At 55.3% G+C, this 114,036-nt stretch carries 115 protein-coding genes (2 of these 115 only partly in view); 60 read left to right on the forward strand and 55 right to left on the reverse strand.

Annotation, left to right across the window (positions count from 1 at the left end; translation table 11 throughout):
- Both minD and minE read left to right on the forward strand, forming a co-directional pair.
- Nucleotides 1-212 carry the end of a septum site-determining protein MinD gene (gene minD, locus ACXIZX_RS10190; RefSeq protein ID WP_007889662.1) on the forward strand. The gene continues 601 nt to the left of window position 1, outside the view, so only the last 212 of its 813 coding nucleotides appear in the window; its start codon lies beyond the left edge, outside the window; its stop codon occupies nt 210-212.
- A 3-nt stretch (nt 213-215) separates the two neighbouring features.
- Nucleotides 216-485 carry a cell division topological specificity factor MinE gene (gene minE / locus ACXIZX_RS10195; protein ID WP_007889661.1) on the forward strand — a complete coding sequence of 90 codons (270 nt, stop codon included), beginning with the start codon at nt 216-218 and terminating at the stop codon, nt 483-485.
- Nucleotides 486-540: 55 nt separating this feature from the next.
- Here minE and rnd read toward each other — a convergent pair whose 3' ends face one another.
- The 5 genes from rnd to ACXIZX_RS10220 form a co-directional block, all read right to left on the reverse strand.
- The gene (gene rnd, locus ACXIZX_RS10200; protein WP_479404094.1) at nt 541-1,662 is read right to left on the reverse strand and encodes a ribonuclease D; all 1,122 of its coding nucleotides are present in this window, start codon (nt 1,660-1,662) and stop codon (nt 541-543) included.
- Between the two features lie 98 nt (nt 1,663-1,760).
- Entirely contained in the window at nt 1,761-3,437 is a 1,677-nt protein-coding gene (gene fadD / locus ACXIZX_RS10205; RefSeq protein WP_479404095.1) for a long-chain-fatty-acid--CoA ligase FadD, read from the reverse strand.
- A 209-nt stretch (nt 3,438-3,646) separates the two neighbouring features.
- Nucleotides 3,647-4,240 (reverse strand): Slp family lipoprotein, encoded by a 594-nt coding sequence (locus ACXIZX_RS10210; RefSeq protein ID WP_479404096.1) that lies wholly within the window; start codon nt 4,238-4,240, stop codon nt 3,647-3,649.
- A 60-nt stretch (nt 4,241-4,300) separates the two neighbouring features.
- A complete protein-coding gene (gene tsaB, locus ACXIZX_RS10215; RefSeq protein ID WP_179450648.1) occupies nt 4,301-4,999 on the reverse strand; it encodes a tRNA (adenosine(37)-N6)-threonylcarbamoyltransferase complex dimerization subunit type 1 TsaB in 699 nt (232 codons plus the stop codon).
- Nucleotides 5,000-5,051: 52 nt separating this feature from the next.
- Nucleotides 5,052-6,962: a DNA repair helicase YoaA gene (locus tag ACXIZX_RS10220; protein ID WP_179450646.1), complete on the reverse strand. Its 1,911-nt coding sequence runs from the start codon at nt 6,960-6,962 to the stop codon at nt 5,052-5,054.
- A gap of 124 nt (nt 6,963-7,086) precedes the next feature.
- On the opposite strand from ACXIZX_RS10220, the gene ACXIZX_RS10225 reads away from it, so the two are divergent.
- Nucleotides 7,087-7,431, forward strand: a complete 345-nt coding sequence (locus ACXIZX_RS10225) for a RidA family protein (protein ID WP_061718729.1) — start codon at nt 7,087-7,089, stop codon at nt 7,429-7,431.
- A 14-nt stretch (nt 7,432-7,445) separates the two neighbouring features.
- Here the strand turns inward: ACXIZX_RS10225 and ACXIZX_RS10230 are convergent, their stop codons facing one another.
- Complete coding sequence (locus tag ACXIZX_RS10230) at nt 7,446-7,643, reverse strand: YoaH family protein (protein ID WP_008110398.1); 198 nt, start codon at nt 7,641-7,643, stop codon at nt 7,446-7,448.
- Nucleotides 7,644-7,753: 110 nt separating this feature from the next.
- Between ACXIZX_RS10230 and pabB the strand changes: the two genes are divergently transcribed.
- The 4 genes from pabB (at nt 7,754) to ACXIZX_RS10250 (ending at nt 13,171) form a co-directional block, all read left to right on the forward strand.
- Nucleotides 7,754-9,112 carry an aminodeoxychorismate synthase component 1 gene (gene pabB, locus ACXIZX_RS10235; RefSeq protein WP_479404097.1) on the forward strand — a complete coding sequence of 453 codons (1,359 nt, stop codon included), beginning with the start codon at nt 7,754-7,756 and terminating at the stop codon, nt 9,110-9,112.
- A gap of 1 nt (nt 9,113) precedes the next feature.
- Nucleotides 9,114-9,683, forward strand: a complete 570-nt coding sequence (locus ACXIZX_RS10240) for a CoA pyrophosphatase (protein ID WP_479404098.1) — start codon at nt 9,114-9,116, stop codon at nt 9,681-9,683.
- A gap of 341 nt (nt 9,684-10,024) precedes the next feature.
- Complete coding sequence (locus ACXIZX_RS10245) at nt 10,025-11,389, forward strand: L-serine ammonia-lyase (protein ID WP_479404099.1); 1,365 nt, start codon at nt 10,025-10,027, stop codon at nt 11,387-11,389.
- A gap of 219 nt (nt 11,390-11,608) precedes the next feature.
- Nucleotides 11,609-13,171: an EAL domain-containing protein gene (locus tag ACXIZX_RS10250; protein ID WP_154156365.1), complete on the forward strand. Its 1,563-nt coding sequence runs from the start codon at nt 11,609-11,611 to the stop codon at nt 13,169-13,171.
- A 48-nt stretch (nt 13,172-13,219) separates the two neighbouring features.
- Here ACXIZX_RS10250 and ACXIZX_RS10255 read toward each other — a convergent pair whose 3' ends face one another.
- Nucleotides 13,220-14,785, reverse strand: coding sequence for a TerC family protein (locus ACXIZX_RS10255; protein WP_179450638.1), 1,566 nt, complete (start codon nt 14,783-14,785; stop codon nt 13,220-13,222).
- A 511-nt stretch (nt 14,786-15,296) separates the two neighbouring features.
- Between ACXIZX_RS10255 and manX the strand changes: the two genes are divergently transcribed.
- The 4 genes from manX to ACXIZX_RS10275 all read left to right on the forward strand — a co-directional run bounded on the left by manX (nt 15,297) and on the right by ACXIZX_RS10275 (nt 18,538).
- Complete coding sequence (gene manX, locus ACXIZX_RS10260) at nt 15,297-16,268, forward strand: PTS mannose transporter subunit IIAB (protein WP_061718724.1); 972 nt, start codon at nt 15,297-15,299, stop codon at nt 16,266-16,268.
- A 58-nt stretch (nt 16,269-16,326) separates the two neighbouring features.
- Entirely contained in the window at nt 16,327-17,127 is an 801-nt protein-coding gene (locus ACXIZX_RS10265) for a PTS mannose/fructose/sorbose transporter subunit IIC (protein WP_008110410.1), read from the forward strand.
- 14 nt (nt 17,128-17,141) lie between these two features.
- Nucleotides 17,142-17,987, forward strand: coding sequence for a PTS mannose transporter subunit IID (locus ACXIZX_RS10270; RefSeq protein ID WP_008110411.1), 846 nt, complete (start codon nt 17,142-17,144; stop codon nt 17,985-17,987).
- Between the two features lie 92 nt (nt 17,988-18,079).
- On the forward strand, nt 18,080-18,538 hold the full coding sequence (locus ACXIZX_RS10275; RefSeq protein WP_179450636.1) for a DUF986 family protein: 459 nt from the start codon (nt 18,080-18,082) through the stop codon (nt 18,536-18,538).
- Here the strand turns inward: ACXIZX_RS10275 and rlmA are convergent.
- From rlmA to ACXIZX_RS10295, 4 genes are all read right to left on the reverse strand, one after another.
- Nucleotides 18,535-19,341, reverse strand: a complete 807-nt coding sequence (gene rlmA, locus ACXIZX_RS10280; RefSeq protein WP_179450634.1) for a 23S rRNA (guanine(745)-N(1))-methyltransferase — start codon at nt 19,339-19,341, stop codon at nt 18,535-18,537. The genes ACXIZX_RS10275 and rlmA overlap by 4 nt on opposite strands.
- Before the next feature lie 141 nt (nt 19,342-19,482).
- A complete protein-coding gene (gene cspE, locus ACXIZX_RS10285; RefSeq protein ID WP_008110414.1) occupies nt 19,483-19,692 on the reverse strand; it encodes a transcription antiterminator/RNA stability regulator CspE in 210 nt (69 codons plus the stop codon).
- 83 nt (nt 19,693-19,775) lie between these two features.
- On the reverse strand, nt 19,776-19,850 hold the full coding sequence (locus tag ACXIZX_RS10290) for a DUF2627 domain-containing protein (protein WP_110866451.1): 75 nt from the start codon (nt 19,848-19,850) through the stop codon (nt 19,776-19,778).
- Between the two features lie 686 nt (nt 19,851-20,536).
- Entirely contained in the window at nt 20,537-20,812 is a 276-nt protein-coding gene (locus tag ACXIZX_RS10295; protein ID WP_008110415.1) for a YebO family protein, read from the reverse strand.
- Nucleotides 20,813-21,027: 215 nt separating this feature from the next.
- On the opposite strand from ACXIZX_RS10295, the gene ACXIZX_RS10300 reads away from it, so the two are divergent.
- Nucleotides 21,028-21,264, forward strand: a complete 237-nt coding sequence (locus ACXIZX_RS10300) for a YobH family protein (protein ID WP_008110416.1) — start codon at nt 21,028-21,030, stop codon at nt 21,262-21,264.
- 36 nt (nt 21,265-21,300) lie between these two features.
- On the opposite strand, the gene kdgR is transcribed toward ACXIZX_RS10300, so the two are convergent.
- The gene (gene kdgR / locus ACXIZX_RS10305; protein WP_008110417.1) at nt 21,301-22,092 is read right to left on the reverse strand and encodes a DNA-binding transcriptional regulator KdgR; all 792 of its coding nucleotides are present in this window, start codon (nt 22,090-22,092) and stop codon (nt 21,301-21,303) included.
- A gap of 193 nt (nt 22,093-22,285) precedes the next feature.
- On the opposite strand from kdgR, the gene ACXIZX_RS10310 reads away from it, so the two are divergent.
- Nucleotides 22,286-23,668 carry an MFS transporter gene (locus ACXIZX_RS10310; protein WP_479404100.1) on the forward strand — a complete coding sequence of 461 codons (1,383 nt, stop codon included), beginning with the start codon at nt 22,286-22,288 and terminating at the stop codon, nt 23,666-23,668.
- 51 nt (nt 23,669-23,719) lie between these two features.
- On the opposite strand, the gene htpX is transcribed toward ACXIZX_RS10310, so the two are convergent.
- From htpX to ACXIZX_RS10330, 4 genes are all read right to left on the reverse strand, one after another.
- Nucleotides 23,720-24,601, reverse strand: coding sequence for a protease HtpX (gene htpX / locus ACXIZX_RS10315; RefSeq protein ID WP_008110421.1), 882 nt, complete (start codon nt 24,599-24,601; stop codon nt 23,720-23,722).
- Nucleotides 24,602-24,821: 220 nt separating this feature from the next.
- Nucleotides 24,822-26,861 carry a carboxy terminal-processing peptidase gene (gene prc, locus ACXIZX_RS10320; RefSeq protein ID WP_061718719.1) on the reverse strand — a complete coding sequence of 680 codons (2,040 nt, stop codon included), beginning with the start codon at nt 26,859-26,861 and terminating at the stop codon, nt 24,822-24,824.
- Between the two features lie 19 nt (nt 26,862-26,880).
- Nucleotides 26,881-27,561 carry an RNA chaperone ProQ gene (proQ, locus tag ACXIZX_RS10325; RefSeq protein ID WP_008110425.1) on the reverse strand — a complete coding sequence of 227 codons (681 nt, stop codon included), beginning with the start codon at nt 27,559-27,561 and terminating at the stop codon, nt 26,881-26,883.
- A 96-nt stretch (nt 27,562-27,657) separates the two neighbouring features.
- The gene (locus ACXIZX_RS10330) at nt 27,658-28,158 is read right to left on the reverse strand and encodes a GAF domain-containing protein (RefSeq protein WP_008110428.1); all 501 of its coding nucleotides are present in this window, start codon (nt 28,156-28,158) and stop codon (nt 27,658-27,660) included.
- Nucleotides 28,159-28,375: 217 nt separating this feature from the next.
- On the opposite strand from ACXIZX_RS10330, the gene yebS reads away from it, so the two are divergent.
- The 3 genes from yebS to rsmF all read left to right on the forward strand — a co-directional run bounded on the left by yebS (nt 28,376) and on the right by rsmF (nt 33,725).
- On the forward strand, nt 28,376-29,620 hold the full coding sequence (gene yebS, locus ACXIZX_RS10335) for a membrane integrity lipid transport subunit YebS (RefSeq protein ID WP_008110430.1): 1,245 nt from the start codon (nt 28,376-28,378) through the stop codon (nt 29,618-29,620).
- Entirely contained in the window at nt 29,589-32,228 is a 2,640-nt protein-coding gene (locus ACXIZX_RS10340) for a PqiB family protein (RefSeq protein ID WP_479404101.1), read from the forward strand. The genes yebS and ACXIZX_RS10340 overlap by 32 nt, the downstream gene beginning before the upstream one ends.
- A gap of 72 nt (nt 32,229-32,300) precedes the next feature.
- Nucleotides 32,301-33,725, forward strand: coding sequence for a 16S rRNA (cytosine(1407)-C(5))-methyltransferase RsmF (rsmF, locus tag ACXIZX_RS10345; RefSeq protein WP_479404102.1), 1,425 nt, complete (start codon nt 32,301-32,303; stop codon nt 33,723-33,725).
- A 3-nt stretch (nt 33,726-33,728) separates the two neighbouring features.
- Here the strand turns inward: rsmF and ACXIZX_RS10350 are convergent, their stop codons facing one another.
- Nucleotides 33,729-34,376 (reverse strand): metallophosphoesterase, encoded by a 648-nt coding sequence (locus ACXIZX_RS10350; RefSeq protein ID WP_479404869.1) that lies wholly within the window; start codon nt 34,374-34,376, stop codon nt 33,729-33,731.
- A gap of 256 nt (nt 34,377-34,632) precedes the next feature.
- Here ACXIZX_RS10350 and ACXIZX_RS10355 point away from each other — a divergent pair, with 256 nt between their 5' ends.
- Nucleotides 34,633-35,364 carry a class I SAM-dependent methyltransferase gene (locus ACXIZX_RS10355; protein ID WP_179450621.1) on the forward strand — a complete coding sequence of 244 codons (732 nt, stop codon included), beginning with the start codon at nt 34,633-34,635 and terminating at the stop codon, nt 35,362-35,364.
- 85 nt (nt 35,365-35,449) lie between these two features.
- On the opposite strand, the gene ACXIZX_RS10360 is transcribed toward ACXIZX_RS10355, so the two are convergent.
- The 7 genes from ACXIZX_RS10360 to copC form a co-directional block, all read right to left on the reverse strand.
- Complete coding sequence (locus ACXIZX_RS10360; RefSeq protein ID WP_008110452.1) at nt 35,450-35,617, reverse strand: hypothetical protein; 168 nt, start codon at nt 35,615-35,617, stop codon at nt 35,450-35,452.
- A gap of 117 nt (nt 35,618-35,734) precedes the next feature.
- Entirely contained in the window at nt 35,735-36,055 is a 321-nt protein-coding gene (locus tag ACXIZX_RS10365; protein ID WP_154193655.1) for a hypothetical protein, read from the reverse strand.
- A 195-nt stretch (nt 36,056-36,250) separates the two neighbouring features.
- The gene (gene ymcF / locus ACXIZX_RS10370) at nt 36,251-36,394 is read right to left on the reverse strand and encodes a cold shock small protein YmcF (RefSeq protein ID WP_085982370.1); all 144 of its coding nucleotides are present in this window, start codon (nt 36,392-36,394) and stop codon (nt 36,251-36,253) included.
- 2 nt (nt 36,395-36,396) lie between these two features.
- A complete protein-coding gene (gene cspE, locus ACXIZX_RS10375) occupies nt 36,397-36,609 on the reverse strand; it encodes a transcription antiterminator/RNA stability regulator CspE (RefSeq protein ID WP_007889586.1) in 213 nt (70 codons plus the stop codon).
- 505 nt (nt 36,610-37,114) lie between these two features.
- Entirely contained in the window at nt 37,115-37,462 is a 348-nt protein-coding gene (locus ACXIZX_RS10380) for a YebY family protein (RefSeq protein ID WP_179450897.1), read from the reverse strand.
- 33 nt (nt 37,463-37,495) lie between these two features.
- On the reverse strand, nt 37,496-38,377 hold the full coding sequence (gene copD, locus ACXIZX_RS10385) for a copper homeostasis membrane protein CopD (RefSeq protein WP_179450619.1): 882 nt from the start codon (nt 38,375-38,377) through the stop codon (nt 37,496-37,498).
- A 3-nt stretch (nt 38,378-38,380) separates the two neighbouring features.
- Nucleotides 38,381-38,758 (reverse strand): copper homeostasis periplasmic binding protein CopC, encoded by a 378-nt coding sequence (gene copC / locus ACXIZX_RS10390; RefSeq protein WP_179450617.1) that lies wholly within the window; start codon nt 38,756-38,758, stop codon nt 38,381-38,383.
- 153 nt (nt 38,759-38,911) lie between these two features.
- Between copC and ACXIZX_RS10395 the strand changes: the two genes are divergently transcribed.
- Both ACXIZX_RS10395 and exoX read left to right on the forward strand, forming a co-directional pair.
- Complete coding sequence (locus tag ACXIZX_RS10395) at nt 38,912-39,142, forward strand: DNA polymerase III subunit theta (protein WP_008110458.1); 231 nt, start codon at nt 38,912-38,914, stop codon at nt 39,140-39,142.
- Between the two features lie 3 nt (nt 39,143-39,145).
- Complete coding sequence (gene exoX, locus ACXIZX_RS10400; RefSeq protein ID WP_179450615.1) at nt 39,146-39,814, forward strand: exodeoxyribonuclease X; 669 nt, start codon at nt 39,146-39,148, stop codon at nt 39,812-39,814.
- Here exoX and ACXIZX_RS10405 read toward each other — a convergent pair.
- A complete protein-coding gene (locus ACXIZX_RS10405; RefSeq protein WP_179450613.1) occupies nt 39,808-41,871 on the reverse strand; it encodes a prolyl oligopeptidase family serine peptidase in 2,064 nt (687 codons plus the stop codon). The genes exoX and ACXIZX_RS10405 overlap by 7 nt on opposite strands.
- Before the next feature lie 139 nt (nt 41,872-42,010).
- Nucleotides 42,011-42,652: a tellurite resistance TerB family protein gene (locus ACXIZX_RS10410; RefSeq protein ID WP_154156400.1), complete on the reverse strand. Its 642-nt coding sequence runs from the start codon at nt 42,650-42,652 to the stop codon at nt 42,011-42,013.
- Nucleotides 42,653-42,813: 161 nt separating this feature from the next.
- Between ACXIZX_RS10410 and purT the strand changes: the two genes are divergently transcribed.
- A complete protein-coding gene (purT, locus tag ACXIZX_RS10415; RefSeq protein WP_179450611.1) occupies nt 42,814-43,992 on the forward strand; it encodes a formate-dependent phosphoribosylglycinamide formyltransferase in 1,179 nt (392 codons plus the stop codon).
- 40 nt (nt 43,993-44,032) lie between these two features.
- On the opposite strand, the gene ACXIZX_RS10420 is transcribed toward purT, so the two are convergent.
- Nucleotides 44,033-44,674, reverse strand: a complete 642-nt coding sequence (locus ACXIZX_RS10420) for a bifunctional 4-hydroxy-2-oxoglutarate aldolase/2-dehydro-3-deoxy-phosphogluconate aldolase (protein WP_008110463.1) — start codon at nt 44,672-44,674, stop codon at nt 44,033-44,035.
- A gap of 186 nt (nt 44,675-44,860) precedes the next feature.
- Nucleotides 44,861-46,336 (reverse strand): glucose-6-phosphate dehydrogenase, encoded by a 1,476-nt coding sequence (zwf, locus tag ACXIZX_RS10425; protein ID WP_061718590.1) that lies wholly within the window; start codon nt 46,334-46,336, stop codon nt 44,861-44,863.
- 372 nt (nt 46,337-46,708) lie between these two features.
- Here zwf and ACXIZX_RS10430 point away from each other — a divergent pair, with 372 nt between their 5' ends.
- From ACXIZX_RS10430 to ACXIZX_RS10440, 3 genes are all read left to right on the forward strand, one after another.
- A complete protein-coding gene (locus ACXIZX_RS10430) occupies nt 46,709-47,563 on the forward strand; it encodes a MurR/RpiR family transcriptional regulator (protein WP_061718589.1) in 855 nt (284 codons plus the stop codon).
- Nucleotides 47,564-47,670: 107 nt separating this feature from the next.
- Nucleotides 47,671-49,113 carry a pyruvate kinase gene (gene pyk / locus ACXIZX_RS10435; protein ID WP_008110470.1) on the forward strand — a complete coding sequence of 481 codons (1,443 nt, stop codon included), beginning with the start codon at nt 47,671-47,673 and terminating at the stop codon, nt 49,111-49,113.
- Between the two features lie 86 nt (nt 49,114-49,199).
- A complete protein-coding gene (locus ACXIZX_RS10440) occupies nt 49,200-50,432 on the forward strand; it encodes an MdfA family multidrug efflux MFS transporter (RefSeq protein WP_479404103.1) in 1,233 nt (410 codons plus the stop codon).
- A 52-nt stretch (nt 50,433-50,484) separates the two neighbouring features.
- Here ACXIZX_RS10440 and lpxM read toward each other — a convergent pair whose 3' ends face one another.
- The 3 genes from lpxM to znuA all read right to left on the reverse strand — a co-directional run bounded on the left by lpxM (nt 50,485) and on the right by znuA (nt 53,899).
- Nucleotides 50,485-51,459, reverse strand: coding sequence for a lauroyl-Kdo(2)-lipid IV(A) myristoyltransferase (gene lpxM / locus ACXIZX_RS10445; protein WP_154181687.1), 975 nt, complete (start codon nt 51,457-51,459; stop codon nt 50,485-50,487).
- Between the two features lie 126 nt (nt 51,460-51,585).
- Nucleotides 51,586-52,914 carry a murein DD-endopeptidase MepM gene (gene mepM, locus ACXIZX_RS10450; RefSeq protein WP_061718586.1) on the reverse strand — a complete coding sequence of 443 codons (1,329 nt, stop codon included), beginning with the start codon at nt 52,912-52,914 and terminating at the stop codon, nt 51,586-51,588.
- A gap of 13 nt (nt 52,915-52,927) precedes the next feature.
- A complete protein-coding gene (znuA, locus tag ACXIZX_RS10455; RefSeq protein WP_479404104.1) occupies nt 52,928-53,899 on the reverse strand; it encodes a zinc ABC transporter substrate-binding protein ZnuA in 972 nt (323 codons plus the stop codon).
- Nucleotides 53,900-53,976: 77 nt separating this feature from the next.
- On the opposite strand from znuA, the gene znuC reads away from it, so the two are divergent.
- Nucleotides 53,977-54,732 (forward strand): zinc ABC transporter ATP-binding protein ZnuC, encoded by a 756-nt coding sequence (gene znuC / locus ACXIZX_RS10460; RefSeq protein ID WP_036650204.1) that lies wholly within the window; start codon nt 53,977-53,979, stop codon nt 54,730-54,732.
- Nucleotides 54,729-55,514 (forward strand): zinc ABC transporter permease subunit ZnuB, encoded by a 786-nt coding sequence (gene znuB, locus ACXIZX_RS10465; protein WP_179450603.1) that lies wholly within the window; start codon nt 54,729-54,731, stop codon nt 55,512-55,514. Before znuC ends, znuB begins: the two co-directional genes overlap by 4 nt.
- 7 nt (nt 55,515-55,521) lie before the next feature.
- Here the strand turns inward: znuB and ruvB are convergent, their stop codons facing one another.
- The 6 genes from ruvB to aspS all read right to left on the reverse strand — a co-directional run bounded on the left by ruvB (nt 55,522) and on the right by aspS (nt 61,022).
- Nucleotides 55,522-56,526: a Holliday junction branch migration DNA helicase RuvB gene (ruvB, locus tag ACXIZX_RS10470; RefSeq protein WP_007889560.1), complete on the reverse strand. Its 1,005-nt coding sequence runs from the start codon at nt 56,524-56,526 to the stop codon at nt 55,522-55,524.
- Between the two features lie 8 nt (nt 56,527-56,534).
- Nucleotides 56,535-57,149 carry a Holliday junction branch migration protein RuvA gene (gene ruvA / locus ACXIZX_RS10475; protein WP_007889559.1) on the reverse strand — a complete coding sequence of 205 codons (615 nt, stop codon included), beginning with the start codon at nt 57,147-57,149 and terminating at the stop codon, nt 56,535-56,537.
- Nucleotides 57,150-57,229: 80 nt separating this feature from the next.
- The gene (gene ruvC / locus ACXIZX_RS10480) at nt 57,230-57,757 is read right to left on the reverse strand and encodes a crossover junction endodeoxyribonuclease RuvC (protein WP_008110486.1); all 528 of its coding nucleotides are present in this window, start codon (nt 57,755-57,757) and stop codon (nt 57,230-57,232) included.
- 37 nt (nt 57,758-57,794) lie between these two features.
- Nucleotides 57,795-58,538 carry a YebC/PmpR family DNA-binding transcriptional regulator gene (locus ACXIZX_RS10485; protein ID WP_008110488.1) on the reverse strand — a complete coding sequence of 248 codons (744 nt, stop codon included), beginning with the start codon at nt 58,536-58,538 and terminating at the stop codon, nt 57,795-57,797.
- A 271-nt stretch (nt 58,539-58,809) separates the two neighbouring features.
- Entirely contained in the window at nt 58,810-59,241 is a 432-nt protein-coding gene (gene nudB, locus ACXIZX_RS10490; RefSeq protein WP_179450601.1) for a dihydroneopterin triphosphate diphosphatase, read from the reverse strand.
- Nucleotides 59,241-61,022: an aspartate--tRNA ligase gene (gene aspS / locus ACXIZX_RS10495; RefSeq protein WP_179450599.1), complete on the reverse strand. Its 1,782-nt coding sequence runs from the start codon at nt 61,020-61,022 to the stop codon at nt 59,241-59,243. Before aspS ends, nudB begins: the two co-directional genes overlap by 1 nt.
- Before the next feature lie 232 nt (nt 61,023-61,254).
- On the opposite strand from aspS, the gene ACXIZX_RS10500 reads away from it, so the two are divergent.
- The 3 genes from ACXIZX_RS10500 (at nt 61,255) to cmoB (ending at nt 63,848) form a co-directional block, all read left to right on the forward strand.
- On the forward strand, nt 61,255-62,076 hold the full coding sequence (locus tag ACXIZX_RS10500) for a DUF72 domain-containing protein (protein WP_179450597.1): 822 nt from the start codon (nt 61,255-61,257) through the stop codon (nt 62,074-62,076).
- Between the two features lie 78 nt (nt 62,077-62,154).
- Nucleotides 62,155-62,883 carry a carboxy-S-adenosyl-L-methionine synthase CmoA gene (gene cmoA, locus ACXIZX_RS10505; RefSeq protein WP_097097065.1) on the forward strand — a complete coding sequence of 243 codons (729 nt, stop codon included), beginning with the start codon at nt 62,155-62,157 and terminating at the stop codon, nt 62,881-62,883.
- Nucleotides 62,880-63,848 (forward strand): tRNA 5-methoxyuridine(34)/uridine 5-oxyacetic acid(34) synthase CmoB, encoded by a 969-nt coding sequence (gene cmoB / locus ACXIZX_RS10510; RefSeq protein ID WP_179450594.1) that lies wholly within the window; start codon nt 62,880-62,882, stop codon nt 63,846-63,848. The genes cmoA and cmoB overlap by 4 nt, the downstream gene beginning before the upstream one ends.
- Nucleotides 63,849-63,851: 3 nt before the next feature.
- Here the strand turns inward: cmoB and ACXIZX_RS10515 are convergent, their stop codons facing one another.
- The 3 genes from ACXIZX_RS10515 to cutC form a co-directional block, all read right to left on the reverse strand.
- The gene (locus tag ACXIZX_RS10515) at nt 63,852-64,472 is read right to left on the reverse strand and encodes a LysE family translocator (protein ID WP_179450592.1); all 621 of its coding nucleotides are present in this window, start codon (nt 64,470-64,472) and stop codon (nt 63,852-63,854) included.
- Nucleotides 64,473-64,712: 240 nt separating this feature from the next.
- Entirely contained in the window at nt 64,713-65,570 is an 858-nt protein-coding gene (locus tag ACXIZX_RS10520) for a hypothetical protein (protein WP_179450590.1), read from the reverse strand.
- A 169-nt stretch (nt 65,571-65,739) separates the two neighbouring features.
- A complete protein-coding gene (cutC, locus tag ACXIZX_RS10525) occupies nt 65,740-66,492 on the reverse strand; it encodes a copper homeostasis protein CutC (RefSeq protein ID WP_179450588.1) in 753 nt (250 codons plus the stop codon).
- Between the two features lie 85 nt (nt 66,493-66,577).
- On the opposite strand from cutC, the gene ACXIZX_RS10530 reads away from it, so the two are divergent.
- Complete coding sequence (locus ACXIZX_RS10530; protein ID WP_179450586.1) at nt 66,578-67,717, forward strand: MalY/PatB family protein; 1,140 nt, start codon at nt 66,578-66,580, stop codon at nt 67,715-67,717.
- Here ACXIZX_RS10530 and ACXIZX_RS10535 read toward each other — a convergent pair.
- Nucleotides 67,714-68,274, reverse strand: coding sequence for a VOC family protein (locus tag ACXIZX_RS10535; RefSeq protein WP_179450584.1), 561 nt, complete (start codon nt 68,272-68,274; stop codon nt 67,714-67,716). The two genes, ACXIZX_RS10530 and ACXIZX_RS10535, sit on opposite strands and share 4 nt — an antisense overlap.
- A 311-nt stretch (nt 68,275-68,585) precedes the next feature.
- Between ACXIZX_RS10535 and ACXIZX_RS10540 the strand changes: the two genes are divergently transcribed.
- The 6 genes from ACXIZX_RS10540 (at nt 68,586) to aroQ (ending at nt 74,927) form a co-directional block, all read left to right on the forward strand.
- On the forward strand, nt 68,586-68,708 hold the full coding sequence (locus ACXIZX_RS10540; protein ID WP_007889544.1) for a hypothetical protein: 123 nt from the start codon (nt 68,586-68,588) through the stop codon (nt 68,706-68,708).
- 170 nt (nt 68,709-68,878) lie between these two features.
- On the forward strand, nt 68,879-70,609 hold the full coding sequence (gene argS, locus ACXIZX_RS10545; RefSeq protein ID WP_179450582.1) for an arginine--tRNA ligase: 1,731 nt from the start codon (nt 68,879-68,881) through the stop codon (nt 70,607-70,609).
- A gap of 393 nt (nt 70,610-71,002) precedes the next feature.
- Nucleotides 71,003-72,382 (forward strand): MFS transporter, encoded by a 1,380-nt coding sequence (locus ACXIZX_RS10550; protein WP_061718574.1) that lies wholly within the window; start codon nt 71,003-71,005, stop codon nt 72,380-72,382.
- Nucleotides 72,383-72,400: 18 nt separating this feature from the next.
- Nucleotides 72,401-73,660: a gallate dioxygenase gene (locus tag ACXIZX_RS10555; RefSeq protein ID WP_179450580.1), complete on the forward strand. Its 1,260-nt coding sequence runs from the start codon at nt 72,401-72,403 to the stop codon at nt 73,658-73,660.
- Nucleotides 73,660-74,499 carry an amidohydrolase family protein gene (locus tag ACXIZX_RS10560; protein ID WP_179450895.1) on the forward strand — a complete coding sequence of 280 codons (840 nt, stop codon included), beginning with the start codon at nt 73,660-73,662 and terminating at the stop codon, nt 74,497-74,499. Before ACXIZX_RS10555 ends, ACXIZX_RS10560 begins: the two co-directional genes overlap by 1 nt.
- Nucleotides 74,496-74,927, forward strand: a complete 432-nt coding sequence (gene aroQ, locus ACXIZX_RS10565; protein ID WP_179450578.1) for a type II 3-dehydroquinate dehydratase — start codon at nt 74,496-74,498, stop codon at nt 74,925-74,927. Before ACXIZX_RS10560 ends, aroQ begins: the two co-directional genes overlap by 4 nt.
- On the opposite strand, the gene ACXIZX_RS10570 is transcribed toward aroQ, so the two are convergent.
- Entirely contained in the window at nt 74,928-76,154 is a 1,227-nt protein-coding gene (locus ACXIZX_RS10570) for a LysR family transcriptional regulator (RefSeq protein WP_179450576.1), read from the reverse strand.
- 130 nt (nt 76,155-76,284) lie between these two features.
- Between ACXIZX_RS10570 and galB the strand changes: the two genes are divergently transcribed.
- From galB to ACXIZX_RS10610, 8 genes are all read left to right on the forward strand, one after another.
- Nucleotides 76,285-77,025 carry a 4-oxalmesaconate hydratase gene (gene galB / locus ACXIZX_RS10575; protein WP_061718569.1) on the forward strand — a complete coding sequence of 247 codons (741 nt, stop codon included), beginning with the start codon at nt 76,285-76,287 and terminating at the stop codon, nt 77,023-77,025.
- Nucleotides 77,022-77,735, forward strand: coding sequence for a 4-carboxy-4-hydroxy-2-oxoadipate aldolase/oxaloacetate decarboxylase (locus ACXIZX_RS10580; RefSeq protein ID WP_179450574.1), 714 nt, complete (start codon nt 77,022-77,024; stop codon nt 77,733-77,735). Before galB ends, ACXIZX_RS10580 begins: the two co-directional genes overlap by 4 nt.
- Before the next feature lie 3 nt (nt 77,736-77,738).
- A complete protein-coding gene (locus ACXIZX_RS10585) occupies nt 77,739-78,827 on the forward strand; it encodes a 4-oxalomesaconate tautomerase (RefSeq protein ID WP_479404105.1) in 1,089 nt (362 codons plus the stop codon).
- Nucleotides 78,828-78,830: 3 nt separating this feature from the next.
- Nucleotides 78,831-79,715 carry an NAD(P)-dependent oxidoreductase gene (locus ACXIZX_RS10590; RefSeq protein ID WP_479404106.1) on the forward strand — a complete coding sequence of 295 codons (885 nt, stop codon included), beginning with the start codon at nt 78,831-78,833 and terminating at the stop codon, nt 79,713-79,715.
- A gap of 116 nt (nt 79,716-79,831) precedes the next feature.
- Nucleotides 79,832-80,287 (forward strand): GlcG/HbpS family heme-binding protein, encoded by a 456-nt coding sequence (locus ACXIZX_RS10595; protein ID WP_061718565.1) that lies wholly within the window; start codon nt 79,832-79,834, stop codon nt 80,285-80,287.
- A 15-nt stretch (nt 80,288-80,302) separates the two neighbouring features.
- On the forward strand, nt 80,303-80,830 hold the full coding sequence (locus ACXIZX_RS10600) for a sugar dehydrogenase complex small subunit (RefSeq protein ID WP_479404107.1): 528 nt from the start codon (nt 80,303-80,305) through the stop codon (nt 80,828-80,830).
- A complete protein-coding gene (locus tag ACXIZX_RS10605; RefSeq protein WP_061718563.1) occupies nt 80,823-82,424 on the forward strand; it encodes a GMC family oxidoreductase in 1,602 nt (533 codons plus the stop codon). Before ACXIZX_RS10600 ends, ACXIZX_RS10605 begins: the two co-directional genes overlap by 8 nt.
- A 10-nt stretch (nt 82,425-82,434) precedes the next feature.
- On the forward strand, nt 82,435-83,748 hold the full coding sequence (locus ACXIZX_RS10610) for a c-type cytochrome (RefSeq protein ID WP_479404108.1): 1,314 nt from the start codon (nt 82,435-82,437) through the stop codon (nt 83,746-83,748).
- 45 nt (nt 83,749-83,793) lie between these two features.
- Here the strand turns inward: ACXIZX_RS10610 and flhE are convergent, their stop codons facing one another.
- The 3 genes from flhE to flhB are packed head-to-tail and all read right to left on the reverse strand — an operon-like array spanning nt 83,794 to nt 87,432.
- Nucleotides 83,794-84,201 (reverse strand): flagellar protein FlhE, encoded by a 408-nt coding sequence (gene flhE, locus ACXIZX_RS10615; RefSeq protein ID WP_479404109.1) that lies wholly within the window; start codon nt 84,199-84,201, stop codon nt 83,794-83,796.
- Nucleotides 84,201-86,288 carry a flagellar biosynthesis protein FlhA gene (flhA, locus tag ACXIZX_RS10620; protein ID WP_061718560.1) on the reverse strand — a complete coding sequence of 696 codons (2,088 nt, stop codon included), beginning with the start codon at nt 86,286-86,288 and terminating at the stop codon, nt 84,201-84,203. Before flhA ends, flhE begins: the two co-directional genes overlap by 1 nt.
- Nucleotides 86,281-87,432: a flagellar biosynthesis protein FlhB gene (flhB, locus tag ACXIZX_RS10625; RefSeq protein WP_008110543.1), complete on the reverse strand. Its 1,152-nt coding sequence runs from the start codon at nt 87,430-87,432 to the stop codon at nt 86,281-86,283. Before flhB ends, flhA begins: the two co-directional genes overlap by 8 nt.
- Before the next feature lie 832 nt (nt 87,433-88,264).
- Between flhB and ACXIZX_RS10630 the strand changes: the two genes are divergently transcribed.
- The 8 genes from ACXIZX_RS10630 (at nt 88,265) to ACXIZX_RS10665 (ending at nt 97,249) form a co-directional block, all read left to right on the forward strand.
- Nucleotides 88,265-88,759: an SH3 domain-containing protein gene (locus ACXIZX_RS10630; RefSeq protein ID WP_154156458.1), complete on the forward strand. Its 495-nt coding sequence runs from the start codon at nt 88,265-88,267 to the stop codon at nt 88,757-88,759.
- An 84-nt stretch (nt 88,760-88,843) separates the two neighbouring features.
- A complete protein-coding gene (gene icmH / locus ACXIZX_RS10635) occupies nt 88,844-90,058 on the forward strand; it encodes a type IVB secretion system protein IcmH/DotU (protein ID WP_036649251.1) in 1,215 nt (404 codons plus the stop codon).
- Complete coding sequence (tssM, locus tag ACXIZX_RS10640) at nt 90,058-92,172, forward strand: type VI secretion system membrane subunit TssM (RefSeq protein ID WP_154193899.1); 2,115 nt, start codon at nt 90,058-90,060, stop codon at nt 92,170-92,172. Before icmH ends, tssM begins: the two co-directional genes overlap by 1 nt.
- 13 nt (nt 92,173-92,185) lie before the next feature.
- Nucleotides 92,186-92,884 (forward strand): type VI secretion system-associated protein TagF, encoded by a 699-nt coding sequence (gene tagF / locus ACXIZX_RS10645; RefSeq protein WP_008107694.1) that lies wholly within the window; start codon nt 92,186-92,188, stop codon nt 92,882-92,884.
- 33 nt (nt 92,885-92,917) lie between these two features.
- Entirely contained in the window at nt 92,918-94,030 is a 1,113-nt protein-coding gene (tagH, locus tag ACXIZX_RS10650; RefSeq protein ID WP_008107693.1) for a type VI secretion system-associated FHA domain protein TagH, read from the forward strand.
- Nucleotides 94,027-94,803 carry a PP2C family protein-serine/threonine phosphatase gene (locus tag ACXIZX_RS10655; RefSeq protein ID WP_479404110.1) on the forward strand — a complete coding sequence of 259 codons (777 nt, stop codon included), beginning with the start codon at nt 94,027-94,029 and terminating at the stop codon, nt 94,801-94,803. The genes tagH and ACXIZX_RS10655 overlap by 4 nt, the downstream gene beginning before the upstream one ends.
- A gap of 13 nt (nt 94,804-94,816) precedes the next feature.
- Nucleotides 94,817-95,767, forward strand: a complete 951-nt coding sequence (locus ACXIZX_RS10660) for a hypothetical protein (protein ID WP_479404111.1) — start codon at nt 94,817-94,819, stop codon at nt 95,765-95,767.
- 66 nt (nt 95,768-95,833) lie between these two features.
- Nucleotides 95,834-97,249 (forward strand): serine/threonine protein kinase, encoded by a 1,416-nt coding sequence (locus ACXIZX_RS10665; protein ID WP_323273973.1) that lies wholly within the window; start codon nt 95,834-95,836, stop codon nt 97,247-97,249.
- A 6-nt stretch (nt 97,250-97,255) separates the two neighbouring features.
- Here the strand turns inward: ACXIZX_RS10665 and ACXIZX_RS10670 are convergent, their stop codons facing one another.
- On the reverse strand, nt 97,256-97,927 hold the full coding sequence (locus ACXIZX_RS10670; RefSeq protein ID WP_479404112.1) for a gamma-glutamylcyclotransferase: 672 nt from the start codon (nt 97,925-97,927) through the stop codon (nt 97,256-97,258).
- A gap of 542 nt (nt 97,928-98,469) precedes the next feature.
- On the opposite strand from ACXIZX_RS10670, the gene chaA reads away from it, so the two are divergent.
- Nucleotides 98,470-99,555 (forward strand): sodium-potassium/proton antiporter ChaA, encoded by a 1,086-nt coding sequence (chaA, locus tag ACXIZX_RS10675; protein WP_061718545.1) that lies wholly within the window; start codon nt 98,470-98,472, stop codon nt 99,553-99,555.
- 74 nt (nt 99,556-99,629) lie between these two features.
- On the opposite strand, the gene kdsA is transcribed toward chaA, so the two are convergent.
- From kdsA to hemA, 6 genes are read right to left on the reverse strand one after another with little or no spacing between them, the layout of a single operon-like run.
- The gene (gene kdsA, locus ACXIZX_RS10680) at nt 99,630-100,484 is read right to left on the reverse strand and encodes a 3-deoxy-8-phosphooctulonate synthase (protein WP_179450539.1); all 855 of its coding nucleotides are present in this window, start codon (nt 100,482-100,484) and stop codon (nt 99,630-99,632) included.
- A gap of 30 nt (nt 100,485-100,514) precedes the next feature.
- Nucleotides 100,515-101,324: an invasion regulator SirB1 gene (sirB1, locus tag ACXIZX_RS10685; protein WP_479404113.1), complete on the reverse strand. Its 810-nt coding sequence runs from the start codon at nt 101,322-101,324 to the stop codon at nt 100,515-100,517.
- Entirely contained in the window at nt 101,321-101,719 is a 399-nt protein-coding gene (locus ACXIZX_RS10690; protein ID WP_008107663.1) for a SirB2 family protein, read from the reverse strand. The genes sirB1 and ACXIZX_RS10690 overlap by 4 nt, the downstream gene beginning before the upstream one ends.
- A 2-nt stretch (nt 101,720-101,721) precedes the next feature.
- Nucleotides 101,722-102,561, reverse strand: a complete 840-nt coding sequence (prmC, locus tag ACXIZX_RS10695) for a peptide chain release factor N(5)-glutamine methyltransferase (protein WP_479404114.1) — start codon at nt 102,559-102,561, stop codon at nt 101,722-101,724.
- On the reverse strand, nt 102,561-103,643 hold the full coding sequence (gene prfA, locus ACXIZX_RS10700; RefSeq protein WP_008107659.1) for a peptide chain release factor 1: 1,083 nt from the start codon (nt 103,641-103,643) through the stop codon (nt 102,561-102,563). Before prfA ends, prmC begins: the two co-directional genes overlap by 1 nt.
- Nucleotides 103,644-103,684: 41 nt before the next feature.
- Complete coding sequence (gene hemA, locus ACXIZX_RS10705) at nt 103,685-104,941, reverse strand: glutamyl-tRNA reductase (protein WP_061718543.1); 1,257 nt, start codon at nt 104,939-104,941, stop codon at nt 103,685-103,687.
- Nucleotides 104,942-105,157: 216 nt separating this feature from the next.
- Here hemA and lolB point away from each other — a divergent pair, with 216 nt between their 5' ends.
- From lolB to ACXIZX_RS10725, 4 genes are all read left to right on the forward strand, one after another.
- The gene (gene lolB, locus ACXIZX_RS10710; protein WP_101764109.1) at nt 105,158-105,781 is read left to right on the forward strand and encodes a lipoprotein insertase outer membrane protein LolB; all 624 of its coding nucleotides are present in this window, start codon (nt 105,158-105,160) and stop codon (nt 105,779-105,781) included.
- The gene (gene ispE, locus ACXIZX_RS10715; RefSeq protein WP_479404115.1) at nt 105,778-106,647 is read left to right on the forward strand and encodes a 4-(cytidine 5'-diphospho)-2-C-methyl-D-erythritol kinase; all 870 of its coding nucleotides are present in this window, start codon (nt 105,778-105,780) and stop codon (nt 106,645-106,647) included. Before lolB ends, ispE begins: the two co-directional genes overlap by 4 nt.
- 124 nt (nt 106,648-106,771) lie before the next feature.
- Nucleotides 106,772-107,719 (forward strand): ribose-phosphate diphosphokinase, encoded by a 948-nt coding sequence (gene prs / locus ACXIZX_RS10720; protein ID WP_006118899.1) that lies wholly within the window; start codon nt 106,772-106,774, stop codon nt 107,717-107,719.
- 227 nt (nt 107,720-107,946) lie between these two features.
- A complete protein-coding gene (locus ACXIZX_RS10725; RefSeq protein WP_479404116.1) occupies nt 107,947-109,122 on the forward strand; it encodes a GGDEF domain-containing protein in 1,176 nt (391 codons plus the stop codon).
- Here ACXIZX_RS10725 and ychH read toward each other — a convergent pair.
- Nucleotides 109,119-109,394 (reverse strand): stress-induced protein YchH, encoded by a 276-nt coding sequence (ychH, locus tag ACXIZX_RS10730; protein WP_061723496.1) that lies wholly within the window; start codon nt 109,392-109,394, stop codon nt 109,119-109,121. The two genes, ACXIZX_RS10725 and ychH, sit on opposite strands and share 4 nt — an antisense overlap.
- 257 nt (nt 109,395-109,651) lie before the next feature.
- Between ychH and pth the strand changes: the two genes are divergently transcribed.
- Both pth and ychF read left to right on the forward strand, forming a co-directional pair.
- Nucleotides 109,652-110,239, forward strand: a complete 588-nt coding sequence (gene pth, locus ACXIZX_RS10735) for an aminoacyl-tRNA hydrolase (protein WP_179450527.1) — start codon at nt 109,652-109,654, stop codon at nt 110,237-110,239.
- Between the two features lie 111 nt (nt 110,240-110,350).
- Complete coding sequence (gene ychF, locus ACXIZX_RS10740; protein ID WP_008107633.1) at nt 110,351-111,442, forward strand: redox-regulated ATPase YchF; 1,092 nt, start codon at nt 110,351-110,353, stop codon at nt 111,440-111,442.
- Between the two features lie 145 nt (nt 111,443-111,587).
- Here the strand turns inward: ychF and ACXIZX_RS10745 are convergent, their stop codons facing one another.
- Nucleotides 111,588-112,040, reverse strand: a complete 453-nt coding sequence (locus ACXIZX_RS10745) for an Lrp/AsnC family transcriptional regulator (RefSeq protein WP_479404117.1) — start codon at nt 112,038-112,040, stop codon at nt 111,588-111,590.
- Nucleotides 112,041-112,250: 210 nt separating this feature from the next.
- On the opposite strand from ACXIZX_RS10745, the gene ACXIZX_RS10750 reads away from it, so the two are divergent.
- A complete protein-coding gene (locus ACXIZX_RS10750) occupies nt 112,251-112,862 on the forward strand; it encodes a LysE family translocator (RefSeq protein WP_008107629.1) in 612 nt (203 codons plus the stop codon).
- 12 nt (nt 112,863-112,874) lie between these two features.
- Entirely contained in the window at nt 112,875-113,675 is an 801-nt protein-coding gene (gene panB / locus ACXIZX_RS10755; protein WP_179450521.1) for a 3-methyl-2-oxobutanoate hydroxymethyltransferase, read from the forward strand.
- A 90-nt stretch (nt 113,676-113,765) separates the two neighbouring features.
- Here panB and ACXIZX_RS10760 read toward each other — a convergent pair whose 3' ends face one another.
- Nucleotides 113,766-114,036 carry the end of an MFS transporter gene (locus ACXIZX_RS10760; protein ID WP_179450519.1) on the reverse strand. It continues 965 nt past the right edge of the window, so only the last 271 of its 1,236 coding nucleotides appear in the window; the start codon falls outside the window, past its right edge; its stop codon occupies nt 113,766-113,768.

Here is a 114,036-nt window from a genome sequence, read left to right on the forward strand (position 1 = left end):
AAATTCTGCGCATTCCACTGGTTGGCGTCATCCCGGAAGATCAATCTGTCCTGCGCGCCTCTAACCAGGGTGAGCCGGTGATCCTCGACGCAAACGCTGACGCCGGTAAAGCCTATGCTGATACCGTAGATCGCCTGCTTGGCGAAGAACGCCCCTTCCGCTTTATTGAAGAAGAGAAGAAGGGTTTCCTTAAACGCCTGTTCGGGGGATAACCAATGGCATTACTTGATTTCTTTTTATCCCGTAAGAAGAACACAGCCAATATAGCCAAGGAAAGGCTGCAGATTATCGTAGCCGAGCGCAGAAGGGGCGACAGTGAGCCCCACTATCTGCCGCAGCTGAAGCGCGATATTTTGGAAGTGATCTGTAAATACGTAAAAATTGACCCGGATATGGTGACCGTTCAGCTGGATCAGAAAGGGGATGATATCTCCATCCTCGAGCTCAACGTAACGCTGCCGGAGCCGGAAGACGTTCCTAAATGATTAAAGCGGTTTCCTGATTTTCCCCTGCGGTGTTGCGCAGGGGAAAATGCTACCGTTACAGTGCCTGCAGAATCTCGTCGATACCCGCTTTCAGCAAATCGCCCCGCCAGCCTGTCTGTAATTCAGGTGTGCGCGACGCGGTTTTCAATCCCCAATGCACACTCAGCACCTGATTGATCTGGCGACGTGATGCCAGCAGTTCCTGACTGAAACCACTCTCTTCACTTACCTGTTGCACCAGCGCTTTAATGGCTTTAAACGCCTGCTTGTAATGCGGATGATCGATCAGATTAGGCAGCGGCGGCGGCAAGGTTGATTCATCCTGCGCCTGTGCTTCAGCCACCAGCGCCACCATCGCTTTACCGTGGAAGCGAATTTCATGGCCGTTCAGCCCTAAATGATCCAGCTCACCAAGGCTGCCTGGCATAAAGCGCGCTACTTTCCACAGATTCTCTTCGCGCACCACGAAGTTCACCGCCATATCTTTCTGACGCGCGATGTTCAAACGCCACGCGGCCAGACGTTGCAACGCCGCCAGCTGACGCGGACGCAGTTGCCACGCATTGGTGATATCGCGCCAGGCTTCTTCCGGCTGCAGCACATCGAGGCGACGCTGGCACAGCAAATTGCATTCGCTTAACGCCGCCGCCATGTTGCCGGCTTCCTCGGTTTGCGCCACCAGCTGATGGGCAATCGGCAGCAGATAGGCGACATCGGCGGCGGCATATTCGCACTGACGCTCGGTCAGCGGACGCGCCAGCCAATCGGTACGCGACTCACTTTTATCCAGCTCGATCTGGTTGAAATGCATCACCATCGAGGCAAAGCCCCACGACAGCGCCTGGCCGCTAAAGGCCGCCAGAATTTGCGTATCAATCATCGGATCGGGCAGGCATTTAAAACGATGCAGAAATACTTCCAGATCTTCGCCACCGGCGTGCAGGAATTTGGTGACCTGCTTATCCTGCAGCAACGCCACAAACGGCGTCCAGTCACTGATACTAAGCGGATCGATCAGGATCAATTGGTCGCCATCAAACAGCTGAATCAGGCCGAGCTGCGGATAGTAAGTGCGGGTACGCACGAATTCGGTGTCCAGCGCCACGGCGGCATGCTGGCGTGCTTTCTCGCACACGGCGGCCAGTTGGTCATTTTGGTCGATCAGGGTGTAATTCACGTTGTCTTTCTCGCTGCGGCAAACTACGCGCAGCGCTCCATGTTAAAAGCAATAAAAACGCCGGACTGTGCCGGCGTTAACCTGAGGAGAATGGCGCATTACTGCCCTTCTCGCTTCGCCTCATCACGCAATTCGCGACGCAAAATTTTGCCTACGTTGGTCTTTGGCAACTCGTCACGAAACTCGATAATCTTCGGCACTTTGTAGCCGGTCAGCTGGCGACGGCAGTGATCCAGCACCTCTTCTTTGGTCAGTGAGGGATCTTTCTTCACGATGCACACTTTAACCGCTTCGCCCGACAGATCGCTGGGAACACCAATCGCTGCAGCTTCACGCACTTTCTCGTGCTGCATTAGCACATCTTCGATCTCGTTAGGATACACGTTAAAGCCTGACACCAGAATCATGTCTTTCTTACGATCGACGATGCGAATAAAGCCTTCGCTATCAACGGTAACAATATCACCGGTATGCAGCCAGCCATTTTTCAGCACTTCATCGGTCGCATCGGCGCGCTGCCAGTAGCCGCTCATCACCTGCGGACCCCGAATACACAGCTCGCCCGGTTCGCCTGGCGCGACATCCTTGTCTTCATCATCGACGATGCGCACATCGGTGGACGGCACTGGCAAACCAATGCTGCCGGTGTGACAGGTAATGTCATATGGATTCACTGACACCAGCGGCGAACACTCGGTCAGGCCGTAACCTTCCAGCAGATAGTGTCCGGTGAGTTTTTCCCAGCGCTCGGCGACCGCTTTTTGCACCGCCATGCCGCCTCCTGCAGACAGGCGCAGCGTGGAGAAATCGAGCTTATTGAAATTGGCATCATTCAGCAGTGCATTGAACAAGGTGTTCACGCCGGTGATCGCAGTAAACGGGAACTTGCTGAGCTCTTTGACAAAGCCGGGAATATCGCGCGGATTGGTAATCAGCAGGTTGGTACCACCAAGATCGAGGAACAGCAGCCCATTCACCGTCAGCGCAAAAATGTGGTAGAGCGGCAGCGCGGTCACCACTTGCTCTTTGCCCGGACGCAGCAGCTTGCCGTAAGTGGCTTTGGTCTGTTCCAGATTGGCCTGCATATTGCGGTGCGTCAGCATCGCGCCTTTGGCCACGCCGGTGGTACCGCCGGTGTATTGCAGGAAGGCGAGATCGTCATTGGTCACGGTCGGGCGTTGATAGGTCATCTGTTCGCCCTGCGACAAGGCGCTGCGGAACGGCACCGCGCCCGGCAGGTGGTATTTCGGCACCAGCTTTTTCACGTATTTCACGACGAAGTTTACCAGCGTGGCTTTCACCGGCGCCAGCTGATCGCCCATACGCGTTAACATCACATGCTTGATCGGCGTTTCGGCCACCACTTTTTCCAGCGTGTGGGCAAAGTTCGAGACGATGACAATGGCACTGGCACCGCTATCAACTAGCTGATGCTTGAGTTCACGCGGCGTGTAGAGCGGATTGACGTTCACCACCACCATGCCAGCGCGCAATACGCCAAACAGCGCGACGGGATATTGCAGCAGGTTTGGCATCATCAGCGCCACGCGATCGCCCTGCTTCAAACCTAAACCTTGCTGCAGCCAGGCGGCAAAGGCGCGGCTCTGCTTTTCCAGCTGCCGATAGGTCATCGGCTGGCCCATATTAATGAAAGCCACCTGATCGGCGTATTGCTCTGCTGCGTGCTCGAAAAGATCGACCAATGAAGCGTAACGATCCGCATTAATTTCCGCAGGGACATCTGCCGGATAGCGTTTGAGCCAAACCTTATTCAAAGAATCACCCCGATAATCTTGTTGCGTAGCCATCGCCGCCTCGACAATCAATGTTGTTAACAATATTTTAACTGATTGTACCAGTTTGCCTGTTTCGGCATTTTCAGGTTGCGAAGCGCATCACTAAATTTCGCGCATCGGTTGCGCGCCCAATAAAAAGGCCCGTTCGCAAGCACCGCGACCGGGCCGTAAATAACATAATAAAAAACTTACTCGGTAAGTATTGTTTGCACCTGCGCCGGTTGGCCGAGGTTCATGCCCCAATAGGGATTCGGTCCCCAATATCCCGCACGATGGCGCGTTGGGCCATACCAGATATACGGATCAATCGGCTGCGGCGGAGTCATCACCTGTTGTGTCAGATGCCAGCGCTGATAACCGCGCACATCGATTACTACAAAGTTGTAGCTGGCCTTACCAATATCCCCTTTTTCAATACCTTTAATGTTGCCCAGCACCGTGATGTATTGGTTATTCAAATCGACCGGATCGACAAAGCCGCGTATATCGGCAAAGATGCGGCCAACCGAGGCCGAACCTAAACGCGGACGCGCACTCTCATCCAGCGGTTGGGTCGCAATCTCCACGCGGGTTAAGCCGTTAAGATTGGTGACTTTCACCACTTTCCCACCGAAACGTGATTCCTGGCCGACAAACAGTTGCGGCGCGTTCATCACGCGCAGTAAATCTTGCTGTGGAAGCTCAGAACTTCCTTTAATTGAATCTGGCACCGAAACACAGCCGCTGAGCAGCATTGCGCAGGCTAACAGAGCGCCAGACATCCCTTTACGACTTATTGGCATAGCACTTCTCCTGTTATTTCTCTGATTAGACTGAGCCCGCGGAGATAAGTTGCGCGCGACTTAGCGCCCCGGTAACTTTTTCCATGCCACTTCATTGCGCAGATAAACCGGCTCGGCATTCTCCACCGCAACGGCTTCATCACGTTGCCAGGCGCTAAGCGCCAGCGGCAGCATATCTTCGGCTGCGGGTAACAACACCTCTGAGGCAATAAGCTGTGCGCCTGGCGAGGTCAACAGATGCGGATAGGCTTGCCAGCCGGTGCCAACCGCAGTCCATTCGCCGCTTAATGCCGCAATACGTTCCTGTGCCACTTCCGGTTTGATCACTGCTTCGGTTTCCGCACCCAGCCATTCACCGTTTTCGTCGCGCTGATATTCAGCCCAATAGAGTTCGCCCATACGCGCGTCAATCGCCGCCAGCACGCGGGTTGCGCCGGTTAAACGCCACGCGCCCTGCGCCATGGTCGCTAATGAGGAGACGCCGATCATCGGCAGATTCGCGCCAAGTGCCAGCCCCTGAGCAATACCAATGCCGATACGCACACCGGTAAAACTGCCCGGACCCCGGCCAAACGCCAGCACGTCAAGCGCTGTCAGATCCAGCTGCTGCGCCTGCAACAGCTCCTGCACCAGCGGCAAAATACGTTGGGTGTGATCGCGCGGGGCTATTTCAAAGCGGGCATCAATCTGCTGCAGATTTTGCAGCGCGGCAGAACAGGCTTCTGTCGCCGTGTCCAGGGCTAAAATTCGGGCGGACATAACAACCTCAGAGAGTCAAAATGGCGCGCATCTTATCACAGCCTGGCACAAATTAGTGATCCACTGGCTGACGGACAAATTCGATGGCGCGCGCAATATCGCGGGTGCGCGGCGTGGGCGGCAAACTGTTAAGGAACAGGCCGCCATAAGGGCGTGAAACCAGGCGCTGATCGCAAATCACCAGCACACCGCGATCTTCCGTATCACGAATCAAACGCCCCACGCCCTGTTTCAGGGTGATCACCGCATCGGGCAGTTGCACATCATTAAAGGGATCGCCGCCGCGCAGGCGACAATCTTCCATGCGTGCTTTGAGCAGCGGATCTTCCGGCGAGGTAAACGGCAGCTTGTCGATGATCACCAGCGACAGCGCATCGCCGCGCACGTCGACACCTTCCCAGAAGCTGCTGGTCGCGACCAATAGCGCGTTACCGGCTTCGAGGAACTGCTTCAGCAACTGTCCTTTACTGGTTTCGCCCTGCAGCAGCACCGGCAACGTCATCGAAGCGCGAAACTCGATGGCTAACTCGCGCATCATCTTGTGCGAGGTGCAGAGAAAGAAGCAGCGCCCTTTGTTGGCATCAATCAGCGGCTTCATCATGCGCGCCAGCTGGCGAGCGCCGCCGGGATGATTGGGTTCCGGCATATTACGCGGCACGCACAGCAGCGCTTGCTGGGTGTAATCGAACGGGCTGTCGAGAATCATGGTGGTGGCGTTATCCACGCCAAGGCGACTGGAGAAATGGCTCATCTGCTCATTTACCGCCAGCGTGGCAGACGTGAAAATCCACGCCGCTTTGCGGTTATCCATCACTTCCCGGAAACGTTCCGCCACCGATAACGGCGTCAGTGCCAGCGTGAAATGGCGGCTGTTGCACTCATACCAATAGCTGAAGCCCGGCTCATCAATGGCGCGCAGACGTTTCAGGCGCGTGCGATACAGCGCCGCGCGCTCAAAGGCGGCGTCCAGCAGCGCGGAACGGCCCAGCGACAGTTTGATCACGTCGTAACAGAGTTCGAGCGCATCATCCAGTAAGGTAAACATGCGCATGATGTTGTTGTCGCTCAGCAGATCGCGCAGATTGCCGCGAAAGCCCGGTTCGCCGAGCGTCAAACGGAAATCCTGCGCGCACTGCGCCAGGCGATCGGCAGATTTCTGTAGCTGCTGCACATCCCGCACTTCGGTGCGATAGGCGATGATGATGTCTTTGGCGAGGTCCTGCAGTTGGCGGCTCGACAGCTGCTGACCGAAATACTGGCTGGCGATATCAGGCAACTGATGCGCTTCATCAAAGATCATCACATCGGCCTCCGGGATCAGTTCGCCAAAGCCGCCCTCTTTCACCACCAAATCGGCGAGAAACAGATGATGGTTCACCACCACCACATCGGCATCCATGGCTTTTTTACGCGCTTTGACCACGAAGCAATCTTTATACAGCGGGCAATCGCTGCCGAGGCAGTTATCGTTGGTGCTGGTGACAAACGGCCAGATCGGACTGTCTTCGGCCACGCCGTTGCAGTTGCTGACGTCGCCATCGGTGGTTTCTGACGACCAGCCGCGCACGCTGATCAAATCGCCCAGCGCCTGTACGCTGAGATCACCGCCGGTTTGATTCTGCTGCTCAAGACGTTCGAGGCATAAATAGTTGGAGCGCCCTTTCAATAGCGCGGTTTTGCCGCTGAACTTCAAGGCACGCGCGATGGTAGGCAGATCGCGGTTATAGAGCTGATCCTGCAATGCTTTGGAGCCGGTGGAGACGATGACTTTTTTCTTCGCCCGCAATGCCGGCGCCAGATAGGCATAGGTTTTACCGGTTCCGGTGCCCGCTTCAACCACCAGCTCGCCGCCTTTTTTGACCGCCTCGGTGACCGCTTTGGCCATTTGGCGCTGTGCTTCACGCGGTTTAAAGCCCGGAATTGCCTGCGCCAGGGCGCCGTCAGCTGCAAAATCGTCTGCCACACTTCCTCACATCAAAAATAAAAACCACTGTAATTATGTCAGGATTCCCGGCAGGCAACCACAACAGATGACATCCGCCCCTGGGATATGGCAGGCTAGCGCAGCAAAATTAAAGGAGAACAGCATGACTATTACGCGTATTGATCCGGAACACCGCATGTCGGAAGCCGTGGTGCATAACCAAACCGTCTATTACACCAGCGTACCGGAAAATCTGGATGAAGATGCGGAAGCGCAAACTGCCAATGCGTTGGCAGTGATTGACGCCATTCTGACGCGCGTGGGATCGGATAAAAGCAAGATCCTCGACGCCACCATTTTTCTGGTGGAGAAAAGCGATTTCCCGGCGATGAATCGCGCCTGGGATGCATGGGTTTCACCGGGCAATGCGCCGGTGCGTTGCACCGTGCAGGCCGGTTTGATGAACCCGAAATATAAAGTCGAAATTAAAATCATCGCCGCGCTGTAAAAATCGTTCGGGCGTTATTCGTTGTCGTCTTCTTCATCCTCGTCGTCTTCGAACATCGCCCGAATTGCTTCACCTTTATAGGTTTGACGAATTTCCTGCGCCACTTGCGCAATCGCCTGTCCGCTCGACATACCGCCCGCCATTAATTCCTGGATGCGTTCAACCGCTTGCTGCTGTTGCTCGTGGGATAACGCTGGAAGACCTGTAAACATAATTCACTCCTGGTGCATGGGGGACGCATTATTACCACGTGGAACAAACGGGTGCCAGCAACAAAAAAATATGTCAGGCTAGCCACCTGCTTGCTGAAGTGATTTGTCCCATGATGGTAAAAAGCCTCGTTCTGAAGTATACGCCCGAAACGCTGTTACACCTTTTTGCTCCGCTGGCCCACCAATGCTGGGCGATGTTGCTGACCTCCGGCCAGGCCGATCACGCGGATAACCGCTTTGATATCCTCACCGCCGATCCGCGCACGACGCTGACCACACTCGGTGCCAGCACCGAAATTGCCTGTGGTGATGAGGTCATTCATTCCGCCGCCGATCCACTGCTGCTGGTACAACAGCAATGCGCCGCGCTGGGTGTTACGCCCGCTTTTGATGCCGATTTACCCTTTCAGGGCGGCGCATTGGGTCTGTTCGGTTACGATTTGGGACGGCGCTTTGAAACTCTGCCGCAGCGTGCGCAGCAGGATCTCACCACGCCGGATATGGCGGTGGGCATTTATGACTGGGCGCTGATCGCCGATCACCATCTGCAAAAACTGACGCTGATTTCACTCACCGATGCCGAACAGCGCTGGCAATGGCTGCAAGCACAGGTCGCACCGCCAGCCGAGCCCTTCTCCTTGACCAGCAAATGGCAATCGAATCTCAGTTTTGACGCCTATGCGCAGCGGTTCCACGCGGTGCAGGCTTATATTCAGGCCGGTGATTGCTATCAGGTGAATCTGGCGCAGCGCTTTCAGGCGGGCTATCGCGGCGATGAGTGGCAGGCATTTTTGCGTCTCACGCAGGCGAATCGCGCGCCGTTCAGCGCCTTCCTGCGTTTGCCAAACAGCGCGCTGTTGAGTTTATCGCCTGAGCGCTTCCTCGCTTTACAGCAGCATGAGATTGAAACGCGTCCGATTAAAGGCACCTTGCCGCGTCTCGCGGATGCCGAGGCCGATCGTTTGCAGGCAGAAAAACTCGCCAACTCGAAAAAAGATCGCGCTGAGAATCTGATGATTGTCGATCTGCTGCGCAATGATATTGGCCGCGTGGCCGTGCCCGGCAGCGTTAGCGTGCCGGAACTGTTCGTGGTCGAGCCTTTCCCGGCGGTACATCATCTGGTTAGCACCGTGCGTGCACGTTTGCCTGAAACGCTAAGTGCTACCGATCTGCTGCGCGCCTGTTTCCCCGGCGGTTCGATTACCGGCGCACCGAAGATCCGCGCAATGGAGATTATCGAAGAGTTGGAGCCGCATCGCCGCAACGCGTGGTGTGGCAGCATCGGTTACATCAGCCTGTGCGGCCGCATGGATACCAGCATCACCATTCGCACGCTGATTGCGGAGAACCACCAGCTTTATTGCGCTGCCGGTGGCGGATTAGTGGCGGATAGCGACCTGAACGCCGAATATCAGGAAACCTTTCACAAGGTGAATCGTATTCTGCCCAGCCTGCGTGATGAGAACTGAGATGAATTTAACCCTTGAGCAATTCCTCAGCCGCTTTGTTCTGCAACCGCCGCTGCATGTGCCAAAAAGCGCTATCAGCGGACGCCGTGCGGCGGTGCTGGTGCCGGTTATTGACGGCGCGGAACCTGGCTTACTGCTCACGCGCCGCTCATCGCACCTGCGGAAACACGCGGGACAAGTTGCTTTTCCCGGCGGCATGCAGGATGCCACTGACGCGTCGCTGATCCACACCGCGCTGCGTGAAGCACAGGAAGAAGTGGGAATTCAGCCGGAACAGGTGCAGATCATCGGCGTTCTGCCGCCGGTAACCAGCAGCACGGGTTTCGCCGTGACGCCGGTAGTGGGCATTATTCCAGCTGATTTGGCTTTGCAGCTCAATCCGGACGAAGTGGAAAGCGCCTTTGCCATGCCGCTGTCGGAAGCATTGCGTTTGAGCCGCTACAGCGATCTCACGTTGCGGCGCGGTCATCGCCAACATCAGGTCTGGCTGTCATGGTATGAGGATTACTTTATCTGGGGCATGACCGCCGGGATTATTCGTGCGCTCGGTCAACAAATCGCCCTCCCGTAAATCCTCTAATGCTCCTCAGTTAAGCACCTTTCGGTCACCATAAATGGCGACCCTACAATGGATTGACGCGTTTTTCGTAGGGTGCGCATTCATGCGCACCTGCATACAGATGCATATTAATGCTTAACTAACCAGCAAATTGCCCTAAATCCGCCACTTCGTGAGCCTCAAGCCAGGAAAATCGATCCGCTTCACAACAGTAGAAAACGGATAACTATTTCTGTGGTTTATAATTAGTTTATTTCATGCGAAAAGCTGCTCGTTATCCAACATGGGCGATTACTATTAGCCGCATAAACGGCTTCTGCCGTGCAGAATAAGATTTGTGAGGAGTGTCACCGGTGATTAGTGTTTTTGACATGTTTAAAGTGGGCATCGGCCCATCCAGTTCACATACCGTCGGTCCGATGAAAGCGGGCAAGCAGTTTGTTGATCTGCTGGCCGAACAAGGCAAATTGCAGGACGTGACGCGCGTGGCGGTCGACGTCTACGGTTCACTTTCGCTCACTGGCAAAGGTCACCACACCGATATCGCGATTATCATGGGGCTGGCGGGTTTTGAACCGGCCACCGTGGATATCGATGGCATTCCCGCGTTCATCAAAGACGTGGAACAGCGCGAGCGTCTGCTGTTAGCCAAGGGCGCGCGTGAAGTGGAGTTTCCACGTGAAGGCGGCATGGTGTTCCGCAGCGAAAACCTGTCGCTGCATGAGAATGGCATGACGGTGTTCGCTTTCGCTGGCGATGTGATGATCTTGAGTAAAACCTACTATTCCATCGGCGGCGGTTTCATCATTGATGAAGAGCATTTCGGCCAGCCGGTGCTGGACGAAGTTTCTGTGCCGTGGCCGTTCCACTCTGCTAAAGAGCTGCTCAGCCACTGTCGCGAAAGCGGCCTGTCACTATCAGGTTTGGTGATGAAGAACGAACTGGCGCTGCATACTCGCGACGAGATTCATGCCTATTTTGGTCATGTGTGGCAAACCATGCAGGCCTGTATCGATCGCGGTCTCAATACTGAAGGCGTCCTGCCGGGCCCACTGCGCGTACCACGTCGTGCAGCTTCCTTGCGCCGTCTGCTGGTTTCATCTTCTAAACATTCGAAAGATCCGATGGATGTGATCGACTGGGTGAACATGTTCGCGCTGGCGGTCAATGAAGAGAATGCGGCCGGTGGTCGTGTGGTGACAGCACCCACCAACGGTGCCTGCGGCATCGTGCCGGCGGTGTTGGCCTATTACGATCACTTTATCGAACCCGTTACTCCCGATATCTTTATCCGCTACTTCCTCGCCTCTGGCGCCATTGGCGTGCTGTATAAAATGAACGCCTCGATTTCGGGTGCCGAAGTGGGTTGTCAGGGCGAAGTTGGCGTGGCCTGTTCCATGGCGGCCGCCGGTCTGGCGGAACTGCTCGGCGGCAGCCCGGAGCAAGTTTGCGTCGCGGCGGAAATCGGTATGGAACACAATCTGGGATTAACCTGCGATCCAGTCGCCGGCCAGGTTCAGGTGCCGTGCATTGAGCGTAACGCCATCGCTTCCGTGAAAGCCATCAACTCCGCACGCATGGCACTGCGTCGCACCAGTGAACCGCGCGTGTCGCTGGATAAAGTGATTGAGACCATGTACGAAACCGGTAAGGACATGAACGCCAAATACCGTGAAACCTCACGCGGCGGATTGGCGATTAAGGTCCAGTGCGACTAATACTCCGCTGATGATTAAAGCAACAGTTGACTATTTTTCTGCATCTGTTGCTACCTCCAACTGATTAAAACAGATACATTGATTTTGAGCGCGGCCCTTTATGGCCGCGCTTTTTTTGGTGCCGTTTTTTTTATTCAGCCGCGCTAAACCTGGCCGCCTCAATGCCGATAACCTACACGTTAATTTGGCTTCAATCTTTGTTTTGCAAGGTGGTTACTGATGCTCATTCCCCAGCAATTTGTGGGTCAATTTCGCCGTAAGCGACTGCTTATCGCGTTAGTGATCGCCTCGCTGGTTCTGGTCCTGACGCTGACTTTTCGCTATATCGAAGAGAAATCGCGCATTGAGCAGCAGTCGCTGAATTTCGCCACCCGCGCGATTGAACGCTTTGATCGTATGTTCTCGCCGCTGGATGTTTCCGCCAACAACACGCTCGGCCTGGTTGGCGTACCTTGCTCGCAGGTGCGTTATCCGCTGATTGAGAAAATTGCCGCACTGCAAACCGTGCGCACAGTTTTGCTGGTGCAGGACGACACGCTCTACTGCTCCAGCATTTTCGGCCCGCAAAACCTCTCTTTCAGCCAAACCTATCCTGAATTAGCTATCAATAATCAGCGCATGATGTTAGCCACGGATAATGATCTGTTGAAAGGATCGCCGGTGCTGCTGCTGTGGACACCAAAATCGCTGGATAACCGCGAAGGGCTGCTGCAAGTCATTAATATTGAGTTGATGACAAATTATCTGCTGGAACCGCAGTTGCCGTGGGTGGAGCGTGCGATCTTCAACGTCGGTGGTCAAAGTCTTGAATACGGCAATCCGCTGATTGAGCAAACCGAGCCTTCTGAAGATGAAGTGGCTTACGATCAGGCGTCGCTGCGTTATCCGTTCAGCATCACCTTGTATGGCCCTTCTCCCGCCCGGCTGGCGCTCAACACTCTACCTTCACAGCTGCCACTGGCGCTGATGCTGAGCCTGCTGATGGGTTATATCGTCTGGCTGGCGACCGCTAACCGCATGAGCCTCAGTTGGCAGATCAGTTATGGCATCACCGCTAACGAATTTATGGTGTATTGCCAGCCGCTGATTAACGCCAAAAGCGGCGAGTGTGACGGCATGGAGCTGCTGCTGCGTTGGCATAACCAACGTCAGGGCTGGATTGCGCCGGACGTGTTCATTCCGCTCGCCGAGCGCCAGAACCTGATCGCGCCGTTAACCCGCTTCGTGCTGGCGAAAGTGGTGGATGAGCTGCCCAACCTGCCGCAATGTCCGTCGTTCCATATTGCCATCAACGTTGCCGCCAGCCATTTCCGCGATCGCGCCATTGTGGAAGACCTGCAGAATATCTGGTGGCCCGCCAATCCGATTCCAAAACTGGTGGTCGAGCTGACGGAGCGTGATGCCTTGCCGATCATCGATCAATCGGTGGTGTCGCAGCTGCATGAGATTGGTGTGCGTCTGGCAATTGATGATTTCGGTACCGGCCACAGTTCGCTGGCTTATCTGAAAGACCTCAAGCCGGACGTGCTTAAAATCGACAAGATTTTCACTGCCGCCATTGGCACCGACGCGATTAACGCGACCGTGACTGATATGGTGATCTCGCTGGCGCAGCGCCTGAATATTTCGCTGGTGGCGGAAGGTGTGGAAACCGCCGAGCAGGCGCACTATCTGCGTGAGCGCGGCGTCGACCATCTGCAAGGCTATTTCTACGCGCGTCCCATGCCGATTGAAGATTTCCCGCAGTGGCTGGAGCAGCATCAGGCGCAGTTAAGCGCATAAAAAAACGGCCACTTATGTGGCCGTTTTTATTCGCATCAATCAGATTACTTACTCGGCGTGTTCTTCGTGATCGAATGGCTTATCTTTGGTCACGCGCACCAGGTCAATACGGTAATCGGTCGCCTCAATCACCTGGAAGTGCAGCGGCGGTAAATCAATCACTTCGCCCGGCAGCGGCAACTGACCTTTCTGCGCAATCAACAAACCAGCTAACGAGGCGTGATCTTCATCAGCCTTCACTAACTCGTGATGATCCAGCAGCTGTTGCAGCGAGTGTAGATCGGTACCGCCCTTCACTAACCAACCGTCGCCATCGGCAATGATGTCTGGCGTTTCATCTTCATCCGGGAACTCACCGGCAATCGCTTCCAGCACGTCCAGCGGCGTGATTAAGCCCTGTACCACACCAAATTCGTTGGTAACAATTACGAAGCTACCTTTAGCACGGCGCAACACGCCCAGCAGATTGATTGGGTCCAGCGTTTCCGGTACCACAATCGCCGGGGTATTAGCGGCAAAGATCGCCACATCCATACCGTGTTCCAGCGCCACCAGCAGCTCTTTGGCACGCACTACGCCGATGATTTCATCCAGCTCACCGCGACACACCGGGAATAAACTGTGTGGCGTATCCAGCAGCTGAATACGGATTTCATCCAGTGGACGCGAAACATCTACCCACGAAATGTTGCCGCGCGGCGTCATGATGCTGCGAATTGAGCGCTGCGATAACGTCAATACGCCGTTAATCATGTAGCGCTCTTCGTCTTTAAACGCTTCCTGCGGCATCGCTTCGGTCAACGAAGTTTCTTCGGTGGTCGTTGCTTGCTTACGCTGGCGTCCGCCCATCAGACGGAGAATCGCTTCGGCGGTGCGTTCACGCATCGGGCGATGTTCCTGATGCTTAATAAAGTTACGGCGCGCAATCTGGTTGAACAGCTCGATGATGATCGAGAAGCCAATCGCCGCGTACAGGTAACCTTTAGGAATGTGGAAACCAAAGCCCTCAGCCACCAGCGACAGACCAATCATCAGCAGGAAGCTCAGACACAGCACCACCACCGTTGGGTGTGCGTTAACAAAATTCGTCAGCGGTTTCGAGGCCAGCAGCATCACGCCCATGGCGATTACCACCGCAGTCATCATCACCGGCAGATGGTTCACCATACCGACCGCAGTAATCACCGCATCAAGTGAGAACACCGCATCCAGCACGACGATCTGAATCACCACCGCCCAGAAACTGGCGTAGCTCTTATTGCCCTGATGTTCGAGTCCGCGGTTCTCGAGCCGCTCATGCAGTTCCATGGTTCCCTTGAATAACAGGAACAAACCACCGAACAACAGAATTAAATCTCGTCCGGAAAAGCTGAAATCGCCTACGCTGAATAGGGGTCGCGTCAGCGTCACGATCCAGGAGATCAGCGACAGCAAACCAAGACGCATAATCAGGGCGAGCGACAAACCAATCAGTCGGGCTTTATCGCGCTGCTTCGGCGGCAATTTATCCGCGAGGATGGCGATAAACACCAGGTTATCAATACCAAGAACGATTTCCAGCACGATCAGCGTAAGCAAACCCGCCCAGATTGAGGGGTCGAAGAGAAATTCCATCAATGACTCCTTACCGAACGTGAAGGCGCACGAAATTGCATCTGCACCAGAGGGCGAGACGAGAGATCGTTACAGGTGGTGATAACGCTGAAGAGCGTGGAAGCAGGCGCGGAAAAGCGCTGAGAACATGTTGAGCGACGTCGGTGACGGTCCATAAAGGTGAGCTGAAGCCCGGTACTCCTGAATAAAAAACAGAACGCTAATGTATCAGTTACATCAACGACGTCAAAAAAATTTATTACATTTACAAATATCTACGTGAACGCATGAATAACGAACAAAAGTGCACATTAGCGCCGTTACGCTCGAAATAGCTGACAAACATCACATAATTTATTTTTTCGATCACTAAAATAAATCGCGACCTTATCGCTGTGCAGCGGATTGTTTCGTTTTATTTATTGATGCTCTTTCTCTATCACATCACTAACGATCCACCTGAAACACTAACGGTAATTTTCAATGATTCCCGGCAATGCCAGAGAATCTCTCACGCGAACGGAGGTAGCAAGTGACCATTGCTATTGTAATTGGTACACATGGCTGGGCGGCAGAACAGTTGCTTAAAACAGCAGAAATGCTGTTGGGTGAGCAGGAAAATGTCGGATGGATTGATTTCGTTCCCGGCGAAAATGCAGAAACGCTAATCGAAAAGTATCAGGCACGGCTGGCAGATCTCGACACGTCAAAGGGCGTGTTGTTCCTGGTCGATACCTGGGGTGGCAGTCCATTTAATGCGGCCAGCCGCATTGTGGTAGATAAGGATGGCTATGATGTCATCGCCGGCGTCAACATTCCGATGCTGGTGGAAACCCTGATGGGACGTGATGACGATCCCTCGCTGGAAGAACTGATTCACATCGCGGTAGAAGCCGGTCGTGAAGGCGTCAAAGCCCTCAAGACTGAAACGCCTGCGCAAGCCGCAGCTGCACCGGCTCCGGTTGCAGCGAAAGCGCCTGCTCAGCCGCAGAAACCGATGGCACCGGGCGATCACATGAAAATCGGCCTGGCGCGTATTGATGACCGCTTGATTCACGGGCAAGTGGCCACGCGCTGGACCAAAGAGACCAACGTTAGTCGCATCATCGTAGTGTCTGATGAAGTGGCTAACGATCATGTGCGCAAAACCCTGCTGACGCAGGTTGCCCCGCCGGGCGTCACCGCGCATGTGGTGGATGTCGACAAGATGGTTCGTGTGTGGAACAACCCGAAATATGGCCAGGATAAAGTGATGCTGCTGTTCACCAATCCCACGGATGTAGTGAGGATTGTTGAGCAAGGCGTGGACATTAAGTCGGTCAATATTGGTGGCATGGCGTTCCGTCAGGGCAAAACGCAGGTGAATAATGCGGTATCGGTGGATGAAAAAGATATCACGGCGTTCCGCAAACTTAATGAACGCGGTATCGAACTGGAAGTACGTAAAGTGTCCAGCGATCAGCGACTGAAAATGATGGACCTGATCGCCAAGGTCAATCCGTAGTTCGCCCTTTGCCTGCATATGTGGGCGAATTTTAGAGACCTTGCAGAGGAGAAATGCAATGGAGATAACCACGCTACAAATCATTTTGATATTTATTGTGGCCTGTATTGCCGGGATGGGATCGATTCTTGATGAGTTCCAGTTCCACCGTCCGCTGGTGGCTTGTACCTTAATTGGTGCGGTCCTCGGTGATATGAAAACCGGTATCATCATCGGCGGTACGCTGGAGATGATTGCACTGGGCTGGATGAACATCGGTGCGGCCGTTGCACCAGATGCGGCGCTGGCTTCTATTATCTCAACCATTTTGGTTATCGCCGGTGGCCAAAGCGTCGGTGCCGGTATCGCGCTGGCAATTCCACTGGCCGCAGCCGGTCAGGTTCTGACCATCATCGTGCGTACCATCACTGTCGCCTTCCAGCACGCCGCCGATAAGGCAGCCGAGAAAGGTAATCTTAATGCCATCAGTTGGATCCACGTGTCCGCGCTGGTATTGCAGGCGATGCGTATCGCGATCCCAGCCTTGATCGTGGCGATTTCTGTGGGTACTCACGTGGTTCAGGAACTGCTGAACTCGATTCCAGAAGTGGTCACCAACGGCCTGAACATCGCCGGCGGCATGATCGTGGTAGTCGGTTACGCGATGGTCATCAACATGATGCGTGCGGGCTACCTGATGCCGTTCTTCTACCTTGGCTTCGTTACTGCAGCCTTCACCAACTTCAACCTGGTTGCGCTTGGCGTGATTGGCGTGGTGATGGCGGTGCTGTATATCCAGCTGGCACCGAAATATAACCGCGTTGCAGGTGCTGCAAATGCCGGTCCTGCAAACAATGACCTCGATAACGAACTCGACTAGGAACAGGTGAAATCATGGTTGATACAACTAACACTCCAAAGAAACTCACCCCCGGCGATGTCCGTGGTGTGTTCCTGCGCTCTAACCTGTTTCAGGGTTCGTGGAACTTTGAACGTATGCAGGCGCTGGGTTTTTGCTACTCAATGGTGCCGGTGATTCGTCGCCTCTATCCAGAAAACAACGATGAACGTAAACAGGCGATTAAACGTCACCTTGAGTTCTTCAACACCCATCCTTACGTGGCGGCACCGGTACTTGGCGTAACCATGGCGATGGAAGAACAGCGTGCCAACGGTGCGCCGATTGATGATGCGGCGATTAACGGTATCAAAGTGGGTCTGATGGGGCCGCTGGCAGGCGTAGGTGACCCGATCTTCTGGGGTACCGTGCGTCCGGTGTTTGCTGCGCTCGGTGCTGGTATCGCCATGAGCGGTAGCTTGCTGGGGCCATTGCTGTTCTTCATCCTGTTTAACGCGGTTCGTCTGCTAACGCGTTACTACGGTGTGGCGTACGGTTATCGTAAAGGTGTGGATATCGTCAGTGATATGGGCGGCGGTTTCCTGCAGAAACTGACGGAGGGCGCGTCGATTCTCGGCCTCTTTGTTATGGGGGCCTTGGTCAACAAGTGGACGCATGTGAATGTGCCGCTGGTGGTGTCGCGCATCACCGACCAGACCGGTAAAACCACGGTTACTACGGTACAATCGATCCTCGATCAGCTGATGCCTGGCCTGATTCCACTGCTGCTGACCTTTGGCTGTATGTGGCTGCTGCGCCGTAAAGTGAATGCGTTGTGGATTATCGTCGGCTTCTTCGCCCTCGGTATCTTTGGTTACTGGATCGGCCTGCTCGGTCTGTAATCAGCCAGCCGGGAGCCCTGCTCCCGGCTATTTTTGAGCGGCATTACCTGAGCGCCCACGTTGAGGTAATTTCGATTGAGGAAGAGTATTTTATGTCACTGACTGACGCGCTGATCGCCCTGCTGATTACAGGCTTCATTCTGTTCGCTATCTATGATGAAGCGATCCTGCCGCGCCGCAACGGCCCGACCAAACTGCGCGTTGCTCTGCGCCGTCGTCACAAGATTGATAGCGCCATTTTCGTGGTGCTGCTGCTGATTCTACTGTGGAACAACATTGATAAGCATGGCACGCAACTCACCACCAATTTGCTGATGATGCTGTGCTTTATGGCGATTTGGCTGTTCTGGGTGCGTAGCCCGAAGCTGCTGATGAAGGAGAATGGACTGTTTTTTGGCAGCGTGTGGATCGATTACGCCCGCATTCAGAGTATGAACCTGTCGGAAGACGGCATTCTGGTGATGCAACTGGAGCAGCGTCGCCTGCTAATTGCCGTCAAACAGCTGGATGATTTGGAACGCATCTACAATACGCTGGTGGAAGCGCGTTAGTCGCGCTGCCACAACGTCAGCATGAAGTCGGCATCACAGGTAAACTCGCTGGATGCCGCAAGCTTCTGCCACACCTCTTCGCGCGCACGCCAGGCAAATGGCGTCATTTGCAATAAGCTCACCGCCTCACTTCCGCTCAACGTCATGCTGTAATTCAGGTTTTGCTGATCGATCTGCTTAAAACTAGCATACATCTTCTCTTCTGCCGCATGCAGCTGCACTTCGCGGTAAATCAGCGCCTTGAACTGCTGCAAATGATGTGGTCCCGGCGTCACCGTTAGCAGGTAGCCACCCGCTTTAATCACGCGGCTGAGCTCCTCTTCATTACAGGGCGCATAAATGCGCACCACGCCATCCAGAGAAGCATCGGCAAAAGGCAAACGCTGGCTGGAGGCCACACAGAATCTCACCGTGCGATAGCGTTTAGCGGCCATGCGAATCGCTGCTTTTGCGACATCCAGACCAAAGAGTTGCGCCTGCGGTAACGCGTCGGCCATCGCTGCGGTGTAATAGCCTTCTCCGCATCCGATATCTAACAGCTGCGAATTTTGCTCACTCAGGCGCTGCGCGAGGATTTCGGCAACACCCGCGCGCAACGGCTGATAATGGCCAGCATCGAGGAAGGCGCGCCGTGCCTGCAGCATCTCGGCGCTATCGCCCGGTTCGCGCGAACCTTTGTGCTGCACCGGCAGCAAATTGACGTACCCTTCTTTGGCCTGATCAAATTGATGCCCAGCATCACAGCGGAAGCTATTCGCCTGCTGCAATAAAGGCTGATGACAAAGTGGGCAAATCAAAGACATAGATAACTCCGGGTTAGCAATTCGCGGCGCAGTTTACCCTGATCATCTGGCTACAGAAAGGATAAAAGAAAAAGCCCCGTTCAGTGAACGGGGCTTTAAGATTCGTTTCAGTGGTGCATGGCACCGAGCCTGAGGGCGAAATCAGATTGGGGTAACGTTGACCGCAGCAGGACCTTTCTGGCCGTCCTGGATTTCGAACTCAACGCTTTGGCCTTCGGCCAGAGTTTTAAAACCATTGCCCTGGATTGCAGAGAAGTGTACGAACACATCTTTGCTACCATCAGCAGGAGTAATAAAACCAAAACCTTTAGACTCGTTGAACCACTTAACCTGACCTTTAATCTTTGCCATTTCGCAAATTTCCTTTCAATGATTATATTGCCCGCAGGCAGACTTACAGATAAACCAGAGACATTACTGAATGAGGCACTAATTTAAGGTTCGGCAAGGAAGCGGTATTCAACGTCAACGTCTTTACTCGTAACTTCTTTACTGAAGATGCCATACATAAACAGAACTGTACCTCGTTTGACCCACGATTTGTTATCACATATCCGTAAATTAATGGCAAGCCATTTTTAAACGGTGATCGACGTGACGCACATAATTAGTTAATTGGCGCTGCACTTCATCAATCAACATATTGACACCCAACCCGTAAGATGCGCAAAAAAGGGTTATCTGTCAGTATAGTTAGCGCTTAATCCTCACTTAGTCAAGCGCAGCGGTAATGTCTAAACAGGTACATTTTAAAGGGGATAACAGTACGACAAAAATATTGCACTAATATGGCATCAATAAAATATTCCACTAAAAAGTTCGCCAGCCACACAACAACTGCGCGCCGTTCAAATCTTGTACAAATAGTTTTCTCAGGTATAAGTTATTAATTGCTTTGCACCAAAATCAGGAGAAACCAATAATATGCGCCCCATATAAACGCATTAACATTAGGTGGCATTTATCTCAATTTTAACTATCTACCCAACAATTAAATGTTAAAAAAAACATTGATGAGCTTGATTTAACAAAAACTCCTTAGGATTAATCTTAGTTGATATTCTTTATGGCAGAGATCATCGCTTTTCATACTTGATTTAGGAAGCGAATGCACTAAAAGGCATTATCCCGCCACGCACCATTTCAGTGCGCAGCCGGTTGCCCTATCGGCGATTATTTCACCCCTTCCAACGCCTTAACGTTCCGGGATCATCCGAATAAAATCGCGTTTTTCATCCGCGTCTTCATCCGCTGGTGGTTTTGCTGTGGATGGCTGTGCGTCAACCAGACGGCGCAGTAGCGCATTCTGTTTCTTTTGCTCTTCGATAACGGCTTCCAGCAAACGGATCTGCTCACTGGCGCGCACGCTAGCCCGGTTAACAAAGAACCAGACAATAAAGGCCACAAGAATGATGATGGCCAGAACGCCGTAGTTAAACAGCGGGCTGGTGTTTGCGGCTAATTCGTTCATAACTGCCTCTGTAGTCAAAAATCAAACATCTACTCCGCCGCTGATTCTACTCGTTGCCGGGGCAAAAGATAATGGGTAGCGACGTAAAGCAGATTATCCCGCAAGACCCTCTTTCAGTTATCTCTGATCGATTCGATGGCTAAAGCGAGGCATGCTGCTACAGTAGATTCGCAGCCATGTTGGACGCGCTGCGTTGTGTATCACAAGGAGAAAAGATGAAACTACTTATTCGGACGATTATGCTGGTGGCATTAATTTGGTTGGCGATGCTGCTAACCGGCTATGGCGTACTCACCGGCAGCAATAAGAATGCGGCGGGATTGGGACTGCAATGCAGCTATCTGACCGCACGCGGCATGATTACAGCACAGTATCTGCACACAGACAGCGGTATCGTCGGCGTAACGGATTGTCCACTGCTGAAGAAAAGTGGCGAAGTGGTCGACAATTAAACGTTGAAACGGGCTGGCAACAGCCCGTTTTTCATTTCAGAACGGATAGTCGTGGTAGCCCATTTGTTCAGACAGATTGCGCGCCGCACGGTGCAGCATCGCCACATACTCATTTTTGGCTTCTTCTGAAAAACGAATGGTGGGGAACGAAATGCTCAATCCCGCAATCACCACACCAAAGCGGTCAAACACCGGCACCGCGATACAGCGTAAGCCCTCTTCCTGCTCTTCATTATCTTCGCCAAATCCTTGCACTTTCACCTGATCCAGCACCGCCAGCAGCGCTTCTGCAGTGACAATGGTTTTGGCGGTACTGCGGCGGAATTCCACTTCGCTGAGAATCTCCTGCACTTCAGTGCGATCGCGCCATGCCAGCAACACTTTACCAATTGCGGTGGTGTGCAGTGGATTGCGGCGGCCGATGCGCGAATACATGCGCAGGTTATACAGTGAATCGATTTTATGGATATAGACGATGCTGTCTTCTTCCAGCGCACCCAGGTGAATGGTTTCTTTGGTTAGACGCGACAGCTCACGCATCTCAATATCGGCACTGCGAATCAAATCGACGTTCTGCAACGCTTTGGCACCGAGCTCAAACAGCTTGAGCGTCAACGAGTATTTCTCACTTTCCCCTTCCTGCGCCACATAACCCAGCGATTTCATGGTTTGGAGAAAGCGATAGACGGTGCTTTTCGACATCATCACGCGTTGGGACAATTCGGTGATACCGTGATCGCGCTCTTCGCCCAGCGCCTGCAGAATGCCAAACACTTTCATCACCGATGAAACCGAGTCCGGCTGTTTATCGTTATCGCTGCTCGCCATGGCGCGTATCCTTTTTTGACAGTGTTTCAAAAAAAACGGAACAGAAGCGCCAGTATATGCGTTTCAACCTGATGGCGGCAACGACTGACGCTAAGTGACACATCCACACGTAATTTTATGTCAATGAATGCGGTGCTTTTCGGCAGCGGATTGATTAGCATGATGATATTCACTTCCTTTACTTACCTAACTTATGTCCTCTACTGTTGCTCAGGATGGATTGCCCGTTCCACAGCGCTATGGCGCGATCATCACCATTGCACTCGGTATCATGATGGCGGTGCTGGATGGGGCTATCGCCAACGTGGCTTTGCCGACCATTGCGCGTGAACTGAATGCCAGTCCAGCCGAATCGATCTGGATTGTTAACGCTTATCAAATCGCTATCGTTATCTCGCTGCTGTCGCTGTCGTTTCTTGGCGATATGCTTGGTTACCGCCGCGTCTATCAAGTTGGACTTGCGCTGTTTATCGCCACCTCGCTGTTTTGCGCCCTCTCCTCATCGCTGAATACGCTGACCGTGGCGCGTGTGCTGCAAGGCTTTGGTGGCGCAGCGCTGATGAGCGTCAACACTGCGCTGATCCGCATAATCTACCCGCAGCGCTTTCTCGGACGTGGTATGGCGATTAACTCGCTGATCGTTGCGGTGTCGAGTGCAGCCGGGCCAACCGTGGCGGCAGCGATTCTTTCCGTCGCCAGCTGGAAATGGCTGTTCCTGATCAACATTCCACTCGGTATTGTCGCGCTGTGGCTGGCGTTGCGTTTCCTGCCGGATAACCCGCAGAAAGCCAAACAACAAAAATTCGACGTGCCCAGCGCCATAATGAATGCGTTGTTCTTTGGGCTGCTGATTACAGCACTGAGCGGTTTCTCACAAGGGCAAAACGGCTGGCTGATTGTGGCCGAGTTGGTGGCATTGGTGTTGGTAGGCATAGTGTTTGTCCGTCGCCAACTGGCGATGCCGGTGCCATTGTTGCCGGTGGATTTGCTGCGCATTCCGATCTTTTCCCTGTCGATTGGTACCTCTATTTGCTCGTTCTGCGCGCAGATGCTGGCGATGGTGGCGCTGCCGTTTTTCCTCCAAAACGTGCTCGGGCGTGATGAAGTGGCAACCGGTTTGCTGCTCACGCCGTGGCCGCTGGCAACCATGGTGATGGCACCCATTGCGGGTCGATTGATCGAGAAGTTCCATGCCGGATTATTGGGCGGATTGGGATTAGCGATGTTCGCTGCCGGTCTATTCCTGCTGGCACTGTTGCCGACTCAGCCAACTGATGTGGATATCATCTGGCGCATGATGCTATGCGGTGCCGGTTTCGGTCTGTTCCAGTCACCCAACAATCACACCATCATCACCGCGGCTCCGCGTAATCGCAGCGGTGGTGCCAGCGGAATGCTCGGCACCGCGCGTCTGGTGGGACAAAGCAGCGGCGCGGCGCTGGTAGCGCTGATGTTTAATCTGTTCAGTGACCACGGTACACACGCCTCACTGCTGCTGGCAGGTGGCTTTGCCAGCGTCGCCGCCGTGGTGAGCCTCGCGCGTATGACGCAGACACGGCAGACTGCCGAACCCTGAAAACAGCAAGGGCGCCATCTGGCGCCCTTGTTTTTGGTATGCAAACACTGGTTACTTCAAGTATTCACCGCTGCGCAACGCTTCGATACGTTTATCGAGCGGCGGATGCGACATGAACAGCTCACTAAACGATTTGCTTTTACCGTTGATACAGAACGCCATCATGCTGCCTGGCTCCTGCGGCTCGTAGCTGGTTTTCAAACGTTGCAGTGCGGCAATCATCTTCTCGCGACCCACAAGTTTGGCGGAACCCGCATCGGCATGGAATTCACGGTGACGTGAGAACCACATAGTGATGATGCTGGCAAGGAAGCCGAACAGCAGTTCCAACACCATGGAGACCGCGAAATAAACCATCGGATTACCGTTACTGCTCTCTTCACCGTCGCGGTTGCCCGACAGGAAGCCAGCAGCTATCTGCGCCAGAATACGCGAGATGAAGATAACAAAGGTGTTCACCACACCCTGAATCAGCGTCATGGTGATCATGTCGCCGTTAGCAATGTGGGCGATTTCGTGTGCCAGCACCGCTTCCGCTTCATCGCGGCTCATGTTTTGCAACAAGCCGGTGGAAACAGCGACCAGCGACGCGTCACGGCGCGCGCCTGTCGCAAAGGCGTTAATGTCGGGCGCGTGATAAATCGCCACCTGCGGCATCGCAATGCCAGCCTGTTGTGCCTGGCGGCCGACGGTTTCCATCAGCCAGCGTTCCGTCTCATTACGCGGTTGTTCAATAACCTCACCGCCAACGGATCGTAACGCCATCCATTTGGACATCAGCAGTGAAACAAACGCACCGCCAAAGCCAAACAGACCTGCCATAATCATCAGACCCTGAACACTGCTTGACTGGATTCCTGTCAGACTCAAAATCAGTCCGAATACCAACATCACCGCCAGGTTGGTGAGCAGGAAAAGAGCAATACGCATCATAAACGTTAATCTTCCTCAGTTGTGCACGCGCATATGCGCGGATATCTATCCTATGGTCATCGCCGCGCATTTCAAGCAACCTTAATCTTTAAGTGCCTAAAAAGACATAACTTTACATTAGGTAGTGAAGTGCGCAATTCAGTGTATCAGCAGCGCCTATTAACGATTTTAGCCTAAAAAAAAGCACCGCCGAAGCGGTGCTGTTTCACAGGCCAAACGGTTATTTCGCGCTTTCGGCTGCGGGCTGAGATTTCTCCAGCTGCGCCATGTCATTAGCGATTTTCACCGTTTCGTCCAGATACGGATCTGGCTCTTTATAGTCCTTCGGCAGATCTTCGATGCTCTTCAGCGGCGCTTTGCCTTCCGCCTGATAGCGTGCGTTGATACGCTCCAGACGCAGTGCATCATCTTCGCGGTTCTCTTTCTCACGCTGAGCAAGATTGAGCGACACGATATTACGCTTGTCTTTCATCGCATCGAAACGCGCAATATCTTTCATGATGTACTGGAACTCGCGATCTTTAGCGATGCGATCGGCGTGCTCTTTGGTCAGCTGCGGTACCAGCGGCGCGATATCGCCGGTTTTGGTGTAGCTTGCCGCATTCACGCTGTCCCAAGGCAACGCGTTGTCCTCGAACTTCTCACCGGTTTCTGCCGCTTCGACGCCGGTTGGCATCAGCAGATCCGGCGTTACGCCTTTACGCTGAGTACTGCCGCCGTTGATACGGTAGAACTTCTGAATGGTGTACTGTACGGAACCCAACGCTGGCCATTCAGGACGCAGCATCTGATCGTAAATGCGATTCAGCGAACGATACTGCTGCACGGTGCCTTTACCGAAGGTCGGTTCACCGACAATCAGCGCACGACCGTAATCCTGCATCGCCGCAGCGAAGATTTCTGACGCTGAAGCACTGAAGCGATCAACCAGCACCACCAGCGGACCTTTGTAATAGACAATGCCGTCGTTATCGCTGTCTTCGCGCACGCGTCCATTGTTATCACGCACCTGCACCACCGGACCGCTTGGAATAAACAGGCCAGAGAGTGAAACGGCTTCAGTCAAGGCGCCACCGCCGTTGGTACGCAGATCGATCACCACGCTGTCGACGTTCTGCTTCTGCAGTTTCTGCAGTTGCACCTTCACATCATCAGTCAGGCCAACGTAGAAGCCAGGAATGTCGAGCACGCCGACTTTCTCTTTGCCAACGTTATGCACGGTGCCTTTCACGGCGCGATCTTCCAGACGGATTTTTTCACGCGTCAGCGTGACGGTGCGGGTTTTCGTGCCCTTGCCGGCTGGCAGGATTTCCAGGCGTACTTTGCTGCCTTTCGGTCCTTTGATTTTTGAAACCACATCATCCAGACGCCAGCCAATCACATCTTCCATCGGCTTGCCCGGCTGAGCGACACCGACAATGCGGTCGCCGACGCTGATCGCTTTACTCTTCGCCGCCGGACCGCCTGCGACCATCGAGTTGATCACCGTGTAATCGTCATCCATCTGCAGCACTGCGCCGATACCTTCCAGCGACAGGCTCATTTCGGTATTGAACTGCTCGGTGTTGCGCGGTGAAAGATAGTTAGTGTGGGGATCGATTTCATGCGCGAACGCGGTCATCGCCAGCTGGAACACATCTTCACTGTTGCTTTGCGCCAGACGACGGATGGCAAAGTTGTAACGCTTGGTCAGCGTTTCGCGGATCTCTTTCTCATCTTTACCGGCCAGTTTCAGGCTCAGTTCGTCATATTTAACTTTGGCATCCCACAGCGCGTTGAGCTCATCAACGCTCTTCGGCCATGGCGATTTTGCCCGGTCAATGTCAATGGTGTCATTGCCGGTGAAATTCATTGGGCGGTTCAGCACGCTCAGCGCATATTGATAGCGCTCAAAGCGGCGTTTCTGCGCCAGATTGTAGAGATCGTAAAACACATCCAGCTTACCGCTGCGGAACTCATCACCGACGGTGGTTTTCTTGTCGGCGAATTGCGCGACATCCGATGCCAGCAGCACGTTGTGGCTGTAGTCGAGCAAATTCAGGTAGCGATCAAAAATTTTCGCAGAAAAGTCCTGATTCAAATCGAACTGGCGATAGTGAGAGCGGGTAAAACGCGAGGTAACGCGTTCGCTGACGGTGGGATGCTGTGGATCTTCGTGTAGCTGGGGAATCTGGTCGGCGCGGGTAATATTATCTGCACCAAAGGTGGGGCCTGCTAAAAGCAGGCCCGCGATCATACCGATCTTTAAAATATTGTTCATGCCAGGGTCAGCCTCCGTTTCAGAACTGCAAATGTTCTGCGCGCACAATCATAGCCATGCCGGAAGCGAGCTGAACCCGAACGCCATCTTTGGTAATTTCCAGAATGGTAGCGTCCATTGCACCTTTGCCTGCGGTCACTTTGATGTTCTGGCCGGGCTGCAACGTTGAGGTATCAGTGACAGGTTTAGCACGCGGTGGCTGCGGCGCTGCGGCACGTTCAGTAGCGGCCGCACGCGGCGCCTGAGGACGTGGCTTACGCGGTGCATCACCTTCGGCAGCTTTACGCGGAGCAGGCTTGCGCGGACGACGTTCAGCGGTCTCTTCACCGGCCTCACGCTTCTTCGCTTTCTGCTGATCGCGCTGCGCCTGAACGCGGGCTTTAGCTTCTTCCAGTTGCTTGCGCGCATGTTCTACGTGTTGCTCATCCAGCACGCCACAGGCGTTGCCATCGAGATCGACACGGATGGCACCTGCTTTGATGCCATAAAGATAACGCCAGCTAGAGGTATAAAGACGTAAGGCAGAACGCAGTTGCGTCTTGCTCAGGCTCAGTTCGCCTTGAACACGCTCGACCAGATCTTGAAAAATGCCGATTTTGAGCGGACGCGCCTCGCCTTCGGCGCTAAAGCATTGCGGAAAACGTTCCGCCAAAAAGGCGATGACTTCTTTACTGCTATTCAACTTAGGTTGATTTTCCATGAAATTTCCTGATTACAACGGATTTGCCGACCAGAGCAGGCATGAACAGGCGACATTATAATGACAACATCGCCAAATGCTATGTGATCCAGTCGATTAGCTGTGCGTCAGCTGAATAAATTTTACGATGTCGCTGCCCGCCAGCACTTCACAAAGCCCGTCGGTAAGGGCCACCAGCCCCGCTTCATCCTCGCTATCGAAGCGAGAATAAACCGTACTATCAATGTCTAAAACACCCACGAGGGTGCCATTTACTTTCAGAGGAATCACGATTTCGGCGTTGCTGGCCGCGTCACAGGCGATGTGACCTGGGAACGCGTGCACGTCTTCCACCAACTGCACTTTGTCCTCAGCTACCGCTGTACCACACACGCCTTTGCCAACCGGAATACGTACGCAAGCGATTTTGCCCTGGAACGGGCCTAGCACCAGCGTGTTCGGTTCCGTCAGTAAATAGAATCCAGCCCAGTTCACGCCTTCCAGGCGTTCAAAAAGCAACGCGCTGCAATTACCGAGCGCGGCCAGGAACGAGGTTTCGCCCGCCAACAGAGCGCGGATATCGCGATTCAAATCCTCGTAAAAAGCTTTTTTGTTCATTGTTCAACCATAACTCGTCACTGTGGTGACCTTGTTGTCACTCAGTTGTTAAAATAAGCACTAATAATCCAGGCGCATAAGGTGAATCATTCTGTTAGTTACTATACCCTTAGCAGTCGGTGGATAAGAGTATTCTGGTACCACCGAATATTGCAGGCAAATTTGCGCTACTCAGCATGCCGGTAAACGTAACGAACGATGGGCACTTGCGTCACCTATGAAAATTCACGCTATCAGCCAGACGTTGCCCCACGCACGTTATCAGCGTTGTCCGCAATGCGATACCCTTTTTTCCTTACCGGATGTGAAATCGCATCAGACAGCCTATTGCCCTCGCTGTCATGCACAAATTCAGAGCGGCCGTGACTGGTCGATGACGCGACTCACCGCCATGGCGGTGGTGATGATCGTGCTGATGCCGTTCGCCTTTAGCTTGCCGCTGGTCGATATTCGCCTGCTTGGCATGCGCATTAACGCCAGCCTGGTGGAGGGCGTGATTCAGATGGCGCAGCAGGGCGACACCCTAACGGCGTCGATGGTGGCGTTTTGCACCATTGGCGCGCCGGTCACGCTGGTCGTCGGCATCCTCTATCTTTGGCTGGGCAACGCGCTGGGTATGAACCTGCGCCCGGTCCTGCTGATGATGGATAAGCTCAAAGAGTGGGTGATGCTGGATATCTATCTGGTCGGCGTGGCGGTGGCCTCAATCAAGGTGCAAGATTACGCCTCGCTGGAGGTGGGCTACGGTTTAGTGGCTTATATCGCGTTGACGGTGCTGAGCCTGCTGACGCTGATTCACCTGAACGTCGAGCAGCTGTGGGAACAGTACTATCCGCAAGCGATGCCCACTTCCCCGCCCGAAGAGTGGCAAGTGTGCCTTAACTGCCATCAAACCGGTGTAGCCGATGAGCGTGGGCGCTGCACACGTTGCCACACGCCGCTCGACTATCGCCGCCGCCACAGTTTGCAGAAATCCTGGTCAGCGCTCATCGCCTCAATTGTGCTGCTGATCCCCGCCAATTTGCTGCCGATTTCGGTGGTGTACGTGAATGGCGCACGCCGTGAAGACACCATATTCTCCGGCATTCTGGGATTGGCATCGGGCAATATACCGGTCGCCGCCGTGGTGTTTATCGCCAGTATTCTGGTGCCCTTTACCAAAGTGTTAGTGATGCTGACCTTGCTGATCAGCATTCATTTCAAATGCGAACAAGGTTTAAAAACCCGCATTCGCCTGCTGCGCGCCGTCACATGGGTGGGCCGCTGGTCGATGCTGGATCTGTTCGTGATTGCTGTAACCATGTCGCTGGTCAATCGTGACCAGCTTCTGGCTTTTACCATGGGACCGGCCGCCTTCTATTTTGGTGCCGCCGTTGTTCTGACCATTATGGCTGTAGAGTGGCTTGATAGCCGCCTGATCTGGGATGCACATGCAACAGGAAACGCCGACTACACCGACTAGCGCCAATCTGCGCAACAAGCGCAAGATTTCGCCGTTCTGGTTATTGCCCATCATCGCCCTGCTGATTGCTGGCTGGCTGCTGTGGACCAATTATCAGGAGCGCGGTACGACGATCACCATTAACTTCCAGACCGCCGACGGGATTGTGCCAGGCCGCACGCCTATTCGCTATCAGGGCGTGGAAGTGGGCACGGTGCAAGGCATTGTGCTGAGTGATGACTATCGCAGCATCCAGATTAAGGCCAGCATCAAAAGCGACATGCGCGATGCACTGCGTGAAGACACCCAATTCTGGCTGGTGACGCCGAAAGCGTCGCTGGCGGGCGTCTCCGGGCTTGATGCGCTGGTCGGCGGTAACTACATCGGCATGATGCCGGGCAAAGGTAAAGAGAGCGATCACTTCACCGCGCTCGATACCCAACCGAAATATCGCGTCAATACCGGCGAGCTATTGATCCACCTGCGCGCGCCGGATCTCGGCTCGCTCAACACCGGTTCGCTGGTCTACTACCGCAAAATTCCGGTGGGTCGCGTCTACGACTACAGCCTGAACAACAGCACCGATGGCGTCACCATTGATGTGCTGATTGAGCGCCGCTTTATCAATCTGGTGAAAAAGCAGAGCCGCTTCTGGAATGTCTCCGGCGTTGATGCGGATGTCAGCCTGAGCGGTGCCAAAGTGAAGCTGGAAAGTCTGGCTGCGTTAGTGAATGGCGCGATTGCCTTCGATTCCCCCAATGACGGCGAGCAAGCGCAGGTGGATGCCAATTACCAGCTCTATCCGGATCTGGCGCGCAGTCAGCGCGGTGTGCAAGTGAAACTGGATCTGCCGAGCGGCGATAATTTGAAAGCGGATAGCACGCCGCTGATGTATCAGGGGCTGGAAGTCGGCACCTTAACTAAACTCAACCTGCTGGATGGCGGCAAGGTCACCGGCGAGCTGACGGTCGATCCTTCAGTAACCGGTTTGATGCGCAGCGGGACGCGCATTGAGATGCGCACGCCGAAGATCAGCCTGACCGACACCAATCTCAGCAGCCTGTTAACCGGCAATACCTTCGAACTGGTGCCCGGCGAAGGCGAACCGCAGGATCACTTCACCGTGTTACCGTCCAGTGAAACCTTGCTGCAAAAACCTGACGTGCTGACGGTAAAACTCAGCGCGCCGGAAACCTACGGCATCGATGCCGGCCAGCCGGTGATGCTGTATGGCATGAAAATCGGCCAGGTGATTTCACGCACACTGGATGAGAATGGCATCAGCTTCGTCGCAGCTATCAACCCGGAACACCGTAATCTGGTGCATGCCGACAGCAAGTTTGTGGTGAATAGCCGCCTCGATGTGAAGTTTGGCCTCGACGGTATGCAGGTGCTCGGCGCCAGCGCGCGCGAATGGGTCGATGGCGGTATTCGCCTGATTCCCGGCGCGAAAGGCAATCCATCCAGTCGTTATCCTTTATATGCGGATGCGGAGCGGGCCCAGGAAGGCATCGTGGGCGAACAGCCGCCGACCACGCTGAAACTTACCGCCAACAGCTTGCCGGATGTGCAGGCCGGTTCGGTGCTGCTGTACCGCAAATTCCAGGTCGGTGAAGTGGTGGATGTGGTGCCGCGCGCGGATGCGTTTGAAATCTCGATTCACATTCAGCCGCAGTATCGCAAGCTGCTCACTAGCGAAAGCGTGTTCTGGGCCGAAGGCGGCGCCAAAGTGCAGCTCAACGGCAGCGGCTTGACGGTACAAGCGTCTCCGCTCAACCGTGCGCTGAAAGGTGCTATCAGCTTTGATAATCTGACCGGTGCGCAGGCAGCGAAAGGCGTTAAGCGTGTGCTGTACGCTTCAGAAACCGCCGCGCGTGCGGTTGGCAGCCAGATTACGCTGCATACTTTCGATGCCAGCAAACTGGCGGCGGGAATGCCGATTCGTTATCTCGGCATCAACATTGGTCAGGTTGAATCACTGGCGTTGAGTTCGGATAATAATCAGGTGGTCGCCAAAGCGGTGCTTTATCCGGAATACGTGCAGGACTTCGCGCGCATCGGCAGCCGCTTCTCAGTGGTATCGCCGGAAATTTCTGCGGCGGGCGTGAATCATATCGAAACGCTGTTGCAGCCTTATCTCAACGTCGATCCGGGCAAAGGTGCACCGGCGCGCACCTTTGAACTGCAGGAAAGCACCATCACCGATTCACGCTACCTGAACGGCTTGACTATTTATGTCGATGCCGCTGACGCGGGATCGCTGTCGGTGGGCACGCCAGTGCTGTTCCGTGGCGTAGAAGTGGGCACGGTCACCGGAACGTCGCTGGGCAATATGGCGGATCGCGTGCAGATCGCGCTGCGTATCAGCAAGAAGTACCAGCATCTGGTGCGCAACAACTCGGTGTTCTGGCTGGCTTCCGGCTATAACTTTGATTTCGGCCTGATTGGCGGCGTGTTGAAAACCGGCACCTTCCAGCAGTTCATTCGCGGCGGCGTTCAGTTTGCCACCCCGCCGACGGTGCCATTAGCACCGCAGGCCGGCGCCAACAAACACTTCCTGCTACAGGATGAAGCGCCGAAAGCGTGGCGCGATTGGGGCACGGCGATTCCGGACCCTAATCAACCTTAAGCAAATCGGGCAGCCTGGCTGCCCGATTCTTTTTCGCGTGTTACACTTCGCGCTCATTTCGTTTCCCGGTAGATGCCCGTGTCCGATCGCTTTCCCGAAGATTTCCTCGCGCTGATGCGCGCCAGCCTTGCTGACGACGCCGAACTGCAACGCTTTCTCGCTATTAGCCAGCAACCGCTGCGTCGCAGCTTACGCGTCAACACCTTAAAAATTAGCGTGGAAGATTTCCTCGCCCGCACCGCCGACTATGGCTGGCGCTTATCGCCCATTCCATGGTGCGCCGAAGGGTTCTGGATTGAGCGTGACGACGAATCGTTGCCGCTCGGTAGCGTAGCGGAACACCTGAGCGGACTGTTCTACATCCAGGAAGCCAGCTCGATGCTGCCGGTCACCGCGCTGTTTGATGCCGCACCTGATGCGCGTCAGGTGATGGATGTAGCTGCTGCACCGGGCTCTAAAACCACGCAGATGGCCGCGCTGATGCGCAATGAAGGCGCTATTCTGGCGAATGAATACTCGGCCAGCCGCGTTAAAGTGCTGCACGCTAATATCAGCCGCTGCGGTGTCAGCAATGTGGCACTGACTCATTTTGATGGTCGCGTGTTTGGTGCCGCGCTGCCGGAGCGTTTCGATGCCATTCTGCTTGATGCGCCCTGCTCTGGCGAAGGCGTGGTGCGTAAAGATGCCGACGCGTTACGTAACTGGACGCTGGCCAGCACCGAAGCGATCGCTGAGACCCAACGCGATTTGCTCGACAGCGCTTTCCATGCCTTGCAGCCCGGTGGCACGCTGATTTACTCCACCTGCACACTGAATCAGATCGAGAATCAGCAGGTGATTCACTGGTTGCAACAGCGTTATCCCGATGCGGTTGAAATCGTACCGCTGAACAGCCTGTTCGCCGGAGCCGATCAGGCGTTAACCCCCGAAGGTTTCCTGCACGTATTCCCGCAAATTTTCGATAGCGAAGGTTTCTTCGTCGCGCGTCTGCGTAAAACCGCCAGCATTCCGGCATTGCCCACGCCAACCTATAAAGTTGGTAAACTGCCCTTTTCTCCGGCCAGCCGCAAGCTGAGCGCCGAAGTGCGGCAGGCGGCGGCAAAAGTCGGCTTGCAGTGGGATGAGAACCACACGCTGTGGCAGCGCGATAAAGAGCTGTGGCTGTTCCCGGCGGCGCTGGAGAGTTGGCTGGGAAAAGTGCGCTTCTCGCGTATCGGCCTCAAGCTGGCAGAAACCTTCCCTAAAGGTTATCGCTGGCAGCACGAAGCGGTTGTGGCGCTGTCGCAGCCAGGCAGCGCGCTGGATTTCGAACTCACCGATGCGGAAGCGGAAACCTGGTATCGCGGTCAGGATATCCATCCGGAAAGCTTGCCCAATCGGGATGAAGTGATCGTCACCTATCAGCAGCAGCCGCTGGGATTGGCGAAGAAAGTGGGTAATCGCATTAAAAACAGTTATCCGCGTGAACTGGTGCGCGACGGGCGTCTGTTCCGTTAAACGTTACTGTAATTGCACCAGAGTAAGATGATTGCCGAAGACCGCGCCGGTATCAATGTAATGCTGATTCGCCACATTGAGCGGTTGTTCTAACGGCGTGTGGCCGAAGTAGAAATCACTGGCGCCATCGATGTGGGCTGAACTGCCACGTTGATGGCGTCCCAGCCGATCGCGACTCCACACCACTTGTTGCCAGTCAACATCCTGCCCCAACGCATAATGGCTGGCAGGATAATCGGCGTGGGCAATCACCACCACGCGATCGCCGAAATCCAGGTGCAGGATCAACGGTAACTCAGCGCAGCGTTTCAACGCATGGCGCGCAGCAATTAATTTTGCGCCCTTCAACTGCCAAAACCACTCGCCGCCGTTCATCATCCATAAGGTTTGATCGCGCCCATCCAGCGCAGCGAGCGCCATCTGTTCGTGATTGCCGCGCACGCAGCGAAACCAGGGTTCCTGCATCAGCGCTAAACAGCCAGGACTGTCCGGCCCGCGATCGATTAAATCGCCCACCGAAAGCAATAAGTCCTGCTGCTTATCAAAATCCCGCTTCTGCAGTTGTGCATCGAGTTGGGCGCGGCAACCGTGCAGATCGCCAACCACCCAAATCTTTCGCCACATTTGCGTGTTTACCGTTTGGTAAAGCATGTAATCTTCCCCGGTTGACTGGAAGTTTAGTGAGCCCGGCATAAAGTATAGTCCGGTCAGGTTTAGCCAGCGGAGGGAACAGCATGAGCGGACGGAAGCAATTCATTGGTGTATTAATCGTTATTTTCATTGGCAGCTTGCTGCTGCTGGAATCACTCGCTCGTCTGGTACATCTGTTATTCGTGGGATAATTACGCGGCTTTACATTCCGCGCTAAACGCCTAAACTCCTTTGCGCATCATATAAAGGAGCCTGTATGAGCCAGAATATTTACGACAATCCCACCTTTTTTGCCGGTTACGCCACCTTGCCACGTTCCGTTAAGGGATTAGACGGCGCGCCAGAATGGGCCGCACTGCGTGCATTACTGCCTGACCTGCAGGATAAACGTGTTCTCGATTTAGGTTGCGGCTACGGCTGGTTTTGCCGATACGCACAGCAGCAAGGCGCACGCGACGTGCTGGGACTCGACGTTTCCGAGAAGATGCTGGCGCAGGCCGCAACCATGACGCAGGGAACGGAGATTCGCTACCAGCGCGCCGATTTAGAAACGCTGCAGCTAAGCGAATCCTTTGATCTCGCTTACAGCTCGCTGGCGCTGCACTACCTCACCAATATTGACGCGCTCTTCGCAACCCTGTTTGAGGCAATCACACCTGGCGGCGCGCTGGTGTTTTCCTGTGAACATCCGATTTACACCGCACCTGCACAACAGCAGTGGATGGTGGATGAGCACCAGCAGCGCAGTTGGCCGGTCAATCATTATCAGCAGGAAGGCGAGCGCATCAGCAACTGGTTTGCCGATGGCGTGAAGAAGCAGCATCGCAAGCTGTCAACCTGGATCAATGCAGTAATCGGCGCAGGATTTGAGATGGTACATCTTGATGAATGGGGCCCGAGCGAAGAGATGGTTGCGCTGAATCCCGCGCTGGCGGAAGAACGCGATCGTCCGATGATGTTTTTGCTGGCAGCGCGTAAACCGCTGTGACCGTTGTCCTGAGGCTGCACAATGCAGCCTTTTACACATCCCGGCAGCGCTATATGCGGCGGGCATCGTGCTTAATATTTAACGGCTAACGCGTGATTAAAAAGATCGCCAGCAAGAAGAAGGCTAATAAACCGGCAAATGTCAGTGTCCCAATACGCGGCGTTTTGGCGCGGCCGACTACCACACCAATAAAGATACAAAGCAGCGTTAGGGTGCCAATCATTACCCAGAGAAGATATTGTGTATTTGCCATGAAGGATCCTTATCCGTCCATTAATCAGATGCGCCAACGTTATACCATTTTTCACACAGGCTGACTGCAGCTATATAACCGCACCTTTTCTGCTGATTATTTCCCGTCCAGTCATCATCAAGTCGCGTTATGCTCGCAACGCACAGCCTTGAGATTTTCCAACTGCTGTAAACGCGCTGCAGCCTTATTGTTCGCACTGGCTTTCGCAATGCCGTTACCGATACCAAAATCCCCAACGAAGCCGAGGACTGTCAACGCATCAAACTCGCCAGTTTTATCGATCTGCTGCTTAACACTTTGGCTTTTAGCAATCTCCTGATTCAGTGCTGCACAGTCGTAGGTTTGCGCTTCGGCATCGCTCACATTGGCAGACTGCGGATATTGTTTCAGCGCGCAACCACTCAGCAGCATGGCGATCAGAATAACAGGCTTGTACATCTTGCAAAATTCTCACTAAAGCGGCGATTTATTACGAGAAACTGTAGCATCCGGGGGAGATGACGATCGGGGGAATAAGTAACGTTAAGATGGGTATTTAAAAATAAAAAAGCACTGCCTAAGCAGTGCTAATAATTCTCATATCAGGCAATTGCCTGATAAGCCCTAATAATTATCAGGGCAGAAAATCCGTTATTATGCAGTTTTCAACATAATCATTGATGATTTGCAGAAAATGCATTTAGCGCCATGTGGGTTCATTTTAGTAATATCGAACGCGGAGGTGCGATATTGTGAACTCTGGCAATGCGGACATCTTAAACGATGATAAATACGAATAATTACAGACCTAATACATTTGTTGCAGACGGACCTTTAGGACCATCTTCAACTGAAAACTCAACACGCTGACCTTCATCAAGTGAGCGATAATCAGTGCCCTGAATGGCAGAGAAGTGGACGAAAACGTCCTTGCTGCCATTTTCAGGAGAAATAAAGCCGAAGCCTTTTTCTGAGTTGAACCATTTTACCGTTCCAAGAATTTTATTAGACATAATTTTTACCTTTTAAATGAGCCTATTGGCGTAAGGGCCGAGTTGCAGATACGAATCAGAACTTAGGATAAGACTCAAAGAGAAAGGGCTTGAAGCGGCACTAACTGGGATGAGAAATACAATGGGAACTAACCTTCTAACTGTCTGCTATTCAGACCGACGAAACATTAACGCATTTATTTTCGACACTAGCAAGCGAAAAGAATATTTAATTCTCGGTTAGTGATGATGGTTTTTGAATTTAGAACGTAAAAAAGAGACAAAAAAAGACCGAATACGATTCCTATATTCGGTCCAGGGAAATGGCTCTTTGAGAGCCGTGCGCTAAAAGTTGGCATTTTTGCAGGCGAGGACGCCTTGCCATTTAAAGGTAGACCAGGATTGATGGTTTTCCAGCCAATCTGGAGGTTTGATACGGAAAGGTGACAACTCTGTGATCGTGCTGACAGAACAAGTAAGCAAGCGTAGCGGCAAAAATGTGCGCTACGCCTGAAAAATGAGGGGATTACTTATCGCACAGTTGCTGGGCGCGATCGATGATCGGCTGCAGACTCATTTTCTGATCTGGATGGGCTTTATCAACGGCGACGATGGTGTCGATCGATTGCAGAGTGCCCTGCCCGGCAGTTTTGCGCGCCAGGGCTTTATCGTTAAGCGGATACTGCAGCAGCGTGCCCGGATTAATCGCGAACAACGCGCCGTCTTTCTCGCAGGTCAACATCACCTCTTCGCGGGTGAAGGGCCATTTATCTTTTCCAATCTCAAAACGGCTGACGGTAATAATCTGTGCCGCCATCGCCTGGCTGCACAGCGCCATCAATACGCAAGCTGGAATCAGTTTCTTCAGCAAAATATCGACCTCATTTCATCTTCTTTAATGACACATTCAGGCAGGTGACAGTGTGGCAAACACACTCACCAACCCAATAACAAGAACGGCCAGCAGCAGCTCAAGCTGCGTCAGGCGAATAAACAGATGCGCTGTATTGCTGGCCGCCAGGCGAAAACGCGGCACCAGCAGATAGCGATTGGTTAACGCGATAGCGATCATCAGCATGACCAGCAGCACCTTCACCACCAGCAGCTCGCTCCACAGCGTGGCTTGCCAATTCAGCGGTGAACCGGCAATCAGCAGGCTATTAATCGTGCCCGTCAGCAGCGCTAGCGCTACCGCGAGATGTCCGTAACGCGAGAAGCGCATCATGCAGCGGATCGCATCGGTGCGAAAGGCAATCTGCCGCGCTTCACGCATCAGCACTAATAGCGGCAATAATCCCCCCGCCCAGAATGCAGCCGCAATTAAATGCAGTGCATGATTGCCTTGCTGCAGCAATCCAGGCCAGCCATCGCGCATCGCGGCATGCCCTACGCCGGCTAAAGCCATCAACTGCAAGAGGCCGCTGCATAGCAGCAGATTTTGCCGCAGTGTGCCACGCAGCAGCAGCGCCAACGTGCTCAGCAGTGCGAAAGCAATTTCCCAGCGCCAAACCTGACCGAAGCGTGTGCTAAGCACCGCTTGCCAGATTGCGCTATCACTGACATTTCGCCAGTCGCCGCTCATCAAGCCGGTTTGTGTTGCCAGCATCAACAGCGCGCTGAACAAACTCAGCAGCGCGCTAGTACGTAAAATTAAACCTAAACGTTGTGATAGCAGCGGACGATAGCGGCGCGGCGCCAGCAGCGCTGTATAGAAGGCGCTACCGGCGAGCAGCAGCACCGACAAAAAATGCAGCGCTCGCAAGCCAATCCACAACGTGCCCAAACTCATCAATCACTTCACGCTGAAGCTGTAGCTGCCTTTGGTTTTATGCCCATCAACGGACAGCACATGCCAGTTAACCTGATAATTGCCCGATGGCAGCGGCTGGCTGATCGGCACAATCAACTGATCATGTTGTTTATTGTTGAGTTGGGCTTTTCCAGTCGCCACCGGCTGATGTTGAGCATTGAGCACATCCACGCCACTGAATGCCGCTTCAACATCTTCGGTAAAGGTCAGCGTTAAATTCTGCGGGGACGTTTCCACCACCGCTTTATCGGCTGGAACCGGTGTTTTCAGGTGAGCATGCGCCATGGCAAACTGGCTGAAGGCCAGCGTTGATGACGCCAGAAGTAGCGCGACGACCGAGTTGAACGCAGTTTTCTTCATGACTTCTTCCCTTTTAAATACGGCAAACCACCGTAAACGTGGCAGCAGGATACGCCGCCGATCCGCAGGTGTCGAGACTTGCGGTGCGATCCAATCCCCTTGATCCCAGGGTCCGAAACCATTACTTTTGCCCCTGTTTATCAGGAGAAAAGCATGAGCCAAAACCTTGCCCTGCTCTCGCAGGAAGAGAAAGACAAAGTGAATGTCGATCTGGCCGCCGCAGGCGTTGCATTTAAAGAACGCTACAATATGCCGGTGATTGCCGAAATGGTGGAACGCGAGCAACCCGAAGCGCTGCGTGACTGGTTTCGTCAGCGCTTAATGAACTATCGCCAGGCTTCGCTTAGCCTGTCGCGCCTGCCCTACGAACCTAAGCAGAAGTAATTTATGTTACGTGTTATTGATACCGAAACCTGCGGCTTGCAGGGCGGCGTGGTGGAAGTGGCGTCGGTGGATGTCATTGATGGTCAGATTGTTAATCCGATGAGCGACTTAATCTGCCCGGATCGCCCAATCAGTCGCCAGGCGATGACGGTACATCGCATTACCGAAGCGATGGTGGTGGGCAAACCCACCATTGAAGAAGCGATCGGCCGCTATCATGGCAGCCCGCATTATGTGGCGCACAATGCCAGTTTTGACCGTCGCATGTTGCCTACGATGCCAGGCGAATGGATCTGCACCATGACGCTGGCGCGTCAACTGTGGCCAGGCATTAAATATGGAAATCAGGCACTGCGTCATAGCCTGAAGCTGGATGTCACGCCGCCTGCTGAATTGCATGCGCACCGCGCATTGTATGACTGTTACGTCACCGCTGCGCTGCTGATCCGCATTATGGAAACCTCAGGCTGGAACGCCGAGCAGATGGCGAATTTGTGCCAGCCTGCGCCGGTGAGCGGCGATGTCTTCCCGTTCGGCAAATATCGCGGTCAGAGCATTGGCAGCATCGCGCGCAAAGATCCCGGCTATCTGCGTTGGGTGCTGGAAAATGTGCGCGATTTGCGCCCACCGTTACGGCAGGCGCTGCGTAAGTACGTGAAGAGCGATCAGTAATCGACGCGGTCTGGCAAGCTGCCCTGCGCCAGGCCGATCAGGAAAGTGAACTCCTGCGCCACACCTTCATACGCTTTGAAACGACCCGATTTGCCGCCGTGGCCAGAATCCATCTCAGTGCAGAGTAACAGCAGCGAATCGTTGGTTTTCAACTCGCGCAGTTTCGCCACCCATTTGGCCGGTTCCCAATACTGCACCTGCGAATCGTGCAGGCCGGTTGTGACTAGCAAATGTGGATAGGCTTTGGCTTCGATGTTGTCATACGGGCTGTATTGGCGGATGAGGTGATAAAACTCCGCCTGTTCGGGATTGCCCCACTCATCGTATTCGCCGGTGGTCAGCGGAATCGTCGGATCGAGCATCGTAGTCACCACATCCACAAACGGCACCTGCGCCACCACGCCGTGGAACAGATCCGGTGCCATGTTCACCATGCCGCCCATCAGTAATCCTCCGGCGCTGCCGCCCATCGCGTAGAGCTGCTGGCGATTACCATACCCTTTCGCCACCAGCGCTTCGGTGACATCAATAAAATCAGTGAAGCTGTTGATTTTATTCTTCAGGCGGCCACCGTCATACCATTGCTGGCCGAGTTCGCCGCCGCCGCGCACGTGAATAATGGCGTAGACGAATCCGCGTTCCAGCAAGCTGATGCGGCTGGTGCCAAAGCTGGCATCCATGCTGCTGCCATAAGCGCCGTAACCATATACCAGCAACGGATTGTTGCCGCGCTGGAAATGCTTGCGGTGATAGACCAGCGAAACCGGTACTTCCGTTCCATCGCGCACGGTGATCCACAGATGCTCGCTTTTATAATCCTCGGATTTGAAGCCCGGCACCGGCGTGCGCTTTAGCACGCGACGATCGCCGGTTTCCATGTTCAGTTCAAACAAGGTGGTTGGCGTGGTCATGGAGGAGTAGCCATAGCGCAAAGTGTCGCTTTCCGGCGAAGGATTATAGGCAAGCCAGGTGACGTAGGCCGGATCGTCAAAGGCGATGCCAAAGCTTTCGCCGCTCTCCCAGTTAATCTGCCGTAAGGTGTTCACGCCGTGCTGACGCTCTTCCACCACCAGCCAATGGCGGAACAGCTGGAAATCCTCCAGCACCACGTTGTCACGTGCCGGGATCAGCGATTGCCAGCGCGCTTCCGCCAGCCACGCGCTGCGAAAGAGGCCGAAGTTTTTGCCGTCGCGATTCGAGCGAATGTAGAACTGATGATTGTAGTGATCGATGCTGTATTCATGGTCGCGGCGACGCGGACAAAACGTTTGCGGCTGTGCATCTGGATACTCGGCATCGATCAGCAGAATCTCGCTGGTGTTGGTGCTGTATAGCGCAATCAGAATGAAGTGCTCGGAGGTGGTTTTGTGCACGCTCAGGTGGAAGGAATCATCCTTCTCTTCATACACTAGCTGATCGTCAGATTGCGGATGTCCCAGCTCATGGCGCCACACCTGATACGCCAGCAGCGTTTTCGGATGCTTACGCACGTAGTAGAGCGTGCGGGAATCATTGGCCCAGGCCACGCTGGATGACGCATTGGTCAGCACTTCCGGATACCAGCTGCCGCTCTGTAAATTACGGAAGCGAATGCCGTATTGACGGCGTGACAGGAAGTCTTCCGCTAAGGCCATCACCTGATTGTCCGGCGTAATCGCCAGCGCACCCATAGTGTAAAAATCACTGTGCGCGGCTCGCTGGTTACCATCAAGCAGCAGCTGCCACGGCTCCTCCGCCGGCGCGTCTAGCGGCTGGCGGAAATAGGCGGGATATTCGTTGCCCACTTCATAGCGGCTTTGATAGCGATAGCCGTTTTTCACGTAGGGCACCGAGTGATCCTGCGGCGGAATACGGTCAACAATCTCTTTCAACACTCGTTCCTGCAGCGGATTCTGCGACGCCATCATGGCGCGTCCATAATCATTTTCGGCGTGCAGATGGGCCAGCACTTCTGGATTCTCGCGGTCGTCATCACGTAACCAGTGATAATTATCGATGCGCGTTTCACCGTGCAGATTCATGGCATGGGGAATTTTTTTCGCGTGTGGCTGATTCATTAGGCTCTTCTCCCTGAAGGACAACATTCAGCAAGCGTGGCACTAATCGCGTGCGATGCCAAGCTGCACGCAGCATCACTTTGCACAGGGCAAGCCAGACAGGGAAAACGAAGGCTGCGGATGCAACCTTCGTAATGGATTACGCGGCTTTTTCCGCATCGATATCGCGTTGAATACCGTCGCGCACATCCTGGGGAATTTTCAGCGCATCGCCGAGCGCGGAGAGATAGCTACGCTCCATAAAGTGGTCGACATCAATGGCGGCACAGCTGAGGAAATAGAGCTCCAGCGCCTCTTCTTCGTTTTTAACGTCAGCGGCCAGCCAGTTGGGATCGAGCGGGCGATTCATCGCCTGCTGAATCAGCGCTTCAGCCTGTGCGCCGTAGCCCGCCTGCTGAATGTTTTGCTCAATCGCCGCGCGCTCTTGATCGTCAATGTGACCGTCACTTTTCGCCGCGAACACCAGCGCCGTGACTAATCGCTCTGCGCGTTGATCCATAGGCGTTTGCAGCTGACCAAAGCTCGCATCGTCCTGATGGGTTTCACGTATGCGCTGTTTGTATTTGTTCCACAGCAGCGCGCCCGCCGCCGCGCCGCCGCCCAACAACAAGGCTTTGCCGCCATATTTGGTCAGCAACTTACGCGTGGATTTACTGCCCACCAGCAATCCCGCCAGCCCGCCTAATGCGCCAGGTGCCAGCATGTCACTTAAGCCGCCCGACTTTCCGCCACCGCCCTTCTTCGCCAGCACCGATTGAATTTGCTGTAGCCAATTACTCATCGTTTAACTCCCGTTTAATTTTCCGTTCTCCATGCTGCCGCAGGCTGTGTCAGTTAACGTCAGAGCGGGAAAAGTATGGCAAACCTGATCGTGGCGAAAGCGTGAGTACGCAAACGTTTTCGTTTATACTGCGCGCGCATTTTGACTGCTAAGGTGAAATTATGACGACTCTCGGAACCGCGCTGCGCCCTGCCGCTACGCGTGTCATGCTGTTAGGTTCAGGCGAATTAGGCAAAGAAGTGGCACTCGAGTGCCAGCGTCTGGGTGTGGAAGTGATTGCGGTGGATCGTTACGCCGATGCCCCAGCGATGCACGTGGCGCATCGCAGCTATGTAATCAACATGCTGGACGGCGACGCGCTGGCCGCATTGATTGCCCAGGAAAAGCCGCACTTCGTGGTGCCTGAAATTGAAGCCATCGCCACCGAAAAACTGCTGGAGCTGGAAGCGCAAGGTCAGAAAGTGGTGCCGACTGCACGCGCCGCGCGTCTGACCATGAACCGCGAAGGCATTCGTCGTCTGGCGGCGGAAGAGTTGTCGTTGCCGACCTCGACTTACCAGTTTGCTGACAGCAAAGAGAATTTTATTGCCGCCGCTGAAGCGATTGGATTCCCGTGCATCGTTAAGCCGGTGATGAGCTCATCCGGTAAAGGTCAAAGCTTTATCCGCGAAGCCAGCCAGCTGGACAAAGCCTGGGATTATGCGCAGCAAGGCGGACGTGCCGGTGCGGGCCGCGTGATCGTCGAAGGTGTGGTGAAGTTTGATTTCGAAATTACCCTGCTGACCATTAGCGCGGTGGATGGCATCCACTTCTGCGCGCCGATTGGTCATCGTCAGGAAGATGGCGATTATCGTGAATCATGGCAGCCGCAGCAGATGAGTGAACTGGCGCTGCAACGCGCGCAGGATATCGCCGCTAACGTGGTGAAAGCGCTCGGCGGATACGGCCTGTTTGGCGTGGAGCTGTTCGTCTGTGGTGATGAAGTGGTGTTCAGCGAAGTGTCACCGCGTCCGCACGATACCGGCATGGTAACGCTGATTTCGCAGGATCTGTCTGAGTTCGCGCTGCATGTGCGCGCCTTCCTCGGTCTGCCAATTGGCGGCATTCGTCAATACGGCCCTGCGGCGTCGGCAGTGATTCTGCCTGAGCTGAACAGCCAGAACGTGCAATTCGGGAATATCGAAGCCGCGCTGGGAGCCGGGTTGCAGCTGCGCCTGTTTGGTAAACCGGAAATCGCCGGTCAACGCCGTTTGGGTGTGGCTTTGGCAACCGGTGAAAACACCGATGAAGCTATCGCGCGCGCCGTTGCCAGTGCGGCAGCGGTAAAAGTGGAAGGTTAAGTATAAATGAGAGGTCGCCATGAATGGCGACCCTACCAATTTATGCACGCGCCCCTTCAACCGCTTCACGCGCCAGACGCGTAATACGATCCCAGTCACCACTTTCCAGCGCATCATTCGGTACCAGCCACGAACCGCCAATACACAGCACGCTTTTCAGCGCCAGATAATCACGATAGTTGGCTGGCGAGATGCCGCCGGTTGGGCAGAAACGCACCTGCGGGAACGGACCACCGATCGCTGATAATGCTTTCACGCCACCGTTGGCTTCCGCCGGGAAGAATTTGAATTCACGCAGGCCGTAATCCATACCGGTCATCAGTTCTGAAACCGTGCTGATACCTGGAATCAATGGCACCGGACCTTCAACCGCAGCCTTCAGCAACGATTCTGTCAATCCAGGGCTGATTACAAACTGCGCACCGGCGTCAGTGACTTCTTTGAGTTGCTGGGTGTTGATCACCGTGCCCGCACCAACAATCGCTTCCGGTACTTCTTTAATCATGGCGCGCAGCGCGTCCATCGCCACCGGGGTACGCAGCGTGACTTCCAGCACACGCACACCGCCCGCTACCAGCGCTTTCGCCATCGGCACCGCGTGTTCCAGCTTGTTCACCACGATGACCGGCACGACCGGGCCAGTTTTCAGGATCTGTTCAGCACTTGTTTTCCAGTTCTTCATCACGTTTCCTTAGTTGCATCAGCCCGGCGTTTAACCACGCTGTCAATAATTGGGCTCTACCATACAAGATCGGCTGGAGCGGCGTCCATCGGATATCAAAATTTTTTGAAACTCAGGTTCACTTTTAAGAAAAATGAATTTTGGCCGAAAAAAAGCCCGCGCATTGGCGGGCTCAGCATTAGGTCTTTATTCAAACTCGTTCCAGGAACGGCCATCGCGGGTAATCATCGCGACTGAGGCAACCGGTCCCCACGTTCCCGCCTGATACGGCTTCGGCGCTTCGGCATCGGCATTCCAGGCATCGATGATTGAATCCACCCAGCCCCACGCCGCTTCCACTTCATCACGACGTACAAACAGCGCCTGAATACCGCGCATGGTTTCCAGCAGCAGACGCTCGTAAGCATCGGCCAGATGCGACTGGTTGAAGGTTTCGGAGTAGCTCAGATCCAGCTTAGTGGTCTGCAGTTTATGCTTGTGGTCGAGTCCCGGCACTTTGTTGAGGATTTCGATATCCACGCCTTCGTCCGGCTGCAGACGAATGGTCAGCTTGTTCTGCGGCAGTTCAGCGTAAGAATCTTTGAACAGGTTCATCTCAGGATTCTTGAAGTACACCACCACTTCAGAGCATTTGGTTGGCAAGCGCTTGCCGGTACGTAGATAGAACGGCACGCCAGCCCAGCGCCAGTTGTCGATATCCACGCGGATCGCCACGAAGCTTTCGGTGGCGCTCTGCTTGTTAGCGCCCTCTTCTTCCAGATAGCCCGGCACTTTCTTGCCCTGCACAAAGCCAGCGGTGTACTGACCGCGTACGGTTTTATCACGCACGTTGGTTTGATCGATACGGCGCAGTGAGCGCAGCACTTTCACCTTCTCATCACGAATCGCATCCGCGCTCAGATCGGATGGCGGCGACATGGCAATCATGGTGAGGATCTGCAACAGGTGGTTCTGAATCATGTCACGCATCTGGCCAGCTTTGTCGAAGTAACCCCAACGGCCTTCGATACCGACCTCTTCCGCCACGGTGATCTGCACGTGATCGATGGTGCGGTTGTCCCAGTTGTTGACGAAGATGGAGTTGGCAAAACGCAGCGCCAGCAGGTTAAGCACCGTCTCTTTACCGAGATAGTGGTCAATACGGAAAACCTGACCTTCTTCGAAGTATTTGCCAACGCTGTCATTGATCTCTTGCGAGGTTTCCAATGAGGTGCCGAGCGGCTTTTCCATTACTACACGCGCCGGTTTGGCATTCAGTTTGGCGGCGCCAAGACCGTCACAAATCGCGCCAAAGGTGCTTGGCGGCATGGCGAAGTAGTTGATGGTGACGCGGTTTTTCTGGTCAAGCATTTTGCCCAGTTTGGTGAAATGCGAGGTGTCATTTACGTCGAGGTTACAGAAGTCGAGACGGCTGCTGAGTGTGTCCCACAGCGCTTCATCGATCTTCTCTTTCATGAAGGTTTCCAGCGCTTCACGTACCACTTTGGTGTACGCGGCTTTGTCCCAATCCGCGCGACCCACGCCAATAATGCGAGTGGTTTCATGAATCTGACCGGCTTTTTCCAACTGATACAGTGATGGCAACAGTTTACGGCGCGCTAAATCGCCTTTGGCACCGAAAATCACCAGATCGCATGCCTGGGCTGTTTGTGTAACCGCCATTTTCCTCTCCTCGTTGCAGGATATACCCGGCTTGAGCGTTCTCATCACGCCGGGTCCTTATTGTAATTTTCTTACAGCACAATGTACGTTTTTCGCCGGTCCAGGACAACCCGAACACCGCGTTTTGCTGGCGTTAACTGTGGACGTAATAAAGGTGTTAAGTGTGTTGTAGCGTGCCATTTGAGCACATTTTCTGTTTCGATATTTGTCGTGGCAAAACACGTCAGCGATCAAAGTATCGCAAAAAATTCGCGTTTACATTTGTCCTCCGCTGCGTGCGAGCTGCTATTACACGGTATATTCTTGGGAATTGGCAGCGATTTCATTGATTGATGAACGCGGAAAAGTGATTGACGCTCATTAGGTTAAACCATGCTGGAACAAATTCAGGCGCAACTCGATGCGTTAAGTAAATCAGAACGTAAAGTCGCAGAACAAATTCTCGCTGCGCCGCAGCAGGCGATGCACTCCAGCATCGCCACGCTGGCACGCGCCGCTGACGTCAGCGAACCAACGGTGAATCGCTTCTGCCATCGTATGGGCACGCGCGGCTTTCCTGACTTCAAATTGCAGCTCGCGCAGAGCCTGGTGAAAAGCCCGAACTGGGTGAGCCGCGATGTGGAAGAAAATGACAGTGTGGAAAGCTATAGCCACAAAATTTTTGATTCCGCGTTAGCCGGCCTCAGCCGCGTACGTCAGCAACTCGATTCTCAGGTCATTCGCCAGGCCGTTCAGGCATTATCAAACGCCCATAAAATTGCCTTCTTTGGCCTTGGTGCCTCTGCCGTGGTTGCACACGACGCCACCAACAAATTTTTGCGTTTTAATCTGCCGGTCATCTGGTCAGAGGATATTGTGATCCAGCGCATGAGTTGCATAAATAGTGGTCCAAATGATGTGTTTGTTCTCATCTCACATACTGGTCGCACCAAAAATATGGTAGAACTGGCTCGCCTGGCGCGTGTAAACGCTTCCACTGTGCTGGCTATCACTTCTCCGGGTTCCCCGCTGGCGGCCGAAGCCACACTGGCTTTGACGCTCGACGTGCCCGAAGATACCGATATCTACCTGCCAATGGTTTCCCGCCTCGCACAATTAACCGTGATTGATGTTCTGGCGACAGGGTTTACCCTTGAGCGCGGCGCCGCTTTCCGTGAAAATTTGAAACGGGTGAAAGAAGCGCTGAAAGATTCACGCCTGGAGAAACAGGCGCAGGAAAATAATTAACATCACATTCACAATGTGAGTCGAATCACAGCCCATCGATCATATAGAATAGATGAACACTACGTGTCACTTGAGAGCGACACGATACTTTGCTAACGGAGTCCTTCATGTCCAGACGTCTCAGAAGAACCAAGATCGTTACAACCCTCGGTCCAGCCACCGATCGCGACAATAACCTCGAAAAAATCATCGCGGCGGGTGCTAACGTTGTACGACTCAACTTCTCCCACGGCACACCGGAAGATCATCAGCAGCGCGCCAATAAAGTCCGTGAAATAGCGGCGAAACTGGGACGTCATGTGGCGATCCTTGGCGACCTGCAAGGTCCAAAAATTCGCGTCTCAACCTTCAAAGAAGGCAAAGTGTTCCTTAATGTCGGCGATCGTTTCCTGCTGGATGCCGACTTAAGTAAAGGCGAAGGCGACAAAGAAAAAGTCGGTATCGATTATAAAGGCCTGCCAGAAGATGTGGTGCCAGGCGACATCCTGCTGCTGGACGACGGTCGCGTACAGCTGAAAGTGTTGGAAGTTCAGGGCGTGAAAGTGTTCACCGAAGTCACCGTCGGTGGCCCGCTATCCAACAATAAAGGTATCAACAAACTCGGTGGCGGCCTCTCTGCCGACGCACTGACCGAGAAAGACAAAGTTGACATCGTTACCGCTGCGAAAATCGGCGTGGATTATCTGGCCGTCTCCTTCCCACGTAACGGCGAAGATATGAATTACGCCCGCCGTCTGGCGCGCGATGCCGGCTGCGATGCCAAACTGGTGGCGAAAGTGGAACGTGCTGAAGCCGTTGCCTCACAGGAAGCGATGGATGACATCATCCTCGCCTCTGACGTGGTGATGGTTGCGCGTGGCGATTTGGGGGTAGAAATTGGCGATCCTGAGCTGGTGGGTATTCAGAAAGCGTTGATCCGTCGCGCGCGCCAGCTGAACCGCACCATCATCACCGCAACGCAGATGATGGAATCGATGATCACCAATCCAATGCCAACGCGTGCCGAAGTTATGGACGTGGCGAACGCCGTGCTGGATGGTACCGATGCGGTGATGCTGTCGGCGGAAACGGCTGCAGGCCAGTATCCGGCTGAAACCGTATCAGCGATGGCGAAAGTGTGCCTCGGCGCAGAAAAAATCCCGAGCGTTAACGTTTCCAAGCATCGCCTGGAAGTGCAGTTCGATAACGTCGAAGAAGCGATTGCCATGTCGGCGATGTATGCTGCCAACCATCTGCAAGGGGTTTCGGCCATCATCACCATGACCGAATCGGGCCGTACCGCGCTGATGACTTCACGTATCACTTCCGGTTTGCCGATCTTCGCCATGTCACGTCATGAACGTACCCTGAACCTGACCGCGCTGTACCGTGGTGTTACACCGGTGTTCTTCGACAGCAATAATGATGGTGTTGCCGCCGCGCATGATGCAGTTAACCTACTGCGCGAGAAAGGTTTCCTGGTTTCAGGTGACCTGGTGATTGTTACCCAGGGTGACGTGATGTCGACCACTGGCACCACCAATACCAGCCGTGTACTGCGCGTAGATTAATACGCACCACCGACAGCGGCTGTAACAACATGGACAAACGCGACTGCCTGGCAGTCGCGTTTTTATTTTTTTGACAAGGAGGCCAGATGGCCCGCTATCAACCTATTACTCAACTCACCGGGCGCGTGCTGCTGTTTCCGCTCGCGTTGGTGCTATTTGAGTTCGCCACCTATATCGCGCATGACATGATCCAGCCCGGCATGCTGCTGGTGACGTCTGAATTCAGTGTCGGGCCGGAATGGGTATCTACCTCATTAACCGCGTATCTGATGGGCGGCGTGGTGCTGCAATGGCTGCTTGGTCCGCTTTCAGACAAATATGGCCGCCGTCCGGTATTGCTGTTTGGCATCCTGTTTTTTGCCGCCGCCTGCATTCTGACAACGTGGGTCAGCAGTATTGAAGAGTTTGTCGCGCTGCGTTTTGTGCAGGGCATTAGCCTGTGTTTTATTGGCGCAGTCAGCTATGCGGCGGTGCAGGAAGCCTTTGACGAAGCGCTGGCGGTGCGCATGATGGCGTTGATGGCCAACGTTGCGCTGCTGGCACCGTTAGCGGGCCCGCTGGCCGGTGCGGCATGGCTTACCGTTGGCGAATGGCGCAGCATGTTCTGGCTGTTTGCGATTTGCAGCGTGATTGCGTTTGCCCTGCTGTGGCGTGTAATGCCGGAAACGGCTGGCGATCGCAGTCACTCTATCGCCCTGCCAACGCTGGCGCGCGGCTATGCGCGTTTAGCGCGCGATCGTCAGGTGATGTACGGATCCTTTGCGATTGGGTTGGTGTTTATCCCGATCCTGACATGGGTGGCGCTGTCGCCAGTGATTCTGATGCATGATGAAGGCTTGTCGCGCATGCAGTATGCGCTGCTGCAGTTGCCGGTATTCCTGGCGATGATTGCTGGCAATATCACGCTCGGCAAACTGGCAGGCCGCGTGCCGATTGAGCAGCCAGTGAAATTTGCTGCCTGGCCGATCCTGATTGGTCTAAGCATTTCGCTGCTGGCGAACTTGCTGGATAGCCACACCTATCTGCTACTGACCGCCGGTTTAAGTCTGTACGCTTTTGGCGCGGGCATGGTGAATGCCGGTCTGTACCGACTGACGCTTTACTCCAGTAACGAAGGCAAAGGCAGCGTGGCGGCGATGCTCGGCATGATCAGCATTCTGACCTTAGCAGTCGGGATTGAGCTAGCGAAAAGCGGCTACTTCAGCGGCGGCACACCGTGGTTTAGCGGGATTAACTTCGCCGCTGGCGTGCTGTGGTTTGGTCTGGTGACGCTGTTCCTGCGCGAACGTAAGCGTCGCAGTCATGTGGCAGCAGTGTAATGTAAGGTGCGCAGTGATGCGCACCTGGTCGCCATAAATGGCGACCCTACATTTACTTTCTGGGATAAAGATCTTTGCGCGCATAAGGTTCAATATCACCTTCCTTACGCGTTTTCAGCAGCTTTAAAATCCAGGTGTACTGTTCTGGATGGGGGCGCACAAACACTTCTACTTCTTCATTCATGCGGCGCGCCAACGTGTTGTCATCGGCATCCAGCAAGTCATCCATAGGCGGACGCACGTAGATTTCCAGACGATGGGTTTCGCTGTTATATACCGGGAACAGCGGCACAACGCGCGCACGGCACACTTTCATCAGGCGACCGACTGCCGGCAACGTTGCTTTATAAGTGGCAAAGAAATCCACAAACTCGCTGTGTTCCGGGCCGTGATCCTGGTCCGGCAGATAATAGCCGTAATAACCCTGACGCACCGAAGCGATAAACGGCTTAATGCCGTCATTACGCGCATGCATGCGGCCACCAAAACGGCGTCGCACGGTATTCCACAAATAATCCATTAACGGATCGCTTTGATTGTGGAACATCGCCGCCATCATCTGACCTTCAGACGCCAGCAGCATCGCCGGAATATCCACGCCCCAACCATGCGGCACAAGGAAAATAACGTTCTCTTTGTTCGCCTGCAGTTGCTCGATGATTTCCCGGCCGTGCCAGTCAACGCGCTTACGCACATGCTCGGGATTGCGTAATCCCAGTTCTACCATCATCGCCATCGCTTGGGGTGCGGTGGCAAACATACGATCAGCAATCTCTTCGCGCTGCGCTTCGCTCAATTCCGGCAGGCAATAATAGAGATTGATCAGCGCACGGCGGCGCGCACTTTTCGCCAGTTTACCGGCGAACTTGCCCAATCCGCCCAGAATCGGATCGCGCACTTTGGCGGGAAGTAATGCCATGCCGGCCAGCGCACCAATCGCCAACCAACTTCCCCAGTATTTCGGCTTTAAAAAAGAACGTTGAAAAACGGGAATAAACTCACTGTTATTTTTCTTTCGGGTTTCCATGCACTCGCCTCTGACAATGACCGGTCAATAATAGTGACGATGGTTAATTTTGCAATCTTCATGCGCCAGATAGCAAAAAACCGACGAAGAATCCGTCGGTTTTTTAGTGTTACGCGCAATAATGCGTTATTTCAGCGTCAACTGCGGCAACCAGGTTTTGACTTGCGCCATGTAAGTGCTGCGATCTTTACCGGTCAGCCCTTCCATGCGCGGCAGTTTTGCCGTCAATGGATTCACTGCCTGATTGTTGATCCATACTTCATAGTGCAGATGTGGGCCGGTTGAACGTCCGGTGTTACCCGACAGCGCAATACGATCACCGCGTTTCACTTTTTGCCCCGGTTTCACCAGCGCTTTACTCAAGTGCATATAACGCGTCATGTACTGACGACCGTGACGAATTGCCACGTAATTTCCGGCAGCGCCGCCGTTTTTCGCCATCACCACTTCACCATCACCCACGGCTAACACTGGCGTACCAATCGGCAGCGCGAAGTCGACACCTTTATGCGGTGCGATGCGACCGGTTACCGGGTTAAGGCGGCGCGGATTGAAGTTGGAAGAAACACGATACTGCTTAACCGTTGGGAAACGCATAAAGCCACGCGCTAACCCAGACGCGTTGCGATCGTAGAACTTGCCGTCTTCCGCGCGGAAGGCGTAATAATCTTTGCCGCCGGTGCGTAAACGCACGCCCAGCAGTTGGCTTTGAGCACTTTTGCCATCGAGCATTTCACGTGACATCAATACACTGAAATCATCACCGGCCCGCAGTTTGCGGAAGTCCATTTGCCACTGCATCGCTTTAATGACGTTGCTGGTTTCTGCGCTGGTCAAACCCGCACGTTGCGCGCTGGCGGCAAAACTACCGCGTACTTCACCTTTCAATACGTTGTTTTGCCACTCACCCTTTTGCAACTCCTGCTGCATCTTAAAGCTGCCGTTGTCGGCGCGCTGATAAGTACGGGTTTCACGACGATCGATTTCCCAGCTGAAGGTTTGCAGTTGACCATCGGCATCCAGCGTCCAGCTCAGTTGCTGGCCGACGCGCATGTTGCGCAAATCTTTGTCGCTGCTGACCAGTGCATTGATGTCGCCCATCTCAATGCCGTACTGATTTAACGCGCTGCTCAGCGTATCGCCTGAAGAGACTGTGTAATCATGTACGTTAGGATTGTCCGGAACGTCTTTATCGATGTCGTCAGCAGGAATATCGTCGGCCGGTTCTTCGGTAGTTTGATCAATCGGCTCGCTGGCTTCTGGCAACAGCGTGCGCAATTCGTCTTTATCCAACGCGATGGTTTTCACGATGGGCGCCACATCACGTGGATGGTAAACGTAAGGCCGCCATACGGCGACGGCCAACGTGACAACGGTTAATGAACCCAGCATAACGCGGTGGGGGCGCGGCAAATTATTAAATGCGAGGGCGACAGAGCGGGCTATCTGCTGCACTTTTACCTATTCCTCATGCTCCATTCAGGCAGCTCGCATACTGGCTCGACAACTGTGAAAGGAATTTCACGTAGCTGTCTTTGGATAAGCTGATGTCCATACCCAACGGATCTAACGTGCCTTTACGGACGGAAGTTCCACGGGACACGGCATCGATGACGGCCGGTCTGAATTGTGGTTCAGCGAAAACGCAAACGGCTTTCTGCTCAACCAACTGTGTTCGTATTTGATGTAAACGCTGGGCGCCCGGCTGGATCTCAGGATTGACGGTAAAATGACCTAAAGGTGACAAACCGTAATGTTTTTCAAAGTAGCTGTAAGCGTCGTGAAAAACGAAATAACCCTTGTTCCGCACAGGCGCGAGTTGCGCGCCGATGTGTTTGTCTGCATCGGCTAATTCTGCCTTAAATTCCTGCAGATTAGCGTCAAGTTTGGCTTTGCTTTGCGGCATAAGTTCCAATAATTTTCCATGGATTGCAACCGCAGTTTGTAAGGCCATGTCAGGGGACATCCACAGGTGCATATTAAACTGGCCGTGGTGGTGATGTGCATGAGACAGGTCTTGGTGTTCAGAATTTTCTGAGTCATGATCATGATCGTGACCGTGCTCATGTTCCTCATCGCCATCATCACCGCTAATCAAAAGCGGGTGTATGCCTGGCAAAGCGGCTATTTCAAGGTTTTTATTGGCGGGTAATTCGGCCGCTGACTTGGTGAGAAAAGCTTCCATTTCAGGCCCCGCCCACACCACTAAGTCTGCGTTTTTAATACGTTTTACATCAGAGGGACGTAAGGCATAATCATGTTCTGATGCGCCATCAGGCAGCAATACTTCAACGGGCGTAATGCCATCTGCGATAGCCGCTGCGATAAATCCGATAGGTTTAATTGAAGCTACGACTGCAGAGTGCGCGGGTAACGCGCTTGTGGCGGCAATTGCCGCAGCAGTAAGGGTGAAAATAAGGCGCTTTTTATTGTGTAACATAATACGTCATTCCATCGTGACCAGGTGATGGAATGTGATATTATAACATTCGAAATTCAATGCAACCCGTAAATAACATGCCGCCACTTGTTACTCTTGAAAACATTTCTGTGAAATTCTCCCAGCGTCCAGTGCTTGCAGGCATTAGCCTCACACTTGAGCCGGGAAAAATTCTCACCCTGCTCGGCCCGAATGGCGCCGGTAAATCCACGCTGGTTCGCGCGGTGTTGGGGCTGCTTAAACCCACCAGCGGCAGCGTCAAACGCGCCACTGATTTACGTATCGGTTATGTGCCGCAAAAACTGCACATCGATCCGACTTTGCCGATCACCGTTGAGCGCTTTATGCGTCTGTCTCGGGGCACCAAACGCGATGCCATTTTGCCGGCGCTGAAGCGCGTCCAGGCCGGGCATCTGTTGCACGCGACGCTGCAAAAACTCTCCGGCGGTGAAACGCAGCGTGTGCTGCTGGCGCGCGCATTACTCAATGAGCCGCAATTGCTGGTGCTCGATGAACCAACTCAAGGCGTTGACGTCAACGGCCAGGTTGCGCTGTACGATTTGATCGATCAACTGCGCCGTGAATTAAATTGCGGTGTGCTGATGGTTTCACACGACCTGCATCTGGTGATGGCGAAAACCGACGAAGTGCTGTGCCTCAACCATCACATCTGCTGCTCGGGCACGCCGGAAGCGGTATCACAACATCCTGAGTTTATTGCGATGTTCGGCCCACGCGGCGCGCAGCAGTTGGCGATTTATCGTCATCATCATAATCACCGTCACGATTTACAGGGACGCATTGTTCTGCGTAAAGGAAATGGCCCGTCATGATTGAACTGTTATTACCTGGCTGGCTGGGCGGCGTTTTGCTGGCGCTGGCGGCCGGTCCACTTGGCTCGTTTGTGGTTTGGCGCCGCATGTCCTACTTTGGCGATACTCTCGCGCATGCATCTTTGCTGGGTGTGGCGTTTGGTTTGCTGCTTAACGTAAATCCTTACTATGCGGTGATTTTAGTGACCGTATGTCTGGCGTTGGGATTAGTGTGGCTGGAGCGTCGCCCGCATCTGGCCATCGACACGCTGCTCGGTATTATGGCGCACAGCGCGCTGTCGCTGGGTTTAGTGGTTGTCAGTCTGATGCAAGGCGTGCGTGTCGATCTGATGGCTTACTTGTTTGGCGATCTGCTGGCGGTGACGCCCGATGATTTATGGATGATGGGTGGCGGCGTGGCAATTGTACTGGCGGTGATGGCGTGGCAGTGGAATTCACTGTTATCGATGACCATCAGTCCGGAGCTGGCGCAGGTCGATGGCGTCAACATTCAGCGCACGCGTTTGATGCTGATGCTGGTGACGGCATTAACCATCGGCGTGGCAATGAAGTTTGTTGGTGCCTTGATCATTACGTCACTGCTGATTATCCCGGCGGCGACGGCACGTCGCTTCTCGCGCTCACCGGAACAGATGGCCGGTTTTGCGGTGATTGCCGGTATTATCGCGGTGACCGGCGGACTCGCCTTCTCCGCCACCTACGATACGCCAGCCGGTCCTTCGGTGGTGTTATGCGCTGCGGTATTATTCATCATCAGTATGGCAAAAAAACCGGCGGCATAATGCCGGTTTACTCTTCGCGACTAATACCAAAGTGTTTATAAGCATGCTGCGTTGCCATTCGGCCGCGTGGCGTGCGTTGTATGAATCCTTGCTGGATCAGGAAGGGTTCAATTACATCTTCGATAGTTTCCCGCTCTTCGCCGATCGCCGCAGCCAGATTATCTAAGCCAACCGGACCACCCGAGAACTTGTCGATAATCGCCAGCAGCAGTTTGCGGTCCATATAATCAAAACCCTGGCTGTCGACGTTAAGCATATCCAGCGCGCTGGCTGACACTTCACCGCTCAGGTTGCCGTTGGCACGCACTTCAGCAAAGTCACGTACGCGGCGCAGCAAACGGTTAGCGATACGCGGCGTTCCGCGCGCACGACGCGCTATCTCCAGCGCGCCCTCTTCACTCAGCGCCAGGCCAAGACAAGCCGCGCTACGGCCAACGATGTGCTGCAGATCGGGAACGTTATAGAACTCAAGACGCTGCACAATGCCGAAGCGGTCACGCAGTGGCGAGGTTAAAGAACCGGCGCGCGTGGTGGCACCAATCAGGGTAAACGGCGGCAGATCGAGCTTAATCGAACGCGCTGCTGGACCTTCACCGATCATGATATCCAGCTGATAATCCTCCATCGCCGGATACAGCACTTCTTCAACCACCGGCGACAGGCGATGGATCTCATCGATAAACAGCACATCATGCGGCTCAAGATTGGTGAGCATCGCCGCCAGATCGCCGGCTTTTTCCAGCACCGGCCCGGAGGTGGTGCGCAGATTGACGCCCATTTCGTTGGCGACGATGTTAGCCAGCGTAGTTTTACCCAATCCTGGCGGACCGAAAATCAGCAGATGATCGAGTGCATCGCCACGCAGTTTCGCCGCCTGGATGAAAATCTCCATCTGCTCGCGCACCTGCGGCTGACCAACATATTCCGTCAGCAGCTTGGGGCGAATGGCACGGTCGAGCGTTTCTTCTTCATTAAAGGAACTGCCCGAGACCAGACGATCGGCTTCAATCATGCTTTACCTCAAATAGCTGCGCGCAGGGCTTCACGAATCAGGGTTTCGCAATCCGCATCCGGTTTACCAACTTTGCTGATCATCCGGCTGGCTTCCTGCGGTTTATAACCGAGAGCCACCAGCGCTGAGACCGCTTCGGCTTCGGCATCGTTATTGTCTTGTGCCGCAGAAGGCGTGGTCAACGTAAAGGTTGAATCACCACCAAACAGATCGCCGTGCATGCCGATAAAGCGGTCTTTCATCTCCACAATCAGACGCTCGGCGGTTTTTTTACCCACGCCCGGCAGTTTGATCAGAGAGGCAATTTCTTGTCGCTCAACGGCGGTCACGAACTGCTGGGCCGACATACCCGACAAAATCGCCAGCGCCAGCTTTGGTCCAACGCCATTCACCTTTACCAGCTCGCGGAACAGCGTGCGTTCCTGCTTGTTGTTAAAACCGAACAGCAGCTGCGCATCTTCACGCACCACGAACTGGGTGAAGATGATCGCTTCCTGATTGATCTCCGGCAGCTCGTAAAAGCAGGTCATTGGCATGTGCACTTCATAACCGACACCGTGCGCCTCAATCAACACCAGCGGCGGCTGTTTCTCCAGAATGTTGCCTCGTAAACGACCAATCACCTGAGCAGTTCCTTAATCTGTAAGTAAGCCTGAGTTTATAGCACAAAAAAGGCTGGATGAATATCCAGCCTTGGCGTTTGCTAACCCGATCGCATACGACCGCGCGTCATCACCAATTTGGTGTCACTGATACGCGCCGCATTTTGGCTCATATGGCAATGCGTGATGGCGATGGCCAGCGCATCGGCGGCATCCGCTTGCGGATTGGCCGGCAGTTTCAGCAAGGTACGCACCATATGCTGCACCTGACTTTTCTCTGCGCCGCCAGTGCCGGTGACAGTTTGCTTCACCTGACGCGCTGCATACTCAAACACCGGCAAATCGTGATTCACCGCCGCGACAATCGCCGCACCGCGCGCCTGGCCCAACTTGAGCGCTGAGTCCGCGTTCTTCGCCATAAAGACCTGCTCGATGGCGAAATAGTCGGGTGAGAACTGCGTAATGATTTCGCTGACGCCCGCGTAGATCAGTTTGAGACGCGTCGGCAGATCGGTGACGCTGGTACGGATACAGCCGCTGCCCAGATAGGTAAGCTGGCGGCCGGTTTGGCGGATAACACCGTAACCGGTGACGCGCGAGCCGGGATCGATCCCGAGAATTATCGCCACAGCGCGTCTCCGGTGAGTGGGGTTTTAAGCAACGCCATTACAGCGTTTCTGCGATCTCATCAGAGATTTCACCGTTATGGTAAACTTCCTGCACGTCGTCACAGTCTTCCAGCATGTCGATCAAGCGCAGCAGTTTCGGCGCAGTTTCGGCATCCATTTCGGCTTTGGTTGAAGGGATCATTGAGACTTCAGCCGAGTCGGCTTTCAGACCGCCCGCTTCCAGCGCATCACGCACTGCACCCATCTCTTCCCACGCGGTGAAGACATCAATCGCGCCGTCGTCATAAGCCACAACGTCTTCTGCACCGGCTTCCAGCGCCGCTTCCATCACCGCATCTTCGTCCTGACCTGGCGCGAAGGAGATAACGCCCTTCTTGCTGAACAGGTAAGCAACAGAACCGTCGGTACCGAGGTTGCCGCCGGTTTTGGTGAAGGCATGACGCACTTCGCCCACGGTACGGTTACGGTTGTCGCTCAGGCACTCAATCATCACCGCTGAGCCGCCTGGACCGTAACCTTCATAAATGATGGTTTCCATGTTGGAATCATCTTCACCGCCCACGCCGCGTGCGATGGCACGGTTCATGGTGTCGCGCGTCATGTTGTTAGACAGCGCTTTGTCCATCGCTGCGCGCAGACGTGGGTTGGAACCCGCATCGCCACCGCCCAGTTTCGCGGCGGTGACCAGCTCGCGAATGATTTTGGTGAAGATTTTACCGCGCTTAGCGTCCTGAGCAGCCTTGCGGTGCTTGGTGTTCGCCCATTTACTGTGTCCAGCCATTTTGCATATTCTCCGATCTTATCAATCGCACGGGCTATCTTACTTGCGATCTCGGCTCCCGGCAGTGCTCGCAATCCTCACGTACATAAGTACGCTCCGGTTGCTGTGCGCTGGCGGTAACCGACCTCGCTGCGACGATTACGCCCGACTGTTCAATTTTAATTGTGCAGGTTTCACATCCTGCACCGGGTTTAAGGGACGAAGGAATAACTTCGTCGAATTAACGGAATTTAACTGAACTGCCACGGGAAAAACGCGCGGCGGTGAGCATTCAGATAAATTCTTCAATTGCCTGGCGGTTACTCCAGGACTTGGTGAGGGCTGCGGCAGCGGCGGGTTCGAGCCAGCGCGCGGCGAGATGCTCGGTGAGCAGCAGGTCGCGCTCTGCGGGTATGGCCAACCTGAACCAGTGTTCGCGGTTGTGCGTGGTGCCCGGTGCGTAACGATGGCGATAGTGCGGGAAGATCTCAAACTCGATTTGCTTGTGGCAATCGTCCAGCACTAACTTTTCGTGCGCAATATCGATGGCAAGCTCTTCTAACACTTCGCGCTGAGCCGCCTGGCACGGGGTTTCGCCCGCTTCCAGGCTGCCAGTGACCGATTGCCAGAAGCTGTCGTCATCACGTCGCTGCAGCATTAACACCCGGCCGGTATCGCGGGCAAAAATCACCACCAGCACCGAAACCGGATGTTTAAAGCCCATTACTTGTTCTCTGTCTTTTCTTTCTTCGGCGCCACCAGAATGCCGAGGTCCAGCAGCGCAGCTGGATTGGCTTCGCTTGGGGCTTCGGTCATCATGCATGCGGCGGCGGTGGTTTTCGGGAACGCGATCACATCACGGATGTTATCGGTGCCGGTCAACAGCATGGTCAGACGATCCAGACCAAACGCCAGGCCCGCGTGCGGCGGGGTACCGTATTTCAGCGCGTCGAGCAGGAAGCCAAACTTCTCACGTTGCTCTTCTTCGGTGATACCGAGGATGCTGAATACCGTCTGCTGCATTTTCCCGCTGTGGATACGCACGGAACCGCCGCCCACTTCGTAGCCGTTAATCACCATATCGTAGGCATTGGCCACCGCTTGTACCGGATCGGTTGCCAGCTCTTCTGCGCTCATGTCTTTCGGCGACGTGAAAGGATGGTGCATTGCTGCCAGGCCGCCCTCTTCATCTTCCTCAAACATTGGGAAGTCGATTACCCACAGCGGTGCCCAGGCTTTGTCATTGGTGATCTGCAGGTCGCGGCCCACTTTCAGACGCAGCGCGCCGAGCGCATCCGCTACCACTTTAGCGCGGTCCGCGCCGAAGAAGATCAGGTCACCATCTTGTGCGCCCGTGCGGTTGAGAATGTCTTCAACGATTTCTGCACTGAGGAACTTGGCAACCGGGCTCTGTACGCCTTCGAAGCCTTTAGCGCGTTCGTTGATCTTCATCCACGCCAACCCTTTAGCGCCGTAGATTTTTACAAATTCGCCGTACTCATCAATTTGCTTACGCGTCAGCGCAGCGCCGCCCGGTACGCGCAGGGCAGCCACGCGGCCTTTGGCATCGTTGGCTGGACCGGCAAACACCTGGAACTCCACGTTTTTCAGCAGATCGGCAACGTCCACCAGCTCCATTGGGTTACGCAGGTCTGGCTTATCGGAACCGTAACGGTTCATCGCTTCCGCAAAGGTCATCTGCGGGAAGTCACCGAGATCCACGCCTTTGATGTTGATCCACAGTTCACGAATCAGACGTTCCATCTTTTCACGCACCTGCTCGGCGGTCATGAAAGAGGTTTCCACGTCGATCTGGGTGAACTCAGGCTGACGATCGGCACGCAGATCTTCGTCACGGAAACACTTAACGATCTGATAGTAGCGGTCAAAACCCGACATCATCAGCAGCTGTTTGAACAGCTGTGGCGACTGCGGCAGCGCGTAGAATTTGCCTTTATGCACACGGCTTGGCACCAGATAGTCACGCGCGCCTTCTGGCGTGGCTTTGGTCAGCATTGGCGTTTCGATATCGAGGAAGCCCTGGTCGTCCATAAAGCGACGCACGAAGCTGGTAATTTTAGCGCGGATTTTCAAACGCTGCGCCATTTCCGGACGACGCAGGTCCAGATAGCGATAGGTCAGGCGCGCTTCTTCGCTGTTCACTTGGTTAGAGTCCAGCGGCAGCGGTTCAGCACGGTTGATGATGTTGAGCTCATGAGCGAACACTTCGATTTCGCCGGTTGCCATGTCGCTGTTTTTGTTCTTTTCGTCACGTGCACGCACGGTGCCGGTGATCTGGATACAGAATTCGTTACGCAGCTCAGATGCCAGCTGGAAAGCGTCCTGACGATCGGCATCAAAGAACACCTGAGCGATACCTTCACGGTCACGCATATCGATAAAAATCAGGCTACCCAGATCGCGACGGCGATTTACCCAGCCGCAGAGAGTGACTTGCTGACCCACGTGAGACAGATTGAGCTGTCCGCAATATTCTGTACGCATAACGTATCCTTTTAACTTCGCCGCTGCTGCCAGACAACATCAGGCCGCGTAACCTTATGAGATGCTGTCGCAAAAAAGGCGGCTATTATAATGGAAAAACCCAGGCAGGATAAGTGGAGCCCGATCAAAGCGGACAAAACATTATGCTTTATCGCGCTGTTTTTCCTGCCGACATCAAAACAGGGTACATTAAGCCGCCCTTTCCCGCCCCTAAAGGATTCAGGAGTTCGCGTTGACACTTCGCATAGGATTACCGCAATGGCAGCACGCGCAATGGAAACAGTTCGGCATTGAAACCTTAGCCGACTACGCGCAGCTGTTTGGTTGTGTGGAAGGCAATACCACGTTGTATGCGCTGCCAAAGCCTGAAGTGGTGATGCGCTGGCGGGATATGACGCACGACGATTTTCGTTTCTGCTTTAAGTTTCCCGATAGCATCAGCCATAAAGCGGCGCTGCGCGATTGCGATGAGTTGCTGACGGAGTTTTTCCGCCTGCTCGATCCGCTGAGCCAACGCATTGGTCAATATTGGCTGCAGTTACCCGCCGCGTTTTCACCGGCACAGCTGGTTGATTTATGGTCCTTTCTCGATAGTTTGCCACGCAATTTCCGCTATGGCGTTGAGGTGCGACATCAGGCGTTTTTTGCCAAAGGTGAAGCCGAACGCGCGCTGAATCGCGGTTTACTGGATCGCGGCGTTAATCGGGTGATTTTAGATAGTCGTCCGGTGCATGCTTCAACCTCGCAAACCGCCGCCGCCGTGGACGCGCGAGCGAAAAAGCCGCGCGTGCCGCCGCATGCGGTGCGCACCGGTTCGCAACCGATGGTGCGTTTCATTGGCAGCGATAACGTGGCGGAGAGCGTGCCGCTGTTTCAGCCGTGGCACAGCAAGCTGCAAGCGTGGCAGCTGGATAGCGATCCAATGCTGTTTATTCATACGCCGGATATGGGCGAGGTGTTTCCGCTGATTCAGGCGTTGTGGTCACAGTTGCAGCAGCTGGAGCCATCGTTACGCGATCTGCCCGACTGGCCGCAGCAATCAAGCCTGTTCTAGACGCAACGCAAAGGGTGCAGCCCGCCCGCGTTTCTGCCAAAATAGCGCCCTTTCCGTTTTCTCTCCGGACCTTTCATTATGTCTGATCGCGATACGCTATTTTCCGCGCCCATCGATAAGCTGGGCGACTGGACCTTTGACGAGCGCGTAGCTGAAGTTTTTCCCGATATGATTCAGCGCTCGGTGCCGGGTTATTCCAACATCATTTCGATGATTGGCATGCTGGCAGAACGCTTCGTTCAGCCGAATAGCCAGGTTTACGATCTTGGCTGTTCGCTGGGTGCCGCCACGCTGTCGGTGCGCCGCAATATTCATGTGCCTGGCTGCCAGATTATTGCTGTAGATAATTCGCCAGCGATGGTTGAGCGTTGCCGTCGCCACATCGATGCCTTCCGCGCGGATACCCCGGTGCAGGTGATCGAAGCGGATATTCAGGATATCCACATTGAGAACGCCTCGTTGGTGGTGCTTAACTTTACCCTGCAATTTCTTGAGCCGCCGGCCCGTCTTGAGTTGCTGAAGAAGATCGTCAATGGATTAAATCCGGGTGGCGCGCTGGTGTTGTCCGAGAAGTTTAGTTTTGAAGATGCCGATGTCGGCGAGTTGCTGTTTAACATGCATCACGATTTCAAACGCGCTAACGGTTACAGCGAACTGGAGATCAGCCAGAAACGCAGCATGCTGGAGAACGTGATGTTGACCGATAGCGTCGAAGCGCATAAGGCGCGCCTGAAAACCGCCGGTTTCAAACATGCGGAGTTGTGGTTCCAGTGCTTTAATTTTGGTTCGTTGGTGGCGTTGAAATGATTGAGTTTGGCCGTTTTTATCAGCAGATTGCCACCGGCCCGCTGGCCAGTTGGCTGGAAGTGTTACCGGCGCAAGTTGCCGCATGGCAGCGTGACAATTTGCACGGTAAGTTTCGCGACTGGGAGAAGTCCGTTGATTATCTGCCGCTGCTGACGCCGCAGAAGCTGGATTTGTTGCACAGCGTGAGCGCGGATGTTGAGGATCTGACCGATCGTCAGCGTCTTGGCATTGAGAATCTGCTGCGCAATTTAATGCCGTGGCGCAAAGGTCCTTATTCGCTGTACGGCACCGAGATCGATACCGAGTGGCGTTCTGACTGGAAATGGGATCGCGTGTTGCCGCACATTTCGCCGTTGCTGCATCGCACGGTGCTGGATGTTGGTTGCGGCAGCGGTTATCACATGTGGCGCATGATTGGTGCGGGCGCGAAGCTGGTGGTCGGCATCGATCCGATGCAGCTGTTTTTGTGCCAGTTTGAAGCGGTGCGTAAGCTGTTGGGCGATGATCGTCGGGCGCATTTGCTGCCGCTGGGCATTGAGCAGCTTCCGGCGTTACAAGCGTTCGATACCGTGTTTTCGATGGGCGTGCTTTATCACCGCCGTTCACCGCTCGACCACTTGATGCAGCTGAAAAATCAGTTGGTTAGCGACGGTGAGTTGGTGCTGGAGACGTTGGTGATTGAAGGCGATGAGAACGCGGTGCTGGTTCCGGGTGAGCGTTATGCGCAGATGCGTAATGTGTACTTTATCCCTTCTGCGGCAGCGCTGAAGAGCTGGCTGGAGAAGTGCGGATTTGTCGATGTGCGCATCGCAGATTACGCGGTGACGTCCGTGGAAGAGCAGCGTCGTACCAGTTGGATGACCAGCGAGTCGCTGGCCGAGTTCCTTGATCCGAATGACAGCAGTAAGACCGTTGAAGGTTATCCCGCCCCGCTGCGTGCTGTGTTAGTGGCGCGCAAGCCGTAATGCTTAACGCCGCGATAGCGCCAGCTTCGCGGCAAAGCCAATAAAGACGCAGCCCGTCAGGCGATCCATCACTTTCAGTACCGCTGGACGACGCAGATGCGTCGCAAAGTACTGGCTGCTACCAATTAGCACCGCATTCCACACTAATCCAATCACCATATGTGTGAGAGCCATCAGCGTACACCACAGCGGCACCGATGCGCCCGCCGGAATGAACTGCGGCAGGAAGGTGACGTAGAACACGCCGACTTTGGGGTTTAACAGATTACCGAATAGTCCGCGTGTGAAGCAGGCAACATAGCTTTGCTCTTTATTCTGCGCATGCTGACCTGCTTCCGCTTGGGTACGTGGGTTGATGAGTAATTTGACGCCGAGATAGAGCAGATAGGCCGCACCGATCCATTTCAGCAGGTTATACGCCATTTCCGAAGCCAGCAGCAGCGCGCCCAAGCCTAAACCCACCGCAATGCCCCACACCAGGCAACCCAGCGTGACGCCAAACGCCGTGGCCGATGCACGCTTCCAGCCTTGCGCGGCGGCGGAACGCAACACTAATGCGGTATCAAAACCGGGCGTGAGCGTGAGGATGGTGATGGCGAAAAGGAATGAAAGGATCAGTGTCATGTGCGGGCTCCCTGTTTAGTTCCGTGCGTTTCAGGCAAAGAATCAGGGCCGCTCCGTAAAGGCGTCGTGAACACATCCCTGTGGACTCTGCCGCCGGTTACTCGCCTCATCCATGAGGCTCGCCCACTTCGTGGGCCAACGCTTTGCGTTGTTCAAAAACGCTCCCGGCGTTTTTGTCCATGCGGCGGAAGCTTTACTCCGCGGCCCTGATTCTTTGCCTTTATGTGGGTTTTGTGCGGTTTAATCTTGTGCGGCTGTTTCGCTGGGGGCGTTCCAGTATTGGTATTTATAAGCGGAGCTGAGATGGCGTTCAATGGTGCCTTTGGCGAATACTTCGGTTTCATGCAGATAACTGAGCGTACAGTTGCCCACTTCATCCCACAGTTGGCACTCGTCAATCGAGCGTAGCGTGCTGACTGGCGTGGTCGATGTGCCGTTCAGGCGCAGTTCCCGCCACTGGTTATCGTAGCTGTAAGTATCTTTGCTACGCGCGCTACTGGATGAGGTGACCAATCCTTGTGGATTCCAGCGCCAGCTGCTTTCGCCACTGGTCATGCTATCACTGCCGCGCGCCACGCTTTTTTCTACTCTGAACTGTTTGTCATAGCGGTAAGTGGTATCGGTAAAGCCATCTTTGCCCATGCTGGTGAATTTATCGGATGAGCTGACGATGTTGCCATGCTGGCCGATTTGCCAGCTGATGGTGCCCTGACGGTTATCAACCACTTCCTCCTGACCCGCTTTGATCACTTTGACCATGTAGGCATATTCCGCCACCCAGCCGCGTTGAACGCGGGCGATATGCTGTTCCATCGTCAGCAGGACGTTGCCTTCGTTTTTGTCGTAGGAGATATCGGCCACCATTAAATCGCCGCACTGATCAAACTGGCCAAGTACGCGCTTTTGCGAGTTCACATCTTTGCCAAATTCGCCCGCCACCACCTGACGCACCGCGCCTTTGGCATCGCCACCCAGCATGATCCAGTTGTTGCTGCTGGTGATGTTTTTGCTCATCGGTGGACACGCCGTGCTGACAGCCAGCGCAACGCCGCAGTAGGGGAGAAGCAGCAGTAAAACGGTACAAGGGATGGATTTCATGAAGGTTATCCGTACGAGGCCATAGAGTAATCAAAGCATCATTTACACGATCACGCTATCTCTGCGGGAATGGCAGATAAAAAGAACCCCAGTTAGAAGAACTGGGGTTGGTACTTGCAAACATCACGTCGTTTGGACTGGCGTGCTGCGCGGCAAAATCGGGGTGAATTCAGGCTACCCGGACGGCGCTCATCTGCGTCATGCTTTTCATGGCTTCAACCACATCACCATCAACGCAATAGCGACTGAATTCATCGGTTTCCGCTTCGGAGCACATGGAAACACCGGCTTTACGGTAGCGCATCGGCGAAGCGACTAAACGGCTGGCGGAGCTGTGAACTTCCTGCAATCCACTGTCGATGAACTTCTGGATGTTGCTCAAACGCACGCCCGCACCGGCCATAATAATCGGACCTGTGCTGTGTTCATTTAGTTCCCGTAATAATGCAATTCCTGCTTCGGCGCTCTGTTGCTGGCCAGACGTCAGGATACGCGCGATGCCTAAATCAGCCAGCACCTCAAGTGAGCGTTTTGGACTGTGGCATAAATCGAAGGCGCGATGGAAAGTGACGTCCATGCCGTCACACAGCGTCATAATTTGCTGCATACGGGCGATATCAACATGCGCATCTTCATCCAGCATGCCAATCACTAAGCCGGGAAAACCGAGTTCACGCATTAGCGCAACGTCCGATTTCATCGACTCAAACTCATAGTTGGTGTAGCAAAAATCGCCGCCGCGTGGACGGACGATAGGATGTACCGGGATCGAAATTTCACGTCGTGCCACTTCCAGCACGCCGGCTGAAGGCGTCAACCCACCTTCGCGCGGTGCGCTGCACAGCTCCACGCGATCGGCACCGGACAGCTGCGCAGTCATTGCGCAGTCGATGCCGTAGCAACAAATTTCCAGTTTCGTCATACCATGCTCCTTCTCATGACTTCTGGCTCGGGATGAATGCTTCAGTTAGTCTACTTAATTGGACAGTTTACGTGGAACTCGCACTATGGCATTCGATTTTAATCAATGGATAGACCGTCGTCACAGCGATAGTTTGAAATGGCACAAATATGGTGATCGCGATGTGCTGCCGCTCTGGGTAGCGGACAGCGATTTCCGTTCGCCGCCGAGTGTGATTGAGGCCATTAAACAGCGCGCTGAGCACGGCGTTTTTGGCTATGGCGCAACGCCAGGCGGATTGATTGATATCACCCTTTCCCGTTTAGCGCAGCGCTACAACTGGCAGATTGAGCCGGACTGGATTGTGTTATTGCCCGGCGTGGTGTGCGGTTTAAATCTTTCGGTCCGCGCATTCACGGAATCGGGCGAATCCACGGTTTCCCCAACGCCGATTTATCCGCCGTTTCGCGGTGCGGCAAAACTGGCCGATCGCGCACAGGTGCATTTACCGCTGCGTTTACAGGACGATCGCTGGGTGATGGATCTCGACGCCAGCGCCATGCAGGGCAATGAGCGCCTGCTGATGCTGTGTAACCCGCAGAATCCGGGTGGTACGGTTTATCGTCGCGACGAGCTGGAAGCCCAGCTGGCATTTGCGCAGCAGCATGATTTGATTGTCTGCTCCGATGAAATCCATTGCGATCTGTTGCTGTCACCCGGCGCGCAACACATTCCGTTTGCGTCATTAAGTGAAGATGCCGCACAACGCAGCATCACGCTGATCTCGCCGTCCAAAACCTTCAACATTGCCGGATTAGGCGCGTCGATGGCGATCATTCCCAATCCAGAGTTGCGCGCACGCTTTAAACGTGTGCGGGAAGGCATCGTGCCTGGCGTGGATATTCTGGCGCTGGTGGCAGCCGAAGCGGCGTGGCGCGATGGCGATGAATGGCTGGCGGCGCAGCTGGATTATCTGCGTGCCAATCGCGACTGGCTGGTGGCGCAGATCAATGCGCTGCCAGAACTGCAGATGGCCGCGCCGGAAGCGACTTATCTCGGTTGGATCGACGCCAGCAAACTGGATGTCGCCAGCCCAATGGACTACTTCGAGCAGCACGGCCTCGGTTTTTCACCGGGTCACGATTTCGGCGACGATAATTTCGTGCGCTTCAACTTTGGTTGTACGCGCGCCACGCTGGAACAGGCGGTGGCGCGTTTGCAGCTGGCGGTAGCAGCGCGCCGTTAAGCCTGCTCGCTAGCGACGATCTCTTCCAGTCGCCACGGATGAAACTTGATGGTGGTTTGCCCGTCAGTCACCGCCAGTGTCGGATTGGGCAAACGTTCATTCTCGCCTTTGGGCGCGCTGGTTTTAAACGAGATGCCCGGCTGCGTCAGCGCATCATCCGAGAGCAACGCCATCGCGCGCACACCCAGCGTTTCCGGTTCACCGCGCAGCACAATCTCCACGTGTTCCCACCCTTCATGGCGATACAGTTTCTCGCCCGGCCAAGGCAGTTCAATCACATCGATTTGCCAGCCCGCGAGGTTCAATGGCTGATGCAGTTTGAACAAGCAGATCGGGCGACCATTGATCATTGCTTCGGAAAACTGTGTGGCGATTTGCAGCAATCCAGTTTTCCAGCGTTCTGCCGTCGCAAACTGGTGGCAGCGCACCGCAACGTGATCGGCTTCATGTTCAGCCAGGTTAATGCCTAAACGTTCAGCAAATAGCGCCAAAGAGTGCTCAAAACGAGCCAGGTCTTGTTTTAAATCATCCAATTCCATAGGAAAGTTGGTCCGCATCACGTTTTACCTCTAATTCAGTTCAGGTTTACTAATCAATATGAAATTTGCTAGCCGTTGATTCCGCTTGACAAAATTGTCGGATTCATCCGATTTAGGCGTCAAAAAGGCTGAAAACCGCATAAATAGACCATTCATTTCGGATTTATCGCCAAAACAGGTCCAGCAGTTACTTTATGAAAGTGGCTTAACCTTCTGTTATTATTCAGGATAGTTAATACAATGAGATAACTCTTATTTAAGTTGCAAACAATTGCAGCCTGATACCCTTTCTTATAAATTTGTGTTTCACAACTACAAGGAACGGCCTTATGTCTATGCTCATTGTTGTCGCGGTCCTGATTGCATTAATGGGATTTGCAATTTCCCGCCATTGGAAGGTGCGTGAAGACAAAAGCGTTAAAAATCCTCGTCGTCACCCACGGCGCCGTTAATCGGCGCTGAGGGCCCGATGTTATGTCTCACTGAATACCGAATAGCTGACTCACTTTAACATTTCACGTATACTTCCCCTCTTATTTTTCCGTCCCGCCGCGCAGTTGCGGGATGACGACATCGGCTCGCCGCCTACAGGCGGGCCTTTTCAGCATATGAAGGTAACGCGGTGAATATTCAGGCTCTTCTTTCCGACAAAGTCAGTCAGGCAATGATTGCGGCGGGTGCGCCTGCCGATTGCGAACCTCAGGTTCGTCAGTCTGCGAAGGTACAGTTCGGTGATTACCAGGCAAACGGTATGATGGCCGTGGCGAAAAAGCTCGGTCAGGCACCGCGACAACTGGCTGAGCAGGTGATTCAGCATCTGGATCTTAACGGCATCGCCAGCAAAGTCGAAATCGCCGGTCCCGGCTTTATCAATATCTTCCTCGATCGTGCATGGCTGGCGGCGCAAACCGCGCAGGCGCTGCAGCTGCCGCGCCTCGGTGTGAGCAGTGTCGCGCCGCAAACTATCGTGGTGGATTACTCCGCGCCCAACGTGGCGAAGCAGATGCATGTCGGTCACGTCCGCTCCACCATCATTGGTGATGCCGCAGTGCGTACGCTGGAGTTTCTCGGCCATAAGGTGATCCGCGCCAACCACGTCGGCGACTGGGGCACGCAGTTCGGTATGCTGATTGCCTATCTGGAAAAGCAGCAGAACGAACACCATGAAGAGATTGCGCTGGCTGACCTGGAAGCCTTCTACCGCGAAGCCAAAGTGACCTACGATGCCGACGAAGCCTTTGCCGAGCGCGCACGTAATTACGTGGTGAAGCTGCAAGGTGGCGATGAATATTGCCGCAGCATGTGGAAGAAGCTGGTTGATATCACCATGAGCCAGAACCAGCTGGTATATGACCGCCTGAACGTGACGCTGACGCGCAAAGATGTGATGGGTGAAAGCCTGTACAACGACATGCTGCCGGGCATCGTCGCCGACCTGCGCGAAAAAGGGTTGGCGGTGACCAGCGAAGGCGCCACGGTAGTTTTCCTTGATGAGTTCAAAAACAAGGAAGGCGAACCGATGGGCGTAATCATTCAGAAGAAAGATGGCGGCTATCTCTACACCACCACCGACATCGCCTGCGCCAAATACCGTTTCGAAACCCTGCATGCCGATCGCGTGCTGTATTACATCGATTCCCGTCAGCATCAGCATCTGCAGCAGGCTTGGACCATCGTGCGTAAAGCCGGTTATGTGCCGGAATCGGTACCGCTAGAGCATCACGCATTCGGCATGATGCTCGGCAAAGATGGTCGTCCATTCAAAACCCGCAGCGGCGGCACTATTCGCCTCGCCGATTTGCTGGATGAAGCAGTCGAACGCGCGCATGCGTTGGTCAGCGAGAAGAATCCAGAGATGTCAGCGCAGGAGCTGAAAGATCTGTCGGAAGTGGTGGGCATCGGCGCAGTGAAATACGCTGACCTGTCGAAAAGCCGCACCACCGATTACATCTTCGACTGGGACAACATGCTGGCATTCGAAGGCAACACCGCGCCTTACATGCAATACGCCTACACGCGCGTGCTGTCGGTGTTCCGCAAAGCCGGCATTGATGCCGATAGCCTGAGCGGCGACATCGTGCTAACCGAAGAGCGTGAAGCGCAGCTGGCTACGCGCCTGCTGCAGTTCGAAGAAGTGATTACGCAGGTCGCGCGCGACGGTACGCCACACGTGATGTGTGCTTACCTGTACGATCTGGCCGGCCAGTTCTCCGGCTTCTACGAACACTGCCCTATTCTCTCCGCCGAGGACGAGAACATCCGTCAGAGCCGTCTGCAGCTCGCCGCGTTAACCGCGAAAACGCTGAAGCAAGGTCTGGACACGCTGGGCATTAAAACCGTCGAGCGCATGTAATATCAACAGCGGAGAGCACCGCAAACGGCTCTCCGCTGCTTTCCCTCTTCCTTCCTGTTAAAAATCCCTTCAATCCGCTCTGAATTTGGCTTTTATCCTGCTCAATACCTGCAATTTCTCTCGCTTCACACGCTTTCTCAATTTTCCGACACAGCTCACCAAATAAACAAAACTCATACCTTCATAACCATTTTATGGCAGACAAAGTCGCAAGCCATCCCTAATTTGGTATTGAAAGCAAGAAAGCATAAACATGCAACAAGCTGTTTTAAAAGCTAAAAACTATAAAACTTACCCCTGTAATCGGGTTAAAGTGATGCCCCCGGCCAACGTCAGGGCGGAAAAGAATCTCAACCCGATAACGTCATTAATAAAAAAATCAGAGCGTATCCTATGAGCAATCACGACATTATCGATGTAAAAGGCTGGATCGACGCCCGCCCGATCACCGGATACCAGTGGCTGACCCTCAGCCTGTGTTTCATCATCATCATGTTTGATGGCTACGACGCGGCAGCGATGGGTTTCATTGCGCCCGCGCTGATTGAAGACTGGGGCATCAGCCACGCGGAAATGGGGCCAATTCTCGGCGCTGCGATGTTTGGTGTGGCAATTGGCGCGCTGATCGCCGGTCCGTGGTCCGACAAATTCGGCCGGAAGCGCGTGCTGCTGTTGTCGATTGCCGTCTTTGCCTGCTTCAGTCTAATGAGCGCTTTCGCCCGTACGCCGCTGGAAATGGGCGCGTTACGTTTTCTCACCGGCCTCGGTCTCGGCGCGGTGATGCCCAACTGCGTCACGCTGGTGTCGGAATATATGCCGGAGCGCCGCCGCAGCCTGATGATCACCGTGATGTACAGCGGATTTAATATCGGCTCCGGATTGGGCGGATTCATCGCCGCCGGCATGCTGCCGCACTTTGGCTGGCAAGCGGTGCTGGGTTTGGGTGGCCTGCTGCCGTTGCTGATGTTGCCGTTGCTGCTGTGGCTGCTGCCGGAATCGGCGATGTACATGGTGGTGCGTAAAGTCAGTCGCGACAAGATTGCAGCGGTGCTCAAACGTCTGGGCGGCGAGTTCTCCGCTGGCACCGCCTTTGTGCTCAATGCGCCCATCATCCCGAAAAAGGCTCAGGTGCTGCAGCTGTTCAGCCGCGGCTATGCGGGCGGCACTGTGGTGTTATGGCTCACCTACTTCATGGGGCTGTTCGTCATCTACCTGCTGAACGGCTGGCTGCCGACCATTCTGCGTTCTGGCGGCGTAACGCTGGAGCGCGCCGCGATTGTCGCGGGCTTGTTTCAGCTCGGTGGCACCTTTGGCGGCCTGATGGTCGGTGGGCTGATGGACCGCTTCAAAGCGAAATACGTTATCGCCCTGTTCTATCTGCTGGGCAGTTTCTGCCTGGTATCGCAGGGCATCTGGAGCTTTGGCCCGAATGTACTGGCCCTGCTGGTGTTCCTCGCTGGCGTCTGTATCAACGGGGCGCAAACCGGATTGCAAGCCTTCTCCCCGGCCTTTTATCCCACTGAAATGCGTGCCACCGGCGTGTGCTGGATGCACGGCATTGGACGCAGCGGCGCCATTATCAGCTCCTCGCTGGGCGGCGTGCTGCTCGGCGTTTTCCCTGGGCAAACAGCCATTTTTATCGTTTTGTCGCTCCCGGCAGTTTTGGCGGCACTTTCCATCACCCGACATCACCCTGCACAGGTGGCCCGTCAGGTTAAAGGCATCGACCTTAATGACCTGCCGTCCCTGTCGCGTACCCTCAATAATCGATGAAGTAGAGGTCAAAAAATTATGGCTAAAATCATAGGCGGTTTAGCGGTTTCCCATACCCCCACCATTGGCTTTGCGGTTGATCACAACAAGCAGCAGGAAGGCGCATGGGCACCGATTTTCGATGGCTTTGCGCCGATGCAGCGCTGGCTGGAGGAGAAGAAACCGGACGTGCTGCTGTATGTGTTTAACGATCACGTCACCTCCTTCTTTTTTGATCACTACTCGGCCTTTGTGCTGGGCATTGATGACCAATATGCCGTGGCGGACGAAGGCGGCGGCCCGCGCGACTTGCCACCGGTAAAAGGTCATGCGGCGCTGTCACAGCATATTGGTGCCAGCCTGATGGCGGATGAGTTCGATATGTCATTCTTCCAGGACAAAGCGCTGGATCACGGCCTGTTTTCGCCGCTGTCGGCGCTGGCACCGTGGCAAGGCGGCTGGCCAATGCAGGTGGTTCCGCTGGCGGTCGGCGTTTTACAGTTCCCGATTCCGACGGCACGTCGCTGCTATAAACTCGGCCAGGCACTGAAGCGCGCGGTGGAGAGTTTCCCGGAAGATCTGAAAGTTGCGGTGGTAGCCACCGGCGGCGTATCACATCAGGTTCACGGCGAGCGCTGCGGCTTCAACAATCCCGAATGGGATGCGCAGTTTATCGATCTGCTGATCAACGATCCCGAGCGCCTGACCGAAATCACCCTGGCGGAATACGCCACGCTCGGCGGCCTGGAAGGTGCGGAAGTGATTATGTGGTTGATCATGCGCGGTGCGCTGTCGGCCAACGTCGAGAAACTGCATCAGGATTACTATCTGCCTTCGATGACCGGTATCGCCACGCTGATCCTCGAAAACCAGTCACGCGAAGCACCGGTTGATGTGCATCAGCGTCAGCGCGATAAGATCAACCTGCAACTGAGCGGCGTGGAAAAACTGCCCGGCACCTATCCGTTCACCCAGGCGCGCAGCCTGAAAGCACTGCGTATCAACCGCTTCCTGCACCGCATGATTCAGCCAGAGTGGCGTAAGCGTTTCCGCGAAGCTCCGCAGGCACTGTATCAGGAAGCCGGACTGACCGCTGAAGAGCAAACGCTGATTACCGAGCTCGACTGGCGCGGCATGATCCATTACGGCGTCAGCTTCTTCCTGCTGGAAAAATTGGGTGCAGTGGTGGGCGTGTCTAACCTGCATATCTACTCGGCGATGCGTGGCGAAACGCTGGAACAGTTCCAGCAGACGCGCAATCAGCAGGTGCTCTACTCGGTAGCGGGGAAAAAAGAGTGATGTTTACGCAACCGGTTATCGACTGCCATCACCACGTTTTTGATCCCAAAAACTTTCCCTGGGCGCCCGAAAGCGCCTACAACCCGGACGGACACGAGCTGGCGACGCCGGATTACTATCGCGCCGTGATGCAGGCCTACAACATTCGCCACTCGCTGATTGTCGGCCCGACGTCGGGCTATAACACTGACAATCGCTGCCTGCTGGATACCATCAAGCGCGGTGAAGGCCGTTTCAAGGGCATTGCCGTCACGCCGCGTGATGTGGATAGCGACACGCTCGCCAGCCTGAAAGATCAGGGCATCGTCGGCATTGCGCTTAACGTGGCGATGCTCGGCACCGAGCCGTTTCTCCAGCTCGATGCCCTGATGGGCAGGCTGGCGGAGCTGGATCTCTTCGCCCAGATTCAGGTGCAGAACGATCAGCTGCTAGCGCTAATGCCGCTGCTGTCACGCACCCGCACGCGCCTGCTTATCGATCACTCCGGCCGACCAGATGTCGGCGCAGGCATAGCACAACCGGCCTTTCAGGCGCTGCTGTCGCTGGCCGGTCAGCAACGTACCAGCGTGAAACTTTCCGGGCTGGCGAAATTCTCCCGGCAGCCGTATCCCTTCAGCGATGGACATCCCTATTTGCTGGCCTTGCTGGACGCTTTCGGCGCGGAAAACTGCATGTGGGGATCGGACTGGCCCTTCCTGCGCGCCACTGAACGCATGGATATGGGCACGCAACTGCTGCTGCTCGAACAGCTGATCCCCGATGAAAAGAGTCGCCGTCAGGTGCTTTGGCACACGCCACAGCGGCTGTTTGGTTTTACTGAATTACAGGAGTCACGATGAGAACCATCTATGTATTGAACGGCCCGAACCTCAATCTGCTGGGCACGCGCGAGCCAGAAACCTACGGCTCCGACACGCTGCAAAGCGTGGAAGCGCTGTGCCGCGCAACGGCGGAAGAGCTGGGCGTGGCGATTGAGTTTCGCCAGACCAACCACGAAGGTGAAATGATTGAGTGGATTCAGCAGGCGCGTCACGAAGCGCAGGCGCTGGTGATCAACCCGGCGGCGTGGACGCACACGTCAGTGGCGATCCGCGATGCGGTGACTGGCGTGGCGTTGCCGTTGTGGGAAGTGCACATCACCAACGTGCACAAGCGTGAGCCCTTCCGTCACCACTCCTATCTTTCCGATGTCGCGCAGGGCGTTATCTGCGGCTACGGCATTCGCGGTTACCGCTATGCGTTGATGGAAGCGGCGCGCGCAGGCTGATTATTCATCCTGCCCGCACACTTCTCGCAGGCAGCGGATCAGCGCATCCGCTGCCGGTGAGTGCAGACAGCCCGCCCGCACCGTCAGCCCAATAGCGCGATCGGTATCCGGTAACGGCACCGGCAGCGCCACCAGCGCACCGGACGCCAGTTCCACTTCCAACTGGTGCGCGGAGACCGCCGCCAGCATATCCGACTGCATCAGCAAGCCGCGCACCAACGCCAAATCGCCGGTTTCCACCACCGGATCGGGCGCCGGAATGCCCATCGCCTGAAAACTGTTATTCAGCAGATATCGCGCTGGCGTGGCTGAACGCGGCAGCACCCAACGCGCAGCGCGCAGATCTTCGGTAGAAAGCTCACGTCCTAACAGCGGATGATCGTGACGCGCCAGCAGCACCATGCGTTCGGAAAACAGCGTCTCGCGCGTCACGTCCAGCGCATCTTCATCGCGGCGCAGCGCGCCAAAGATAAAATCGATATCGCCCGAGCGCATTTCCGAGGCCAGCACGCCAAAGGCGCTTTCACTGGTTACCACGCGCACGCCCGGATATCGCGCCGTCAGCATCACGATCGCCTGTGGCAGGATGCGCGTGCGTCCCAGCGGCAATGCGCCCACGCGCACCGTTCCCTCAAGTATCCCGCTGCGGGCGGCGATATCGGCCGGAATATGGCGCAGCTCGTTCAACGCGCGTCGCACGTTGGCTTCAATTTCACGTCCGGCCAGCGAAGGCATCATGCCGTGCGGCGTGCGCTCCAGCAGCGCGATGCCCGCGCCATTTTCCAGTACGCGCAGCGCGGCGCTCACCGCTGGCTGGCTGAGCCCAAGACGCGCCGCCACCGTTTGCATATGCCGCGTCTGACACAGGGTGATAAAAATTTGCAGCCGACGCACGTTAAACAGCCACAGCGGTTCCGCATCGCTACGCAGCGCGCCGCGTCCCTGCAATTTTGCCAGCCGCTGCGGCACCTGATGCAGCTCATCGATCGCCCGCAGCGCGCGCGGCAGCACGCATTTACCGAAGTCAGTCAGCATCATGCCACCGGCGTGACGTTCAAACAGCGTCACGCCTAAGGTGAGCTCCAGGTCGCGAATGGCGCGGGTAATGGCCGACTGGGTGCGAAATAATTCATCTGCCGCCCGCGAGACACTGCCTTGTGCCACCACCTGACTAAATGCCCTGATTTGCATCAGATTTGTCAGCTCCTGCGAGTCCTTTTCCGCCATCTTTCCCTGCCCATTTTCGCCACCGATCGATGTCGCAATATAAATAAAACGCATACCCGCTGCAATTAAATGAATTATCGCCGCCAGGTTGGCAGTGACAGCATGGAAAAAAACAGCGGAGGAGTATGCCATGACTAACAACACCCCAAAAAAAACCGCGCTGGTGGTCAGCGCTCACTCAGCGGATTTCGTCTGGCGCGCCGGCGGTGCCATCGCGCTGCACCATGCGCAGGGCTATGACGTCCACGTTGTCTGCCTCTCGTTCGGTGAACGCGGCGAGTCAGCCAAGCTGTGGCGCAAAGGGGAGATGAGCGAGGCGAAAGTCAAAGCCGCCCGCCGCAGTGAAGCGCAGGCCGCCGCTGAGATTCTCGGTGCCAGCATCGAATTTTTTGATCTCGGCGATTATCCGCTGCGTGCCGACAAAGAAACCCTGTTCCGCCTCGCCGATGTCTATCGCCGGGTGCTGCCGCACTTTGTTCTGACCCACTCATTGCAGGATCCCTACAACTACGATCACCCAATGGCCACGCATCTGGCGCAGGAAGCGCGCATTATCGCCCAGGCCGAAGGCTACCGTCCGGGCGAAAAAATCGTCGGTGCGCCGCCGGTTTACTGCTTCGAACCGCATCAGCCCGAGCAGTGCAACTGGAAGCCGGATGTGCTGCTGGATATCACCTCGGTGTGGGACAAAAAATATCAGGCGATTCAGTGCATGGCCGGGCAGGAACATCTGTGGGAATACTACACGCGCGTGGCGCAGCAGCGCGGCGTGCAGGCCAAGCGTAACGTCGGGATTACCACCAGCCGCGACATCATTTATGGCGAAGGTTATCAGAGCATCTTCCCGCGCGTAACCGAGGATCTGGCATGAGCATTATCGCTAAAAAAGGCGTCGCGGTGCGCCACATTCCGCGCGCGGCAGCTACGGATATCGACGCGCTGGCGCGCTCCGGCGTAGCCACCGTGCATGAAGCGCAAGACCGCAAAGGCTTGCTCGATCCCGCCATTCGTCCGATTCAGCAGGATTGCGCCATCGCGGGCAGCGCGGTCACCGTGCTGGTGGCACCGGGCGATAACTGGATGTTCCACGTCGCAGTGGAGCTCTGTCAGCCGGGCGATGTGCTGGTGGTTGCGCCGACCTCGCCGTGCAGCGACGGCTTCTTCGGCGATCTGCTGGCGACCTCGCTGCAAGCGCGCGGTGTGCGTGGACTGGTGGCGGATGTCGGTGTGCGTGATAGCCGCACGCTGCGCGAGATGGGCTTTGCCGTCTGGTCGCGCGCAGTGTATGCGCAAGGCACAGTCAAAGAGACGCTCGGTTCGGTGAACGTGCCGCTGGTATGTGCCGGGCAGCTGATCTGGCCGGGTGATGTGATCGTCGCCGATGACGACGGCGTGGTGGTGGTAGCACGCGATGAAACCGCCAGCGTGGCAGCCAAAGCGCGTCAGCGCGAAGAATTGGAAGAGAGCAAACGCCTGCGTTTAGCGGCCGGTGAGCTGGGACTGGATATCTATCAGATGCGCCCGCGCCTGGCGGAAAAAGGACTGCGCTATCTCGACACGCTCGATCAACTGGAGGAGTAAACCATGCGCCAGCGTAGCATTCCCTGCTTACTGATGCGCGGCGGCACCTCCAAAGCCGCCTGTTTTCTGGCGCAGGATCTGCCAGCAGATCCTGCGGCTCGCGATCGGGTGCTGCTGGCGGTGATGGGATCGCCCGATATCCGCCAGATTGACGGTCTCGGCGGGGCCGACCCGCTCACCAGCAAAGTGGCGATCGTCAGCGCTTCGCGGCGGGACGATGCCGATGTCGATTACCTGTTTGCCCAGGTCAACGTCGATCAACCCAGCGTCGATTACGGGCAAAACTGCGGCAATATCCTCGCCGCCGTCGGGCCTTTCGCCGTGGAACGCGGGCTGGTAAAGGCAGGCAATCAACGCACCCGCGTGCGCATTTTCATGCAGAACACCGGGCAGATTGCCGAAGCAGAGTTCGCCACGCCCGACGGTGAAGTCGACTATGAAGGTGATCTGCGCATTGATGGCGTGCCCGGCAGCGCAGGCGAGATCGCCCTTACCTTCAAAGACATTGCCGGATCGAGCTGTGGCGCGCTGCTGCCGACCGGTCAGGCGCGCGATCGTTTTGATGGCATCGATGTCACCTGCATCGACAACGGCATGCCGGTGATTTTAATTCGTGCGGCGGATGTCAATCGCAGCGGCTATGAAAGCCGCGACGCGTTAGACAGCGACAGCGAGCTCAAGCAGCGGCTGGAGTCGATTCGCCTGCAGGCCGGGCCGCGTATGAATCTGGGTGATGTCAGCCAGCGTACGGTGCCCAAAGTCACACTGCTGGCTGAAGCGCGTAACGGCGGCGCGATCAGCTCACGCACTTTTATTCCGCATCGCTGCCATGCCTCGATTGGCGTGCTTGGCGCGGTGAGCGTCGCCAGCGCCTGCCTGATCCCCGGCAGCGTCGCCGACGGACTGGCGCGTACCAGCCAACAACCTCAACAGCGCCTAAGCGTAGAACATCCCAGCGGCGAATTCAGCGTGCTGCTGCAGCGCGAAGGCGATAACCCGCTAGCGGGTTGCGGTTTACTGCGCACCGCACGCGCCATCTTTGCCGGTGACGTCATGATTCCGGCGGCAGTCTGGCCCTTCAGCAAGGAGTAATTGATGAACATCACCTTTATCGGTTTTGGCGAAGCGGGCGGCATTCTCGCCCAGGACTTACAGGCGCAAGGCAACGCGGTGACGGTGTGGGACCGCAAAGCCCTTGCGGCAGAAACCCTGCCCGCACTGCAGCAAAAATCGCAACAAGGCGGCGTACGGCTGGCCGCTTCGCTGGCGGACGCGCTGCAAGATGCCACGCTGGTGTTCTCCACCGTTACCGCATCGCAGGCACTCAACGTGGCGCAGCAGGCGGCAGCGCTGTTACAGGCTGGGCAGCATTTTCTTGATCTCAACTCGGTGGCACCGCACACCAAACGCGCCGCAGCTGAAGTGATTGACGCAGCAGGTGCCAGCTATATCGACGTGGCGGTAATGGCGCCGGTGCCGCCCAAGCGGCTAGCGACGCCGCTGCTGATTGGTGGTGCGCAGGCTGAGCGGGTGCAGCCGCTGCTGCAACAGCTAGGCCTCAACAGCCGCCTGCTGGGCAGCGAAGTGGGTGAAGCCTCGGCGATTAAGATGTGCCGCAGCGTGATGATCAAAGGCCTCGAAGCGCTAACGACGGAATGTCTGAGCGCGGCGCGCCAGTACGGCGTAGAGCAAGCGGTGCTGGATTCACTGCACGCCAGCTTCCCGTCGCTGGGCTGGAACGATCAGCTGCCGCACTACCTGATCAGCCGCGTGGCGGAACACGGCCAGCGACGCGCCGAAGAGATGCAGGAAGTGGTGAAAACGCTAAATGACGTCAAGGTACCGGCCGCCATGAGCGCAGCGATTGTTACCACCCAACAAGGGCTGGTAGATGCGTTAAACGCCCGTGCCCTGCGCTATCAACAACTCACGCCGTTCGTTTGGCAAGAGACGCTGGATAAGATCTATCCACCTCAATGAGTTATACGCCTTAAGGTATGCGTTTTGTTTATCGGCAATTGTTTACATTTTTGCAACGGCGTAGCGTAAGCGAGACGAGAAGCAGGTTATAAAACAATAAATATCGGAAGCAAAACATGAAGATTAGAGCATCTGTCGCCCTTTCCCTGCTGCTGGCAGCGGGTATTGGCCAGGCCAGCGCAGCCGCGCTGGACGCCAGCCACACCAACCAGGTTATCACCAGTGTGAAAAACAGCATCAGCGCCCAGCACAGCACCGGCTGCGTGGCGGTGGTTGATGCCAGCGGCACGCTGCTGGCCTTCCAGCGCCTGGATGGCGCGTCGCCGGGCTGTGTCGATGCCGCGATCGGTAAAGCACGCACCTCGGCGTTGTATCACGCCCCTTCCCTGAAATTTATGCAGCGTCTGCAGAGCGGCGAAACCACGGTGCTCGCCATCCCGCACGCTGTGGCGCTCGGCGGCGGTTTCCCGCTCACGCTGCAAAATGAAGTGGTCGGCGCGGTCGGCGTCAGCACCCCTAAACAGGATCTGGATAACCAGGCTTCAGAGGCTGCCGCTCAGGCGCTGAAATAACTTTCGGGAATTTCCATGATGACTCTTTCACGCCGCCGGTTGCTGACCGGCACGGCGGGCCTGCTGGTGGCTGGCGTCCTGACGCAGGCGCTTCCCGGCAGCCTGGCACTCGCCTCGCCACCGCTGGCCGCCGCAGTCGCACCTTCTGCCAGTTTCACTGCGATTTCCGCCCGATTAACCGGAATGGACCAGCCGGATGCTCTGCTGGCGCAGCGCCTCTACAGCTGGCTGCACGACCACTTCCCGCAGCTGGATAGCCAGCTCGATACGCTCAACGCGCTGCTGCAACAGCAACCCGCCGCCAACGGCAGCAGCCTGCTGGCGTTGCTGAGTACGCAGCCCAAAGCCCTCAACGATCTTTATCAGGCGCTGGTTTCCGGCTGGTATCTCGGCGTCGTCGGCCCGCTGCCGCGCCCGCAATGCATCGCTTTTGAGAATATCGTCAGTTATCAGCTGCTACGCGATTCCCTGTTACCGCCGAGCTACGCGCCGGGGCAACCTAACTTCTGGACGCAGCCGCCTGCAAGGAGAGCACATGTCTGATTCATTAAGCGCCGATGTGGTAGTAATTGGCGCCGGGATTGCCGGTTCACTGGCGGCGCTGAAGATGGCCAAAGCCGGCGCATCGGTATTGATGCTGGAGTCTGGCCCTGAGATTAAACGCGATCAGGCGGTGGAGTATTTCCGCAACTCGCCGTTTAAGGGCGACTTCACCGAACCTTATCCGCCGCAGCCGTGGGCGCCACAGCCGAAATTCATTCCCAGCGATAACAATTACCTGATCCAGAAAGGCCCGGATCCCTATCGCGCCCAATATCTGCGCGGCACCGGCGGCACCACATGGCACTGGGCTGGACAAGCGTTCCGCCTGTTGCCAAACGATATGCGCATTCAGTCACTGTACGGCATTGGCCGTGACTGGCCGATCAGCTACGACGAGCTGGAACCCTATTATTGTGACGCCGAATACCAGATGGGCGTTTCTGGCGATAGCGATCTGGCCTCGCCGCGTTCGCGCCCTTATCCGTTGCCGGGCATTCCGCTGCCGTACGGTTTTGATCGTCTGAAGCAGCGACTCGGTCCGCTGGGTTATGAGGTCGGCATTGGTCCGCAGGCGCGTAACAGCATCGCCTACGACGGTCGCCCGGCCTGCTGTGGCAACAATAACTGCATGCCGGTTTGCCCGATTGATGCGCAGTATCACGGCGGCATCGCCGCGCGTAAGGCGCTAGATGCCGGTGTCAAAATCGTTACCAACGCGGTGGTGTTCCGCATTGAGGCCGACGACAAAGGCACCATTCAGGCGGTGCACTATCTCGATCAGAACAAAGCGCGCCATCGCGTGACCGGCAAACAGTTTGTCCTGACCGCCAACGGCATTGAGAGCCCGAAAATCCTGTTGCTCTCCACCAGCGATCGCTACCCGAACGGCATCGCCAACAGCTCCGGTATGGTGGGCCGTAATCTGATGGATCATCCGGGTTCATCAGTGGAGTTCTACGCCGATGAGCCGGTGTGGTTTGGCCGTGGACCGATGCGTCCTGGCAGCATCAATAATATGCGCGACGGCGATTTTCGTGGCGAGCGCTCGGCGCTGCGTATCGACCTCGCCAACACCTCGCCGGTGCGCTATCTCACCGAACGTCTGGTGCGTCAGGGCTATTACGGCAAGGCACTTAACGACAAGTTGGCCTTCCAGGCCGAGCGCTTTGTCCAGCTTAAGTGTTTGCTGGAGATGCTGCCGGAGCCGCAAAACCGCGTCACGCTGAGCAAAACCGAGAAGGATGCGTGGGGTATTCCACGCCTCGAGGTTTACTACAGCTTCCCGGAATATGTGCATCGCGGCTATGACCAGTCGATGATCGACTTCCAGCGTATGGTGAAAGAGATGGGCGGCACCGAGGCGGTTTACAGCAAGCGCGGCGTTTACGACAACAACCAGCACATCACCGGCACTATGATCATGGGCAGCAATCCGCAGGATTCGGTGGTGGACGGTCACTGCCGCACCCACGATCACCCGAACCTGTTTATCGCCGGCACCGGCATTATGCCGTCGGCTTCGACGGTCAACTCAACCCTGACCGGAACCGCGCTGGCGCTGCGTATGGCCGACAGCGTTCTGGCAAGCTTGTAAGGAGCACCCGATGAAACCTGTATTTATTCAGGCCGCTATCGCGGTGGTCCTGATGCAGTGCGCTGTGGCGCAGGCGGCAGACAATGCCGCTCAGATTAAGCGCGGCGAATATCTGGCGCGCGCCGGTGACTGTACTGCCTGTCACACCGCCACCAACGGCCCGCTGTTTGGTGGCGGATTTGCGGTCAGTACGCCTTTCGGCCAGATCTGGGGCAGCAATATCTCCTCCGATAAGCAGTACGGTATTGGCAACTGGAGCGACGACCAGTTCGTTGCCGCAGTGCGCGACGGCATTGGCAAAAACGGCGAGCAGCTTTATCCGGCGATGCCGTATGACTCCTTCACCAAAATGAAGCGCGACGATGTACTGGCGATCAAAGCCTACCTGATGTCGATGCCGCCGGTGCATCAGGCTTCACCGCAAACCGACCTGCCGTTCCCGTTCAACCAACGCTGGGGCATGCGCTTCTGGAAGTGGTTTAACTTCGATAAGGGCGAATTGCAGAACGATACGCAGCAGAGCGCGCAATGGAATAACGGCCGCTATCTGGTTGAAGCGCTGGCGCACTGTGGCACCTGTCATACACCGCGTAATCTGACCATGGGCATGGACAACGATAAAGCGCTGGCGGGCGGCGATCTCGGCGGCTGGATGGCGTACAACATTACGCCGGATAAGCAGGCAGGCATCGGTGACTGGAGCCAGCAACAGCTGGTGACCTATCTGAAAACCGGGTTTGTTGCCAATAAAGCCAGCGCCTCCGGTCCGATGGCCGAAGCGATTGAGCACAGCCTGCAATATCTGCCGGAGAGTGATCTGCAGGATATCGCCACTTATCTGCGCAGCGTCAAGCCGCAGCCGGACTCACAGCAAACCCGTGCGCGCGACAGCTGGGGACAACCTTCCACTGTGCTGATTGCACTGCGCGGTGCCGATGAGGCAACCCGCAATGCCCAGCCCGGTGCAGTAGTGTTTGCCGGTAACTGTGCCAGCTGTCATGGCGCGGAAGGTGCGGGATCGGGCAGCGGTTTTCATGCCTATCCATCGCTGTTCCATCACACCAGCACCGGCGCGGCAGATGCGCTGAACGTGGTATCGGTGATCCTCAACGGCGTTCATCGCCATATGACTGAGGGCGAAGTCTTTATGCCGTCCTTTGCGCCTGAACTGAGTGACCAGCAGGTGGCGGATGTCAGTAACTTTGTGACCCAGCAGTTTGGTAATCCGGCGGCGGCCAAGGTGGATGCGAAGCAGGTAAAAGAATTAAGAGAGGATGCAAAACTGGCTTCACCTCCGATTTACGGTCAGGGAGATAAGCCTTAATTAACGCACGCGGCGGCGCAGGATGCGCCGCCGATGTAACACGCGTTACTGGTAATTCACGGTCACTTCACTGCTCACCACGCGCAAGCCCGGCGGCAACGCGCCCTTCCCCTGAAATCCAAACGCCAGATGCAGCGTCTCTTCTGCCGCCACGTTGGCTAAGCCACGCGTGCTGCCGCTGGCGCCTTCAATCTCGACACAACGATCGCCCGCGCACAGGCGTACCAGCAAACCCGAAGGCGCAGGACGGCTGAGCTGATAACGCCAGTTCACCAGCGAGATGTTGCCCGGCGCGCTGGAGGGCGCACGCAGCGCAGGCGTCTTCAGCCAGTTACCACGCACGCCCATGCTCGGTCCGCTGGCGTTGGCGCTCCAGGCTCCGCTGGCCGCATCGGCAGCCAGCGGCAGCGCCATCATCGGCAACATCATCAATGCCCAGCACCAGCGACGCATTACTTGCCTCCAATGGTGGCTGTCATGCGGATCTGACGGTTGTCGGTCAGCTCCATATTCGACAGCACAATCAGCTGCGGCAGGTTGCGGCGCAGGAAGCGTGCCAGCAGCGCACGCAGCGGATGATTGACCAGCAGCACCGGCGGCGCGCCCGCCATCTCTTGCTGCTGCAGTGCGCCTTGCGCCTGCACCAGTAAGCGATCCGCCAGACCCGGCTCAAGCCCACCACCGCCCTGCAGCGCCTGCAACAGCAGACGTTCCAGCGTAGCGTCGAGGCCAATCACCTGCACTTCGCCGTTGCCAGGGAACCATTGCTGGGTAATCGCACGTCCCAGCGCCACACGCACTACGCTGGTCAGCTCTTGCGGATCGTTCTGCACCGGCGCATGTTCCGCCAGCGTTTCAATAATGGTGCGCATATCGCGAATCGAGACGCGCTCGGTCAGCAGGTTTTGCAGCACTTTGTGCAGCGTGGTCAGGGTGATGACGCCCGGCACCAGATCTTCGGTCAGCTTCGGCATCTCTTGCGTAACGCGATCCAACAGCTGCTGCGCTTCCTGACGGCCAAACAGCTCGCTGGCGTATTGTCCGATCAGGTGATTGAGGTGCGTCGCCACCACGGTGCTGGCTTCGACCACGGTAAAGCCCTGAATTTGCGCCTGCTCTTTCAGGGCGCTATCGATCCAGATCGCCGCCAGACCAAAGGCCGGATCGACGGTCGGCTCGCCCGGCAGCGAACCGGCGGCGGTGCCTGGATTGATCGCCATCCAGCGGCCTGGGTAAGCATCACCGCTGCCAATTTCTACGCCTTTCATCAGGATGCGGTAACGCGCGGGCGGCAGCTCCATGTTGTCACGGATATGCACCACCGGCGGCAGGAAGCCGACCTCTTGCGCCACCTTCTTACGAATACTGCGGATACGCCCCAGCAGTTCGCCGTTTTGCAGGTGATCGACCATCGGAATCAGGCGATAACCCACTTCCATGCCGAGCGAATCTTCCAGCTGCACATCGGTCCACGACGCTTCCACGGTGGCCGGCGTTTCCTGAGTTTTCACCAGACTTGAGGCTTCGCTTGGTTTTTTCGGCTGCATTTCGCGACCGCGCAACCACCAGGCAAGACCCAATAGCGCGGCGGTAAACAGCAGGAACACCAGGTTTGGCATGCCCGGCACCAGGCCAAGCAAACCAATCACGCCGCCACTCAGCATCAGCACGCGCGGGTTCTTGAACAGCTGGGTCACCATCTGCTCGCCGACATCCTGATCGGTGCCCACGCGCGTCACGATGACACCCGCAGCGGTAGAGATCACCAGCGCCGGGATCTGCGCCACCAGGCCGTCACCGATGGTTAACAGCGTGTAGGTTTCGCCCGCATGGCCGAGATCCATGCCGTGCTGCACCACGCCGACCAACAGGCCGCCGATGATGTTGATCACCATGATCAGGATACCGGCGATGGCGTCACCACGAACGAACTTACTCGCACCGTCCATCGAGCCGTAGAAATCGGCTTCCTGCGTCACTTCCGTACGGCGCTGTTTGGCTTCCTGTTCGCCAATTAAACCGGCGTTGAGATCGGCATCGATCGCCATCTGCTTACCTGGCATGCCATCCAGCACAAAACGCGCGCCGACTTCGGCGATACGTCCCGCACCCTTGGTGATAACCATGAAGTTGATGATAACGAGGATAATGAACACCACGATACCGATGGCGAAGTTACCGCCAACGAGGAAGTGACCAAAGGCTTCCACCACGCGTCCGGCGGCATCGGCACCGGTATGGCCTTCCAGCAAAATGATACGGGTTGAGGCGACGTTCAGCGCCAGACGCAGCAGCGTCGAGAACAGCAGAATGGTCGGGAATGCGGCGAACTCCAGCGTGCGCTGGGTGAACATCGCCACCAACAGCACCATGATCGACAGCGCAATGTTAAAGGTGAACAGCAGGTCAAGAATGAATGCGGGTAACGGCAGCACCATCATCGACAGGATCAACATGATCAGTACTGGGCCCGCCAGCACCTGCCATTGCGTGTCTTTAAAGTTGCCCGGTAAACGCAGCTTCTCGGCTAAATTAGCCATCGTTAGTGTTCTCTCCTGCAAAGTCCATGTCTGCCGGAACCGGCAGGTTTTTTGGTTTGTTTGGAATCAGGCCGCCTTCGCGCTTCCAGCGTCGCAGCTGCCAAACCCAGGCCAGCACTTCTGCCACTGCGCCATACAGCGCGCCGGGGATGAACTGACCAATTTCTGTGTGTCGATACAACGCACGCGCCAGCGGCGGTGCTTCGAGAATCGGGATACGGTGCTCTTTGGCGAGCTCACGAATTTTCAGCGCAATATCGCCCGCACCTTTGGCAATCACTTTCGGCGCGCTCATCTTGCCTTCCTGATACTTCAGCGCCACCGAGTAGTGCGTTGGGTTGGTGACGATGACATCGGCTTTCGGCACATCGGCCATCATGCGACGACGAGCGGCGGCGCGCATCGCCTGACGAATACGCCCTTTAACGTGCGGGTCACCTTCGTTCTGTTTATGTTCGTCGCGAATTTCCTGGCGCGTCATCTTCAGCTTTTTGAAGTAGCTATAAAGCTGCCAGAACACATCAAAACCGACCATCGGGAACAGGCCGAGCATGATCAGCCCGCAGCAGGCGGCGATCATCGATAAACCATGATGCAGCGCGTTGATGGGCGATTCGCTCATCAAACGCAGCATCTCTTGCCAGTGGCTCCAGATGTACCAACCGGCGACGATGCCCACCAGCACCGCTTTCATAATCGACTTCACCAGCTCAGCGGCGGTTTGACCGGAGAACATGCGGCCGATTCCGGTGAGCGGGTTAAGCTTTTTAAGATCGAACTTGATGGATTTACCGCTGAAGTTAAGGCCGCCCAGCGCCATCGGTCCGGCAATCGCCACTACCACTAAACCGCCCATCAGCGGCAGCAGCGCGATCACCGCCTGCTTAATCAGGCTGCCAATGTGGCCGATGATCACTTTGTCATCGCTGACCATGCCGTGATCAAAACGAAAACCGGTGGCGACCATGCTGGCCAGACGCTCCGCCATGCTGTTGCCGCCGACCCACAGGATCAGCAATCCAATCAACAGCATCATCACTGAAGTCAGCTCGCGCGAACGCGGAATCTGCCCCTCCTCACGCGCTTTTTCAAGTCGGTGGGGCGTGGGCGATTCTGTTTTGTCCTCGTTACTCTCTTCAGCCACGACATACCTCAGCTGGCAGGAATTCTGAGCATAGAATGCCAAAACCCTGGCAGGCTAAAGGGCGGATTAAAGGGGGGAAATGTGAGCTTATTTAGCCATAAGTGAAATTGCGTTGAGTTACTGGTCACAGCCGTTATAAAAAAAGGCGTCCTGCAGCATGTGATTACCATGTGGAGGACGCCTTTATCCAAAGCACTCGTTTCGGCTAAGACACGAAGCAAATGCGCAATGTCAGAGAGGTATTGCAAACGGTGTGCCAGGCGTTTTTTATCGCGCAACGGGTGCAGAATAACCCTGCCATCACCTTTCTGACTGAAAAATGCACTATCAGGTCGCAAAGGGTGCACAGCCTTTGTGCACGTTACCTGCGACGAGAAATGCTCGCTAAGCAAAAGCCATGCCGTGCTGCGTTTAAAAGTGGCAAATATGTGCCCGGAAATTCCGAATTTAAGAAAATTGTTTCGCTGAGCAATCTTTTTTAACTCGCATAAATAGATTAATCTTATTTACCATTTTTGATTGGCACTAGCAGGCACCAAAAGCTGCTGCGCCACCGCGCATCGCTAACTGCATCGAATAAATTAACTGAGCTTATCTATCACCGTGACTATGTGTTTTATATCATCGGCCTGCGCTGCTTTTTCGCCCGGTAGCACGGGATTTCTAAGGGTGCAATGGTTTGAATTCTCAAAAGTCTTAGGTAGACTTAGTTCAGCACTATCTTTCTGTAATCTGTCTGTTTTTTTGATGGCTTTCTCGCTGCCTAATCTGCCTGCCTTAAAGGCTCGTGCCGCAGATTACTCTGCAGCTAATCTGATGAAATTTGAGGATCATGGTGAATAAGAGTCTCGTGCTTGTGTTGCTGGCGGTGTTAAGTCTGGCTGCGTGTAAAGCGCCACCGCCACCCGTTACTGATGACACGCTGGTAACCAGTGAAGTGAATGGCGTCCAACTGGTTCATCGTCATGCGGTGGCAGCACCTGGCGAATTCACGCCGGTCAATGAGAGTTATCGCGCGCTCTATGCGGCATCCGTGATGACCACGCCTGATTTTGGTGGCAAGGTAGTGCGCTATCTTGATAACGCCAAACCGTTTGAAGTGCTGGGACGTGTTGAACACAGCTGGCTGGCGGTGGCCGATGAGCCTAACGGCCAGTTAATTGGCTATATTCCGCCGAAAGCGGGCGTAGAGAGTAGCCGTTATGACGCGACCATTCGTAGCGATCGCCCGCGCCCTCGCCGCAACAGCAAACAGGTCTGTGTGGCCGTTGGGGGCGCCAGTAAAGCTTGTCGCACTAACGATACCGCGACCTGGATTTTAGACTGATAATGCAATCCGGCGCACAATGCCCGCAGCAGCTTTCGCCGTGCGGGCTGTGATTTTCGCCCTTGCCTGGATAACCAAGATTTAATGACTCAGGATTCCCTTGCTCGCGATGGCATTGTCGCGGGCAATGATAACCTTTTGCTTAATGCCGCAGCACCTATCCTGAATGCCGTGGTACGTATACGGCAGGCCGCTACGCATGACGATCCTGCCGGATTGCGCCAGTTACTGATCGAAGAGATCCGCCAATTCGAACAACGCTGTAAACAAGCGGGTTTACCTTTTGAGATGATCATCGGCGCGCGCTACTGCCTGTGCAGCGTGCTGGACGAAGCCGCGGCGCAAACGCCGTGGGGCACGCGCGGCGTGTGGTCCGGTAACGGCATGCTGGTGACTTTTCATAATGAAAGCTGGGGCGGCGAGAAAGTGTTCCAGCTGTTGTCGCGCGTTTCGCAGAGCCCGCAGCAGCATTTGTGGCTGCTGGAACTGATCCACTATTGCCTGTTGCTCGGCTATGAAGGTCGCTATCGCGGCAGTGACAGCGGTCGCGCACAGTGTGAAGCGATCCGCAAACGCCTGGCGCAATTGATAGCCGAGCATCGTCCGTCGAGCGCCAATCCGGCGGTGCCGCTGGTGGAAGTGCATCCTTTGGTCAGCACCCTGACGCGTCCAATGGTGCCGCTCTGGGCCTGCGTTACCTTAGCCACGCTGGTGGCGAGCCTGATTTACAGCGGGCTCAACTGGCGACTCGGCAACGCCGCCGAACCGCTGCTGCGCACCATCTATCAAACCCCGCTGCCACAAATCACGCCAGGACGTCGCCCTACTTCCCCGCAAGCGCTGCTCGATCTGCATCAACGTCTGAATGATGTGATTGCGGCCGGACAGCTGGAAGTGAGCGACGGCGCGTTCGGTAGCAAAGTGATTATCCCGGCGGATAAACTGTTCTCCAGCGACGGCACGGTGGTGAATCAGGTCGGTCGCGCGCTGCTGGCGCATGTGGCCAGCGCGATGAAAACCGTGAAAGGCACGGTTTTGGTGTCGGTGTATACCGATAACAGCCCGGTCGATGGCCGTTTCGCCTCGAGCTACGAATTCTCTTTTGCCCGCGCACGCGCCATCACCCAGCTGCTTAATCCGCAGCTCGCCGAAGGTCACAGCGTGAAAGCAGAAGGTCGCGGCGACAGCAATCCGCTGCTGCCGAACGACAGCAATGAAAACCGCGCCCGCAATCGTCGGGTGGAAATCACCCTGTTTGTGACACCGGAAACCCTCGGCAATCATCAGGGAGGCCAATGATGCGCGCATCACTGCAACATCTGTTAACCCATCGCCTGCTGTGGAGCCTGATTGGCGTCACGGCGCTGAGCTGTGTGCTATGGATGCTCGGACCGCTGTGGAGCTGGGGCGATACGCGCCCGCTCGAGCCGGTATTGCCGCGCCAGTTAGCGGTCGGTCTGCTTTATCTACTCTGGCTGCTGTTCCAGTTTATCCCGGCATTGTGGCGCGGCTGGTTTAACAGCAAGCTGCTTAATCGTCTGCAGCAGATGAGCCAAGAAGAGTTATCCGATCGTCAGGCCACAGAAACCCTGCTGGCGCAGCGCTTCAGTGAAGCGGCGCTGCGTTTAAAGCGTACTCAGTTTGGTCGCCGCCATCAGCAGAGCTGGCTGGCTCGTTTTCAAAGTCATTACCTTTATCAGCTGCCGTGGTACGTGATGATTGGCGCGCCGGGCGCCGGTAAAACCACCGCGTTACTCAATGCCGGTCTTGAATTCCCGCTGACCGACAGCCTCGGTAAAGCGGCGATTCGCGGCGTGGGCGGCACGCGCCATTGCGACTGGTGGTTTACTGACAGCGCAGTACTGATCGATACCGCCGGGCGTTACGCCCTGCAGGAGAGCCAGCGCGCGCGCGACGGCGCGGAGTGGCAGAGTTTTATTAACCTGCTGAAGCGTTATCGCACCCGCCAGCCGATTAACGGCGTGATCATGACCATCAGCGTTTCCGATCTGCTGACCGATTCAGCCGAAGCGCGTCATGCGCAGGCCAGCGCGCTGCGTGAGCGCATGGCGGAGCTGCATCAGCACACCGGCATTCACTTCCCGGTTTACGTGATGGTGACCAAAACCGACCTGCTCAAAGGGTTTATGAGTTTCTACGGCAGCCAAAGCAAGCCGCAGCGTGATGCGATTTGGGGCTTTACCTTTCCGTGGGAACCGGGCAAACCGCACAAAGATGACTGGCATCGTAGCTTCAGCCAGCAATATCAGCACTTAGAGCAGCGTTTACAGCAGCAGTTGGCCGAGGTGATGGCAGGTGAACGCGATCTCACCCAGCGCGCCGACAGCTTCCTGTTCCCGCAAGAGTTCAGCTCGCTGCGTCCGCTGCTGAATGAGTATCTTGATGTGGTGTTCTCCAGCCATCAGGAGCCGATTGCCTGGTCGGCGCGCGGTCTGTTCTTCACCAGCGGCACGCAGGAAGGTTTGCCGTTTGACCGCATCATGGGCGAGCTCAATCGTAAACTGCAACTGCCGCACACCGGGGAAAGCAGCCTCGCGGCCTGGGATAGCGTTAATCGCAGCAGTCCCATTCCGGGCAACAAAGGGCAGAGTTTCTTTATCCGCGATTTGCTGAGCGATCTGGTGTTCCGCGAAAGTGGCCTGGCGGGTAGCAATCGCCATTGGGAATACCGCAACCGCCTGTTCCATTGGATCGGTTATGGCGTGCTGACCGGCGCGCTGCTGCTGCTCTCTTGTTTGTGGCTCACCAGCTATATTCAGAATCAGCGTTATCTCGACCAGGTTGCAGAGCGCATTGGCCCGATCACCACGCAAAGTCAGCAGGTGATCCATCAGCCCGCCGATAATATTTTTGATCTGCTACCCTTCTTAAATAACCTGGTGAAACTGCCGCTCTCCGAGCGTTTTTCCCTCGACAATCCACCGCTTACCATGCGCGTTGGGCTGTATCGCGGTAACCAGGTAAGCGATGCGGCGTGGGCGCTTTATCAAAATGCGCTTAAGTCTTTACTGTTGCCGCGCGTGGCACAGCAGATCACTAATTTGCTGCGTGACGATCCGGGTACCGATAACGAATACAGTCGCAATGCGCTGCGCGCTTATCAAATGCTGTATCAGCCGCGCAATTATGACGGCGAGTTCCTGCGTGGCTGGCTGATGCAAAACCTGCAGCGTACGCTACCGGATGATGTTAGCGCGCGTGATTTGCAGCAGCTCGACTGGCATCTGAGCCAGCTGCTGGATCAACAAATTCAGTCTTCGCCCTATGCGCGTGACAACGCGTTGATGATGCGCAAGCTTGCGGAGAATCTGAAAAATGCCGGTGACAGCAGCAACACGCTGGCGATTGCGCCGCACGTCGTTTCGCAGCGATTGACCAGACACAGTGAGTAATGGTGAGGTAATCATGCCGACACACACTGCGCCGGGCTGGTACGGCAAGTTACCGGCCACCGGCGATTTTTTGCGCCAGCGTCTGAGCGAAAATACCGTGACGCCGTGGAGCCACTGGTTTCAACAGGGATTGACGCACTGGCATCAGCAACCGGATGCCAGTCCGGCACAGTTTTTACGTGCGCCGGTGTGGAATTTTGTGTTGCCGCTTTCGCCGCTGCGTCAGCAGGTGCAGATGGGCTGCCTGCTGCCCTCGTGCGATCGCGTGGGCCGCAGCTGGCCGCTGCTGGCGCTGCGTAGCTTTCCGCTGAGCCGCTGGCACAGCGCGCAGCTGGCCATGTCCGGCGACTGGTTTCAGGAACTGGGCGCGCTGCTGCTGCACGCGGTGCGGGATCGGCTCAATCCCGATGCGCTGGAACAGCAAATGCAGCGCCTGTCGCCGCTGCTGGTGCCGGATACGCAGCGCAGCGACATCATGGATGTGATTGGTTTTGATGATTTGCCCTGCACGCTGAGCTGGCGTGAAGTGGCTGACAGGTTCGATCCGCAGCAGCACATGAGCTACTGGTGGAGTAATCGCAGTGACGGTTTTAGCCATGCCACGCATAAACACAGTGGCCCGCTGACTGCGCAACTTTTTTCATTATTGTTTAACCCGGCGTCTGGTGCACAGCCGGGCCGCAACGGCCTCTATCCACCGATGTTTGAATAGGCCGTCGCGTTTGCCTTGTTAACGGGATGACTCATGCAATTTACCATTGTGCAGTGCAATACGGATGTGCCCGCCAAGACGGTAGCCTTCAAACCGCCCGGCGGCACCATCGGCCGCAGTCAGGATAACGATCTGGTGCTGCCTGACGAATCGCGCGCTATATCGCGCTTGCAGGCGCTGGTGCACCTTTCGCCGGAGGGCGAATGCCGCCTGACCAATCAGGGCAGCGTCACGTCGGTGGTATTGAACGGCGTCGCGTTGCAACGCGGCTCGCAGGTAGCGTTGCAGGATGGCGACACGCTGCAAATTGGTGAGTACGGGCTCGAAGTGCGCGATCCCAACAACCTCAAAGCCCGCCAGGACGATCCGCTGGCGTTCTTTGCTGACAGCAGCGATGACCCGCTCGGCATGATGCAGGAGCCCGACGTGATTCCCGAGCCGGTTGCGCGTCAGGAACGTCGCAACGATCCGCGCCTCGCCATCGATCCGCAAAGCGATGCGCCGACGCTGCCAGCCACGTTGCCGGGCGTCTCTCAGGACAAACTGATTGCCGCGTTGCTGGAAGGCATGGGGCTGAACAACGGCCACCAAACCACCATCACCGAAGAGCAGATGCGTGTCACTGGTCGCATGCTGAGCCTGTTTTCGCAAGGCACCGTCGCCCTACTCTCCTCGCGCTCGATTCTCAAGCGTGGCGTGAAAGCCGACATGACGATGATCCTCAACGAGGCGAATAACCCTTTCAAAATTCTGCCGTCCGGTAAAACCGTGTTGATGCAGATGTATCAGAGCCAGATGCCGGGCTTTATGCCACCGGAACCGGCGGTACGCGATGCGCTGGTGGATTTGCAGGCGCATCAGCTGGGGATGATTGCCGGCATCCGCGCGATTATCGCCGCCATGCTGCAATCGTTTAACCCGCAGCGCTTAGAGGAAGAAGCGCGCAAAGATGGCGTGCTGCCAAAGCTTGGGTTTAGCACCGGACGTAAAGCGGCGCTGTGGGATTACTTCTCTCGCCACTATCAGCGTACCGCCGGTGAAATTGAAGATGACTTCCACACGCTGTTCGGCGAAGCCTTCCTGCATGCCTATGATATGGAAGTGAATCAATACAAGGATTCTCAGACGCGGACCGAAGACGCATGAAGATGATGTTTGCCAGCCGCTGCCAGCAAGGCATGCGTGACGAAAATCAGGATCGTACCGGTGCCGAGTTGGACGATCATAAAGCCTGTTTTATGGTGTGCGACGGCGTCGCCGGTTTGCCCGGCGGAGATATCGCTGCGCAGCTGGTGCGCGATACGCTGCTGACGCAGTTGCAGCAAAGCGCGACCTTCACGCCGGAAAGCACGCGTGCCGCCATCGAACATTGCCAGCAGGTGCTGATTGAGGCACAGGGAAACAATCCGAATTTTTCCCGGATGAGCACCACGCTTGCCGCGCTGTTTATCGACCGTGAAAAACAGCTCGCATGGTGGGCGCACGCTGGCGACAGCCGGGTTTATCACTTCCGCCACGGGGTGCTGAATCAGGTGACGCGTGATCACAGTTTGGCCCAGCAGTTACGCGAGGCGGGCTATGAAAATACCGGCATTAACAGTAATTTACTTTATAATGCGCTCGGTGTTGAGCCTGCCCGTCCGGCCACCTTTAGCGAGGTGATTACGCTGGCCGACGGCGATGCGTTTTTAGTTTGCAGCGATGGATTCTGGCTCAATCTCACCACCCACGAAATGGAACTGGCCCTGCGCATGGTGAATGCCTGCGAAGAGTGGCTGACTTTGATGGAACAAGCCGTTAACCGCAGTGTTAAAAGCGACAATCTCAGCGCTCTGGCCGTCTGGATTGGCGAACCGCAGGAAGCGACGCTGCTTTATTCCCAGGCTGATGCGGCACGTTTTCTGCCGTCACGTTATTGATCCAAGGATTCTTATGAAAGTGTGGTTGACGGGCTTCGCAACCCTGTTGCTGGCCGGAAATGCGCAGGCAGAAGATTATCGTGTGGTCTATTCACCGAGCCTGTCATTGGAAGTCTACATCGATGACGTGGCGAGCAAAGCACCCAACGATTGGTGCAAAGAGACGCTGCCGCTGCGCATTGTTTCGGGCAAAAGCACCGATTCCAGCGTCCTGACCAGCTTCCTGCCGCGCGTCGGTACGCTGCTGGCTAATCAGTGCGGCTTGCTGGATGAACTGCCGTGGCAGATGACTAATAAAGAGGGCAGCGTGCTGGCAAACGGTAGCGCGGCCAAATTACAGAACTGGCGTCCCATCGTCATCAACGATGCCACCGCCAGCGCAACCGCCGATAATGCCGCGCCGCTCGATCTCTCGCGCCCGGCGGATAGCACGCCGTTGCAGCATTTTGCCTTGCCGGGCGGCTGTCATTTCCGCACCTGGTGGGATGACAAAGGCGAATCACTGTTTATCCCGGATAACCCGAATCAGCACTGCTCCACCGAAGGCTGGCTGGAAGGCCCGAGCGAAATGACGCTGATGAGCGACGGTAAAACGCGCAATGTGGCGCTGAATTTCTATCAGGGCTACCCGATTGCAGATTTGAAACTAAGCGGTCCGCCGCTGGAAGTGGTCTCGGTGAATAACCAGCGCATGATTGTTACGCGTCCGGATGCCGATGATAGCTGGTTAGTGCTGCCGTTTGATGCACAACAGCATGTGTGGCGCTTCAGCGGCACACTTCTGGTGAAGATGGACAAAACCGCCGATCAGGACAGCGATGTGCTGAAAAAGCGGGTTGAGACGTTACGCGGCGTTTGGTCGCCGCAATTTATGCCACAGCAAAAAGTGACTGTGTTACTGATTGACACCCTGCATGCGGATCTCGCCGATCCGGCGATTGGTGCCTGGCGTAACATTAATTAATTAGCGGTCGTTGCCCGCCGTCATCGTGATGACGGGGCGCTACAGGACGTGTTCAGAGAGTTCACTATGTCGGCAAACGAAAACCATACACCTAATGCCCTGCCTGCGGGCTACCGGTTTAATGAATTTGAAATCAAGGAAGTGATTGGCGGCGGCGGCTTCGGCATTGTTTATCGTGCCTGGGATCATCAGCTGGAACGCACCATCGCCATCAAAGAGTACATGCCCGTCTCGCTGGCGGTGCGTGCGGCGGATATGTCGCTGGAACTGCGCGGTGAGCGTTTCCACAAGCTGTTCACCGCCGGTCGCAATAGCTTTATTCAGGAGGCGCGCCTGCTGGCACGCTTTAATCATCCCGGCTTGCTGCACGTGTTGCGCTTCTGGGAAGAGAACGGCACCGCCTACATGGGCACGCTTTATTACAGCGGCATGACGCTGAAAGAGTGGCAGATCACCAGTCCGGACAGCATTGATGAAAGCTGGATCCGTCGTCTGCTGCCGCCGCTGTTTGGCGCCATCGATACCATTCACGCTGCCGGTTATCTGCATCGCGACATCTCGCTGGATAACATCCAGATTCAGGAAAATCAGCTGCCGGTGCTGCTCGATTTTGGCTCGGCGCGCAAAGAGATCGGTAACCTCTCTGATGAAACCGAGATCATGCTTAAACCCGGCTTTGCGCCGATTGAGCAATACAGCGAAGAAGGCGAAATCGAGCAAGGTCCGTGGACCGATATCTATGCGCTGGGCGCAGTGCTGCATAACCTGATCACCGGCCATGCGCCGCCGGTGAGCGTGGTGCGCTGCATTGAGGATAACTATCAGCCGTTGGTGGAGCGCAAGCCGGAAGGCTATTCGCTGCCGCTGTTGCACGCCATCGACTGCGCGTTAGCGATGAAGCCGGAAGATCGTCCGCAAAGCATTGATGCCTTTGCCAGCCTGATCGATCTGCCGGTAAGCGATGTCGAAGCGCTCTCTACCACCATTCCGGTGGTGGCCGAACCGGTTGTACCGGCGGAGCCGATTGTGGCAACGCCGGAACCGCAGGTGTTGGCGGTCAATCATGCCGCAGCCGCGGTTGAACCTTTGACGCCACGCAACGTGCGTCGTTTGTCGCCCGGTTTAGTGGTGGCCGCTGCGATTGCGGTGTTGGCGGTTGTGGTGGTGGTGTGGAAAGCGAATCGTCACAGCGAAGTGCCGCCGGTGGCCGCGAGCACCACGCCAGCCGCGCCTGCTGCACCAGCCAATAATGTAGCGAGCAATGCGCCAACGGTAGCGACGGTTTATCTGCGTTTGCAGGCGGGTGAGAATGTGATGCTGAATGGCGAAGCCCGGGATGTGAAACCCTCCAGCAGCGGGTTTGCTTCATTGAATCTGGCGGCGGGGAACTATCGCATTGAAGTGCGTAACGGCAACCAGGTGCACAGCCAATCGTTGACCATCGATAAGCCGGGAACCTGGCTGATTAATCCAGCGCAGTAATGCGCGTTAGCGCGCTGCTGAATGATTCTGCAGCGCTCTGACTTCTGCCGCCAGGCGCGTCAACGCCGCTTCCTGCATCCCACGTTTACCTAACTCCTGCTCCAGCGCATAGAGATACTGTGCGTTGGTGCCGAGCGGCCCACTGGCCTGGGCAATTAATGGCGCGATGGTGCTGCGACATGAGTCGGTTTCATACAATGGATGACGCGGATCCATAATAAACACCAGCGCGGTGACGTTTCGTCCACCCTCCAGCTCCAGCTCACACCAGGTTGGCAGATAGCAGCCGGTGATCATTTCACGCTTCCACAGCAGCTCCAGCTCATCATGCAGTCGCGATTCCGGTAAACGGAACGCCAGTCCACTGGTGGATCCGCCCTCTTTCAGCGCCAGCATGCGACCAGGCGCGGTGACGGTGCCGCGACCGGCAATCAGACGCAGACAAAACGCACGGTGCCAGCCCTCTAATCGGCCAGGCGCCACTTCTGCCGCTTCAAAAATCGGGTTCCACATCAGCGAGCCGTAGCCAAAAATCCACACCGGGCTTTGGTCAGGACGACAGGCAAGCGTCGCTGACAGCGATGCCGCACGCTTTTCACAGCTCCAGAACAGCGCTTCATCAATATCGCCAAACGATGTTTTACAATCTGCTTTTAATAAAAATTCCCGCGTTAACACTGTGGTCTCCTCTACTGCGCTGACATCTTGCCGGTGTGGTTCCTTAAAACTGATGTCTACAGGCGACGCTGATCACTTCGCCTTAAGAGAAGACATTAATTCATTTTTAACAAAACATTCAAGATTGACCCCGATCACAAAAGGGAAATTCTGTGTAAATAGCATCGGCTGCCTGGCGAGGAACTTCAATATTGGAAGGAAAAGTGCGAAGCGAAGCAAAAAATCCGCATAAAGTCCGACTTTTACGAGAATATTGGATTTAAGAGAGTTAAACCCCCATAAGCCGTATCAAACAAGTCAATTAAACAGACCAATCTCATCTTTAATTTAGTGGATGACTGATGCAACATAATGAATACAGGCGTTAATCCAGCGATAACATGCTCTTTTGCCGTGTTATACATAATAAACGCTTTTGGTAAAATCGCGTAAAGTCACAGCAGCACAGTTGTTGAAAAGTTACACTGCGTTGCGTCAGAAAACTCATTATATTTATCAGGCAATGATTGCCTGCTTTGTACTTTTTCCGGAGAGGATGGTAAATGCCTGGACATGAGAAAACCCGCCATACCGAGTACTCACTGATTTTCCCCGTTGCTGCGCTGGCGGTGCTGAGCTTCTTCGGCAACCAGACAGCGCTTCTGCCGGTTATCGGCATCAATCTGTTGGCATTAGTTGCCATTCTGTTTAGCGCGTTCAGCGTGGTGCGTCACGCCGACGTTCTGGCACACCGTTTAGGCGAACCTTATGGCTCGCTGATTTTAAGTCTTTCCGTTGTCATTCTCGAAGTGAGCCTGATCTCGGCGCTGATGGCCACCGGCGACGCCGCGCCCGCGCTGATGCGCGACACGCTTTACTCGATCATCATGATTGTGACTGCCGGTTTGGTCGGCTGTGCCCTGCTGCTGGGCGGACGCAAGTTTGCCACGCAGTACGTTAATCTGGCGGGCGTTAAGCAATACATGATCGCCATTTTCCCGCTGGCGATTCTGGTGCTGGTGTTTCCCAATGCGTTACCCGGCGGCAACTTCACTACCACCCAGGCGCTGATTATTGCGGCGATTTCCGCCGCCATGTACGGCGTATTCCTGCTGATTCAAACCAAAACGCACCAAAGCCTGTTCGTTTATGAGCATGAAGATGATGGCGACGATCCGCATCACGGCAAGCCTTCTGCGCACAGTTCACTGTGGCACACCGTATGGCTGATCGTGCATCTGATTGCGGTTATCGCCGTAACCAAGATGAACGCTAATCCGCTGGAGAGCCTGCTGACAGAGCTGAATGCCCCGGCGCAGTTCACCGGGTTCCTGGTGGCGCTGTTAATCCTGTCTCCGGAAGGTTTAGGTGCGATTAGAGCGGTGCTGATGAATCAGGTGCAGCGCGCAATGAATCTGTTCTTCGGTTCGGTGCTGGCGACTATTTCACTGACCGTGCCTGCGGTTACTATTATCGCTACCCTGACCGACCAGCAATTGGTGTTCGGCCTTGAGCCGCCGCAGATGGTGATGATGAGCGCCGTGTTGATTCTGTGCCACATTTCGTTCTCAACGGGCCGCACCAATGTGTTGAACGGTGCCGCGCATCTGGCGCTATTTGCCGGGTATTTGTTGACGATTATGCTGTGAGTGACAGGTCGCCATTTATGGCGACCTGCCAATAAAAAAGGCGCCATCGGCGCCTTTTTCACATCTGAAAACAATCAGTTGCTGGTATCCAGCTCTGGGAAGCTCTTCACCAGATCGTCAATCGCTTTCATCTGCACCAGGAATGGCTCCAGCTTATCCAGCGGCAGCGCCGATGGACCGTCGCATTTCGCGCTGTTTGGTTCTGGGTGTGCTTCGATAAACAAGCCAGCAATGCCAACCGCCATACCAGCGCGCGCCAGCTCAGCTACCTGCGCACGACGACCGCCAGACGCAGCGCCGAACGGATCGCGCGTTTGCAGCGCGTGGGTGACGTCGAAGATCACTGGGCTATTTTGCGTGACGTTCTTCATCACGTTGAAGCCAAGCATATCAACAACCAGATTGTCATAGCCGAAGTTGCTGCCGCGATCGCACAGGATAACCTGATCGTTACCGCCTTCAACGAATTTGTCATAGATGTTGCCCATCTGGCCTGGGCTCACAAACTGTGGCTTCTTCACGTTGATGACCGCGCCGGTTTTCGCCATCGCTTCCACCAGATCGGTCTGACGCGCGAGGAATGCCGGCAGCTGAATCACATCAACCACGTCAGCCACCGGCTGCGCCTGCGATGCTTCGTGCACGTCGGTGATGATTTTCACACCGAAAGTCTGCTTCAGCTCCTGGAAAATCTTCATGCCCTCTTCCAGGCCTGGACCACGATAGGATTTGATCGAAGAGCGGTTCGCTTTATCAAAAGAGGCTTTGAATACGTAAGGGATGCCGAGTTTGTCGGTGACCTTAACGTAGTGTTCGCAGATGCGCATGGCGAGATCGCGCGATTCCAGCACGTTCATGCCGCCGAAGAGAACGAATGGCAGATCGTTTGCGACCTTGATATCGCCGATTTTCACTACTTTCTGTGTCATGCCCTTTCCTTTCCTTTTATCGGGTAACGCTTAGTGCAGCGTTACCTGTTTCTGTTCAATTGCGTGAATCTGCACTTTAATCATCTCGCTGACCGGATCTTCAGGACACTGTTCAACGAAATAGGTCAAATCAGTCAGCGCGATGTGTTCACACTCTAATTGCGCGTAAATCAAACCACGGTCGCGGATCTCATAAGGATCATCAGGATCGATCTGCAGCAGCACTTTGCTGACGTTCAGCGCCAGCTCCATCTGTTTCTCTTCCATCAGCGCGGATTTCAAGGTGTCGAGCATCTTGCGCATCACGTTGATAGTCTTGGCTTCGTCGAGATCGTCGTTATACAGCTTGGCGGTTGGGCTGATGTTGCCCTTAAGCCACACTTCCAGCGTGTGCGTATCCAGCGTTTCGCCGTTGAACGGGTTGATTAGCCACATTTCGCCATCTAACCAGTCGGCGCGTAGAATCAGCTGCGTCGGGAAAATCACCGGCATTAGCGGCAATTCCAGCTCATCGGCGATGTGCAGCAGAATTACGCCCAGCGACACTGCGGTGCCCTGACGGCTCTTCAATACTTTGTCGATCCACAGCGCATCAGAGAGATTGTAGACGCCGCTGGCGCCGCCAAATCCCCATTGACGATAGAACAGCTCAAGCAGCTTACCCAGCTGCAAATCGGCGTCCTGCTCGCTGCTGATGAACTCACGGGCTTCATCGACCATTACCGCCAACTGTTGTTGCACAGAAGGCGCAGAAAAATCATTGCGTATGGCGCATGTGGCGCCAATCACCGCTTCACTCAACGGTGTTTCACTGTAATCGAGTTGCTCTGGCGAGGTCATACAATCCCCAATAACGGCATTTTGGTCATCGCCAGCTTAATCACAAACAGCAAAGCTACGATTGCAATCAGGAAGGCGATCCAACGTGTCCCCATTTTACGTGGGCGACGGCTCAATGCCACGGAACCTAAGGCGATGTAGATAATAACCGCTAACAGCTTCTCCGTCAGCCAGCTTCCTTGCGGTGTGAACGGATAAAAATGCGTAATCATCACCAGCAGCGCACCGCTTAACAGCAAAAAGGTGTCGTTAATGTGCGGTGCAATGCGCACCCAGCGGCGTTGCAGCATCGCTGAGCCGGTGGTTTGCCAATAGAAGCGCAGCAAAAACAGACAAATCGTCAGCGCGACGGTCAGCAAGTGAAAATGTTTAATGAGGGGATACCAGCTCGCCATCGTTATTCCTTGTTAAAAAATTGTCCTAGTGTGACGCGCGGATTACCGCCGTAATCGTCAACGGTGCCTACCGCCTGATAACCGTGCTGCGTCATGATTGCACGCACGGCTTCGCCTTGCTGCCATCCATGTTCCAGCAGCAGCCAGCCGCCCGCGTGCAGCCAGTGCGGTGCGGTGTGAATGATGAAACGTAAATCGGCCAAACCCTGATCGTCTGCCACCAGCGCGCTGAGCGGTTCAAAGCGCACGTCGCCCTGCTGCAGATGTTCATCGGCGGCATCAATATAGGGCGGATTGCTGACAATCAGATCAAAACGTTGGGCGGGAAGATCGCTGAACCAATTACTGAGGATAAAACGGGCGTTATTGATGTGCAGACGTTGCGCGTTGTCCTGCGCCAGTTCCACTGCGGCTGCAATGCGATCGCAGCCGATAACCTGACAGCCTGGCCGTTCGCTGGCCAGCGCCAGCGCAATCGCGCCGGTGCCGGTGCCTAAATCCAGCAGTGAAGTTGCAGTGGCCGGCAGATGCGCCAGCGCTTGTTCCACCAGCACTTCGGTGTCCGGGCGCGGGATCAGCGTGGCATCGCTGACGCGCAACGGCAGCGACCAGAATTCACGCTCGCCAACCAGATGCGCAATCGGCTCACCGTTGACGCGGCGCGCCAGCAGCGCATTCAGCTGTTCCTGCTGCTGCGCGTCCAGTTCGGCATCGTCAAAGGCGATCAGCCAACTGCGCGGTTTGCCCGTCACGAAACCCAGCAATATTTCCGCATCGCGCTTCGGGCTGTCGCCGCCACAGAGCGCTACCACAGCCTGCTGTAGCCAGCGACGAACGATCATTAGTCCTGTCCAGCCAGCGCGGCCAGCTGATCGGCTTGATACTCCTGCACAATCGGCTCAATCAGGGAATCCAGCTTGCCTTCCATCACCTCGTCGAGACGATAAACCGTCAGGTTGATGCGGTGATCGGTAACGCGGCCCTGCGGGAAGTTATAGGTGCGGTTACGATCCGAACGGTCGCCGCTGCCCAGCAGGTTACGACGCGTTGAGGCTTCTGCGGCATTGCGCTTCGCCGTTTCCGCCGCGTGAATACGCGCGCCCAACACCGCCAACGCTTTGGCTTTGTTTTTGTGCTGAGAACGTTCGTCCTGACACTCCACCACAATGCCGGTTGGCAAGTGGGTGATACGAATCGCTGAATCGGTGGTGTTAACGTGCTGACCACCGGCACCAGAGGAACGGAAGGTGTCGATTTTCAAATCGCCAGCGTTGATTTCCGGCATTTCCGCTTCTGGCAGCTCCGGCATCACCGCAACGGTACAAGCTGAAGTGTGAATACGCCCCTGCGATTCGGTTTCCGGCACGCGCTGGACGCGATGACCGCCCGATTCAAACTTAAAGCGGCCATACGCGCCGTCGCCGATGATGCGCGCGATCACTTCTTTATAGCCGCCGTGCTCACCTTCGTTGGCGCTGATGATTTCCACCTGCCAGCGACGTGCTTCAGCATAACGGCTGTACATACGGAACAGATCGCCGGCAAAAATCGCCGCTTCATCACCGCCGGTGCCGGCGCGCACTTCGACAAAGCACGGACGTTCATCGTCGGGATCTTTCGGCAGCAGCAGCACTTGCAGCTGTTGTTCCAGCTCTTCACGCTTCTCGCGTGACAGCTTCAATTCTTCCTGCGCCATCTCGCGCATTTCCGGGTCTTCCAGCATCATTTCGGCAGTTTCAACATCTTCCTGCACCTGCTGCCATTCGCGGAAACAACGGGTGACGTCGCTAAGCTGGGCATATTCGCGTGATAACGCACGGAAACGATCCTGATCGGCAATCACGCCGGCATCGCCCAGCAACGCTTCCACTTCCTCGTGGCGTTCCTGGAGCGCTTCCAGCTTGGCAACAATAGAGCTCTTCATGTAATAGCGGGTATCCCAGTGATAGGTCGTGACTGACCAGATTACTCTAAACCGAGGCTGTCACGTAAGATCTGCAGGCGTTCGCTGTCGCCGTCGCGCGCGGCCTGCTGCAGTGATTTGGTTGGTGCATGAATTAAACGGTTGGTCAGCTTGTGCGCCAACTCTTGCAATACTTTTTCGGCGTCAGCGCCCTGCTGCAGCGCGGCCAGCGCGCGTTCCTGTAACTCGGCGCGCACCTGATCGGCCTGCGAGCGATATTCACGGATGGTCTCAACCGCGCTTTGTGCGCGCAGCCAGGCCATAAATTCGCCGCTCTCCTGCACCACAATGCTTTCAGCCTGTACGGCGGCGGCTTTACGCTGCGCCATGTTCTGCTCGATGATCGCTTGCAGATCATCAACGCTGTAGAGATAGGCGTTCGCCAGCTTGCCCACTTCCGGCTCGACATCGCGCGGTACGGCGATATCCACCAGCAGCATCGGCTGATTGCGACGCGCTTTCAGTGCGCGCTCCACCATGCCTTTACCGATAATCGGCAGCGGGCTGGCGGTAGACGAGATAATGATGTCGGCATCGGCCAGACGCGTTTCGATATCGCCGAGGCCAATCACTTCCGCCCCAACTTCATCAGCCAGCAGCTGCGCACGCTCGCGGGTGCGGTTGGCAATCATCAGCTTCTTGACGGAGTGTTCGCGCAGATGACGCGCCACTAACTCGATGGTTTCACCGGCGCCGACCAGCAGCACGTTAACGGTGCTGAGCGATTCAAAGATTTGACGCGCCAGGGAACAGGCGGCGAAGGCGACCGAAACGGCGCTGGCACCAATCTCGGTTTCGGTGCGTACACGCTTGGCCACCGAGAAGGTTTTCTGGAACATGCGCTCCAGTTCACTGCTCAGCGCATGATCGCGTGACGAATCAACAAAGGCTTTTTTAACCTGACCTAGAATCTGCGGTTCACCCAACACCAGTGAATCCAACCCGCTAGCTACACGCATCAGATGGCTGACTGCCGCGTTATCCTGATGCCAGTAGAGGCTGTTGCGCACATCCTCTTCACGCAGATCGTGATAGTCACACAGCCAACGCACCAGCTTCTCCTGCAGGTCGGCTTGCTGCTCTACACTGAGGTAGAGTTCCGTACGGTTGCAGGTCGAGAGGACCACGCCGCTCTGCACCATCGGCTGGGACAGCAGGCTATTCAGCGCCAGTTCCAGCGTGTCTGGTGTAAACGCAACGCGTTCGCGTAGCGCAACAGGTGCAGTTTTGTGGTTGATTCCGAGTGCAAGCAGCGTCATGTGATTCGGGTTGGGATATCCCAAGAGTTGTCAGGGTTTTGTGCAGCGCATTCTACAAGATGCCACAGGTCAAGAAAAGCCATACAAAGCCTATGACTGTAATAAGATTAAACTGATCGTGCGCAATTATTGCCATAACAGCATTGACGGCTCACATGCGGATGGTTAGCGTTACCGGTTACGAAGTAAAAACGTGTCTGAGGAGATGACCACGTGATGCATTTGCCCCCGCGCAAGTTACTGCGCCTTTTACCCCTTGCCAGCGTGTTACTGGCTGCATGTACCATTAACAAACCACAAGGTCCGGGCCCAAGCACCACGTCACCGCAATGGCAGCAGCATCAACAAGCCGTGGCGAAAATCAGCCAGTATCAGACGCGCGGCGCGTTCGCGTACCTGTCGGATAAGCAAAAAGTCTATGCGCGCTTTAACTGGCAGCAAACCGCTGCCGATCGCTATCGTCTGCTGTTAACCAATCCGCTCGGCAGCACAGAATTGCAGCTGGATGCGCAAGGTTCCGTGGTGCAGATCGTTGATAACAAAGGCAAGCGCTACGTCAGCAATGATGCCGAGAAGATGATTTCACAGCTTACCGGCATGGATATCCCGCTCGCTAATCTGCGTCAGTGGATGATGGGCCTGCCGGGCGATGCCAGCGATTATCAGTTGAATAACAATTACCAGCTGCAAAGCCTGAACTACAGCCGCAACGGTCAGCAGTGGAAAGTGAACATTTCTGATTACGACAGCAAAGTGAATCCACCGCTGCCGGCGAATCTGGAGCTGTCTGAAGGCGGTCAGCGTATCAAATTACGCATGGATAGCTGGACCACCCAATGATCACCACGTGGCCCGCGCCAGCAAAACTGAATCTGTTTTTGTATATCACTGGCCGTCGTCCTGACGGCTACCACAATCTGCAAACGCTGTTTCAGTTTCTCGATTACGGTGACACGCTGGAAATCACGCCAGATAGCAGCGGCAAGATTACCCTGCTGACGCCGCTGGGTGGCGTGCCAGATGACGAGAACTTGATTGTGCGTGCCGCGCAGGCGTTAAAAAACTTCGCCGCCGCGCGTGGCACGCTGCCCGCGCAGGCCGGTGCCAGCATCGCGCTGGAGAAAGTTTTGCCGATGGGCGGCGGGCTTGGCGGCGGTTCTTCGGATGCGGCGACGGTATTAGTGGCGCTGAATCATCTGTGGCAAACCGGCTTAAGCGTTGCTGAGCTAGCAGCGATTGGCATCAAGCTGGGCGCGGATGTGCCAGTGTTTATTGGTGGTCACGCAGCCTTTGCTGAAGGCGTGGGCGAACTGTTGCAGCCGGCTGAACCGGCAGAAAAATGGTATCTGGTGGCGCATCCGGGCGTGAGTATCGCAACGCCGGATCTGTTCCGCGATCCCGATCTGACGCGCGATTCACCAATCCGCACATTAGATGAACTGTTACAGCGTCCTTTTCACAATGATTGTGAGTCTGTGGCAAGAAAACGTTTTCGTAAGGTTGATGAGCTGCTTTCCTGGCTGCTAGAATACGCGCCGTCGCGCCTGACTGGGACCGGAGCTTGTGTGTTTGCTGAATTTGACACCGAATCCGACGCACGTCAGGTGCTGGAGCTTGCCCCGAAATGGATTTGCGGATTTGTGGCGCGCGGGCTTAACCTCTCGCCGTTGCAGCGCACACTTTCTGGGCTAAAAGCGTCTACGTGACAGTGTCACACGTTCCAGACACTGCATGTTGCGCATTAACACACCCGTATGAACATGCTCTTTGGTATTCGCCGGTTACTCTAGAGCCGTTCATTCTCTGGACGCCAAGCCTGAGGTTCTTCTCGTGCCTGATATGAAGCTATTTGCTGGTAACGCCACCCCGGAACTAGCACAACGTATTGCCAACCGCCTTTACACTAGCCTCGGAGACGCCGCTGTTGGCCGTTTCAGTGATGGTGAAGTAAGTGTACAGATCAACGAAAATGTACGCGGTGGTGATATTTTCATCATCCAGTCCACCTGTGCCCCCACCAACGATAATCTGATGGAGCTGGTTGTGATGGTCGACGCTTTGCGTCGGGCTTCTGCTGGTCGTATTACTGCTGTTATTCCTTACTTTGGCTATGCGCGTCAGGATCGCCGTGTGCGTTCTGCTCGTGTACCGATCACCGCCAAAGTGGTTGCCGATTTCCTTTCCAGCGTGGGCGTTGACCGTGTTCTCACCGTTGACCTGCATGCTGAACAGATTCAGGGCTTCTTTGATGTCCCGGTGGATAACGTCTTCGGCAGCCCAATCCTGCTGGAAGATATGCTGCAAATTGGCCTGGAAAATCCAATTGTGGTTTCCCCAGACATCGGTGGCGTAGTGCGTGCCCGCGCCATCGCTAAACTGCTTAACGATACCGATATGGCTATCATCGACAAACGCCGCCCACGCGCGAACGTTTCTCAGGTGATGCACATTATTGGTGACGTTGCGGGTCGTGACTGTGTACTGGTCGACGATATGATCGACACCGGCGGTACGCTGTGCAAAGCGGCTGAAGCGTTGAAAGAGCGCGGCGCGAAACGTGTCTTCGCCTACGCCACTCACCCAATCTTCTCTGGCAACGCGGTGGAAAACCTGCGTAAGTCAGTGATCGATCAGGTGATTGTCTGCGATACCATTCCGCTGTCTGAAGAGATGAAATCTCTGCCAAACGTGCGTACTTTGACGCTGTCTGGCATGTTGGCCGAAGCGATTCGTCGTATCAGCAACGAAGAATCAATCTCCGCGATGTTTGAGCATTAATTCATCGCGTGAAACCGGGCCTTGTGCCCGGTTTTGCTTTGTTCACGGTCCTAAACCTGACTCACCGATTAAGCCACTTTCGCCGCTGATATTTGCGCGATAAATTTCGTTAAATCTCGCTATTCTCGCTGCCATCCACTCTTTTCCAGCAACTCGCATTACCGCCCTTTAGTGCTCCAATAATTAATGGTATTTTCTTCCCCACTTTTTCAAGAGCTCCGACCACTATGACTCTCGACATCTACACACTGTTTGTTTGCGAGCTCTATGTGCTGGGGTTTTTGAGTATCATTTTGGTTTTTGCCTGGGTTGGCGCGCAGTACGATCGCGTATTGGGCTGCACCACGCTGGCGTTGGTTTTAACGTTGACCGCGGTGTTCCTCAGCAGCTTACGCAGCGCGGGATTCCAGTTTTTACCGGTAGCGGTCGGCAACATCATGCTGCTGTTGGCTTACGGCAATCTGCTTAACGCCTTCCGCATCTTCTGCGGTAAAACCATTGGACTCAGCTGGTTAGGCGGCGGTTTATTGTGGGCGATTCTGTGCCTGTTCCCCGAGTTTTATCACAGCCAGCCGAAGCGCGTGTTGGTGGTTTGCCTGCTGTGTATCATTTATACCGGCGCGCTGATCCGCTTGCTGTGGCGCGTGCATGCCTCGTTAACCGTCACCTTCTGGCCGGCGCAAATCCTGCTGTGGATTCATTTGCTGTTCCATGTGGCGCGCATCTTCCTGGATGATGCGGTGGCAACGCCGGTGCGCGGTGCGATCGGCGGCTCCAGCTTCTCGGTTTATGTGATTCTCGAATCGATTCTGTTTGTCATTGGCCTGAGCTTTACCATTCTGGCGATGGTGAATGAGCGCACGCAAATCGCCCACAAACTGGCATCAATGCTTGATCCGCTCACCAGCGTGTGGAATCGTCGCGCACTGTTCGAGCAGGCAGATAAAATGGTGCTGCGCAGCGCGCGACAATCGCAGCAATTTGTTTACAGCGCGGTGCTGTTCGATCTGGACCATTTTAAAAGTATCAACGACCGTTTTGGCCATCAGCAAGGCGATCAGGTATTAATTGATTTTTGTCAGGTGGTGCAAGCGTTGTTGCCGGAGAGTGGACATTTTGCCCGCTTGGGCGGTGAAGAGTTTGCAGCGATTATTCCCGGCGATGCCGAGCAGGCGCAGCGCGTGTGTGAATGTATCCGTTTAGCGACACAGCTGTCGCAACCCAACGACGTGCGCTATACCGTCAGTATCGGCTTTGCCACCGCGCTGCAGCCCGGCGAACCTTTCCCGCCGTTGCTGGCGCTGGCCGATGAAGCTTTGTATCGCGCAAAAGCCAGCGGCCGTAACCGCATCGAATGTTATCTCGCGCAGTTACAGCCGCTGCAGCAAACCGTACTCACTTAATGTGATGAGTGATTGCGACGGCAACGCTTATCACCGTAATGACGCAACCAGTAATAGCGATCTTCTACGCGCTCACGTCCGCTGACGCGTGCACCGACCAGCCACAGCAAAGCGCCAACGAAGATGCTGAACATCGCACCGTGCGCGAGAAATTGTGGCAGGTTGAGTGAAGGAAGCTGATTGATAATAGAATAGCCGACGCCCAATACCATCGTCAGTAAACCCAAACACATCAAACCGTTACCTACAAAGCGGCAATTTTGACGTTTCATGATCCACCTCCATCCTTATAAAAGCAAAACAGCACGTATGGTTAACTAGCCATAAGCTTAGGCAATAGTTGCCGCTTAAGTTGCGTACAGGATCACATATCCTTCACAACCTTTGACAAATCTTTACCGCCAGTACCTTGATTTCGATAGAAAATGATTAGTCACGCAGAGACATTATCTGCTACTTGCGACCTTTGTCATCCGTGCCGCCAGGCAGTAAACTATCGCCCTTTCCGCAGCAAGACAGGATAAACATCGTGAGCAGCATTAAACTGATTGTGGGGCTGGCCAATCCCGGCGCTGAATACGCCGCAACGCGCCATAACGCGGGTGCCTGGTATGTCGATTTACTGGCGAGCCGCAACAATCAGTCGTTAAAAGACGAGCCAAAATTTTACGGCTACACCACGCGCCTGTCGCTGGCGGGAGAAGATGTGCGCCTGCTGGTGCCCACCACGTTTATGAATCTCAGCGGGAAAGCGGTGGCGGCGATGGCGACCTTCTATCGCATTGCGCCAGAAGAGATTTTGGTGGCGCACGATGAGCTGGATTTACCGCCAGGCGTGGCAAAATTTAAGCAAGGTGGCGGCCACGGCGGCCATAACGGCCTGAAAGACATCATCAGCAAGCTGGGCAACAACAATAATTTTCACCGTTTACGCGTCGGTATTGGCCATCCAGGCGACCGCAATAAAGTCACCGGTTTCGTGCTAGGCAAGCCGCCAGCTAGCGAACAAAAGCTGATTGACGATGCCGTAGACGAAGCGGTGCGCTGCACCGAGTTGTGGCTGAAAGAAGACAAGATCAAGGCGATGAACCGCCTGCACGCGTTCAAGGCGGGCTAAGGCCAATTCCCGCGCCGCAGAAGGCAATTCTGTGTATAATGCGCGAAATTTTTTGAATCTGTCGGCGCTATTAAACAGCGCCGCGCACTCAGTGAGAAAGGTAATCAGACCATGGGATTTAAATGCGGTATTGTGGGCCTGCCGAACGTCGGTAAATCCACCCTGTTCAACGCGCTGACTAAAGCGGGTATCGAAGCAGCCAACTTTCCGTTCTGCACCATCGAGCCAAACACCGGTGTAGTGCCAATGCCCGATCTGCGCCTCGATCAGCTGAGCGAGATTGTTAAGCCACAGCGTGTAGTGCCAACCACCATGGAATTCGTTGATATCGCCGGTCTGGTGAAAGGCGCGTCCAAAGGTGAAGGCCTCGGTAACCAGTTCCTGACCAACATCCGTGAAACCGAAGCCATCGGCCACGTAGTGCGCTGCTTCGAAAACGACAACATCATCCACGTTGCGGGCAAAGTTAACCCGGCGGAAGATATTGACGTGATCAACACCGAGCTGGCGCTGTCAGATCTCGACACCTGCGAACGTGCGATTCAGCGTTGCCAGAAGAAAGCCAAAGGCGGCGACAAAGATGCTAAGGCCGAACTGGCTGCGCTGGAGAAGTGCCTGCCGCACCTGTCAGAAGCGGGCATGCTGCGCGCACTGAATCTGGATGCTGACGAGAAAGCGGCAATCCGCTATCTCAGCTTCCTGACGCTGAAGCCAACCATGTACATCGCTAACGTCAACGAAGACGGTTTCGAAAACAATCCGTACCTCGATCAGGTGCGTGCGATTGCCGAAGCTGAAGGTTCAGTAGTGGTGCCGGTGTGTGCTGCGGTTGAATCTGATATCGCAGAGCTGGAAGATGACGAGCGCGACGAGTTCATGGCTGAACTGGGTCTGGAAGAGCCGGGCCTGAACCGCGTAATCCGCGCCGGTTATGCGCTGCTGAACCTGCAAACCTACTTCACCGCTGGCGTGAAAGAAGTACGTGCATGGACCATTCCTGTTGGCGCCACTGCGCCACAGGCGGCGGGTAAAATCCACACCGACTTCGAGAAAGGCTTTATCCGCGCTCAGACCATCGCATTTGAAGATTTCGTTGCGTTCAAAGGCGAACAAGGCGCGAAAGAAGCCGGCAAGATGCGCTCAGAAGGAAAAGAGTACATCGTTAAAGATGGTGACGTGATGAACTTCCTGTTCAACGTCTAAAGTCTTAATGTTGTCTGCCGCGCTATCGCGTCAGACAAAAAATCCCAAAATCCACGCATTGGCGTGGATTTTTTTATCCCTTTTACCAAGGCGAATTGGTTGCAAAAACTGGCGACATAGTGCGTTCTCTTGTTTCAGCGGAAATTCACAGCGGTAACGGGCGATCCTGGATCACCGTTTTCATCACCAGCGTCGACGTTAACCGTTGAACACCGGGCAGACCGGATAGCTTTTCATCATACAGCTGCTGGAAAGCGGGCAAATCGCGTGTGGTGATGTGCAGCAGATAATCCGGATCGCCAAACAAACGCTGCGCCAGTGTAATTTGCGGCAAATCCTCCACCGCGTCTTCGAACGCACTCACCGCACGGCGATCGCCTTCGCGTAAAGTCACAAACACGATTGCCGAAAAGTTATATCCCAGACAGACGGGATCAAGATGCGCGCGATACCCACGGATAATGCCGCTTTGTTCCAGCGCTTTAACCCGGCGATGGCAAGGAGAGAGGCTCAGCCCAACCCGTTCTGCTAGCTCCGTCACCGATAAGCGGCCATCCGCTTGCAGCTCAGCAAGAATATTGCGGTCAATACAATCCATTTGGAAATTTATTCCTAAATTAGCGTTTAGAACACCCCACATTAAGAGCACATTCTAACTATCTGAGGATATTCTTTCTAGCGAATGACGCATGACGTAATAGATGATTCATCCGCTAACCGGGACTGAGAACGTGCTTAACAAACTACCTTTAATGCGCTTCTGCGCGATGTTTTCTTACCTCAACGTTGAGATGAAAGGTGCATCGCCATGGCGCTGAGTTTCTTCGCAGCATTTTGGGCCGTATCGGTTCTATTCGTTATCACACCGGGCGCTGACTGGGCCTATGCGATTTCCGCTGGCATGCGTGGAGGGCGGGTGATCCCGGCGGTTCTGGGTCTGCTCAGCGGCCACCTGATTGCCACGCTTATTGTTGCGGCTGGCGTTGGCACGATGGTCGCCAGCTTACCGGCGTTGATGAAAGTGTTAACCGTGGCGGGCGCGTGCTATTTAATCTGGCTGGGCATCGGCATGTTGCGACATCCCACCATTCCCAGTGCAGGAGACGCCACTGACGCAGGCAATGCCGGTCGCTGGGCGCTGAAAGGGCTTTGCATCAGTGGCCTCAACCCAAAGGTGTTTCTACTGTTTCTGGCGCTGTTACCACAGTTCACCGACCCGCAGGGCGCATGGCCTCTGCCATTACAGATGGCAGCGTTAGGTATGGTTCATGTATTTAGCTGCGCGGTGGTGTACCTGATTGTAGGATTAGGTTCCAGAGCGGTGTTACGCACCCGCCCGCAGGCTGCACGAAGGGTCAGCCAAACATCCGGTGCTCTGATGATCGTCATCGCAGCACTCTTACTGACAGAATCGCTTTGATGAGACATTGAAATGCCAGATATCACGCTAACCCACCTGCAAAAAATGAAACTGCGTGGCGAAAAGATTGCCATGCTGACCTGCTACGATGCGACATTTGCGCATGAGTCCAGCCGTGCTGGCGTCGATATGCTGCTGATCGGCGATACGCTCGGGATGATCCTGCAGGGCCACGACAGCACGCTGCCGGTCACCCTTGATGATATGGCGTATCACACGGCCAGCGTGAAAAGCGGTAATGCCGGCAGCTTTATCATCGCCGATCTCTCCTTCATGACCTACGCCTCGCCTGAACAGGCGCTGCAAAGCTCGGGCCGCTTGATGCAGGCCGGTGCGCAGATGGTGAAGCTTGAAGGCGGTGAATGGCTGTGTGAATCCGTTCGCCAGTTAACGCGCAATGGCATCCCAGTCTGCGCGCACATTGGACTGACACCGCAATCAGTAAATGTGTTTGGTGGTTTCAAAGTTCAGGGGCGAGGCCAGGAGCAGGCGCAGACTCTGATCGATGCGGCGATAAAATTGGAAGCGGCCGGTGCGGCAATGATTTTGGTTGAAGCTGTTCCCAGCTCGGTGGGCAAAGCGTTGAGCGAAGCGGTTGCTGTTCCGGTTATCGGCATTGGCGCTGGCGTTGATACCGATGGTCAGGTGTTAGTGCTGCACGATATGCTCGGGCTCAGCATCACCGGGCGTGCGCCTAAGTTTGTGCGTAACTTTATGTCGGGTCAGGAAAGCATTCAGGCCGCCATTCAGAGCTATGTTGCAGCAGTCAAGGACAGGAGCTTTCCCGCAGCCGAGCATTGTTACGCGGAATAGCGCCGCAGACATCAACGTCTAATCTGTTGCTAGCAATAAAAAGCCCAGTTATTAACTGGGCTTTTTTTTATAACCAAAATCTCACGTCTGTCAGGCGGCTTTATCCGTCATCGCTACCCGCGCATCCAGCTCTTCAGGCGTTTTCAGGAATGGCGTCAGTACACCGCTCAACACATAAAGTCCGGCATAAATCCCCAGCACCCCGCCCGCACCCAGCGATGAGTAGAACAGCGCAGTGATGGCAGGTGCGATAAATGCGCCCAGACCTGCACCCAGATTCAGCACCGACATCGCCGCGCCCTTGCTGTCCGGGGCCAGTAACGGGAACAGTGCTGATAGCGGCACATAACCGGCCATGGTA

The organism is Candidatus Pantoea symbiotica (assembly GCF_056491525.1).

Bases quoted from the DNA above. Each gene is read 5' to 3' on its own strand.
- minE (WP_007889661.1), top strand. From the start codon at position 216: ATGGCATTACTTGATTTCTTTTTATCCCGTAAGAAGAACACAGCCAAT.
- ACXIZX_RS10210 (WP_479404096.1), bottom strand. From the start codon at position 4,240: ATGCCAATAAGTCGTAAAGGGATGTCTGGCGCTCTGTTAGCCTGCGCA.
- tsaB (WP_179450648.1), bottom strand. From the start codon at position 4,999: ATGTCCGCCCGAATTTTAGCCCTGGACACGGCGACAGAAGCCTGTTCT.
- ACXIZX_RS10225 (WP_061718729.1), top strand. From the start codon at position 7,087: ATGACTATTACGCGTATTGATCCGGAACACCGCATGTCGGAAGCCGTG.
- ACXIZX_RS10230 (WP_008110398.1), bottom strand. From the start codon at position 7,643: ATGTTTACAGGTCTTCCAGCGTTATCCCACGAGCAACAGCAGCAAGCG.
- pabB (WP_479404097.1), top strand. From the start codon at position 7,754: ATGATGGTAAAAAGCCTCGTTCTGAAGTATACGCCCGAAACGCTGTTA.
- ACXIZX_RS10240 (WP_479404098.1), top strand. From the start codon at position 9,114: ATGAATTTAACCCTTGAGCAATTCCTCAGCCGCTTTGTTCTGCAACCG.
- ACXIZX_RS10250 (WP_154156365.1), top strand. From the start codon at position 11,609: ATGCTCATTCCCCAGCAATTTGTGGGTCAATTTCGCCGTAAGCGACTG.
- ACXIZX_RS10255 (WP_179450638.1), bottom strand. From the start codon at position 14,785: ATGGAATTTCTCTTCGACCCCTCAATCTGGGCGGGTTTGCTTACGCTG.
- ACXIZX_RS10265 (WP_008110410.1), top strand. From the start codon at position 16,327: ATGGAGATAACCACGCTACAAATCATTTTGATATTTATTGTGGCCTGT.
- ACXIZX_RS10270 (WP_008110411.1), top strand. From the start codon at position 17,142: ATGGTTGATACAACTAACACTCCAAAGAAACTCACCCCCGGCGATGTC.
- ACXIZX_RS10275 (WP_179450636.1), top strand. From the start codon at position 18,080: ATGTCACTGACTGACGCGCTGATCGCCCTGCTGATTACAGGCTTCATT.
- rlmA (WP_179450634.1), bottom strand. From the start codon at position 19,341: ATGTCTTTGATTTGCCCACTTTGTCATCAGCCTTTATTGCAGCAGGCG.
- cspE (WP_008110414.1), bottom strand. From the start codon at position 19,692: ATGGCAAAGATTAAAGGTCAGGTTAAGTGGTTCAACGAGTCTAAAGGT.
- ACXIZX_RS10295 (WP_008110415.1), bottom strand. From the start codon at position 20,812: ATGAACGAATTAGCCGCAAACACCAGCCCGCTGTTTAACTACGGCGTT.
- ACXIZX_RS10300 (WP_008110416.1), top strand. From the start codon at position 21,028: ATGAAACTACTTATTCGGACGATTATGCTGGTGGCATTAATTTGGTTG.
- kdgR (WP_008110417.1), bottom strand. From the start codon at position 22,092: ATGGCGAGCAGCGATAACGATAAACAGCCGGACTCGGTTTCATCGGTG.
- ACXIZX_RS10310 (WP_479404100.1), top strand. From the start codon at position 22,286: ATGTCCTCTACTGTTGCTCAGGATGGATTGCCCGTTCCACAGCGCTAT.
- htpX (WP_008110421.1), bottom strand. From the start codon at position 24,601: ATGATGCGTATTGCTCTTTTCCTGCTCACCAACCTGGCGGTGATGTTG.
- prc (WP_061718719.1), bottom strand. From the start codon at position 26,861: ATGAACAATATTTTAAAGATCGGTATGATCGCGGGCCTGCTTTTAGCA.
- proQ (WP_008110425.1), bottom strand. From the start codon at position 27,561: ATGGAAAATCAACCTAAGTTGAATAGCAGTAAAGAAGTCATCGCCTTT.
- ACXIZX_RS10330 (WP_008110428.1), bottom strand. From the start codon at position 28,158: ATGAACAAAAAAGCTTTTTACGAGGATTTGAATCGCGATATCCGCGCT.
- yebS (WP_008110430.1), top strand. From the start codon at position 28,376: ATGAAAATTCACGCTATCAGCCAGACGTTGCCCCACGCACGTTATCAG.
- ACXIZX_RS10340 (WP_479404101.1), top strand. From the start codon at position 29,589: ATGCAACAGGAAACGCCGACTACACCGACTAGCGCCAATCTGCGCAAC.
- rsmF (WP_479404102.1), top strand. From the start codon at position 32,301: ATGCCCGTGTCCGATCGCTTTCCCGAAGATTTCCTCGCGCTGATGCGC.
- ACXIZX_RS10350 (WP_479404869.1), bottom strand. From the start codon at position 34,376: ATGCTTTACCAAACGGTAAACACGCAAATGTGGCGAAAGATTTGGGTG.
- ACXIZX_RS10355 (WP_179450621.1), top strand. From the start codon at position 34,633: ATGAGCCAGAATATTTACGACAATCCCACCTTTTTTGCCGGTTACGCC.
- ACXIZX_RS10360 (WP_008110452.1), bottom strand. From the start codon at position 35,617: ATGGCAAATACACAATATCTTCTCTGGGTAATGATTGGCACCCTAACG.
- ACXIZX_RS10365 (WP_154193655.1), bottom strand. From the start codon at position 36,055: ATGTACAAGCCTGTTATTCTGATCGCCATGCTGCTGAGTGGTTGCGCG.
- cspE (WP_007889586.1), bottom strand. From the start codon at position 36,609: ATGTCTAATAAAATTCTTGGAACGGTAAAATGGTTCAACTCAGAAAAA.
- copD (WP_179450619.1), bottom strand. From the start codon at position 38,377: ATGAGTTTGGGCACGTTGTGGATTGGCTTGCGAGCGCTGCATTTTTTG.
- copC (WP_179450617.1), bottom strand. From the start codon at position 38,758: ATGAAGAAAACTGCGTTCAACTCGGTCGTCGCGCTACTTCTGGCGTCA.
- ACXIZX_RS10395 (WP_008110458.1), top strand. From the start codon at position 38,912: ATGAGCCAAAACCTTGCCCTGCTCTCGCAGGAAGAGAAAGACAAAGTG.
- exoX (WP_179450615.1), top strand. From the start codon at position 39,146: ATGTTACGTGTTATTGATACCGAAACCTGCGGCTTGCAGGGCGGCGTG.
- ACXIZX_RS10405 (WP_179450613.1), bottom strand. From the start codon at position 41,871: ATGAATCAGCCACACGCGAAAAAAATTCCCCATGCCATGAATCTGCAC.
- ACXIZX_RS10410 (WP_154156400.1), bottom strand. From the start codon at position 42,652: ATGAGTAATTGGCTACAGCAAATTCAATCGGTGCTGGCGAAGAAGGGC.
- purT (WP_179450611.1), top strand. From the start codon at position 42,814: ATGACGACTCTCGGAACCGCGCTGCGCCCTGCCGCTACGCGTGTCATG.
- ACXIZX_RS10420 (WP_008110463.1), bottom strand. From the start codon at position 44,674: ATGAAGAACTGGAAAACAAGTGCTGAACAGATCCTGAAAACTGGCCCG.
- zwf (WP_061718590.1), bottom strand. From the start codon at position 46,336: ATGGCGGTTACACAAACAGCCCAGGCATGCGATCTGGTGATTTTCGGT.
- ACXIZX_RS10430 (WP_061718589.1), top strand. From the start codon at position 46,709: ATGCTGGAACAAATTCAGGCGCAACTCGATGCGTTAAGTAAATCAGAA.
- pyk (WP_008110470.1), top strand. From the start codon at position 47,671: ATGTCCAGACGTCTCAGAAGAACCAAGATCGTTACAACCCTCGGTCCA.
- ACXIZX_RS10440 (WP_479404103.1), top strand. From the start codon at position 49,200: ATGGCCCGCTATCAACCTATTACTCAACTCACCGGGCGCGTGCTGCTG.
- lpxM (WP_154181687.1), bottom strand. From the start codon at position 51,459: ATGGAAACCCGAAAGAAAAATAACAGTGAGTTTATTCCCGTTTTTCAA.
- znuA (WP_479404104.1), bottom strand. From the start codon at position 53,899: ATGTTACACAATAAAAAGCGCCTTATTTTCACCCTTACTGCTGCGGCA.
- znuC (WP_036650204.1), top strand. From the start codon at position 53,977: ATGCCGCCACTTGTTACTCTTGAAAACATTTCTGTGAAATTCTCCCAG.
- znuB (WP_179450603.1), top strand. From the start codon at position 54,729: ATGATTGAACTGTTATTACCTGGCTGGCTGGGCGGCGTTTTGCTGGCG.
- ruvB (WP_007889560.1), bottom strand. From the start codon at position 56,526: ATGATTGAAGCCGATCGTCTGGTCTCGGGCAGTTCCTTTAATGAAGAA.
- ACXIZX_RS10485 (WP_008110488.1), bottom strand. From the start codon at position 58,538: ATGGCTGGACACAGTAAATGGGCGAACACCAAGCACCGCAAGGCTGCT.
- nudB (WP_179450601.1), bottom strand. From the start codon at position 59,241: ATGGGCTTTAAACATCCGGTTTCGGTGCTGGTGGTGATTTTTGCCCGC.
- aspS (WP_179450599.1), bottom strand. From the start codon at position 61,022: ATGCGTACAGAATATTGCGGACAGCTCAATCTGTCTCACGTGGGTCAG.
- cmoA (WP_097097065.1), top strand. From the start codon at position 62,155: ATGTCTGATCGCGATACGCTATTTTCCGCGCCCATCGATAAGCTGGGC.
- cmoB (WP_179450594.1), top strand. From the start codon at position 62,880: ATGATTGAGTTTGGCCGTTTTTATCAGCAGATTGCCACCGGCCCGCTG.
- ACXIZX_RS10515 (WP_179450592.1), bottom strand. From the start codon at position 64,472: ATGACACTGATCCTTTCATTCCTTTTCGCCATCACCATCCTCACGCTC.
- ACXIZX_RS10520 (WP_179450590.1), bottom strand. From the start codon at position 65,570: ATGAAATCCATCCCTTGTACCGTTTTACTGCTGCTTCTCCCCTACTGC.
- cutC (WP_179450588.1), bottom strand. From the start codon at position 66,492: ATGACGAAACTGGAAATTTGTTGCTACGGCATCGACTGCGCAATGACT.
- ACXIZX_RS10530 (WP_179450586.1), top strand. From the start codon at position 66,578: ATGGCATTCGATTTTAATCAATGGATAGACCGTCGTCACAGCGATAGT.
- ACXIZX_RS10535 (WP_179450584.1), bottom strand. From the start codon at position 68,274: ATGCGGACCAACTTTCCTATGGAATTGGATGATTTAAAACAAGACCTG.
- ACXIZX_RS10540 (WP_007889544.1), top strand. From the start codon at position 68,586: ATGTCTATGCTCATTGTTGTCGCGGTCCTGATTGCATTAATGGGATTT.
- ACXIZX_RS10550 (WP_061718574.1), top strand. From the start codon at position 71,003: ATGAGCAATCACGACATTATCGATGTAAAAGGCTGGATCGACGCCCGC.
- ACXIZX_RS10555 (WP_179450580.1), top strand. From the start codon at position 72,401: ATGGCTAAAATCATAGGCGGTTTAGCGGTTTCCCATACCCCCACCATT.
- ACXIZX_RS10560 (WP_179450895.1), top strand. From the start codon at position 73,660: ATGTTTACGCAACCGGTTATCGACTGCCATCACCACGTTTTTGATCCC.
- aroQ (WP_179450578.1), top strand. From the start codon at position 74,496: ATGAGAACCATCTATGTATTGAACGGCCCGAACCTCAATCTGCTGGGC.
- ACXIZX_RS10570 (WP_179450576.1), bottom strand. From the start codon at position 76,154: ATGGCGGAAAAGGACTCGCAGGAGCTGACAAATCTGATGCAAATCAGG.
- galB (WP_061718569.1), top strand. From the start codon at position 76,285: ATGACTAACAACACCCCAAAAAAAACCGCGCTGGTGGTCAGCGCTCAC.
- ACXIZX_RS10580 (WP_179450574.1), top strand. From the start codon at position 77,022: ATGAGCATTATCGCTAAAAAAGGCGTCGCGGTGCGCCACATTCCGCGC.
- ACXIZX_RS10585 (WP_479404105.1), top strand. From the start codon at position 77,739: ATGCGCCAGCGTAGCATTCCCTGCTTACTGATGCGCGGCGGCACCTCC.
- ACXIZX_RS10590 (WP_479404106.1), top strand. From the start codon at position 78,831: ATGAACATCACCTTTATCGGTTTTGGCGAAGCGGGCGGCATTCTCGCC.
- ACXIZX_RS10595 (WP_061718565.1), top strand. From the start codon at position 79,832: ATGAAGATTAGAGCATCTGTCGCCCTTTCCCTGCTGCTGGCAGCGGGT.
- ACXIZX_RS10600 (WP_479404107.1), top strand. From the start codon at position 80,303: ATGATGACTCTTTCACGCCGCCGGTTGCTGACCGGCACGGCGGGCCTG.
- ACXIZX_RS10605 (WP_061718563.1), top strand. From the start codon at position 80,823: ATGTCTGATTCATTAAGCGCCGATGTGGTAGTAATTGGCGCCGGGATT.
- ACXIZX_RS10610 (WP_479404108.1), top strand. From the start codon at position 82,435: ATGAAACCTGTATTTATTCAGGCCGCTATCGCGGTGGTCCTGATGCAG.
- flhE (WP_479404109.1), bottom strand. From the start codon at position 84,201: ATGCGTCGCTGGTGCTGGGCATTGATGATGTTGCCGATGATGGCGCTG.
- flhA (WP_061718560.1), bottom strand. From the start codon at position 86,288: ATGGCTAATTTAGCCGAGAAGCTGCGTTTACCGGGCAACTTTAAAGAC.
- ACXIZX_RS10630 (WP_154156458.1), top strand. From the start codon at position 88,265: ATGGTGAATAAGAGTCTCGTGCTTGTGTTGCTGGCGGTGTTAAGTCTG.
- icmH (WP_036649251.1), top strand. From the start codon at position 88,844: ATGACTCAGGATTCCCTTGCTCGCGATGGCATTGTCGCGGGCAATGAT.
- tssM (WP_154193899.1), top strand. From the start codon at position 90,058: ATGCGCGCATCACTGCAACATCTGTTAACCCATCGCCTGCTGTGGAGC.
- tagF (WP_008107694.1), top strand. From the start codon at position 92,186: ATGCCGACACACACTGCGCCGGGCTGGTACGGCAAGTTACCGGCCACC.
- tagH (WP_008107693.1), top strand. From the start codon at position 92,918: ATGCAATTTACCATTGTGCAGTGCAATACGGATGTGCCCGCCAAGACG.
- ACXIZX_RS10655 (WP_479404110.1), top strand. From the start codon at position 94,027: ATGAAGATGATGTTTGCCAGCCGCTGCCAGCAAGGCATGCGTGACGAA.
- ACXIZX_RS10660 (WP_479404111.1), top strand. From the start codon at position 94,817: ATGAAAGTGTGGTTGACGGGCTTCGCAACCCTGTTGCTGGCCGGAAAT.
- ACXIZX_RS10665 (WP_323273973.1), top strand. From the start codon at position 95,834: ATGTCGGCAAACGAAAACCATACACCTAATGCCCTGCCTGCGGGCTAC.
- chaA (WP_061718545.1), top strand. From the start codon at position 98,470: ATGCCTGGACATGAGAAAACCCGCCATACCGAGTACTCACTGATTTTC.
- kdsA (WP_179450539.1), bottom strand. From the start codon at position 100,484: ATGACACAGAAAGTAGTGAAAATCGGCGATATCAAGGTCGCAAACGAT.
- sirB1 (WP_479404113.1), bottom strand. From the start codon at position 101,324: ATGACCTCGCCAGAGCAACTCGATTACAGTGAAACACCGTTGAGTGAA.
- ACXIZX_RS10690 (WP_008107663.1), bottom strand. From the start codon at position 101,719: ATGGCGAGCTGGTATCCCCTCATTAAACATTTTCACTTGCTGACCGTC.
- prmC (WP_479404114.1), bottom strand. From the start codon at position 102,561: ATGATCGTTCGTCGCTGGCTACAGCAGGCTGTGGTAGCGCTCTGTGGC.
- prfA (WP_008107659.1), bottom strand. From the start codon at position 103,643: ATGAAGAGCTCTATTGTTGCCAAGCTGGAAGCGCTCCAGGAACGCCAC.
- hemA (WP_061718543.1), bottom strand. From the start codon at position 104,941: ATGACGCTGCTTGCACTCGGAATCAACCACAAAACTGCACCTGTTGCG.
- lolB (WP_101764109.1), top strand. From the start codon at position 105,158: ATGCATTTGCCCCCGCGCAAGTTACTGCGCCTTTTACCCCTTGCCAGC.
- ispE (WP_479404115.1), top strand. From the start codon at position 105,778: ATGATCACCACGTGGCCCGCGCCAGCAAAACTGAATCTGTTTTTGTAT.
- ACXIZX_RS10725 (WP_479404116.1), top strand. From the start codon at position 107,947: ATGACTCTCGACATCTACACACTGTTTGTTTGCGAGCTCTATGTGCTG.
- ychH (WP_061723496.1), bottom strand. From the start codon at position 109,394: ATGAAACGTCAAAATTGCCGCTTTGTAGGTAACGGTTTGATGTGTTTG.
- ychF (WP_008107633.1), top strand. From the start codon at position 110,351: ATGGGATTTAAATGCGGTATTGTGGGCCTGCCGAACGTCGGTAAATCC.
- ACXIZX_RS10745 (WP_479404117.1), bottom strand. From the start codon at position 112,040: ATGGATTGTATTGACCGCAATATTCTTGCTGAGCTGCAAGCGGATGGC.
- ACXIZX_RS10750 (WP_008107629.1), top strand. From the start codon at position 112,251: ATGGCGCTGAGTTTCTTCGCAGCATTTTGGGCCGTATCGGTTCTATTC.
- panB (WP_179450521.1), top strand. From the start codon at position 112,875: ATGCCAGATATCACGCTAACCCACCTGCAAAAAATGAAACTGCGTGGC.